This window comes from uncultured Streptomyces sp. (assembly GCF_947488945.1).
Classification (GTDB): domain Bacteria; phylum Actinomycetota; class Actinomycetes; order Streptomycetales; family Streptomycetaceae; genus Streptomyces.
This window is the reverse complement of record NZ_CANLBS010000024.1, coordinates 1-111,462: the sequence shown is the minus strand read 5'-3', so window position 1 is coordinate 111,462 and position 111,462 is coordinate 1. Positions and strand designations below refer to the sequence as shown.

At 73.0% G+C, this 111,462-nt stretch carries 90 protein-coding genes, 2 tRNA genes, 2 pseudogenes and 1 riboswitch; of the genes and pseudogenes, 53 read left to right on the top strand and 41 right to left on the bottom strand.

What is annotated here, in order from left to right:
* Window positions 1–137: 137 nt before the first annotated feature.
* On the bottom strand, window positions 138–3,545 hold the full coding sequence (locus Q0994_RS29170) for a S41 family peptidase (protein WP_299540476.1): 3,408 nt from the start codon (window positions 3,543–3,545) through the stop codon (window positions 138–140).
* Between the two features lie 168 nt (window positions 3,546–3,713).
* Here Q0994_RS29170 and Q0994_RS29165 point away from each other — a divergent pair, with 168 nt between their 5' ends.
* Together Q0994_RS29165 and Q0994_RS29160 are read left to right on the top strand one after the other, a co-directional pair.
* A complete protein-coding gene (locus Q0994_RS29165) occupies window positions 3,714–4,286 on the top strand; it encodes a TetR/AcrR family transcriptional regulator (protein WP_299540474.1) in 573 nt (190 codons plus the stop codon).
* A gap of 121 nt (window positions 4,287–4,407) precedes the next feature.
* Window positions 4,408–6,636, top strand: a complete 2,229-nt coding sequence (locus Q0994_RS29160; protein WP_299540472.1) for an MMPL family transporter — start codon at window positions 4,408–4,410, stop codon at window positions 6,634–6,636.
* 254 nt (window positions 6,637–6,890) lie between these two features.
* Here Q0994_RS29160 and Q0994_RS29155 read toward each other — a convergent pair whose 3' ends face one another.
* Window positions 6,891–7,322, bottom strand: a complete 432-nt coding sequence (locus Q0994_RS29155) for an SsgA family sporulation/cell division regulator (RefSeq protein ID WP_299540469.1) — start codon at window positions 7,320–7,322, stop codon at window positions 6,891–6,893.
* Window positions 7,323–7,512: 190 nt separating this feature from the next.
* Between Q0994_RS29155 and Q0994_RS29150 the strand changes: the two genes are divergently transcribed.
* The 5 genes from Q0994_RS29150 (at window position 7,513) to Q0994_RS29130 (ending at window position 12,337) form a co-directional block, all read left to right on the top strand.
* Window positions 7,513–8,607, top strand: coding sequence for an energy-coupling factor ABC transporter permease (locus Q0994_RS29150; RefSeq protein WP_299540467.1), 1,095 nt, complete (start codon window positions 7,513–7,515; stop codon window positions 8,605–8,607).
* A gap of 1 nt (window position 8,608) precedes the next feature.
* On the top strand, window positions 8,609–9,370 hold the full coding sequence (cbiQ, locus tag Q0994_RS29145) for a cobalt ECF transporter T component CbiQ (RefSeq protein WP_299540465.1): 762 nt from the start codon (window positions 8,609–8,611) through the stop codon (window positions 9,368–9,370).
* Between the two features lie 88 nt (window positions 9,371–9,458).
* On the top strand, window positions 9,459–10,247 hold the full coding sequence (locus Q0994_RS29140) for an energy-coupling factor ABC transporter ATP-binding protein (RefSeq protein WP_299540461.1): 789 nt from the start codon (window positions 9,459–9,461) through the stop codon (window positions 10,245–10,247).
* A 66-nt stretch (window positions 10,248–10,313) separates the two neighbouring features.
* Window positions 10,314–11,474 carry a serine hydrolase domain-containing protein gene (locus Q0994_RS29135; RefSeq protein ID WP_299540488.1) on the top strand — a complete coding sequence of 387 codons (1,161 nt, stop codon included), beginning with the start codon at window positions 10,314–10,316 and terminating at the stop codon, window positions 11,472–11,474.
* 59 nt (window positions 11,475–11,533) lie between these two features.
* A complete protein-coding gene (locus tag Q0994_RS29130) occupies window positions 11,534–12,337 on the top strand; it encodes an SDR family NAD(P)-dependent oxidoreductase (protein ID WP_299540486.1) in 804 nt (267 codons plus the stop codon).
* Window positions 12,338–12,390: 53 nt separating this feature from the next.
* Here Q0994_RS29130 and Q0994_RS29125 read toward each other — a convergent pair whose 3' ends face one another.
* The 5 genes from Q0994_RS29125 to Q0994_RS29105 form a co-directional block, all read right to left on the bottom strand.
* Complete coding sequence (locus Q0994_RS29125; protein ID WP_299540458.1) at window positions 12,391–13,242, bottom strand: DMT family transporter; 852 nt, start codon at window positions 13,240–13,242, stop codon at window positions 12,391–12,393.
* On the bottom strand, window positions 13,239–13,787 hold the full coding sequence (locus Q0994_RS29120; RefSeq protein ID WP_299540455.1) for a YbaK/EbsC family protein: 549 nt from the start codon (window positions 13,785–13,787) through the stop codon (window positions 13,239–13,241). The genes Q0994_RS29125 and Q0994_RS29120 overlap by 4 nt, the downstream gene beginning before the upstream one ends.
* A 195-nt stretch (window positions 13,788–13,982) precedes the next feature.
* Window positions 13,983–15,608, bottom strand: a complete 1,626-nt coding sequence (locus tag Q0994_RS29115; RefSeq protein WP_299540453.1) for a penicillin-binding transpeptidase domain-containing protein — start codon at window positions 15,606–15,608, stop codon at window positions 13,983–13,985.
* 549 nt (window positions 15,609–16,157) lie between these two features.
* Complete coding sequence (locus tag Q0994_RS29110) at window positions 16,158–16,490, bottom strand: hypothetical protein (RefSeq protein WP_299540450.1); 333 nt, start codon at window positions 16,488–16,490, stop codon at window positions 16,158–16,160.
* Window positions 16,491–16,804: 314 nt separating this feature from the next.
* Window positions 16,805–18,574 (bottom strand): dolichyl-phosphate-mannose--protein mannosyltransferase, encoded by a 1,770-nt coding sequence (locus Q0994_RS29105; RefSeq protein ID WP_299540448.1) that lies wholly within the window; start codon window positions 18,572–18,574, stop codon window positions 16,805–16,807.
* Window positions 18,575–18,636: 62 nt separating this feature from the next.
* Between Q0994_RS29105 and rsmI the strand changes: the two genes are divergently transcribed.
* Window positions 18,637–19,557, top strand: coding sequence for a 16S rRNA (cytidine(1402)-2'-O)-methyltransferase (rsmI, locus tag Q0994_RS29100; RefSeq protein ID WP_299540446.1), 921 nt, complete (start codon window positions 18,637–18,639; stop codon window positions 19,555–19,557).
* Between the two features lie 61 nt (window positions 19,558–19,618).
* Here rsmI and Q0994_RS29095 read toward each other — a convergent pair whose 3' ends face one another.
* From Q0994_RS29095 to Q0994_RS29075, 5 genes are all read right to left on the bottom strand, one after another.
* Window positions 19,619–20,623 carry a serine hydrolase gene (locus Q0994_RS29095; protein WP_299540483.1) on the bottom strand — a complete coding sequence of 335 codons (1,005 nt, stop codon included), beginning with the start codon at window positions 20,621–20,623 and terminating at the stop codon, window positions 19,619–19,621.
* A gap of 113 nt (window positions 20,624–20,736) precedes the next feature.
* Complete coding sequence (locus Q0994_RS29090; protein ID WP_299540444.1) at window positions 20,737–21,651, bottom strand: DUF6895 family protein; 915 nt, start codon at window positions 21,649–21,651, stop codon at window positions 20,737–20,739.
* Window positions 21,648–22,820, bottom strand: a complete 1,173-nt coding sequence (locus Q0994_RS29085; RefSeq protein WP_299540441.1) for a DUF6895 family protein — start codon at window positions 22,818–22,820, stop codon at window positions 21,648–21,650. The genes Q0994_RS29090 and Q0994_RS29085 overlap by 4 nt, the downstream gene beginning before the upstream one ends.
* Window positions 22,817–23,533, bottom strand: coding sequence for a hypothetical protein (locus Q0994_RS29080; RefSeq protein ID WP_299540439.1), 717 nt, complete (start codon window positions 23,531–23,533; stop codon window positions 22,817–22,819). The genes Q0994_RS29085 and Q0994_RS29080 overlap by 4 nt, the downstream gene beginning before the upstream one ends.
* 9 nt (window positions 23,534–23,542) lie before the next feature.
* A complete protein-coding gene (locus Q0994_RS29075) occupies window positions 23,543–23,722 on the bottom strand; it encodes a hypothetical protein (RefSeq protein WP_299540437.1) in 180 nt (59 codons plus the stop codon).
* Between the two features lie 419 nt (window positions 23,723–24,141).
* On the opposite strand from Q0994_RS29075, the gene Q0994_RS29070 reads away from it, so the two are divergent.
* The 5 genes from Q0994_RS29070 to Q0994_RS29050 all read left to right on the top strand — a co-directional run bounded on the left by Q0994_RS29070 (window position 24,142) and on the right by Q0994_RS29050 (window position 28,221).
* Window positions 24,142–24,552, top strand: a complete 411-nt coding sequence (locus tag Q0994_RS29070) for a hypothetical protein (RefSeq protein ID WP_299540435.1) — start codon at window positions 24,142–24,144, stop codon at window positions 24,550–24,552.
* A gap of 146 nt (window positions 24,553–24,698) precedes the next feature.
* On the top strand, window positions 24,699–25,565 hold the full coding sequence (locus tag Q0994_RS29065) for a TatD family hydrolase (RefSeq protein ID WP_299540433.1): 867 nt from the start codon (window positions 24,699–24,701) through the stop codon (window positions 25,563–25,565).
* A gap of 110 nt (window positions 25,566–25,675) precedes the next feature.
* The gene (gene rsmA, locus Q0994_RS29060) at window positions 25,676–26,581 is read left to right on the top strand and encodes a 16S rRNA (adenine(1518)-N(6)/adenine(1519)-N(6))-dimethyltransferase RsmA (RefSeq protein WP_299540431.1); all 906 of its coding nucleotides are present in this window, start codon (window positions 25,676–25,678) and stop codon (window positions 26,579–26,581) included.
* Window positions 26,578–27,492, top strand: a complete 915-nt coding sequence (locus tag Q0994_RS29055; RefSeq protein ID WP_299540429.1) for a 4-(cytidine 5'-diphospho)-2-C-methyl-D-erythritol kinase — start codon at window positions 26,578–26,580, stop codon at window positions 27,490–27,492. The genes rsmA and Q0994_RS29055 overlap by 4 nt, the downstream gene beginning before the upstream one ends.
* Before the next feature lie 18 nt (window positions 27,493–27,510).
* Window positions 27,511–28,221: a class I SAM-dependent methyltransferase gene (locus Q0994_RS29050; protein ID WP_299540427.1), complete on the top strand. Its 711-nt coding sequence runs from the start codon at window positions 27,511–27,513 to the stop codon at window positions 28,219–28,221.
* Between the two features lie 87 nt (window positions 28,222–28,308).
* On the opposite strand, the gene Q0994_RS29045 is transcribed toward Q0994_RS29050, so the two are convergent.
* Window positions 28,309–28,998, bottom strand: coding sequence for a lipoprotein (locus tag Q0994_RS29045; RefSeq protein WP_299540425.1), 690 nt, complete (start codon window positions 28,996–28,998; stop codon window positions 28,309–28,311).
* A gap of 154 nt (window positions 28,999–29,152) precedes the next feature.
* Here Q0994_RS29045 and Q0994_RS29040 point away from each other — a divergent pair, with 154 nt between their 5' ends.
* The 4 genes and pseudogenes from Q0994_RS29040 (at window position 29,153) to Q0994_RS29025 (ending at window position 36,429) form a co-directional block, all read left to right on the top strand.
* Complete coding sequence (locus tag Q0994_RS29040) at window positions 29,153–30,967, top strand: ABC-F family ATP-binding cassette domain-containing protein (RefSeq protein WP_299540423.1); 1,815 nt, start codon at window positions 29,153–29,155, stop codon at window positions 30,965–30,967.
* A gap of 600 nt (window positions 30,968–31,567) precedes the next feature.
* Window positions 31,568–33,445: a PQQ-binding-like beta-propeller repeat protein gene (locus tag Q0994_RS29035; protein ID WP_299540421.1), complete on the top strand. Its 1,878-nt coding sequence runs from the start codon at window positions 31,568–31,570 to the stop codon at window positions 33,443–33,445.
* Between the two features lie 70 nt (window positions 33,446–33,515).
* Window positions 33,516–35,459: pseudogene (locus Q0994_RS29030) on the top strand (PQQ-binding-like beta-propeller repeat protein); the annotation flags it as partial.
* Between the two features lie 265 nt (window positions 35,460–35,724).
* Window positions 35,725–36,429, top strand: a complete 705-nt coding sequence (locus Q0994_RS29025) for a response regulator transcription factor (RefSeq protein ID WP_299540419.1) — start codon at window positions 35,725–35,727, stop codon at window positions 36,427–36,429.
* A gap of 33 nt (window positions 36,430–36,462) precedes the next feature.
* Here Q0994_RS29025 and Q0994_RS29020 read toward each other — a convergent pair whose 3' ends face one another.
* Together Q0994_RS29020 and Q0994_RS29015 are read right to left on the bottom strand one after the other, a co-directional pair.
* Window positions 36,463–36,753, bottom strand: coding sequence for a hypothetical protein (locus tag Q0994_RS29020; protein ID WP_299540417.1), 291 nt, complete (start codon window positions 36,751–36,753; stop codon window positions 36,463–36,465).
* Window positions 36,754–36,768: 15 nt separating this feature from the next.
* Window positions 36,769–38,439 carry a sodium:solute symporter family protein gene (locus Q0994_RS29015; RefSeq protein ID WP_299540414.1) on the bottom strand — a complete coding sequence of 557 codons (1,671 nt, stop codon included), beginning with the start codon at window positions 38,437–38,439 and terminating at the stop codon, window positions 36,769–36,771.
* Between the two features lie 252 nt (window positions 38,440–38,691).
* Between Q0994_RS29015 and galT the strand changes: the two genes are divergently transcribed.
* The 4 genes from galT (at window position 38,692) to Q0994_RS28995 (ending at window position 43,140) form a co-directional block, all read left to right on the top strand.
* Complete coding sequence (gene galT, locus Q0994_RS29010) at window positions 38,692–39,735, top strand: galactose-1-phosphate uridylyltransferase (protein ID WP_299540412.1); 1,044 nt, start codon at window positions 38,692–38,694, stop codon at window positions 39,733–39,735.
* The gene (galE, locus tag Q0994_RS29005) at window positions 39,732–40,715 is read left to right on the top strand and encodes a UDP-glucose 4-epimerase GalE (RefSeq protein ID WP_299540410.1); all 984 of its coding nucleotides are present in this window, start codon (window positions 39,732–39,734) and stop codon (window positions 40,713–40,715) included. Before galT ends, galE begins: the two co-directional genes overlap by 4 nt.
* Complete coding sequence (gene galK / locus Q0994_RS29000) at window positions 40,712–41,878, top strand: galactokinase (protein ID WP_299540408.1); 1,167 nt, start codon at window positions 40,712–40,714, stop codon at window positions 41,876–41,878. The genes galE and galK overlap by 4 nt, the downstream gene beginning before the upstream one ends.
* Before the next feature lie 494 nt (window positions 41,879–42,372).
* Entirely contained in the window at window positions 42,373–43,140 is a 768-nt protein-coding gene (locus Q0994_RS28995) for a response regulator transcription factor (protein WP_299540406.1), read from the top strand.
* Here Q0994_RS28995 and Q0994_RS28990 read toward each other — a convergent pair.
* Complete coding sequence (locus Q0994_RS28990; protein WP_299540404.1) at window positions 43,099–43,596, bottom strand: MarR family winged helix-turn-helix transcriptional regulator; 498 nt, start codon at window positions 43,594–43,596, stop codon at window positions 43,099–43,101. The genes Q0994_RS28995 and Q0994_RS28990 overlap by 42 nt on opposite strands.
* 88 nt (window positions 43,597–43,684) lie before the next feature.
* On the opposite strand from Q0994_RS28990, the gene Q0994_RS28985 reads away from it, so the two are divergent.
* Window positions 43,685–44,485, top strand: a complete 801-nt coding sequence (locus tag Q0994_RS28985) for a trans-aconitate 2-methyltransferase (RefSeq protein WP_299540402.1) — start codon at window positions 43,685–43,687, stop codon at window positions 44,483–44,485.
* A gap of 3 nt (window positions 44,486–44,488) precedes the next feature.
* Here the strand turns inward: Q0994_RS28985 and Q0994_RS28980 are convergent, their stop codons facing one another.
* The 3 genes from Q0994_RS28980 to Q0994_RS28970 all read right to left on the bottom strand — a co-directional run bounded on the left by Q0994_RS28980 (window position 44,489) and on the right by Q0994_RS28970 (window position 46,445).
* Complete coding sequence (locus Q0994_RS28980; RefSeq protein WP_299540400.1) at window positions 44,489–44,689, bottom strand: hypothetical protein; 201 nt, start codon at window positions 44,687–44,689, stop codon at window positions 44,489–44,491.
* A gap of 86 nt (window positions 44,690–44,775) precedes the next feature.
* Window positions 44,776–45,462 carry a TetR/AcrR family transcriptional regulator gene (locus Q0994_RS28975; protein ID WP_299540398.1) on the bottom strand — a complete coding sequence of 229 codons (687 nt, stop codon included), beginning with the start codon at window positions 45,460–45,462 and terminating at the stop codon, window positions 44,776–44,778.
* A complete protein-coding gene (locus tag Q0994_RS28970) occupies window positions 45,459–46,445 on the bottom strand; it encodes a fatty acid desaturase (protein ID WP_299540395.1) in 987 nt (328 codons plus the stop codon). The genes Q0994_RS28975 and Q0994_RS28970 overlap by 4 nt, the downstream gene beginning before the upstream one ends.
* A gap of 350 nt (window positions 46,446–46,795) precedes the next feature.
* On the opposite strand from Q0994_RS28970, the gene ppc reads away from it, so the two are divergent.
* Window positions 46,796–49,528, top strand: a complete 2,733-nt coding sequence (ppc, locus tag Q0994_RS28965; RefSeq protein WP_299540393.1) for a phosphoenolpyruvate carboxylase — start codon at window positions 46,796–46,798, stop codon at window positions 49,526–49,528.
* 89 nt (window positions 49,529–49,617) lie between these two features.
* On the opposite strand, the gene Q0994_RS28960 is transcribed toward ppc, so the two are convergent.
* The 3 genes from Q0994_RS28960 to Q0994_RS28950 all read right to left on the bottom strand — a co-directional run bounded on the left by Q0994_RS28960 (window position 49,618) and on the right by Q0994_RS28950 (window position 51,920).
* Complete coding sequence (locus tag Q0994_RS28960; protein WP_299540391.1) at window positions 49,618–50,463, bottom strand: lysozyme; 846 nt, start codon at window positions 50,461–50,463, stop codon at window positions 49,618–49,620.
* Window positions 50,464–50,751: 288 nt separating this feature from the next.
* Window positions 50,752–51,222, bottom strand: a complete 471-nt coding sequence (locus Q0994_RS28955) for a hypothetical protein (RefSeq protein WP_299540389.1) — start codon at window positions 51,220–51,222, stop codon at window positions 50,752–50,754.
* A 131-nt stretch (window positions 51,223–51,353) separates the two neighbouring features.
* Window positions 51,354–51,920: a hypothetical protein gene (locus tag Q0994_RS28950; RefSeq protein ID WP_299540387.1), complete on the bottom strand. Its 567-nt coding sequence runs from the start codon at window positions 51,918–51,920 to the stop codon at window positions 51,354–51,356.
* Between the two features lie 170 nt (window positions 51,921–52,090).
* Here Q0994_RS28950 and Q0994_RS28945 point away from each other — a divergent pair, with 170 nt between their 5' ends.
* Complete coding sequence (locus Q0994_RS28945; protein ID WP_299540385.1) at window positions 52,091–53,296, top strand: low temperature requirement protein A; 1,206 nt, start codon at window positions 52,091–52,093, stop codon at window positions 53,294–53,296.
* Window positions 53,297–53,321: 25 nt separating this feature from the next.
* Here Q0994_RS28945 and pth read toward each other — a convergent pair whose 3' ends face one another.
* From pth to Q0994_RS28920, 5 genes are all read right to left on the bottom strand, one after another.
* On the bottom strand, window positions 53,322–53,915 hold the full coding sequence (pth, locus tag Q0994_RS28940; RefSeq protein ID WP_299540383.1) for an aminoacyl-tRNA hydrolase: 594 nt from the start codon (window positions 53,913–53,915) through the stop codon (window positions 53,322–53,324).
* 225 nt (window positions 53,916–54,140) lie between these two features.
* Window positions 54,141–54,734 (bottom strand): 50S ribosomal protein L25/general stress protein Ctc, encoded by a 594-nt coding sequence (locus tag Q0994_RS28935; RefSeq protein WP_299540380.1) that lies wholly within the window; start codon window positions 54,732–54,734, stop codon window positions 54,141–54,143.
* 286 nt (window positions 54,735–55,020) lie between these two features.
* Window positions 55,021–55,998 (bottom strand): ribose-phosphate diphosphokinase, encoded by a 978-nt coding sequence (locus Q0994_RS28930; protein WP_299540377.1) that lies wholly within the window; start codon window positions 55,996–55,998, stop codon window positions 55,021–55,023.
* Window positions 55,999–56,118: 120 nt separating this feature from the next.
* Window positions 56,119–57,564 (bottom strand): bifunctional UDP-N-acetylglucosamine diphosphorylase/glucosamine-1-phosphate N-acetyltransferase GlmU, encoded by a 1,446-nt coding sequence (glmU, locus tag Q0994_RS28925; RefSeq protein WP_299540374.1) that lies wholly within the window; start codon window positions 57,562–57,564, stop codon window positions 56,119–56,121.
* Window positions 57,565–57,673: 109 nt separating this feature from the next.
* Window positions 57,674–57,746: transfer RNA gene (locus tag Q0994_RS28920), tRNA-Gln, on the bottom strand.
* Window positions 57,747–57,962: 216 nt separating this feature from the next.
* Between Q0994_RS28920 and Q0994_RS28915 the strand changes: the two genes are divergently transcribed.
* Complete coding sequence (locus tag Q0994_RS28915; RefSeq protein WP_299540371.1) at window positions 57,963–59,342, top strand: sensor histidine kinase; 1,380 nt, start codon at window positions 57,963–57,965, stop codon at window positions 59,340–59,342.
* 120 nt (window positions 59,343–59,462) lie between these two features.
* Here Q0994_RS28915 and Q0994_RS28910 read toward each other — a convergent pair whose 3' ends face one another.
* Both Q0994_RS28910 and Q0994_RS28905 read right to left on the bottom strand, forming a co-directional pair.
* Window positions 59,463–59,963, bottom strand: coding sequence for an SUKH-3 domain-containing protein (locus Q0994_RS28910; RefSeq protein ID WP_299540368.1), 501 nt, complete (start codon window positions 59,961–59,963; stop codon window positions 59,463–59,465).
* A 10-nt stretch (window positions 59,964–59,973) separates the two neighbouring features.
* Complete coding sequence (locus tag Q0994_RS28905; protein WP_299540365.1) at window positions 59,974–60,489, bottom strand: YwqJ-related putative deaminase; 516 nt, start codon at window positions 60,487–60,489, stop codon at window positions 59,974–59,976.
* A gap of 237 nt (window positions 60,490–60,726) precedes the next feature.
* Between Q0994_RS28905 and Q0994_RS28900 the strand changes: the two genes are divergently transcribed.
* From Q0994_RS28900 to Q0994_RS28885, 4 genes are all read left to right on the top strand, one after another.
* Window positions 60,727–61,704, top strand: coding sequence for an SMI1/KNR4 family protein (locus Q0994_RS28900; RefSeq protein WP_299540363.1), 978 nt, complete (start codon window positions 60,727–60,729; stop codon window positions 61,702–61,704).
* Window positions 61,701–63,989, top strand: a complete 2,289-nt coding sequence (locus Q0994_RS28895) for an SUKH-4 family immunity protein (protein WP_299540360.1) — start codon at window positions 61,701–61,703, stop codon at window positions 63,987–63,989. Before Q0994_RS28900 ends, Q0994_RS28895 begins: the two co-directional genes overlap by 4 nt.
* 231 nt (window positions 63,990–64,220) lie before the next feature.
* Window positions 64,221–65,114 carry a cellulose-binding protein gene (locus tag Q0994_RS28890; protein ID WP_299540358.1) on the top strand — a complete coding sequence of 298 codons (894 nt, stop codon included), beginning with the start codon at window positions 64,221–64,223 and terminating at the stop codon, window positions 65,112–65,114.
* A 233-nt stretch (window positions 65,115–65,347) separates the two neighbouring features.
* Window positions 65,348–65,968: a hypothetical protein gene (locus Q0994_RS28885; protein ID WP_299540355.1), complete on the top strand. Its 621-nt coding sequence runs from the start codon at window positions 65,348–65,350 to the stop codon at window positions 65,966–65,968.
* An 84-nt stretch (window positions 65,969–66,052) separates the two neighbouring features.
* On the opposite strand, the gene Q0994_RS28880 is transcribed toward Q0994_RS28885, so the two are convergent.
* The 3 genes from Q0994_RS28880 to Q0994_RS28870 all read right to left on the bottom strand — a co-directional run bounded on the left by Q0994_RS28880 (window position 66,053) and on the right by Q0994_RS28870 (window position 69,987).
* Window positions 66,053–67,672 carry a cation acetate symporter gene (locus Q0994_RS28880; RefSeq protein WP_299540352.1) on the bottom strand — a complete coding sequence of 540 codons (1,620 nt, stop codon included), beginning with the start codon at window positions 67,670–67,672 and terminating at the stop codon, window positions 66,053–66,055.
* Entirely contained in the window at window positions 67,669–68,112 is a 444-nt protein-coding gene (locus Q0994_RS28875) for a DUF485 domain-containing protein (protein WP_299540349.1), read from the bottom strand. The genes Q0994_RS28880 and Q0994_RS28875 overlap by 4 nt, the downstream gene beginning before the upstream one ends.
* A 282-nt stretch (window positions 68,113–68,394) precedes the next feature.
* Window positions 68,395–69,987, bottom strand: coding sequence for an MFS transporter (locus Q0994_RS28870; protein ID WP_299540481.1), 1,593 nt, complete (start codon window positions 69,985–69,987; stop codon window positions 68,395–68,397).
* Between the two features lie 544 nt (window positions 69,988–70,531).
* Between Q0994_RS28870 and Q0994_RS28865 the strand changes: the two genes are divergently transcribed.
* The 3 genes from Q0994_RS28865 (at window position 70,532) to mfd (ending at window position 77,874) form a co-directional block, all read left to right on the top strand.
* Window positions 70,532–71,320 carry an ABC transporter ATP-binding protein gene (locus Q0994_RS28865; protein WP_299540346.1) on the top strand — a complete coding sequence of 263 codons (789 nt, stop codon included), beginning with the start codon at window positions 70,532–70,534 and terminating at the stop codon, window positions 71,318–71,320.
* Window positions 71,317–73,902 (top strand): ABC transporter permease, encoded by a 2,586-nt coding sequence (locus Q0994_RS28860; protein WP_299540343.1) that lies wholly within the window; start codon window positions 71,317–71,319, stop codon window positions 73,900–73,902. The genes Q0994_RS28865 and Q0994_RS28860 overlap by 4 nt, the downstream gene beginning before the upstream one ends.
* 432 nt (window positions 73,903–74,334) lie before the next feature.
* Entirely contained in the window at window positions 74,335–77,874 is a 3,540-nt protein-coding gene (mfd, locus tag Q0994_RS28855; protein ID WP_299540340.1) for a transcription-repair coupling factor, read from the top strand.
* A gap of 183 nt (window positions 77,875–78,057) precedes the next feature.
* Here the strand turns inward: mfd and Q0994_RS28850 are convergent, their stop codons facing one another.
* A complete protein-coding gene (locus Q0994_RS28850; RefSeq protein ID WP_299540337.1) occupies window positions 78,058–78,711 on the bottom strand; it encodes a DUF642 domain-containing protein in 654 nt (217 codons plus the stop codon).
* A gap of 451 nt (window positions 78,712–79,162) precedes the next feature.
* On the opposite strand from Q0994_RS28850, the gene Q0994_RS28845 reads away from it, so the two are divergent.
* Complete coding sequence (locus Q0994_RS28845; RefSeq protein ID WP_299540334.1) at window positions 79,163–79,702, top strand: MOSC domain-containing protein; 540 nt, start codon at window positions 79,163–79,165, stop codon at window positions 79,700–79,702.
* 58 nt (window positions 79,703–79,760) lie between these two features.
* Here Q0994_RS28845 and Q0994_RS28840 read toward each other — a convergent pair whose 3' ends face one another.
* Window positions 79,761–80,342, bottom strand: coding sequence for a TetR/AcrR family transcriptional regulator (locus Q0994_RS28840; protein ID WP_299540331.1), 582 nt, complete (start codon window positions 80,340–80,342; stop codon window positions 79,761–79,763).
* Window positions 80,343–80,463: 121 nt separating this feature from the next.
* On the opposite strand from Q0994_RS28840, the gene Q0994_RS28835 reads away from it, so the two are divergent.
* From Q0994_RS28835 to Q0994_RS28825, 3 genes are all read left to right on the top strand, one after another.
* The gene (locus tag Q0994_RS28835) at window positions 80,464–81,432 is read left to right on the top strand and encodes an SCO6745 family protein (RefSeq protein ID WP_299540328.1); all 969 of its coding nucleotides are present in this window, start codon (window positions 80,464–80,466) and stop codon (window positions 81,430–81,432) included.
* 148 nt (window positions 81,433–81,580) lie between these two features.
* Window positions 81,581–82,354, top strand: coding sequence for an HNH endonuclease family protein (locus tag Q0994_RS28830; RefSeq protein ID WP_299540325.1), 774 nt, complete (start codon window positions 81,581–81,583; stop codon window positions 82,352–82,354).
* A gap of 244 nt (window positions 82,355–82,598) precedes the next feature.
* Window positions 82,599–83,612: a hypothetical protein gene (locus tag Q0994_RS28825; protein WP_299540322.1), complete on the top strand. Its 1,014-nt coding sequence runs from the start codon at window positions 82,599–82,601 to the stop codon at window positions 83,610–83,612.
* A gap of 43 nt (window positions 83,613–83,655) precedes the next feature.
* Here the strand turns inward: Q0994_RS28825 and Q0994_RS28820 are convergent, their stop codons facing one another.
* Together Q0994_RS28820 and Q0994_RS28815 are read right to left on the bottom strand one after the other, a co-directional pair.
* Window positions 83,656–84,429 (bottom strand): hypothetical protein, encoded by a 774-nt coding sequence (locus tag Q0994_RS28820; protein WP_299540319.1) that lies wholly within the window; start codon window positions 84,427–84,429, stop codon window positions 83,656–83,658.
* Between the two features lie 74 nt (window positions 84,430–84,503).
* Complete coding sequence (locus tag Q0994_RS28815; protein WP_299540317.1) at window positions 84,504–84,815, bottom strand: hypothetical protein; 312 nt, start codon at window positions 84,813–84,815, stop codon at window positions 84,504–84,506.
* Window positions 84,816–85,285: 470 nt separating this feature from the next.
* Here Q0994_RS28815 and Q0994_RS28810 point away from each other — a divergent pair, with 470 nt between their 5' ends.
* The 13 genes from Q0994_RS28810 (at window position 85,286) to Q0994_RS28750 (ending at window position 100,698) form a co-directional block, all read left to right on the top strand.
* Window positions 85,286–87,472, top strand: coding sequence for an N-6 DNA methylase (locus tag Q0994_RS28810; RefSeq protein WP_299540314.1), 2,187 nt, complete (start codon window positions 85,286–85,288; stop codon window positions 87,470–87,472).
* Between the two features lie 96 nt (window positions 87,473–87,568).
* The gene (locus tag Q0994_RS28805) at window positions 87,569–88,282 is read left to right on the top strand and encodes a hypothetical protein (RefSeq protein WP_299540312.1); all 714 of its coding nucleotides are present in this window, start codon (window positions 87,569–87,571) and stop codon (window positions 88,280–88,282) included.
* On the top strand, window positions 88,279–89,847 hold the full coding sequence (locus Q0994_RS28800; protein WP_299540310.1) for a serine/threonine-protein kinase: 1,569 nt from the start codon (window positions 88,279–88,281) through the stop codon (window positions 89,845–89,847). Before Q0994_RS28805 ends, Q0994_RS28800 begins: the two co-directional genes overlap by 4 nt.
* A 278-nt stretch (window positions 89,848–90,125) precedes the next feature.
* Window positions 90,126–90,962, top strand: a complete 837-nt coding sequence (locus Q0994_RS28795; protein WP_299540308.1) for a glycoside hydrolase domain-containing protein — start codon at window positions 90,126–90,128, stop codon at window positions 90,960–90,962.
* Between the two features lie 262 nt (window positions 90,963–91,224).
* The gene (locus Q0994_RS28790; protein WP_299540305.1) at window positions 91,225–91,881 is read left to right on the top strand and encodes a SurA N-terminal domain-containing protein; all 657 of its coding nucleotides are present in this window, start codon (window positions 91,225–91,227) and stop codon (window positions 91,879–91,881) included.
* 95 nt (window positions 91,882–91,976) lie between these two features.
* Window positions 91,977–92,957: a nucleoside triphosphate pyrophosphohydrolase gene (locus Q0994_RS28785; RefSeq protein ID WP_299540302.1), complete on the top strand. Its 981-nt coding sequence runs from the start codon at window positions 91,977–91,979 to the stop codon at window positions 92,955–92,957.
* 210 nt (window positions 92,958–93,167) lie between these two features.
* Complete coding sequence (locus Q0994_RS28780) at window positions 93,168–94,424, top strand: cytochrome P450 (protein WP_299540479.1); 1,257 nt, start codon at window positions 93,168–93,170, stop codon at window positions 94,422–94,424.
* A gap of 106 nt (window positions 94,425–94,530) precedes the next feature.
* Window positions 94,531–95,574, top strand: a complete 1,044-nt coding sequence (locus tag Q0994_RS28775) for a transglycosylase family protein (RefSeq protein ID WP_299540299.1) — start codon at window positions 94,531–94,533, stop codon at window positions 95,572–95,574.
* 290 nt (window positions 95,575–95,864) lie between these two features.
* Window positions 95,865–96,043, top strand: a riboswitch (cyclic di-AMP (ydaO/yuaA leader).
* Window positions 96,044–96,046: 3 nt separating this feature from the next.
* The gene (locus tag Q0994_RS28770; protein WP_299540297.1) at window positions 96,047–96,787 is read left to right on the top strand and encodes a transglycosylase family protein; all 741 of its coding nucleotides are present in this window, start codon (window positions 96,047–96,049) and stop codon (window positions 96,785–96,787) included.
* Between the two features lie 301 nt (window positions 96,788–97,088).
* Window positions 97,089–98,375 carry a phosphopyruvate hydratase gene (eno, locus tag Q0994_RS28765; protein WP_299540295.1) on the top strand — a complete coding sequence of 429 codons (1,287 nt, stop codon included), beginning with the start codon at window positions 97,089–97,091 and terminating at the stop codon, window positions 98,373–98,375.
* Between the two features lie 138 nt (window positions 98,376–98,513).
* Window positions 98,514–98,984: a septum formation initiator family protein gene (locus tag Q0994_RS28760; protein ID WP_299540293.1), complete on the top strand. Its 471-nt coding sequence runs from the start codon at window positions 98,514–98,516 to the stop codon at window positions 98,982–98,984.
* Between the two features lie 215 nt (window positions 98,985–99,199).
* Window positions 99,200–99,748: a DUF501 domain-containing protein gene (locus Q0994_RS28755; protein ID WP_299540291.1), complete on the top strand. Its 549-nt coding sequence runs from the start codon at window positions 99,200–99,202 to the stop codon at window positions 99,746–99,748.
* Window positions 99,745–100,698: a Ppx/GppA phosphatase family protein gene (locus Q0994_RS28750; RefSeq protein ID WP_299540289.1), complete on the top strand. Its 954-nt coding sequence runs from the start codon at window positions 99,745–99,747 to the stop codon at window positions 100,696–100,698. The genes Q0994_RS28755 and Q0994_RS28750 overlap by 4 nt, the downstream gene beginning before the upstream one ends.
* Before the next feature lie 57 nt (window positions 100,699–100,755).
* On the opposite strand, the gene Q0994_RS28745 is transcribed toward Q0994_RS28750, so the two are convergent.
* The 3 genes and pseudogenes from Q0994_RS28745 to Q0994_RS28735 form a co-directional block, all read right to left on the bottom strand.
* Window positions 100,756–101,025, bottom strand: a complete 270-nt coding sequence (locus Q0994_RS28745; RefSeq protein WP_299540287.1) for a type II toxin-antitoxin system RelE/ParE family toxin — start codon at window positions 101,023–101,025, stop codon at window positions 100,756–100,758.
* On the bottom strand, window positions 101,022–101,294 hold the full coding sequence (locus Q0994_RS28740) for a type II toxin-antitoxin system Phd/YefM family antitoxin (protein ID WP_299540284.1): 273 nt from the start codon (window positions 101,292–101,294) through the stop codon (window positions 101,022–101,024). The genes Q0994_RS28745 and Q0994_RS28740 overlap by 4 nt, the downstream gene beginning before the upstream one ends.
* Before the next feature lie 163 nt (window positions 101,295–101,457).
* Window positions 101,458–101,574, bottom strand: a pseudogene (locus Q0994_RS28735) (type II toxin-antitoxin system RelE/ParE family toxin); the annotation flags it as partial.
* Window positions 101,575–101,653: 79 nt separating this feature from the next.
* Here Q0994_RS28735 and Q0994_RS28730 point away from each other — a divergent pair.
* The 3 genes from Q0994_RS28730 (at window position 101,654) to Q0994_RS28720 (ending at window position 107,072) form a co-directional block, all read left to right on the top strand.
* The gene (locus Q0994_RS28730; RefSeq protein ID WP_299540281.1) at window positions 101,654–103,279 is read left to right on the top strand and encodes a right-handed parallel beta-helix repeat-containing protein; all 1,626 of its coding nucleotides are present in this window, start codon (window positions 101,654–101,656) and stop codon (window positions 103,277–103,279) included.
* Between the two features lie 605 nt (window positions 103,280–103,884).
* Window positions 103,885–105,270: an NAD(P)/FAD-dependent oxidoreductase gene (locus tag Q0994_RS28725; protein ID WP_299540278.1), complete on the top strand. Its 1,386-nt coding sequence runs from the start codon at window positions 103,885–103,887 to the stop codon at window positions 105,268–105,270.
* A 368-nt stretch (window positions 105,271–105,638) separates the two neighbouring features.
* Window positions 105,639–107,072, top strand: a complete 1,434-nt coding sequence (locus Q0994_RS28720) for a cyclopropane-fatty-acyl-phospholipid synthase family protein (RefSeq protein WP_299540275.1) — start codon at window positions 105,639–105,641, stop codon at window positions 107,070–107,072.
* 153 nt (window positions 107,073–107,225) lie between these two features.
* Here Q0994_RS28720 and Q0994_RS28715 read toward each other — a convergent pair whose 3' ends face one another.
* Both Q0994_RS28715 and Q0994_RS28710 read right to left on the bottom strand, forming a co-directional pair.
* Window positions 107,226–109,763, bottom strand: coding sequence for an ABC transporter permease (locus Q0994_RS28715; RefSeq protein ID WP_299540272.1), 2,538 nt, complete (start codon window positions 109,761–109,763; stop codon window positions 107,226–107,228).
* 270 nt (window positions 109,764–110,033) lie between these two features.
* Window positions 110,034–110,804 (bottom strand): ABC transporter ATP-binding protein, encoded by a 771-nt coding sequence (locus Q0994_RS28710; RefSeq protein WP_299540270.1) that lies wholly within the window; start codon window positions 110,802–110,804, stop codon window positions 110,034–110,036.
* Between the two features lie 519 nt (window positions 110,805–111,323).
* On the opposite strand from Q0994_RS28710, the gene Q0994_RS28705 reads away from it, so the two are divergent.
* Window positions 111,324–111,407: transfer RNA gene (locus Q0994_RS28705), tRNA-Leu, on the top strand.
* Window positions 111,408–111,462 lie beyond the last annotated feature (55 nt).

The window sequence follows — 111,462 nt, the reverse complement described above, 5'->3', positions numbered from 1 at the left end:
TGCTCCGCGACGGCACCTTCTACGAACCCCGAACCCCCGCCGTCACCCTCGCCGCATGAAAGAGACCAACACCCCCGAAACCGGCAGCACGGGATTGACGAACTACATAGAGGCACCCCCCGGGCCGGGCCCGCCCGTTACCGGGGTGGCAGCGGGGGCCGGCGCAGGTCGGGCACCGTGTCGTAGGTGGGCGGGGTCGCGGGCGGGCGCTTCGCCAGGAGGTCCAGTGCCACCCGCACCGCGTCGTCCAGCACCGCGTGGCGTCCCTCGGCCCAGTCGAGCGGGGTGCGCAGCACCTCCACGTCGGGTTCGACGCCGTGGTTCTCGACCGACCAGCCGTAGGTGTCGAACCAGGCGGCGTTCATCGGCACGGTGATCACCGTGCCGTCGCCCAGCCGGTGCCGGCCGGTCATGCCGACGACTCCGCCCCAGGTCCGCTGTCCCACCACCGGCCCCAGCTTCAGCAGCCGGAACGCGGCGGTGATCATGTCGCCGTCGGAGGAGGTCGCCTCGTCGGCCAGCGCGATCACCGGCCCGCGCGGCGCGTTGGAGGCGTAGCTGACGGCCTGCGCGTTGCGGGTCAGGTCCCAGCCGAGGATCTTCCGGGTCAGCTTCTCCACCACCAGTTCGCTGATGTGACCGCCGGCGTTGCCGCGTACGTCCACGATCAGCGCGGGCCGGGACACCTCCATCCGCAGGTCGCGGTTGAACTGGGCCCAGCCGGAGCCGCCCATGTCGGGGATGTGCAGATAGCCGCACTTCCCGCCGCTCAACTCCCTTACCACCTGGCGGCGTTTGGCCACCCAGTCCTGGTAGCGCAGCGGACGTTCGTCGACCAGCGGCACGATGGCGACGCGGCGCGGGCGGCTGCCGGCGCCGGCCGGCAGGAAGGTCAGTTCCACCGTGGTGCCGCCGGCGGCCGTCAGCAGCGGGTAGGGGCCGGTCACCGGGTCGACGGGGCGGCCGTCCACGTGGGTGAGCACCGCGCCCTCCCGGATGCCCGTGCCCGCCAGCGGGGAGCGCGCCTTGGAGTCCGAGGAGTCGCCGGGCAGGATGCGCCGGACCGTCCACGCCCCGTCGCGGCAGACGAGGTTGGCGCCCAGCAGGCCGATGGCACGCTGGTAGTGCGGCGGTCCCTCGTTGCGGCGGGCGGGGGTGACGTAGGCGTGCGAGGTGCCGAGTTCGCCGAGCAGTTCGCGCAGCAGGTCGGCGAACTCGTCGGGGGAGGAGATGCGTTCGACCAGGGGACGGTACTGGGCGAGCACCCCGTCCCAGTCGATGCCGCACATGTCCGGCTCCCAGAAGTAGGAGCGGATGACGCGCCCCGCCTCCTCGTACGCCTGGCGCCACTCGGCGGCCGGGTCCACCTCGTGCAGGATGCGGCGCAGGTCGAGGTAGACGGTGGAGTCGTTGTCGCCCGGCTCGGTGGACGGGACCGCGCGCAGCTCGCCGTCGTCCATCACCACCAGCCGGGTGGCGTCGCCGCTGACCGCGAACCAGTCGAGGTGGTCGACCAGTTCGGTCTTGCGGGCCTTGGTGATGTGGAAGTGCTCCAGGGTCGGCCGGCCGGACATGTCCGCCGGGTTGGCGAACGTCTCGCCGAGGGCTCCCGAGATCGGCCAGCGCAGCCAGACCAGCCCGCCGCCGCTGACCGGATGGAGCGCGGAGTACTTCGACGCCGAGACCGGGAACGGTGTCACCCGGTTCTCCAGCCCCTCGAACTCGACGGTGACGGTGGCGCCCTCGACGGTACCGGTCTCCGGCACGTCGACCGGGTCCAGCCCGCCGGCCGCCGGGCGGCCGTCCGGGGAGAGCGCGAACGGCGACGGGGTGGCGGAGGAGAGCGGCACCAGGTAGGGGCGGCAGCCGAGCGGGAAGGAGAGGTCGCCGGTGTGCACGTCGTACACCGGGTCGAAGCCGCGCCAGGACAGGAAGGCGAGATAGCGGCCGTCGCCGGTGAAGACCGGGTTCTCGTCCTCGAACCGGCCGTTGGTGACGTCCACGACGTGCGGGGCGCCGGGGCCGGAGATCCGGGCGAGCTTGATCTGCCGGAGCGAGCGGCCGATGCCGGGGTGCGACCAGGTCAGCCACGCGCCGTCCGGGGAGAACGCCAGGTCGCGGACGGGTCCGTTGACGGAGCGGATCAGCTCGCTGAGGCCGGGGACACCGGTACCGGCACCGGCGCCGCCCTCGGCCGTCGTCTCCCGGCCGCCGTCGGCCCCCGTCGCGCGGACCAGGTCCGCGCGGGTCGAGCCGGTGGGGGCGGGGGCCGGTTCGTCCGCGCCGGGCCCGTCCTCCTCGGCCGTGTCCAGCAGCAGCAGCCGGCCGTCGTCGGTGGCGACGGCGAGGCGCTCGCCCTCCGGGTCCGAGATCAGTTCCAGCACCCGGCCCAGCGCGCCGGAGGCGAGCCGGCGCGGCGGGCGGTCGCCGCTTGCGCGCGGGAGGGAGGAGATCTCGATCGCGTCCGCGCCCTCGGCGTCGGTGACGTACGCGACCTGGCCGCCGCTGCCCAGCATCTCCGGCAGCCGGACCCGGACCCCGGGGGTGTCGGTGATGGTGCGCGCCGGGCCGTCGCGGTGGGTGAGCCAGTAGAGGCTGCCGCGTACGTTGACGGCGCTGGCCCGGCCCGTCTCGTCCACCGCGAGCGAGGCGACGTGGCTGGCGGCCGGCACCTGGTACGTGCGGCGGCCGGTGCGCGGCCCGCCGAGGCGCACCTCCAGCCGCCGGGGGGTGGCGGCGGGGTCCTCCAGGTCCTCCACCAGCCACAGTTCGCCGGCGCACTGGTAGACCACCCGGTGCCCGTCGCTGGAGGCGTGCCGGGCGTAGAAGGCGTCGTGGTCGGTGTGGCGGCGCAGGTCGGTGCCGTCCATCAGGCAGGAGTAGAGGTTGCCGACGCCCTCGTGGTCGGAGAGGAAGGCGATCCGGCGGCCGACGAACATCGGCGCGTCGAGGTGGCCGCCGATGTCCGGCAGCAGCCGCTTTCCGTGCAGCCACAGCCGGCCCGTCGCGCCGCCCCGGTAGCGCTTCCAGGCGGCGGGCTCGTGCGGCGGCTTGCCGGTGAGCAGCAGGGTGCGGCGCTCGCCGTCGATGTCCGCGACCGCGATGTCGGAGACCGGGCCCCAGGGCAGCCGGCCGCCGGGGGAGCCGTCGGTGGGCAGGCTGTAGGCCCAGGAGAAGTAGGAGAACGGCTGGTTGTGCGAGGACACGGCGAGGATCTGCGCGCAGTCGTCCGGGTCGGGGGTCCAGCCGCAGACCCGGGCGTCGGTCGAGCCCCAGTGGCTGAGCCGGCGCGCCGGTCCGCCGTCGACGGGGGCGACGTGCACCTCGGGGTCGAGGGTGCGCCAGGTCGTGTACGCGATCCGGCTGCCGTCGGGCGAGAACCGTGGGTGGCTCACCCGGGTCCGGTCGACGGTCAGCCGCCACGCCCGGCCCGGCCGGTGCCCCGCGGCGACCAGCGGGGCGACCCACAGGTCGTCCTCGGCCGCGAAGCACAGCAGGTCCTGGTGGAGGTGCGGGAATCGGAGATACGCGACGTCGTCACTCACCCCCCAATGCTTTCCGCGTGCGGGGTCCGGGGCAACTTGTGGTGCGAGCCACAAGCAAAACGTTTCCGTTTCGCACGAAGCCGGGCGTATGGTGCACTCAGCTGTACGAAACGGTTTCGTTCAATTAAGGCGAGGCCATGACAAGAGCAGGCGCGGAAGGGGGCGGAGATGGCACGCACCAGGCTGACGCCTGAGCGCGAGAGCGAGCTGTACGCCGCCGTCCTCGACCTGCTCCGCGAGGTCGGTTACGACGCCCTGACCATGGACGCCGTCGCCGCCCGCACCCACTCCAGCAAGGCCACCCTCTACCGCCAGTGGGGCAGCAAGCCCGAGCTGGTCGTGAAGGCGCTGCGGCACAACAAGCCGGTGGCCCTGGAACAGATCGACACCGGCTCGCTGCGCGGCGACGTCCGTGCCGCGCTGGGCCGTACCGACGACTGCCAGATGGAGAGGGACTCCGCGCTGATGCGGGGCCTCGGCCATGCCGTCCACGCCAACCCCGACCTCGGTCAGGCGCTGCGGGAACTGCTCGTCGAACCCGAGATGACGGGACTCGACCTGCTGCTGCGCCGTGCGGTCGACCGGGGCGAGGTGCGCGCGGACAACCCGGCGCTGAAATACGTCCCCCACATGCTGATCGGCGCCCTGGCCGCTCGGCAGCTCATCGAGGACCGCCCTGTCGATCAGGCCTTCCTCCTGGACTACGTCGACTCCGTGGTGTTCCCCGCCCTCGGCGTCTGACGTCCGGAGCCGGCCCCCCTTGGCCGGCCCCCACCGCTCCACCTGACACGCCGCTCTCGTCGTCGGGCTGGTTCCCCACGCCATCCACCCATGCATACGACCTGACCGGGAGTACGCCCCCGTGGCCACTTTCCTTTACAAAGTCGGACGCCTCGCGTTCCGGCGCCGACGTTATGTCGCCCTTGTCTGGGTGGCGCTGCTGGCCCTGGCCGGCTTCGGCGCCGCCTCCGCCTCGACCGCCACCTCCAGCTCCTTCTCCATCCCGGGCACGGAGGCCCAGAAGGCCTTCGACCTGTTGGAGAAACGTTTCCCCGGGGCCAGCGCCGACGGCGCCGCTGCCCGGGTCGTCTTCCAGGCACCCGAAGGCGAGAAGGTCACCGACGCGGCCAACAAGGCCGAGGTCAAGGACATCGTCGCCGAGCTGAAGTCCGGCTCCGACCAGATCGCCGACGTCGTCGACCCGTTCACCGGCAACGCCGTGAGCAAGGACGGCTCGACCGCGTACGTCTCCGTCTCCTACGCGGTCAACTCCATGGAGCTGACCGACGCGACGCGGGACGCCCTGGAAGACGCCGGCCACACCGCAGAGAAGAGCGGGATGACCGTCGCCATCGGCGGTGACGCGCTCCAGGTGATGCCGGAGACCGGACCCGGCGAGATCGTCGGCGTGGCCATCGCCGCCGTGGTGCTGGTGGTCACCTTCGGTTCGCTGGTCGCCGCCGGACTGCCGCTGGTGACCGCCCTGATCGGCGTCGGCATCGGCGTCTCCACGATCACCGCGCTCGCCAACGTGCTCGACCTGGGCTCCACCACCTCGATCCTCGCGATGATGATCGGCCTCGCGGTCGGCATCGACTACGCCCTGTTCATCGTCTCCCGCTACCGCGCCGAGCTGGCCGAGGGCCGCGAGCGTGAGGAAGCGGCGGGCCGTGCCGTGGGCACCGCCGGATCGGCCGTCGTCTTCGCCGGGCTCACCGTCGTCATCGCGCTGGCCGGTCTCTCGGTCGTCAACATCCCGATGCTGACCAAGATGGGGCTGGCCGCCGCCGGAACCGTCGTCATCGCCGTCCTGGTCGCGCTCACCCTGGTGCCGGCCGTCATGGGATTCGCGGGCAAGCGGATCATGGGACGCAAGGCGCGCAAGGCCGCCGAGGCGGAGAACCGCCCTGACGCGAAGCCCAACCTGGGCACCCGCTGGGCCAGGTTCGTGCTCCGCAAGCCGGTCTGGGTGCTGCTCGTCGGCGTCCTCGGCCTCGGCGCCGTCGCCATTCCGGCCACTTCGCTGGAGATGGGTCTGCCGGACGAGGGCTCCCAGCCCACCAGCACCACCCAGCGCCAGGCCTACGACATGCTGTCGGACGGCTTCGGCCCCGGCTTCAACGGGCCGCTGATGGTCGTCGTCGACACGAAGAACAGCTCGGACGGCGACGCCGCCGTGGACCGGGTCTCGCAGGAGATCGAATCCATCGACCACGTGGTCGCCGTCGCGCCCGCCGTCTTCAACGAGGCGCACGACACCGCCACCCTCACGGTCGTCCCCAAGGACCGGCCGAGCTCCACGCAGACCGAGGACGTCGTCCACGCGATCCGTGACGCGGGCGCCGACATCAAGGACGACTCGGGCGCCGAGGTGCTCGTCACCGGGGCGACCGCGATGAACATCGACTTCTCGCAGAAGATGAACGACGCCCTGCTGCCCTACCTGGCCCTGGTCGTCGGTCTCGCCTTCCTGCTGCTGATGGTGGTCTTCCGCTCGATCCTGGTGCCGCTGAAGGCGGCCCTCGGCTTCCTGCTCTCGGTGGTCGCCGCGCTCGGCGCCGTCGTCGCGGTCTTCCAGTGGGGCTGGCTCGGCTCGCTCCTCGGGGTGGAGCAGACCGGCCCGATCATGTCGATGATGCCGATCTTCATGGTCGGCGTGGTCTTCGGCCTCGCCATGGACTACGAGGTCTTCCTCGTCACCCGGATGCGGGAGGCGTACGTCCACGGGGAGTCGCCGGCCGAGGCCGTCGTCACCGGCTTCAAGCACGGCGCCCGGGTGGTCGCCGCCGCCGCGGTGATCATGATCGCGGTCTTCTCCGGCTTCATCGGCTCCAGCGAGGCGATGATCAAGATGATCGGCTTCGGCCTCGCGATCGCGGTCCTCTTCGACGCCTTCGTGGTGCGCATGGCGATCGTGCCGGCGGTACTGGCCCTGCTGGGCGAGCGGGCCTGGTGGCTGCCGCGCTGGCTGGACCGCGCCCTGCCGAACGTGGACGTGGAGGGCGAGGGCCTGCGCAGGCAGCTCGGAGACGACGGGTCGGCCGGTTCTGACGGCGACGCCGGCGGGGAGCGGAAGCTGATCAAGGTCTGACCCGAGCGGGGACCGGACCGCGGGGGCGGTCCGGTCCCCCGTGCCCCTCGGGGCACGGCCCGGAAACGCGCCGGTCGCCCGTGGGGACGGGGTGCCGGTGCCACCGTTCCGGCTCCCCCGCGGAGGCCGGAACGACGAAGACCCCCGTGCGAACGGGGGTCTTCGTGGTGTCCGGCGATGCCCGCGCGGCCCCAGCGGTCACGGGGACGCGGGACCGCCACTGCGCCGCCCGGGTGAGGCGGCGGGGCGGCGGGTCAGCGGCTTGCGGTGGCGGGCGGGGTGCGGGCGCCCGTGTCCGGCGCGGTGGAGACGGCGGCCGGGCGGCCGGAAGGCCGGGTGCCGGCCGGCCGGGGCGCGCCCGCTTCGGCGTGGGTGCGGCGCAGGAAGCGCAGCAGCGGGGTGTTGTCGATCTGGAACACCTCCACACCGCGCGCACCGTGCAGTTCCAGGATCAGCTGGGCGCGGCCGCACGGCCAGATCCGTACCCCGTCGCGCTCGGCGGGGGAGCGCAGCCCCTGTTCCAGCAGGTCGCGGCCGAGGGCCCGTTCGGTGCCGCCGCCGAACCGCAGGCGGACGGTGCCGGGGGCGTCCGAGGTGTCGTAGCGCAGGACCACCGGGACCGGGCGGGTCAGCGGGCCGTCGGTGATGAGCCGGGCTCGGGCGTGTTCTTCGATCACGGGATCCATGGACCGGCTCCTTCTACGCAGAAGACTTCGTCCTTAAATGTCCCATATTTTCGGTATTTCCGATGAATGGTTGATTCGGTAATCGTGGTCCTTTCGCTCTTGCGCATCATTTGCAAGAAGCCCCTATGATTGTCGGGTTCACAACGGACCTGGCGCAGCTTCGCTGCACGGCAGAAGGCAGAGCCTCTCCATGCATGTACCCGACGGATTCATCGACGCACCCGTCTCCCTGGCCGCCGGTGCCGTCGCCGCGGGCGCGGTGGCCGTGGGCCTGCGCGGCGCCCGGCGTGAACTGGACGAGCGCACCGCACCGCTCGCCGGCCTCGTCGCCGCCTTCATCTTCGCCGTGCAGATGCTGAACTTCCCCGTCGCCGCGGGCACCAGCGGCCATCTGCTGGGCGGAGCGCTCGCGGCGATACTCGTGGGCCCCTACACGGGCCTGCTCTGCGTCTCGGTGGTCCTGCTGATGCAGGGCATCCTCTTCGCCGACGGCGGCCTGACCGCGCTCGGCGTCAACATCACCGTCATGGGCCTGGTCACCACGGTCGTCGGCTACGGCCTCTTCCGCGGCCTGCTGGCGGTACTGCCCAGGCGGCGCCGCACCGCCACCGTCGCGTCGTTCGTCGCCGCGCTGGTCTCCGTACCGGCCGCCGCCGCCGCGTTCACGCTGATCTACTGGATCGGCGGCACCACGGACATCCCCATCGGCCGGGTCTTCACCGCCATGGTCGGCGTCCACGTCCTCATCGGCATCGGTGAGGCCGCGATCACCGCGGCGACCGTCGGCGCCGTCATCGCCGTCCGGCCCGACCTGGTCCACGGCGCCCGCGGCCTCACCGCACCGCTCCGGCTGCGGGTCGGCGGCGAACTCGTCGACGCGCCCGCGCCCGCCGCCGCGGCCCCCGCCGCCCGTTCCTCGCGCGGTCTGCTGGCCACCGGCCTCGTCACCGCCCTCGTTCTCGCCGGAATCGTCTCCTTCTACGCCTCCGCCAGCCCGGACGGACTGGAGAAGGTCGCCGCCGACCAGGGCATCGACCGGAAGGTCGAGGAGCACGGCGCCGCGAACTCCCCGCTCGCCGACTACGGCGTCGAGGACGTGGACGACGCCCGCCTGTCCGGCGGGCTCGCCGGGGTGATCGGCGTCGGCGCCACCGTCCTCGTCGGCGGCGGGATCTTCTGGGCGGTCCGCCGCCGCACACCCCTCGCGGCCGCCGACGCCGCCGACGACACCGACGCCCCCGCCGGGGAGACGGCCGCCACCGCACCGGCCCGGGACACCGTCTGACATGGCGTCCGGCCACGCGCACACGCTCTACCGGCACGGTCACTCACCCGTCCATGCCCTGCCCCCGCACTGCAAACTCGCCGCCGTCCTCTGCTTCGTCCTCGTCGTGGTCTCCACCCCGCGCGAGGCGCTGTGGGCGTTCGGCGCCTACGCCCTCCTCCTCGCGGCCGTCGCCGCACTCGCCCGGGTCTCCGCCGGGTTCCTGCTGAAGCGCCTGGTCATCGAGGTGCCGTTCGTCGCGTTCGCCCTGCTCATGCCGTTCGTCGTGCCGGGCGAGCAGGTGACGTTCCTCGGACTGCACGTCAGCGAGCCGGGCCTGTGGGGCGCCTGGAACGTGCTGGCCAAGGGAACCCTCGGCGTCGGCGCCTCCGTGCTGCTCGCCGCGACCACCGAGCTCCGCGACCTGCTGCTCGGGCTCCAGCGCCTGCGGCTGCCCCCGCTCCTGGTGCAGATCGCCTCGTTCATGCTCCGCTACGGAGACGTGATCACCGACGAGATGCGCCGCATGTCCGTGGCCCGCCGCTCCCGCGGCTTCGAGGCGCGCGGCGTCCGCCACTGGGGCGTCCTCGCCAAGTCGGCCGGGGCGCTGTTCATCCGCTCCTACGAGCGGGGGGAACGCGTCCACCTCGCCATGGTCAGCCGGGGCTACACCGGCACCATGCCGGTCATCGACGAGGTCACCGCCACCCGCGCACAATGGGCGTACGCGGCGGCCCTCCCGCTGCCGGCGCTCCTCATCTGCCTGCTGGGCCGTTTCGGGTGAGTCGCCCGCCCTGACCGCCGCCCCCACACCGATGCGTCAACGTCCCGTACCCGTACGGGATCAGCCCTACGAGCCGTGCGAGGCTTCCATGAACACAGACGTCGGCGGCCCCGCGGGCGCGGCGCCCGCCCCCTCCCTCGACGTGCGCGGACTCGCGTACGCCTACCCCGACGGCCACCAGGCCCTGTTCGGGGTCGACCTCACCGTGGGACGCGGCGAGCGGGTGGCCCTGCTCGGGCCCAACGGCGCGGGCAAGACCACCCTCGTGCTCCACCTCAACGGCATCCTCGACGCCGGCGCGGGCACCGTCCACGTCGCCGGGCTGCCCGTCGCCAAGCGCAACCTCGCCGAGATCCGCCGCCGGGTCGGCATCGTCTTCCAGGACCCCGACGACCAGCTCTTCATGCCGACCGTCCGCGAGGACGTCGCCTTCGGACCGGCGGCGGCCGGACTGCGCGGCCCGGCCCTCGAAGCCCGCGTCACCGCGGCCCTGGAGCAGGTCGGCATGGCCGGGTACGCCGACCGGCCGCCGCACCACCTCTCCTTCGGGCAGCGCCGCCGCGTCGCGGTGGCCACCGTGCTCGCCATGGAGCCGGAGATCCTGGTGCTGGACGAGCCCTCGTCCAACCTGGACCCCGCGTCCCGGCGCGAACTGGCCGACATCCTGCGCTCCTTGGACGTGACCGTGCTGATGGTCACGCACGACCTGCCGTACGCCCTGGAGCTCTGCGGACGGGCGGTGATCCTCAGCGAGGGTGTGATCGTCGCCGACGACCGCACGCAGGCCCTGCTCTGCGACGACGAACTGATGCGCGCCCACCGGCTGGAGCTGCCCTTCGGCTTCGATCCGCGGTCCGTGAGCGTCAACAGAAGTTGACCCGCCCCCCATTTCACCTGCGTGGGGATGCACCATGGGGGGATGAGCGGGAGCGCGGAGACAGGCGTGGACGTACGAGGCACGGTGGCACCCGGATTCGAAGCGGTCCGGGACGCCTTCGTGCGCAACTTCGAGGAGCGCGGTGAGCGCGGCGCGGCCGTCGCCCTCTACCGCGACGGGCGCAAGGTCGTGGACCTGTGGGCCGGCACCAAGGACGTCGACGGCACCGAGCCGTGGGCGGTCGACACCGTGCAGGTCGTGCGCTCGGCGGGCAAGGGCATCGCCGCCGCGGTGCCGCTGATGCTCCATCAGCGCGGCCAGGTCGACCTGGACGCCCCGGTGGGCACGTACTGGCCGGAGTTCAAGGCGAACGGCAAGGAACGCGTCCTGGTCCGCCACCTGCTGGCGCACCGGGCGGGTCTTCCCGCGCTGGACCGCCGGCTCACCCCGGCCGAGGCGATCGACGGCGTCTCGGGACCGCGTGCGGTCGCCGCCCAGCGCCCCGCGTGGGAGCCCGGCACCGACCACGGGTACCACCCGCAGACGTACAGCTGGCTCGTCGGCGAACTGGTGCGCCGGGCGACCGGCCGGACCATCGGCCGCTGGGTCACCGAGGAGATCGGCCGGCCGCTCGGCCTCGACTTCTGGTTCGGGCTGCCGGCCGACGAGGCGCACCGCATCGGCCGGATCGGCCGGGTGGAGGCGCCCGCCGCCGGGGACGCGGGAGCGCTGCGGATGCGCCCCAAGCGGGCCGTGGTGGAGGCGTACGCCGTTCCGGGGTCCCTGACCCGCCGCGCCTTCGACTCGATCGACCCGTTCCCCGACGAGAACGACGAGGCGTACCGGGCCGCCGAACTCCCCGCCTCCAACGGCATCGCCACCGCCCGCGCCCTGGCCCGCTGCTACGCGGCGATGATCGGGGACGTGGACGGCCACCGGCTGTTCGCCCCGGCCACCCTGACCCTGGCCCGCACCGAGGAGTCCTCGGGACCGGACCGGGTGCTGGTGGTCAACACCCGTTTCGGCCTGGGCTACATGCTGCACGGCCCGGCGGCCCCGCTGCTCGGCCCCGGCTCCTTCGGCCATCCCGGCCGCGGCGGTTCGCTCGGCTTCGCCGACCCCGAATCGGGCGTCGCCCTCGGCTATGTGACGAACGGTCTGCAGAAGGGGGTCACCGCCGACCCCCGTGCGCAGGCGATCGTGCGCGCAGTACGGTCGGTGCTATGACGCCGATATCCGAGCCCGCCGATCGCCGCGCCGCTCCCGCGACCACCCCCGCCGCATCCGTGCCCGGCGGCCGCTTCGACGGGTACTCCGTCCTGATCACCGGGGCCGGGCAGGGCGTCGGGGCCGCGACCGCCCACCGGCTGGCCCGCGAGGGCGCCGCCGTCCTGGTCACCGACCTGGACGGCGACCGGGCGAAGCGGGTGGCGGCGGAGATCGGGGCGGCCGGCTCCACCGCCGAGGCCTTGGCCTGCGACGTCGGCGACCGGGCGGCGGTGGAGGCGGCGGTCGCGCACGCCGTGGCCGCCTTCGGACGGCTCGACGTCCTCGTCAACAACGCCTACGCGGCGGGCGGGGACGCCCCGCTCTTCGAGGACGAGCCCGACGAGGCGTGGGAAGACCGCCTGGACATCTCGCTGGGCGGCGCCTTCCGCTGCTCCCGCGCCGCGCTGCCCCACCTGGTGGCCTCCGGCCGGGGGGCGATCGTCTCCATCGGCTCCGTCAACGGCGAACAGGACTTCGGCGGCCACGCGTACAGCGCCGCGAAGGCGGGCCTGGCCAGCCTGACCCGTACGCTGGCGGGCCACGCCGGACCGCGCGGCGTCCGGGTCAACCTCATCGCCCCCGGCACCCTGCGCACCACCGCCTGGGCGGGCCGTGAAGACGACCTCGGCCGGGCCACCGCCCTCTACCCGCTCGGCCGGATCGGGGAACCGGAGGACATCGCGGCGGCCGTGGCCTTCCTGGCCTCCGCCGACGCGTCCTGGATCACCGGGATCACCCTCCGGGTGGACGGCGGACTGCTGGCCGTCAACACCGGTTTCAAAAACGCGATCAGGGACGAGACGGAGCTGCCGGCTTCCTAGCCCTTCAGGGTGGGACGGGGGCACGGGCTGCGGTCCCCTGCCCCCGCCCCACCTCAGGCGGTGTGCAGCATCAGCCCGATGCCGACGACCATCAGCCCGGCCGCGGCGATCCGCGGGGCCCCGAACTTCTCCTTGAAGAACAGCGTCCCGAAGGCCGCGCCCACGATGATCGACGACTCGCGCAGAGCCGCGATCGGGGCCAGCGGGGCCCTGGTCTGCGCCCACAGCACCAGCCCGTAAGCCGTGACGGAGAGCGCCGCGCCGAACAGGCCGCGGGCCGCGAACGGCCGCAGTTCCGGCAGCAGTCGGCCGCGCCGCCGCCAGAGGGCGTAGGCAGGGATGGCGATCCCCTCCAGGATCATCAGCCAGGCGACGTACCCGAGCGAACTGCCCGAGGCACGCACCCCGACTCCGTCGACCGTCGTGTACCCGGCGATCGCCAGACCCGTCGCGAGCGCCGCGAGCAGCGCCGGCCAGTCGGGCCGTCCGCCCGAGCCCCGGATGCCCCAGAGCGCGACACCGACCAGCCCGGCCGAGGCCACCACGACCCCCGCCGTCGCCCAGCCGTCCGGACGCTCGCCGACGAACACGGCGGCCAGCACGGTGACGACGAGCGGGGCGGTGCCGCGGGCGATCGGGTACATCTGGCCGAAGTCGCCCAGGGTGAACGACCGCATCAGCAGCACCATGTACAGCACGTGCAGCGCCGCCGAGACGACCAGGTACGGCCACGCGTCCGCCGCCGGGAAGGGCGCGAAGCACGCGCCCACCGCACCGATCACCAGCCCGCCGCCGGAGATCAGCGTGAAGGAGACGAGTTTGTCCCGGATGCCGTGGGCAATGGCGTTCCAGCTCGCGTGCGTGAACGCGGCCAGCAGGACCGCGCCGACGACGAGCGGGGTCACGCGGTGCGCTCGCGCACGTCCACGAGGGTGCCGCCGGCGTGCCCGATCAGCGTCTTCGGGTCGAGCGGGAACACCGTGTGCGGCGTTCCGGCGGCGGCCCACACCACGCCGTGCTCCAGCAGGCCGCGGTCGGCCAGCACCCGGGTCCTGGTCGCGTGACCGAACGGCGGCACACCCCCGATCGCGTACCCGGTGGTCTCCCGGACGAGTGCGGCGTCGGCCCGGACGACCTTCTCGGCCCCGAGTTCCTGCCGTACCCGCTCCACGTCGACCCGCGAGGAGCCGTCCATCAGGACCAGGACCGGCACGCCGTCCGCCGCGAAGACGAGTGACTTGACGATCTCCGCGAGTGCGCAGCCGATCGCCGCCGCGGCCTCCGCGGCGGTGCGGGTCGCGTCCGGGAAGCGGCGGACCTCGACGTCGAGTCCCAGCGCGTCGAGCGCGGCGGCGAACCGGGGGTGGGCCTCGGAGGCGGGTGACCCGGCGGGGGGAGCCGGGGCGGTGGACGTCGTGGCGGGCGGGGTGGTGTGGTCGGAAGTGCTCATGGATCCGCACGCTATCGGCCGCCCGGGGAAGCCCGCGAGGACGTTTCGCCCGGCGGGACGCGGCGGGACGCGGCGGGACGCGGCGGGACGGGGCGGGGCGGCCCGGAGCGGTTCGGCAGGTCCGTCGCGCGGGGGCGTACGGGGGCGGCCGAACGGCCCGGCGCGGGCTGCTGCGGACCGCCGATCCCGTTCCGTTCAGCCCGCGTTGAGCACCGCCGCCACGACCGGCCCCGCCGCGTCGCCACCGTGCCCGCCGGACTGGACGACGGCCGCGGCGGCCAGGTCGTCACTGAATCCGGTGAACCAGCTGTTGGACGTGGCCTGGCCGTCGACCTCGGCCGAACCGGTCTTGGCGCCCTTGTCGCCGCCCACCGAGGCCATCGCCTTGGCGGCCGTGCCCCAGGAGGCGGTCGCCCGCATCATCTGCGTCAACTGCTTCTGGACGGACGGGGACAGCGACCGGGTGGCCTGCGCCAGTTCACGGCCGTCGAGGTCCTGGTCGACGATGATCGGCTGGCGGAAGGTGCCGTTGCGGGCGGTCGCGGTGATCGACGCGACGTTGAGCGCGTTCATCTGGATGGTGCCCTGCCCGATGTACTGGGCGGCCGCCTCACCGCCCATCTCCTCCGGGACGCTGCCGTCGAAGGTGGACACCCCGCTCTTCCACTCCAAACCGATCCCGAAGACCTCGCGGGCCTCCTCGGCGAGCGCGGAGTCGTCGTCCACGTCGTCGATCAGCTTGATGAAGCCGGTGTTGCAGGAGGCGGCGAAGGTGTTGGTGAAGGTGGAGCCGTCCGGCAGTGAGAAGTTGTCCAGGTTGTGGAAGCTGCGGCCCTGGTAGAGCACGTCCTTGGGGCATTCGGTCGCCCCGTTGGCGGTGGCCTTGCCGCGTTCCATCAGCATCGCGGCCGTCACGATCTTCATCGTGGAACCGGGGGCCTGCTGCCCCTGGAGCGCCACGTTGAACTCCGTGACGGGGTTGTTGGCGACCGCGCGGATCGCTCCCGTGGACGGCTTCACCGCCACCACGGATGCCTTGGAGAATCCCTTGACCGCCTTCTCCGCCGCCGCCTGGGCCTCCGCGTCGATGGTCGTGCGCAGCTTGCCCGCCTTGCCCTTGGAGAGCGTCAGCAGGGACTTGTCCGCCTTCTTGCCGTCGGCGCTCTTGATCCACGTCTCGATGCCCGGGGTGCCGCCGGCCGCGTCCCCGTACCGCGTGCGCAGGGTGTCCAGGATCGGCCCGAGGGAGGGGTACTTCTCCTTCGTCAGCGGCTTGCCGTCGTGGTCGGTCGCCTCGATCGGCGCGGCCGTCGCCTCACCGGTGACGAGCGAGGCGCCGTCCGTCAGCTCCGGGTGGATGACGGTCGGCGCCCAGTCGACGAGCGCCTTCCCGGTGGTCAGTCCCCGCACCACGGTGAGCTTCGTCGCGTACGACCACGGGACCGACGTGCCGTCGTAGGAGACCGTCGCCTTCACGGTGTACGGGACGGTCGCGCCGGTCGCAGTGCCGGGGGTGATCGTGGCCCCGGTGACGTGCGCGTCGGTGGCGTACCCGGCCAGCAGCGGTTCGGCGACCGTGTCGTTGTTGGTGAGCCGGGCGGCCTTCGCCGCGTTCCCGGTGGTCCAGGCGTCGAAGAACGCCTTCGTCGTCTCCGCCACCTCGTCCGCGCTCGGCGGTCCCGTCTTCACCTCGGCGGGTGCGCCCTGCGTCGTGGTCCCGTCGGCGTCCGAGAACAGCGCCGCGTACGCGCCGTACCCCAGCCCCCCGGCCACCAGCACGAAGACACCGCCGACGATGCCGACTTTCGCTCCACTGCGCATGGACGCAGTCCCCTTCCCCGTTCCCCGTGCACCCCCTTGAACGCGTTCAAAGGGGTGTTGTCATTTTGACTGTACGGGACGAACTCCCGCCCGCCGAGCCCCTGTTACCGGACCGGGACACCGCGCACGGGAGCGCTCTCCGGGGTGTGCAAGGGGAAGGGGCTCGGCACGGAGAATGACCGGTTTCCGCGTCACGGCGCCCCCGGTGCGTGGGCCGCCCCCGTCGCACACCCGGCGGAGGGCATCCCGTGCGCGGCGGCGGCCTCGCCGCAGGCTCTGGGGAAGAAAGTGATCGCAGACGTTTTCAGGACGCTCTGCGGGTGCACATTCCGTGCACACGGGCGTATTCCACGCCCCCGCGCGTACTCACGAATGCGCCTGGCCGGGCGGGAGCGCCCGGTCGGGCGGGTTTCCATGCGTCATCGAATGCACTTGGACTTTTTTCGGGGCGATTTCCGGACGCCCGGATAGCGGACGGACGCCCGGAAAGCGGTCGCCGGACGGATTCCGCCGTTGTCGGCGGCTCTCCGTCCGACGCCGGTGACGGGCTCAGCCGATGGAGATCGACGTCTGGTAGGTCGTGCTCTGGACCCAGGCCGTCTCTCCGCCGCAGCTGTACACCGAGGCGGCCGACGACGTGGCCGTGACCCAGGATCCGCTGTGCGTCGAGGAGATTCCGCGGTAGTTGATGCACGTGACGACGACGCGCACGGAGCCGGCGCCCCCGGTGCAGTCCGCGTACCCCTTGACGCCGGCGCTGTCCGACCAACTGGAGCACCCGGTGGGGCCGGCTGCAGAGGCCGGAGCCGCACCGGCCAGTCCGGCTCCCAGGAGAGCCGCCGTCGCGACGGCGGCAGCCGAGATCTTCTTCGTGAAAGCCATGAGATTTCCCCCTCATCATCAGAATTTTATGCAACCCCCAGATCGTTCTCGGAGTTCCGTAAGAGGGCAAGGCATCGTAAGGAATGGGTCATGTGATCATTTTCACGTGTGGCTGGGTTTATGTCTCCCTCGCGGGCATTCCCGCACGGGCCTCCGCCAGGTACAAAGACCGCTCGGGTGAAGAGGGAAAGGCGAAAGAAGGCCGATGCGGGTGACTTTTCCGGACTCATCGATGCATGCTGGATTCTGCTCCCTCGCACCGCGGAGGGGGCCCGGCCCACGCACGGCCGAGCCCTCTCCACACGACTGTCCGGCTACACCCAGGTGTCCAGCCACATCCGGTCCCGCCAGGACCCCTCCGGGATCGATGTCCCCGTGTACAGCGGCCAGAAGTAGATGAAGTTCCAGACGATCAGCAGCACGATCACGCCCACCGCGACCACGCCCACCGTGCGGCGGCGTTCGCCGGTGGGGTCGGCGGAGGGCAGCAGGCCGGTGTCGGCCTTGGGGCCGGTGCCGGGGGCCGGGCCGAGCATCGCGCCGAGCATCATCGTGACGGCGAGGCAGAGGAACGGGACGAACACGACCGCGTAGAAGAGGAAGATCGTCCGTTCCTGGTAGAAGAACCACGGCACCCAGCCCGCGGCCACCCCGCAGGCGATCGCGCCGGCCCGCCAGTCGCGGCGGAAGACCCAGCGCCACAGCACGTAGAGCAGGGCGAAGCAGGCGGCCCACCACAGCAGCGGGGTGCCTAGGGCGAGCACCTCGCGGGCGCACTTGCCGGTCGCGGAGGAGGTGCAGGAGTCCTCCTCGTAGAAGTACGAGACGGGGCGGCCGAGGACGATCCAGCTCCACGGGTTCGACTGGTAGGTGTGTCCGGAGGTGAGGCCGACGTGGAAGTCGTACACCTGGACCTCGTAGTGCCACAGGCTGCGCAGCCAGTCCGGCAGCCAGGACCAGGAGCTGCCGCGCCCCTCGGTCTCGGCCCAGTGGCGGTGGTAGCCCTTGTCGGTGACGAGCCAGCCGGTCCAGGACGCGAGATACGTGGCGAGGGCGACCGGCACCGTGGACAGGAAGGCGGGCAGCAGATCGCGGCGGAGCACCGCGAGGTACGGCTGCACCGCGCCGGCGGTGCGGCGGGCGCCCGCGTCCCAGAGCACCGTCATGACGCCGAACGCCGCCAGAATGTAGAGGCCGTTCCACTTGGTGGCGAAGGCGAGCCCCAGCATCAGGCCGGCCGCCAGCCGCCAGGGCCGCCACCCCAGCCGCAGCGTGGAGGCGATCCTCGCGTCCGGCCGCAGCACCCCGTCCTCGTCCACCGGCAGTGCCGCAGCGAGTCTGCGCCGGGCCCAGTCCCGGTCGGCGACCAGGCAGCCGAACGCGGCGAGCACGAAGAACATCAGCACCAGGTCGAGCAGCGCGGTGCGGCTCATCACGAAGTGCAGGCCGTCCACCGCGAGCAGCAGGCCGGCCAGGCAGCCGAGGAACGTGGACCGGAACATCCGGCGGCCGATCCGGCACAGCAGCAGGACCGAGACCGTGCCGAGCAGCGCCACCATGAAGCGCCAGCCGAACGGGGTGAACCCGAAGATCTGCTCGCCGAGGCCGATGACCCACTTGCCGACCGGCGGATGCACGACGTAACCGGGGTCGGTGGGGACGTCCACCCGCGACGGGTCGTTGAGGATGACCTTGTCGATGTCCTTGGGCCACGCCCCCTCGTACCCCTGGTTGATGAGCGCCCAGGCGTCCTTGGCGTAGTACGTCTCGTCGAATATCACCGCGTCGGGCTGTCCGAGCCGCCAGAACCGCAGCACCCCGGCGACGAGCGTCACCAGCAGCGGGCCGCCCCACGCCGACCAGCGCACCAGGCGTTCCTCGGTGTCCGGCGACACCCCGAGGACCGACCACAGGCGGGGCCCTGGGCGGTTGTAGGGCGGTACCAGCCGCTCGCGCAGTCCGGGCCCCCCGGCCCGCGGCGCGTAACCGAACCGGCGCAGCCGCAGCTGCCAGGGCGATGGCTCTTCGCCGCGGGGCTCCCCGGCGTCTTGGCCCCGCTGGGCCTCGGGCGCAGTACTCGTCACCGCGCCATCGTAGGGAAAGCGACTGTGCGAGTGGTGCCGCCGGGGCTGGGAGGATGGGACCTGTGACTGGAACGACTGGAACGACCGGAACGCTGGTACTCGCGGGGACGCCCATCGGCGACGTGGCGGACGCCCCGCCACGTCTCGCCGCCGAACTGGAGAAGGCCGACGTCGTCGCCGCCGAGGACACCCGCCGGCTGCGCCGGCTGACCCAGGCGCTCGGCGTCCACACCACGGGGCGTGTCGTCTCCTACTTCGAGGGCAACGAGTCCGCCCGCACGCCCGAACTGGTGGAGGCGCTGACGGGCGGCGCCCGGGTCCTGCTGGTCACCGACGCCGGCATGCCCTCGGTCTCCGACCCCGGTTACCGCCTGGTCGCCGCCGCCGTGGAACACGACATCAAGGTGACCGCGGTGCCCGGCCCCTCCGCGGTGCTGACCGCGCTGGCGCTCTCCGCGCTGCCGGTCGACCGCTTCACCTTCGAGGGCTTCCTGCCCCGCAAGGCCGGTGAGCGCCTCGGCCGGCTCCGCGAGAACGCCGCCGAGCGCCGCACGATGGTCTACTTCGAGGCCCCGCACCGGCTGGACGACACGCTGGCCGCGATGGCCGAGGTGTTCGGCGCGGACCGGCGGGCCGCGGTCTGCCGGGAACTGACCAAGACGTACGAGGAAGTGAAGCGCGGGCCGCTCGGCGAACTCGCCGCCTGGGCAGCGGAAGGGGTGCGCGGGGAGATCACCGTGGTGGTCGAGGGCGCGCCCGAGTCGGGCGGCGAGGAACTGGACGCCGCCGAGCTGGTGCGCCGGGTGCAGGTGCGCGAGGAGGCCGGGGAGCGCCGCAAGGAGGCCATCGCGGCGGTAGCCGCCGACGCGGGGCTGCCGAAGCGCGAGGTGTTCGACGCGGTGGTGGCCGCCAAGAACGCTGCCAAGAACCCGGACAAGGCGGCCGGAAAGGCGGGCGGCGCGGCGGGTGGCGCGAAGCCGTAGGCCGTATGCCCGGACCCGGACGGCGGGACCACCCGCGCCGGCCGGGCCGGTACGCGTACGCTCACGCCTCGCCGGTCAGCAGCGCGTACGCCGTCGGGACGAAGGGATCGCCGCTCAGCCGGACCCGGCGGGTGCAGAGCGCGGCGACGGCGGTGCCGGTGGCGGGCCGGAAGCCGATGAACGCCTGCTGCCCCTGCGTCGCCCCGGCATGGAAGTACGCCGGGCCGAGCGGCGTCGGGTGCACGAACCACGTGAGGGAGTGGGTGTGCGCGTGGGTCGGTCCGCGCCGGAGCACCGGCCTGCGCACCTCGTCCAGCGCGGTGGCGAGCGGTCCGGCGGCTTCGGCCGGGGCTGCGAGGTGCGCTTCGAGGAACGTCAGCAGGTCGTGCGGGGTGGAACGGACCGCGCCCGCCCCGGCGAAGCCGCCGATGTCGAGTGGCGGCACCGGTGTGCCGTCGCGCCGGTGACCGGTGGCGTCCACGCCCTCCCGGCCCGGACACGCCGAGGTGCCGTCGAGCCCGAGCGGCGCGAACAGCCGCCGGTGCAGCAGCGGTTCCCACGGGGTGCGGGTGGCGGCGGTCAGTGCGTGGCCGAGGACCGACACCGCGAAGTTGGAGTAGCGCCAGCGGGTGCCCGGAGCCCGGCGCGGCCGGGCGGCCAGGAAGGACTCCACGACCCGCTCCGCGGGAAATCCGGCGTACGGGGCGGTGGACCAGCGGGGCAGGGCCTGCGGGTAGAAGGCGGGCGGCAGCGCGGGCAGCCCGGAGGTGTGGGTGATCAGGTGGCGCAGGGTGACCGCCCCCAGATGCGGGTGGACGGGCCGGCCGGGGGCCAGCAGGTCCGCGGCCCGGTCCTCGTACGACAGCTTGCCCTCGGCGACCAGGCCCGCCAGCAGCAGTCCGGTGAACGTCTTGGACGCCGACCCCAGCTCGTGCCGGAGCAGGTCCCGCGGCCGGCCGGCGGGCGCGGGTGCGGTGCCGCCGCAGTGGACGGTACGGACCCCTTGGCGGCTGAGCGCGAACACCGTGTCGGGCGCGCGGACGGTGGTCGAGGTCTCCGACAGCAGCCGGGCGGCGACCGGGTCGGCGGCACGGCCGCCCGCCTCCCGGGGCCGCCTGCGACCGGCTCCGTCGCCCGCGGGCGTGTCCGTCTCCGGCCGGACGGGCCGGGGGCCGCGGCTCACGCGGGGGCCAGGTCCGACATCGCGCGGGAGAGCGCGAGGGCGGAGGCGAAGGCGGCGACCAGCGTCGGGTGGTAGACGAGGTCGAACACGGTCTCCGGGTCGCCCTCCGGCATGCCGCCGGTCACCGGCATCGCGCCGTCCTCCTGCTGGGCGGCGGCGAACCCGGCCCAGGCCGCCGGGTCGAGCGTCGGCTCGGGCAGGCAGGCGTCGACCACCAGCAGTTCGCCGAGCAGGTCCCAGCGCCCGAGGTCGAGCCAGTCGTCCAGCCACACCGGCAGCCAGAGCGCCAGATAGTCGGCGATCTCCGCAGGCAGGCGCTCGGGGGACTCGCCCCAGTCGGTGAGGTGGAAGACCGTGTGGGTGATGTCGTAGCCGATGTGTCCCTCGACGGTCCACGGCTCGGGACGCGCGGACAGCCAGGTCCGGGAGAGCGCGGTGGCCGGATCGACGCTGGGGGACAGGCCGAAGCGGCGCTCGGTGGCGGCCAGTCCGAGCCGGCGCACCGGCAGCACCTCCAGCCGGGCCCAGCTCTCCAGCCGGTGGTTGAGCCGCACCGCGGCCTCCAGGTCCGGCTCCCGGTAGCCCAGCTCCTTGAACGGCACGTACACCTCCATCGGCACCGGCGACATGGGTTCGCGCCGCTGGCCGTCGGTGAGCCGGCGGCCCGATTCCAGGTGCTCGTGCCAGCAGTGGTCGAGGAGCTTGCGGGCGAGGGCGGCCTGCTGGGAGCCGGCGACGCCCTCGCGGAAGATGACCTTGCCGATCAGGGCCAGTTCGCCGAGCGGCTTGAAGCGGTCCAGCATGCCCGCCTCGGGCGGCGGGTCGTCCTCCAGCCGGAACCCGTCGCGGTGGGCGTACAGCCAGTCCACCGCCTTCGCCCCGACGGTGTGGATCTGCTGCATACCACTCATGCGGATTCTCTCCTTCCGGTTTCGACGGCCGACCGTCCGGAGCGCGCCGGTGCGCCGGACCCGGCCGCCGCCCCGGACCCGGCCGGGCCCCCTGCGGCGCGGAGGCACGCGAGCGTCAGCGCCGCCGCGAAGGACGTCACGAGGGTGGAGTGGTAGCAGCCGAGGAACGGGTACGGGTCCGGGGCGCCCGGCTCCCCGGCCGCCGCCCGGCCGGCCGGCGCGCCGGTCTCCGGCAGCGAGCCGCCGGGGTCCTGCACGGCGGCCAGTACCGGCCACGCCGCCTCGAACACGCTGTCCGCCGGGGGGCCGGGCAGGCAGGCCGCGACCGCCACCAGTTCCGCGCCGAGGTCCCACTGGGCCCCCTCCAGGCAGCCGTCGATCCAGGCCGGCAGCCAGGTGCGCAGGTAGGCGTCGAGGTCGGCGGGGAGCCGCTCGGGGGCCAGCCCCCAGTCGGCGACGTGGAAGACCGTGTGGGTCAGCGCGTACCCCGAGGAGCGTTCCAGCGTCCAGGGCTCGGACAGCCCGCCGAGCCAGGTGCGGCGCAGGACCGCGCCGGCGTCGGTGTGCGCCGGTACGCCCACCCGGCGCTCGGAGTTGAGGACCCCCAGCTGCCGGTTGGCGTGCTGCTCGGTGTGCGTCCAGCCCCTGGTCCCCGCGAGCGTCCGGGCCAGCGCCTCGAACCCCGCGTGGCGCAGGCCGTGTCCGGCGAAGGCCGCGTAGATCTCGAAGGGGTACGTGGCGAAGGGCTCGGAGCGCAGCAGGTCCAGCAGCAGCCCGCCCTCGCGGACCTCTCGCCACGCGTGGCCGACGAGGTCGCCGGCGAGGGCGTGGCAGGGGTCGTCCGGGGCGGTTGTGCGGTGGACCGTCGAGCAGAGCTGGGCCAGCTCGCCGAGCGGCTTGAGGGTGCGGTTGACGTCGGTGTACGGCTCCAGCACGTCGTCGGGGAGCACGAAGCCCTCGCGGTGGCCGTCCACCCAGGCCAGGCAGCGCACCAGTACCTGCCGGGCCGGATCGGCGGCGGCGCCGGTGCCGGCCGCGGGCGCGGGCGCTGGGGCGACGGACGGGCGGACGCCGGGCGCCCCGGCCCGGTCCGGTGCCGTGGGCCGGGCGGGGGCTGTCCGGTCCGGCCCCGGCGCCGCAGGGGGCGCGGTCGCCCGTTCCGCCGTCATCGGTGCCGCGCCTCGGACATCAGGCGGGCGGCGCGCACGTTGAGCGCCACCCGGGGGTCCAGGCCGCCCATCAGCTCGACGAAGTCGAGACCGGTGGCCAGCCCGAGCGTCGGCGGCTCGCCGCCGAGAGCTGCCAGCCAGCGGCCCGCGCCGGCCGCCTGGGCCCAGTCGCGGCGCCGGACGGCACGCACGAAACCGCGCGACAGGTCGGTGGTCCGGCACCGGGCGACCCGCTCGACGGCCGACGAGGCGGCCGGCACGGCGAGCGGCGCGAGCTGGGAGAGCTGGTGGGTGAACGACTGCCAGGGCGCCTCGTCGAGCCCGGTGACGCCCGGCTCGCCCAGGCCCGCCGGGGCGGTTCCGGCCGCTCCGGCGGGGACCGGGGCGGCCACCCGGTGCAGGGCGGAGAGCATCGCCCAGTGGCTCCAGGCGGTGGAGGCGGGCGCGCCGGGCTTCGGCGGGAACTCCTGCGCGGCGCGGTGCAGCACCGCCACGTCGCCCGGGTGCGGGCGCTCGCCGCGCAGGACGCTCGGCAGCAGCAGGTCGGCGCCGATGACCCGCACCGCGGCGACACCGGTCCGGTCGTCCTCGTCGATGCCGGCCGCGCCGCACACGGTGGCGAGGTGGCCCCCGCTCCGCAGAGCGAGGACCACCTCGTTCGCCAGTCCGTGCACCGCGTCCGTGAGACGGGAGGATGCGGGTGGCTGGTTCATGGGCCGTGTTCAGCCCTTCTTCGGCCGCGGGGTCGGGGGCGAGAGGAGGAGGGCTCCGGCGCCGCCGACGAGCGCGAGCGCGGCGCACTCGCGCGAGTCGCGGTAGAAGCCTTCGACTTCGCCCGGGTTGAGCGCCGCCTCCAGCTCCTCGTCGATGTCGGTCGTGGTGGGGGTGATGTCCGTGTACATGGTGTTCCCGTTCTGTGGAAATCGGGTTTTCGTACATGACGAGTGAAAACCCGATGGATGAAGTTCGCAAACCGGGCATGCCGTTTGTTTTGGGTCGATTTTTGATTGAATCCTGAGGCAATCGCTGTGACCCTTGCGGGGCTTGGGACCGGCCGGGAGGGGGCCTGCGCACGCTCCTGACTGCGCCCCCGGAAATACGCCGTGCACGCGCCCTTCGCGCGCCGTGCGCTCCCGCGCCGGGCCAACGGTTGGTCCCGGCAACCACCCATCGGCGTCATGCGCGTGCCAAGGCGGTCCCAAGGAGTCCAAGAACGCATCAACACTGCTCGTGAGCCGGTGCGTGCCGCGGTCGCCGGGTGTGCACTGAAGAGGAGCGGAGCACACTCCGGAGCCTTGTCCGGCGGACAAGAGGAGCAAGCATGAGTGAGATCGCAGCGACCACCGTCCACGAGGCCTACGCCTTCGCCTGCATGCGGTGCGGGTTCGGCTGGGAGCAGGGGTACGAGATAGAGCACCACGTCGACGGCTCCGGCCACCCCTTCGTGGTCTACAAGGTGGACGGCGAGAGGGTCCCCTCGCCGCTGTCCACGCCCCGCTGCGCCAACTGCGGCGGGTCCGTGGTCCGGATCATGCGGGAGGGGCAGATCTCCACCGTGCAGAGGCTCCTCCAGCCGCAGCCGAAGCGACCCAAGCAGCGCAAGCCGGGCCGGGACGAGGCCGCCGGCGCGGACGCGGCGCCCTCCGCCGAAACGGCCGCCGTCCCCGTGGCCGCGGGGGCCGGTCACCACTGGCACCTGTCCGACCTCCTCCACCCCTTCCACCGGCGCTGACGCTCCGGGCGCCGCCGGCCGGCCCGGCGGCGCCGTACCTCGTGCCGCGCACCCGTACCCGGCACTGTTCCGTTCATCCCGTACGGGACTTCCCGTACGGCGTCCCTCGCTCCCCGGTCGGCCGGGGGCCTCGTACGATCGTCGGCATGAGCCGCTCCGAAGCCCCGCCGCTGCCCGAACCCCTCGGGGTTCCGGTCGCCGACTCGCACACCCACCTGGACATGCAGGACGGCACCGTCGAGGAGGGCCTCGCGCGGGCCGCCGCCGTCAACGTCACCACCGTCGTCCAGGTCGGCTGCGACGTCGCCGGGTCCCGCTGGGCCGCCGAGACGGCCGCCGCCCACCCCTCCGTGCACGCCTCCGTCGCCCTGCACCCCAACGAGGCTCCGCGCATCGTGCACGGCGACCCGGACGGCTGGTCCCGCCAGGACGCCAGGACCCCGGGCGGCAGGGCCGCGCTGGAGGAGGCGCTCGCCGAGATCGACGCGCTCGCCGCCCTCGACCACGTGCGCGGCGTCGGAGAGACCGGGCTCGACCACTTCCGGACCGGGCCCGAGGGGCGGGCGGCCCAGGAGGAGTCGTTCCGGGCGCACATCGAGATGGCCAAGCGGCACGGCAAGGCGCTCGTCATCCACGACCGGGACGCGCACGAGGACGTGCTGCGCGTCCTCGCCGACGCGGGCGCTCCCGAGCGGACCGTCTTCCACTGCTACTCGGGCGACGCCGAGATGGCCCGGATCTGCGCGCGGGCCGGCTACTTCATGTCCTTCGCGGGCAACGTGACCTTCAAGAACGCCCAGCCGCTGCGCGACGCGCTCGCCGTCGCCCCGGCCGGGCTGGTGCTCGTCGAGACCGACGCGCCCTTCCTGACCCCCGCCCCCTACCGGGGCCGCCCCAACGCGCCCTACCTCATCCCGGTCACCCTGCGGGCCATGGCCGAGGTCAAGGGGATGCACGTGGACGACCTGGCCGCCGCGGTCGCGGACAACACCGCGCGGGCGTTCGACTACTGAGACCGGCGGCGGTACGGGACCGGGCGGCGGGCGGAACGGGAGGGCGGCGGGCCGGGCGACCGCCCGGCGGGCGCGGAGCCGGCGCCCTCCCGGCCCCGTACGCTTACCCGGTGAGCAGCACAGAGTCCGACGCCCTCCTGGGCCCCGCAGACATCCGCGAGCTGGCCGCCGCGCTGGGCGTACGTCCCACGAAGCAGCGCGGCCAGAACTTCGTCATCGACGCCAACACCGTGCGCAGGATCGTGCGCACCGCCGAGGTCCGGCCGGACGACGTCGTCGTCGAGGTGGGGCCGGGTCTCGGGTCGCTGACCCTGGCCCTGCTCGAAGCGGCGGACCGGGTCGTGGCCGTCGAGATCGACGACGTGCTCGCGGCGGCCCTGCCGGCCACCGTGGCCGCCCGGATGCCGGGCCGCGCGGACCGTTTCTCCCTGGTGCACTCCGACGCCATGCTGGTCACGGAGCTGCCCGAGACCCCCACCGCCCTGGTCGCCAACCTCCCGTACAACGTCGCCGTGCCGGTGCTGCTCACCATGCTGGAGCGGTTTCCGAGCATCGAGCGGACCCTGGTGATGGTGCAGGCCGAGGTCGCCGACCGGCTCGCCGCCCGTCCCGGCAACAAGGTCTACGGCGTGCCGTCGGTGAAGGCGAACTGGTACGCGGACGTCAAGCGCGCCGGGTCCATCGGACGTACCGTCTTCTGGCCCGCGCCCAACGTCGACTCCGGACTCGTCTCGCTGGTCCGCCGCGCCGAGCCGGTCAAGACCTCCGCGAGCCGCGCCGAGGTCTTCGCCGTCGTCGACGCCGCCTTCGCCCAGCGCCGCAAGACGCTGCGCGCCGCGCTCTCCGGCTGGGCCGGCTCCGCGCCCGCGGCGGAGGCCGCGCTGGTGGCCGCCGGGGTGTCGCCGCAGGCCCGCGGCGAGTCGCTGACCGTCGAGGAGTTCGCCGCCATCGCCGAGAACAAGCCGACCGGGGCCGGCCCGGCCGCCCCCGACACGGACCCGGAGCCCGCCGCGTGAGCGCCGCCGTCACCGTCCGCGTGCCCGCCAAGGTGAACGCGCAGCTCGCCGTGGGGGCCGTGCGCCCGGACGGGTTCCACGACCTCGCCAACGTCTTCCTCTCCGTCGGCCTGTACGACGAGGTCACCGCCACCCCCGCCGACGGACTTCGCATCACCTGCTCGGGCCCGGACGCCGCCCTGGTGCCGCTGGACCGCACCAACCTGGCCGCCCGTGCGGCGCTCGCCCTGGCCGAGCGGTACGGCATCAGCCCGGACGTGCACCTGCACATCGCCAAGGACATCCCGGTGGCGGGCGGCATGGCGGGCGGCAGCGCCGACGGCGCCGCCGCCCTGGTGGCCTGCGACGCCCTGTGGTCCACCGGCGCGTCCCGCGAGGAGCTGCTGGAGATCTGCGCGGAACTCGGCAGCGACGTGCCGTTCAGCCTGGTCGGCGGCGCGGCGCTCGGCGAGGGCCGCGGCGAGCTGCTGACACCCGTCGAGGTGGGCGGTACCTTCCACTGGGTCTTCGCGGTTGCCGACGGCGGGCTGTCCACCCCGGCGGTGTACGCGGAGTTCGACCGGCTCGCCGAAGGCGCCGAGGTGCCCGCCCCCATCGCGTCCCCGGCCCTGCTGGACGCGCTGCGCGCCGGTGACGCCGCCGCGCTCTCCGGAGCGCTGGCCAACGACCTCCAGCCGGCCGCGCTGTCGCTGCGCCCCTCGCTCGCCGCCACCCTGGCGGCCGGCGCCGACGCGGGAGCCCTGGCCACGCTGGTCTCCGGCTCCGGGCCGACCACCGCCTTCCTGGTGGCGGACGAGGAGTCGGCGCACAAGGTCGCCCAGGCCCTGCTGAACTCGGGCACCTGCCGCACCGCCCGTGTCGCCGTCGCCCCCGCCCGGGGCGCGGAGATCGTCGCGACGCAGGCGGTCTGACCCGTCTACGGTCGCGGAGTGACTGAAGCCTCCTACCTCGCCGCGGTGCGGAACTCCTACGACGCCGTCGCCGCCGATTACGCCGTACTCGTCCCGGACCCGACCGAGCTGGATCCCGTCTCCCGGGCGATGCTCGCCGCGTTCGCCGAGCTGGTGCGGGCAGGCGGCCCGAAGCCGGTCGCGGACCTGGGGTGCGGACCGGGCAAGGTGACGGCACACCTGGCCGGTCTCGGGCTGACCGCGTTCGGCGTCGACGTGTCGCCCGCGATGGCCGTACTGGCCCGCGAGGCGCACCCCGGACTGCCGTTCTGGGTCGGCACCATGACCGCGCTCGCCCTGGCCGACGACGTGCTCGGCGGCATCCTGGCCCACTACTCGACCCACCACACGCCGCCGGACCTGCTGCCGCGGGTGTTCGCCGAATTCCACCGCACTCTGGCGCCCGGCGGCCATCTGCTGCTCGCCGGTCACGTCGGTTCGGGCGAGCGGCGACGCCCGGCCCGCGCTTACGGCGGCCACCCGGTCTCCTACGAGAGCCACCGGCTGTCGGCGGACGTGCTCGCCGGGCTGCTGGCGGACGCGGGTCTCGTCGTCACCGCGCGGACGGTGCAGGACCCGGACGACGACGGGCGGTGGCGGGTCGCGGGCCTGCTCGCCCGCAAGCCGCTCGCCCGCAAGCCGCCCGCCCGCAAGCCGCCCGCCCGCAAGCCGCCCGCCCGTACGGGATGAGCCCCGGCCCGTGCGGGCGGGCCCCGGCGGGATGGGCCCGACCCGTACGGGATGGCCCGGCGCCCACGGGATGAGCCCGTGCCCGCCTCAGCCCACCCGGACCGTGCGCTTCGCCAGTTCGTAGGCGGGGAGCATCGCCTCGTGCTCCGCGGTGTCCAGACCGCCCAGGTGCACGACGACCGGGCCGTCGGGGGAGGCGACCGCGAAGGCGCGCTCGGTCTTGGTCTCGTCCGTCACCTCGACGGTCTCGGTGTACGTCACCTCGACGCCGCGGAGGCCGCCCGCCTCGAACTCGGCGTACGCGGCCCCGCCCGCGTTCTCGTCGGCGGCGAGGAACGCCTCCAGCGCCTTGCGGGCGTCGTCCGGCGCGGCACCGGTCCAGACCCGGAGGTAGCCGATGTGTCCGGCCGGCTTCGCGTCGATCTCGCACGCCATGGTGAGGGGGCCCTGCTGAGCCAGTTCGGCCAGTTCCGACGCGGGATCGACCGACACCGCTTCCGGCGTCCAGTCCGCCGCGTGGTCGAAGGTCACCGGCAGCGGGCAGGCCGACCCGGCGCCGCCCACCGAGCCGCCCCGGGCCGCGTCGGCGGTGCGGCTCCCCGCCGAGGGGCCGTCGTCACCGCCGTCGTCACCGCTCTTGGCCCCGTCGTGGGTCCGGGCCGTGGCGCCGCCCGTCTTCCCCTCGGCGGACGTGCCGCCGTCCGACGGTCCGCAGCCGGTCAGCACGACCGCCGCCAGCACCGCCGGGGCCACGGCCCGCGCGATCGTTCCCCGCATGTGTTCCCACCCCTGTGACCGGCCGCCGGCCGTCCGCGCGTCGCGGAGGCCCCCGGCCCGATGATCGACTGCCGCACGCTACCGCACCCCCGGCGGCGACTACCCTGGGACGGCGAACGATCCCCGTACGGGGGGTCTCCGAGGCAGGAGTGAAATGGCCGTCAATCTGGTCAATGTCGAGCAGGTCAGCAAGGTGTACGGCACCCGTGCCCTGCTCGACGGCGTATCCCTCGGGGTGTCCGAGGGCGACCGGATCGGTGTCGTCGGCCGCAACGGCGACGGGAAGACGACCCTCATCCGGATGCTCGCCAAGCTGGAGGAGGCGGACACCGGCCGCGTCACCCACAACGGCGGGCTGCGCCTCGGTGTCCTCACCCAGCACGACTCCCTCGACCCGGAGGCGACCATCCGCCACGAGGTCATCGGCGATCTCGCCGACCACGAGTGGGCCGGCAGCGCCAAGATCCGCGACGTCCTCACCGGGCTGTTCGGCGGCCTCGCGCTGCCCGGCTTCGAGCACGGCCTCGACACCGTGATCGCCCCGCTCTCCGGCGGCGAGCGCCGTCGCATCGCGCTCGCCAAGCTGCTCATCGCGGAACAGGACCTGATCGTCCTCGACGAGCCCACCAACCACCTCGACGTCGAGGGCATCTCCTGGCTCGCCGGCCACCTGCGGACCCGTCGGTCGGCGCTGGTCTGCGTCACCCACGACCGGTGGTTCCTCGACCAGGTCTGCACCCGCATGTGGGACGTCCAGCGCGGTGCGGTCCACGAGTACGAGGGCGGCTACAGCGACTACGTCTTCGCGCGGGCCGAGCGGGAGCGGATCGCCGCCACCGAGGAGTCCAAGCGGCAGAACCTGATGCGCAAGGAGCTGGCCTGGCTGCGGCGCGGCGCCCCGGCCCGCACCTCCAAGCCGCGCTACCGCATCGAGGCCGCCAACGAGCTGATCGCCGACGTGCCGCCGCCGCGCGACACCAGCGAGCTGATGAAGTTCGCCAACGCCCGGCTCGGCAAGACCGTCTTCGACCTGGAGGACGTCACCGTCCAGGCCGGTCCCAAGACGCTGCTGACGCACCTGACCTGGCAGCTCGGCCCCGGCGACCGCGTCGGCCTGGTCGGCGTCAACGGCGCGGGCAAGACCTCGCTGCTGCGCGCGCTGGAAGAGGCCGCCCGCAGCCAGGGCGACGTCCAGCCGACCGCCGGGAAGATCGTCGTCGGCAGGACGGTGAAGCTGGCCTACCTCTCCCAGGAGGTGAAGGAGCTCGACCCGAAGCTCCGCGTCCTGGAGGCCGTGCAGCAGGTCCGCGACCGCGTCGACCTCGGCAAGGGCCGGGAGATGACGGCCGGGCAGCTCTGCGAGCAGTTCGGTTTCACCAAGGAGAAGCAGTGGACGCCCGTCGGCGACCTCTCCGGCGGCGAGCGCCGCCGGCTCCAGATCCTGCGCCTGCTGATGGACGAGCCCAACGTCCTCTTCCTCGACGAGCCCACCAACGACCTGGACATCGAGACCCTGACGCAGCTGGAGGACCTGCTCGACGGCTGGCCCGGCTCGATGATCGTGATCTCCCACGACCGGTTCTTCGTGGAGCGCACCACCGACAAGGTCATGGCGCTGCTGGGCGACCAGGCGCTGCGGATGCTGCCGCGCGGCATCGACGAGTACATCGAGCGCCGCAAGCGGATGGAGGAGTCCGTCACCCCGTCGGCGGCCCCCGTCGCGCACGCCGCCGCGGCCCCGGCGCCGGCCGCCAACGCCCAGGCCACCCGGGCCGCCAAGAAGGAGCTGCAGAAGGTCGAGCGGCAGCTCGACAAGCTCTCCACCCGCGAGACCTCCCTGCACAAGCAGATCGCGGACAACGCCACCGACTTCGCGAAGGTCGCCACGCTCGACGCCGAGCTGCGTGAACTGGTCACCGAGCGGGACGAGTTGGAGATGCGCTGGCTGGAGCTGGCCGAGGACGCGTGACGGCGCGAAGGGCCTGAGTCGTCTCGGCGGTTCGGGCCGGGGTCCCCAGCGGGAGCGGGTCCGGCCGGGAGGTTCCGGCGGGGCTGCGGCTCCGAGGTGAAGGAGGGCGGCCCCTTTCGGGCCGCCCTCGCCGCGTTCGCCGCCCTCGTCGTGCGGTGGGGCCCTCGCCGGGTCCGCCGCCCCGTCGCGTGCGCGGCTCCTGTGCCGTTCGCCGCGTTCGTCGTTTTCGCACCCTTCTTTCCGTCGTACGGCCCCGACTCGCGGGATCGGGTGGCCGGTCGGGCGGGCGACGGCCCAGCGTCCGCCGTGGCGTGGCTTCCTGACGGAGCGTCCGGTGGAGGGAGGTCCCAGGTCGTCGGCGGGCCGGGTAACGGGGGCATCACGGCGCGGTTCTCCCTTGGGAACAGGGCAAGGGCCGAGCCGCTGTTGGCGGTGGGGCGGGTGGTACAAAGAAGCCCCGCCGACTGTCGTGACACCGCGGGAGCCATGCCCGATTCGCTCCTTTCCGGGAGTTCCGGACGTCCGTCCGCGGATGTTCCGGGGTCCGGAATCGCGGGGGAGAGAGAACGGACACCGGCCCGCACGAAGGGGGACGCGCTGATGAGTCAGCCGCCCAGCCAGCAACCGCCGCAGGACGGCTTCGGCGCTCCGCAGGACCCGCCGCGCGACGTTCCGCCCGCCCCGCCCGCCGGGACGCAGCCGCCCGCGGGCCCCGGATACGGCTATCCGCAGGCACCCCCGCAGGCCCCCGGCCCGTACGGGCAGCAGCCGGGACCCTACGGGCAGGAGCCCGGCCCCTACGGGCAACAGCCCGGTCCCTACGCACAGCAGCCCGGTCCCTATGGGCAGCAGGCCCCGGGCCCTTACGGGCAGCAACCGCCCGGCCCGCCCGGCCCGTACGGGCAGCCGGGACCGTACGCCCCGCAGCCCGGTCCTTACGGGCAGCAGCCGGGCCCTTACGGGCAGCAGCCCGGCCCGTACGGGGCGACGGCGGCCGGTCATCCGGCACATCAGCCGGGTGGCGACGGTCCGTCCGGCGGTGGGTTCTTCAAGAACAAGACCGCGGTGGTGGCCGCCGCGGCGGTCGCGCTGGTGCTCGTGGTCGGGGTCGGCGTCGGCCTCGCGGTGACCGGCGGGGACGACGAGAAGGACCCGGTGGCCACGGGGAGCAGCGCCCCGCCGGCCCCCGGTCCGTCGGCCTCCGTCGACGAGGGCGACGGCGAGGGCGACGGCCGTCAGGGGCAGGAGGACTTCAACGCCGGGCGCAAGCCGGGCGAGGCGAAGGTGCTCTGGCTCCAGACCAACGACATCGACCTGCCGCGTTCCGGCGCGGACGTCCACGGGCCGTGGATCGTCGGCGACACCGTGGTCCGCGGCGTCTACCGGGGCGTGTCCGGCTACTCGGTGGCGACCGGCGAGAAGAAGTGGACGGTGGACCTGCCGGCCGACCTCTGCTCCGCGCCCCAGGCGCCGACGGACGACGGGAAGCTCGTCGTCGCGGTGAAGAACGGCACGACCGACAAGGCGGACTGCGCCGATCTCCAGATGATCGACCTCACCACCGGCAAGGCGGGCTGGAAGAAGTCGGTCAAGAAGAACAACGCCTGGGACCTGATGACCGACCTCGGTCTCGCGATCAGCGGCGACACGGTCACCGTCGGCAGGACCGGCAACGCCAACGCCTACCGGGTCTCCGACGGCAAGGAGCTCTGGGGCAACCCCTCGGGCGACTGCCTCCCGTACGCCTTCGCCGGCGGTGCCAAGCTGATCGCCGCGCTGAACTGCCGGACCTCTGACGTGAACAACCCCCAGCAGCGGATCCAGCGGCTGGACCCGGTCACCGGCAAGGCGGCCTGGACGTTCGCCCTGGAGCGCGGCCTGGAGGTCGACCGGGTCTACTCGGTGAGCCCGCTCGTCGTCTCGGTGACCAAGGAGAAGGACAAGTCGTGGGGCATCCTCGCCTTCCGTGAGAACGGCACGCTCCGCTCCAACGTGGTCGACACGCAGGACAAGTTCAACCCGGACTGCGGCAGCCGTTTCTCCGTCTTCGGCAAGTCCCTCGAAGGCTGCGCGGGCGTCGCCGCGGACGCCAACACCTTCTACATGTCGACCGAGGCCGCCAGTGGCACCGCCAACAAGGTCGTCGCCTTCGACCTGAACACCGGCAAGCCGAAGTGGAAGGCGGCCGCCCCGACCGGACGGACCGTCCAGCCGCTGCGCATGGAGGGCCCCGACGTCGTCCTCCACATGGAGGCCACCTACGACCAGGGCGGCGCCGTCGCGCTCCTCGCGCCGACCGGCGGCGCCCCGCGCGTCGTGCTCCAGCACCCGGCGTCGGCCACCCGCGTCGAGTCCACCTTCTACAACCCCGAGTTCGCCTATGTGGGCGGTCGTTCGTTCCTGGTGAACGGGCGGGTGAGCGGAACCTCGGACGCCGAGGAGAAGGAGGTCAAGACGATGATGGTGTTCGGCAAGTGACGGCCGCCCTCCGCAACCCCCCGCGCATGCCCGTTCCGTCCCCCCTCCCCACCACCGAGGTACGCACGCCATGAGCCAACCGCCCCAGCAGCCGCCCGCCGACCCGCCGCAGGGCGGGTTCGGCGCCCCCCAGGACCCGCCGCCCGGCGGGTTCGGAGCCCCGGTGCCGCCGCCGGACGCGCGCGCCGGACAGCCGCCGGCCCCGTCGCAGCAGGGAGCCCAGCAGCCGCAGCCGCCCGGCACTCCGCCGCCGCCCGGCGGTTACGGCGCCCCGCAGCAGCCCCCGGCCGCGCCGCAGGGCGGGTACGGCGCGCCCCAGGCCCCGTACGGGCAGCCCCCGCAGGGCGGTCAGCCGCAGGGTCCCGCTTACGGTTACCCGCCCGCCGCCCCCGGCTACGGCTACCCGCAGGCCCCGCAGCAGCCCGGCTACGGTTATCCGCCGACCGCCACCTCCCCGCAGCCCGGCCAGCCCGGCTACTTCGGGCAGCCCGGTCAGCACGGCCAGGCATACGGCTACCCGACGCAGCCGCAGTACCCGGTAACCCCGCAGGGCGACGGGGGCGGCAAGAAGAAGCTCTCGGCGCAGATGAAGATCATCATCGCCGCGGCGGTCGCCGTCGTGCTCATCGTCGGCGGCGGGGCCCTCTACGCCACCTCTTCCGGTGACGACGGCAAGAAGACCGAGGCCTCCACCTCCGGCACCGAGGGCAAGGGCGGGGGCGAGAAGGAGGGCGGACTCGCCGGCGGCAAGGAGAAGGCGCCCGCCAGCACCGCGTCCGAACTCGGCTTCAAGGTCCCGGAACCGGAGGTCGCCGACGTCGCCACGGTCCGGGGTTCCTGGATCACCGACAAGGTGTTCGTGAAGACCGGCCTGTACGAGATCGTCGCCTACGACCTCGACAAGGGCACCAAGGTCTGGTCGGTGCCGACCGCCGGCCAGCTCTGCGCCGCGTCCCGCTTCATGACGGACGACTACCGGACGGCCATCGCCTTCCAGGAGGCCAAGCCCACCAAGGCCGACAAGTACCCCTCCTGCAACCAGGTCGGCGCCCTGGACCTGAAGACCGGCAAGATGCTCTGGTCCAAGTCGGTGCTCGGCGGAAACGGCGACGAGCCGGTCCGCTTCGACGAGGTGACGGTCAGCGGCAGCACCGTCGCGGCGGGCGGCCTCAACGGCGGCGCGGCCTTCCAGATCGCCGACGGCAAGGAACTGTGGAAGCCGAAGGTCTCCACCGACGGCTGCTACGACAAGGGGTACGGCGGCGGCGCCGGCCTCGTCGCGGTCCGCCGCTGCGGCACGAGCGACGAACCGCAGCTCAGCATCCAGGCGCTGAACCCCGCCACCGGCGCCCCGCTCTCCTCGTTCGACATGCCGGCCGGTGTCGAGTACGCCGCCGTCGTCTCCAGCGACCCGCTGGTGGTGGCCGCCAACGTCGGTGACACCGCGGGCGACGGCAGCGCGATCTCGGACTACTTCTCGATCGACCGCGACACCGGGAAGCTGATCGTGCGGATCTCCGCCGACGCCGACCGCTACGGCGGCGACTGCGGCTCCACCGAGGTGGAGATGTGCTCGGGGATGACCGTCGGCAACAACCGGCTGTACGTGCCGACGGAACCGCACGAGGGCAAGGCCGAGTTCGGCGACACCAACGAGGTGGTCGCGTTCGACCTGACCACCGGGAAGCTCAGCGGCCCCCGGGCCGACGCGGGCGAGCGCTACTCCCTGGTGCCGCTGCGGATGGACGGCACCAACGTCATCGCGTACAAGGAGCCGCCGTACGACAAGGGCGGCCAGGTGGTCTCGCTGGACGGGGCCACGCTGAAGGAGACGCTGCTGATGGAGAACCCGGCGGACGACAAGGTCCGGGAGGCGGAGACCGCGTACACCTGGAACGGCGACGAGTTCGACTTCGCCGACGGCAGGCTGTTCTTCTCGCAGGGGATCATCAGCTCGCACAGCGGGAGCGCGGGCCGGGAGCGCAACCTGGTGGTGTCCTTCAGCACCCACTGACGCGCGCACTGACGCACCCGCTGCAGCGCCTGCCGGCGCACCCGGCGGGCGCGCCGTACGGCAGGTAGTGCGCTTTCCGGCGCAAGCCCCCCTGAATGGCCAAGAATTCGGCATTCAGGGGGGCTTCTGCCATGTATGGGGCACGCGACGTCGAACAAGCGTGTAGCTTGCCGGGTCTGGGAGACGCCCCCGGGCTCCGGGGAGCCCGCGGGCACGGCACGCGGGGGGCGCGCAACGGCCGCCGCGGTACAGGGGGTTGTGGTCGATGGGTGTTCGCCTGGTGGTGGTCGACGACCACCGTCTGCTGGCCGAGGCGCTCGCCTCCGCGCTGAAGCTCCGCGGCCACCGGGTGCTGGCGGCGACCGCGCCGACGGCCGGTGCGGCGGACCTGGTGATCGCCCGCGCCCCCGAGGTCTGCCTCTTCGGGACGGCGTCACCGGCGGCGCCCGGCGTGTTCGACCCCGTGACGCGGATCGGCCGGGAGCGGCCCCAGGTCGCGGTCGTGGTGCTCGGCCCGGTGCCGAGCCCGCGCGGGATCGCGGCGGCGTTCGCGGCGGGGGCCGCCGGCTACGTCCGCCACGACGAGCGGATCGAGGGCGTGGAGCGGGCGATGACCAGGGCGCGGGCCGGAGAGGCGTCGGTGGCGCCGGCGCTGCTGCGGGGCGCGTTCGCGGAACTGCTCGACCCGGTGGCGCAGCCGGACGACGAGGGCCAGCGGCTGCTGCGGCTGCTGACCCCGCGCGAGGCGGAGGTGCTGGTCAGGGTCGCGGAGGGGGAGGGCACCCGGCTGATCGCCGCGGGGATGCGCATCGCGCCGAGCACGGCGCGGACCCATGTGCAGCGGGTCCTGATGAAGCTGGGCGTGGGCTCCCGGCTGGAGGCCGCCGCGCTCGCGGCCCGTACGGGGCTGCTGGAGCGGGCCACGCTGTATCTCCCGGACACGCCGCAGGGGCCGGACCCCGCCGGGTGAACGGCGGGGTCCGGCCCCTGCGGGACGAGGTGGTCAGTCCTCGGGGGCGGGGTCGGCCGGTGCGGCCGGCACCTGCACCGGGCGGATCTTCATCCAGAGGAGGAAGGCCAGCCCGAGGACCAGCATGGCGAGGCCGGTCCAGAGGTTGATGTGGACGCCCTCGGCCTTCTTGAGGTCGGCGTCGGACGGGCTGATGCCCGCCAGGGTGACGATGACTCCGTAGACCACGAAGAGACCGCCGATGATGAGCCGGATGTCGAAGAGGCGGGCCGCCGTGGCGGACTTCCCCTCCAGCTCGGAGACTTCCTTGTGCAGCTCGGACATGGGTGGTTCCTCCGATCAGAACGAGTAGGGGATGTAGCAGGCGGCGGCGAGCACGATCGCGCCCCAGCCCAGCAGGGCCGGCTTGCGGTACCAGGCGCCGTCGGCCTCGTCCGGGACCTCGGGGGCGTCCGGCGACTCGGTGCCGTAGACCAGGCCGGCCAGTTCGGCCTCCGGCTTCGGCGCGGTGAAGAGGGTGACCACGACCATGACGACCGCGCCGGCGACGAAGCCGACGATGGCGGAGACGAAGTTCGCGCCCTGGTCGGACGGGATGTCGATGACGCCCTGCTTGTAGAAGACGAAGTAGTTCACCATCGCGGCGGTGGTGCCCGCGACCAGGCCCCAGACGCCGGACTTCATCGAGGCGCGCTTCCAGAACATGCCGATGATGAAGACGACGAACATCGGGACGTTGAAGAACGAGAACAGCGTCTGCAGGTAGCTCATGATGTTCGAGAAGCTGGCGGCGATGAACGCGGTGCCGATGGAGGCCAGCACGCCGACGGCGGTGATGCCGCGGCCGAACTTCAGGTAGTGCTGGTCCGGTGCATCCTTGCGGATGTACCGGGCGTAGATGTCCGTGGTGAACACCGTGTTGAACGAGGAGACGTTGGCCGCCATGCCGGCCATGAACGCGGCCATCAGACCGGTCACGGCGATGCCGAGCACCCCGTTGGGCAGCAGTTCGCGCATCAGCAGCGGGATCGCGTCGTTGTACGTCAGGTCGCTGCGGTCGGTGCCGATGTTCGGGACGACGACGGCGGCGACCATGCCCGGGATCATCACGAGGAAGACGATGAAGATCTTCGGGAACGCGGCGATCAGCGGGGTGCGCTGGGCGGCCGAGAGGTTCTTCGCGGACAGGGCGCGCTGCACTTCGGCGAAGTTGGTCGTCCAGTACCCGAAGGAGAGGACGAAGCCGAGGCCCAGGATGATCGTCAGCCAGTTGGCGCCGAGCGGGTTGGCGTCACCGATGCCGGTGCCGCCCCACGCGGAGAGGAAGTCGGCGCCGTGGCTCTTCTCCAGCGAGCCGGTGAGGCCGTCCCAGCCGCCCACGCGCCTGAGGCCGAGGACGGTCAGCGGGATGAGCGCGGCGAGGATGACGAAGAACTGCAGCACCTCGTTGTAGATCGCCGAGGAGAGGCCGCCGATGGTGATGTAGAGGAGGACGAAGACGCCCGCCACCACGATGGCTATCCACTGGTCCCAGCCGAGCAGCGCCTCCACGACGATCGACAGGGCGTAGAGGTTCACGCCCGCGATCAGGATGGCGGCGAAGGCGAAGAGCACCGAGCTGAGCAGGTGGGCCGACTTGTCGAAGCGCTGGAGCAGGAACTCCGGCACCGACCGGACCTTCGACCGGTAGTAGAACGGCATCATCACCAGGCCGAGGAAGACCATGGCGGGGATGGCCCCGATCCAGTACCAGTGGACGACGGCGACGCCGTACTGGGCACCGGTCGCGGCCATGCCGAGGATCTCGGTGGCGCCGAGGTTGGCCGCCACGAAGGCGAGACCGGTCACCCACGCGGGCAGCGACCGGCCGGACAGGAAGAAGTCGAGACTGGTCTTGACGCTGGCCCTGGCGGCGAAGCCGATGCCGAGGACCACGGCGAAGTAGATCGCCAGGATTGCGTAATCGAGCCCGTTGGTGGGGAGCCGGAGCCCTTCAGCCAGATAGGTCATGGGGGGTACTCGCTTCGTTGCGCGAACTGAACCCGACGGAACCTACGCGTTTGAATTCAATAAGTGAACACAGAGTTGGTGTTCTTTGTTCGATCGTGATGCTTGTGATCCACGACTCGTCCCGTGGGGTCGACTTTCACACAGGAAGCACCGAAAGGCGGCGAGGTGCGTGCAGGAAGTGGTGCACGCTTCCACCGTTGACCGGCGTGTTGCCTTATGGTTTGTTGTGTTGAGTTCTGTTTGGAGGATCTGGTGAAGAAGACGGTCACGACCCTGGCCGACGGCCGCGAGCTGATCTATTACGACGCGGCCGACGACGCCGTGCGCGAGGCCGTCGACGAGCGTCCCCTGGACGCCGTCGCCACCGCCTCCGAGATCCGCCGCGATCCCCTCCTCGGTGACGCGGTGGCGATCGCCTCGCACCGCCAGGGCCGCACCTACCACCCGCCCGCCGACGAGTGCCCGCTCTGCCCGTCGCGCGACGGCCGGCTCAGCGAGATCCCCGACGACCACTACGACGTCGCCGTCTTCGAGAACCGCTTCCCCTCCCTCGCCGGCGACTCCGGCCGCTGCGAGGTCGTCTGCTTCACCTCCGACCACGACGCGTCCTTCGCCGACCTCACCGAGCAGCAGGCCGCCCTCGTCCTCGCCGCCTGGACCGACCGCACCGAGGCCCTCGCCGGGCTCGACCAGGTCGCCCAGGTCTTCTGCTTCGAGAACCGCGGTGCCGAGATCGGCGTCACCCTCGGTCACCCGCACGGCCAGATCTACGGCTACCCCTTCGTCACCCCGCGCACCGAGCTGATGCTGCGCCAGGCCGTCGCCCACCGGGAGAAGACCGGCCGCAACCTCTTCGACGACGTGGTCGGGCGCGAACTCGCCGACGGCGAGCGCGTCGTCCTCACCGGCGAGCACTGGGTCGCCTTCGTCCCGTACGCAGCCCACTGGCCGTACGAGGTGCACCTGCACCCGCGCCACCGCGTCGCCGACCTGCGCGACCTCGACGACGGGGCACGCGCGGAGTTCCCGAAGGTCTACCTGGAACTCCTGAGGCGGTTCGACCGGATCTTCGGACCCGGTGAGCCGCCGACCCCGTACATCGCCGCCTGGCACCAGGCGCCCTTCGACGCCCCCGGGCGCGAGGAACTCGGGCTCCACCTCGAACTGTTCACCATCCGTCGTACCAGCGGCAAGCTGAAGTTCCTCGCAGGATCGGAGTCCGGTATGGGAGCGTTCATCAACGATGTGCCGCCGGAGAGCGCGGCGCTGCGTCTGCGAGAGGTAGCCAGCAAGTGAGCACCAGCACCCCCAAGAAGTACCTGGTCACCGGCGGAGCGGGATACGTCGGCAGCGTCGTCGCCCAGCACCTGCTGGAGGCCGGGCACACCGTGACCGTCCTGGACGACCTGTCCACCGGCTTCCGCGAGGGCGTGCCGCAGGGCGCCGAGTTCATCGAGGGCCGCATCCAGGACGCCGCGAAGTACCTCGACCCCTCCTACGACGGGGTCCTGCACTTCGCCGCCTTCTCCCAGGTCGGCGAGTCGGTCGTGAACCCGGAGAAGTACTGGGTCAACAACGTCGGCGGCACCACCGCGCTGCTCGCCGCGATGCGCGACGCCGGGGTGCGCACCCTCGTCTTCTCCTCCACCGCCGCCACCTACGGCGAGCCGGTCTCCAGCCCCATCACGGAGAGCGACCCGACCTCCCCGACCAACCCCTACGGGGCCACCAAGCTCGCCGTCGACCACATGATCAGCGGCGAGGCCGCGGCGCACGGCCTGGCCGCCGTCTCGCTGCGCTACTTCAACGTGGCCGGCGCCTACGGCGCGTACGGCGAGCGGCACAGCCCCGAGTCGCACCTCATCCCGCTCGTCCTCCAGGTCGCGCTCGGCGCACGCGAGTCGATCTCCGTCTACGGCGACGACTATCCGACCCCCGACGGCAGCTGCGTCCGCGACTACATCCACGTCGCCGACCTCGCCGAGGCCCACCTGCTGGCCCTCACCGCCGCCACCGCGGGCGAGCACCTGATCTGCAACCTCGGCAACGGCAACGGCTTCTCCGTCCGCGAGGTCATCGAGACCGTCCGCACGGTCACCGGCCACCCGATCCCCGAGACCGCGGCTCCGCGCCGCGCCGGGGACCCGGCCGTACTCGTCGCCTCGGCCGCCGCCGCCGAGGAACGCCTCGGCTGGCGCCCGTCCCGCGCCGACCTGGCCGGAATCGTCGCGGACGCCTGGGCGTTCGCCCGCCGAGAGGAGCCCACCGCCCCATGACCGACCTCACCGCGCTCACCGACTCCTTCCGCGCCCTGTACGGAACGGAGCCCGAGGGGGTCTGGGCCGCGCCCGGCCGCGTCAACCTCATCGGCGAGTACACCGACTTCAACGACGGCTTCGTCATGCCGCTCGCGCTGCCGCAGACCGCCCGCGCGGCGGTCGCCCGGCGCACCGACGGTCAGCTCCGCCTGCACTCCACCGACGTGCCCGGCGGCGTGATCCAGCTCGACGTGGCCGCACTCGCCCCGCACCAGGGCCACGGCTGGGCCGCCTACCCGGCGGGTGTGGTCTGGGCGCTGCGCGAGGCGGGCCACGACATCACCGGCGCGGACATACAGATCACCTCCGACGTCCCCACCGGCGCCGGGCTCTCCTCCTCCGCCGCCCTGGAGATCGTCACCGCCCTCGCCCTGAACGACCTGTTCGGGCTGGGACTGACCCCCACCGACCTCGCCGTGCTCGGCCGCCGAGCCGAGAACGACTTCGTCGGCGTGCCCTGCGGCGTCATGGACCAGATGGCGTCGGCCTGCTGCACCGAGGGCCACGCCCTGCACCTGGACACCCGCGACCTCGGCCAGCGCCAGGTGCCGTTCGACCTGCCCTCCCACGGCCTGCGGCTGCTGGTGGTCGACACCCGCGTCAAGCACGCCCTCGGCGACGGCGCCTACGCCGAACGCCGGGCCGGCTGCGAGGAGGGCGCCCGCCTGCTCTCCCTGAAGACCCTGCGCGAACTCCCGTACGAGGAGCTGGACGCCGCCCTCGACCGGCTCGCGGCGGCCGGCGCCGACGAGTCCGTCGTCCGCTACGTCCGCCACGTGGTCAGCGACAACGCGCGCGTCGAGCAGGTCATCGCGCTGCTCGACGCGGGTGACGTCCGGGCGGCCGGGCCGGTCCTCGACGCCGGTCACGTCTCGCTCCGCGACGACCTGCGGGTCTCCTGCGCCGAGCTCGACCTCGTCGTCGAGTCGGCCACCGCCGCGGGAGCCCTCGGTGCCCGGATGACCGGCGGCGGCTTCGGCGGCTCGGCCATCGTGCTGGTGGAGGAGGCGGACGCGGACAAGGTCTCCGGGGCCGTCCTCGCCGCGTTCGCCGCCGCCGGGCACACCGAGCCGGGCATCTTCCCCGCGGTCCCCTCCGGCGGCGCCCGCCGCCTCGTCTGACCCCCCACGGGACCGGACCGACGGGCCGCCCGCCGCACGCACGCGCGTACGGCGGGCGGCCCGTCGGCGCGTGCGGCCCTGCGGTGTGTGCGGTCCCGCGGTGTGCGCGGCCGTCGGCGTGTGCGGCCCGCCGGTCCCGGAGTCGTCCTCAGGGAGCCGCCCGCTCGGCAGAATGCGTCGTTGTCTGTCTCCTTCTGTCTCCGGACGGAACATGGGGAACACCCGAAACACCCGTCGCGGTCAGTTCCGTGAATCGGCGGTCCGCCCCGACCGGCCGCCCGTACGCTGAGCGCAGCACCGGTGGGGGCCGGTGCCGTTCAGGGGCGAGACGATCGGGTACGGCGCCCGGGCGGGGAGGGGCGGACGGCCCGCGGCGACTGCCGCGGAGGCCGCGGCCCCGTCCCCCGCCGGGGAGCAGTGCCCTTCCGGACGCCACCGACCCGGTCGGCCGGCACGCGGCGCGCTCTCCGGGACCGTCGCAGCTGGGGGTATCCGTGGCCCGTATCCGGGTTCTCGTGGTGGACGACCACCGCATCTTCGCCGAATCGCTCGCCGCGGCCCTCGCGGCCGAGCCGGACGTGGACGTGGCCGCGGCCGGCAGCGGCCCGGCCGCGCTGCGCTGCCTGGAGCGTGCGCAGAGCGAGGGCCGCGCCTTCGACGTGATGCTGGTCGACGCCGAACTGGGCATCAGGCCCGCCGTCCCGGCCCGCGCCGTACTGGTGCCGGAGCAGGGCGCGCCGGGCCCGGTCGACGGCATATCGCTGGTGGCCGGGGTCCGCGCCGACCGCCCCGGGGTCCGCACCGTGGTGCTCGCCGAGCGCGACGACCCCCGGCGCGCCGCCGCCGCCCTCCAGGCCGGGGCGTCGGGGTGGGTCGCCAAGGACTGCTCGTTCCAGCGGCTGCTGGCGGTGATCCGGGGGGTGCTGCGGGACGAGACGCATCTGCCGCCGGCCCTGCTCACCGGGGTCCTGCGGGAGCTGACCGCCGCCCGCAAGCACCGTACCGAGAGCGAGCGGCTGGTGGAGTCGCTGACCCCGCGCGAGCGCGAGGTGCTGCGGTGCATGGTGGCCGGGCTCGGCCGCAAGGCGGTCGCGGAGCGGCTGTTCCTTTCCCCGCACACCGTCCGCACCCACATGCAGAACGTGCTGGGCAAGCTCGGGGTGCACTCGACGCTGGCCGCCGTCGCGCTGGCCCGCCGGGCCGGTATCGGACCCGCCGAGCTAGCCGGGGACGTTGTCGAACGGGGCGGTCAACTGGCGTAGCAGGCCGGCCAGTTCGCTGCGCTGGGCGCGGGACAGCTCGCCGAGGATCGCGCGTTCCTGCGCGAGCAGGCCGGCCAGTGACTGGTCGGCCTTGTCGCGCCCCTCGGCGGTCAGCCGCACCAGCACACCGCGCCGGTCGGACGGGTCGGGCAGCCGCTCCACGAGGTTCTTCTTGGTCAGCCGGTCGATGCGGTTGGTCATCGTGCCCGAGGTGACCAGCGTCTGCGTCAGCAGTTGCCCGGGGGAGAGCTGGTACGGGGCGCCGGCCCGGCGGAGCGACGTCAGGACGTCGAACTCCCACGGCTCCAGCTCGTGCTCGGAGAAGGCGATGCGGCGGGCCCGGTCGAGGTGGCGGGCCAGGCGGGAGACGCGGCTGAGGACCTCGAGCGGTTCCACGTCGAGGTCGGGGCGCTCGCGGCGCCATGCAGCGACCAGACGGTCGACCTCGTCCTCCATGTGGATCAGTGTAGAGGGTCTGTCGACATGAAGTCTCTTGAATTCGAGTGTCTTGACATCAAGATAAATATCGGGCCACCCTGAACCCATGACCGCACCCCTCTGGGACCCGCAGCAGTACCTGCGCCACGCGGACCACCGCACTCGCCCCTTCCTCGACCTGCTGGCCCGGATCGGGGATCTGCCCGGCGGCCCCGGGGCCCGCATCGCCGACCTCGGCTGCGGGGCCGGCAACGCCACCGCGCTGCTCGCCGACCGGTGGCCCGGCTTCCGGACCACCGGGTACGACGACTCCCCGCAGATGCTGGAACGGGCCCGCGCCCACGCCGGACCCGGCCTGGACTTCGCCCGCGCCGACGCCGCGACCTGGACCCCGGACGCGCCGCACGCACTGATCGTCTCCAACGCCCTGCTCCAGTGGGTCCCCGGGCACGCCGACCGCTTCCCCGCCTGGCTGGCCGGTCTGCTCCCCGGCGGCGCCCTCGCCTTCCAGGTCCCCGGCAACTTCGGCGCCCCCAGCCACGTGCTGATGCGCCGGCTCGCGGAGTCCCCGCGCTGGCGCGCCCGCCTCGGCGGACTGCTCCGCCACGACGACGCGGTCCTCGAACCGTCCGCCTACCTCGGCCGGCTGGCCGCCCTCGGCTGCGAGGTGGACGCCTGGGAGACGACCTACCTCCACCTCCTGGCGGGCGACGACGCGGTCCTCGACTGGGTGAAGGGCACCGGACTGCGCCCCGTCCTCACCGCCCTCGCCGACGACCCCGAGGCCCGCGACGCGTTCACCGCCGAATACCGCACCCTGCTGCGCGAGGCCTACCCGCGCGAACCGCACGGCACGGTCTTCCCGTTCCGGCGGATCTTCGCGGTGGCCAGGAAGGGGAAGCGGTGAGGGTCACAGGGCGTCCAGCGCCGTCCAGGAGATGTCCAGACCGATGGTGAACGGCACGTCCGTCTTCAGCCGGTCGTGGTGGATGCCCGTCAGTGCGTAGACCTTCAGCGTGGACAGATCGTCCACGGTGTATCCGTCCTGCGGGGGCACCGGCCGGCGAGAACGGTGCGCGGTGGTCGGCTCGGCGGTCATGGTTCCTCCCATGGACGGGATTCTCGGCCCCGCCGACCACATGACGGCCGGGTCTCCGCGGGAGTCACCACAACGGGTGACGCGCGGGAAGGGACGGCTCAGCTCTTGCGGTGTCCTATCAGACGGGGCTTCGACTCCAGGTTCTCCAGCCCGTGCCAGGCGAGGTTCACCAGGTGGGCGGCGACCTCCGCCTTCTTCGGCCTGCGGACGTCGAGCCACCACTGGCCGGTCAGCGCCACCATGCCCACCAGCGCCTGCGCGTACAGCGGGGCCAGCTTCGGTTCGAACCCGCGGGCCTTGAACTCCAGGCCCAGGATGTCCTCCACCTGCGTGGCGATGTCGCTGATCAGCGACGCGAACGTGCCGGTGGACTGCGCGACGGGCGAGTCCCGGACCAGGATGCGGAAGCCGTCGGTGTACGTCTCGATGTAGTCCAGCAGGGCGAACGCCGCCTGCTCCAGCAGCTCGCGCGGGTGACCCGCGGTGAGGGCGCCGGTCACCATGTCCAGGAGCTGGCGCATCTCCCGGTCGACGACGACCGCGTACAGGCCCTCCTTGCCGCCGAAGTGCTCGTAGACGACCGGCTTGGAGACCCCCGCGCGGGCGGCGATCTCCTCCACCGAGGTGCCCTCGAAGCCCTTGTCGGCGAAGAGCGCGCGGCCGATGTCCAGGAGTTGTTCGCGCCGTTCCTTCCCGGTCATCCGGACCCTGCGAATCCGCCGCGCGGGGGTGGGGCTGCTCTTCTCGCTGCTCGTGCTGCCGTCGGTCGCCACGTCGCCCATCATGCCGCGTCTGCGGCCACTGCCTTGCGCCGGGAGTCGATACGGGCCGCGTCCGGCCAGCGCACGTCGTACGCCCAACCCGCCTGCTCGAACCAGCGGATCAGCCGGGCGCTGGAGTCGATCTGCCCCTTCAGCACGCCGTGCCGGGCGCTGGTCGGGTCCGCGTGGTGCAGGTTGTGCCAGGACTCGCCGCAGGACAGGACGGCCAGCCACCAGACGTTGCCCGAGCGGTCACGGGACTTGAACGGCCGCTTGCCCACCGCGTGGCAGATCGAGTTGATCGACCACGTCACGTGGTGCAGCAGCGCCACCCGGACCAGCGAGCCCCAGAAGAACGCCGTGAACGCGCCCCACCAGGACATCGTCACCAGGCCGCCCACCAGCGGCGGGATCGCCAGCGACAGGATGGTGAAGGAGAGGAAGTGGCGGGAGATCCGCACCAGCGCCGGGTCCTTGATCAGGTCGGGGGCGTAGGTGTGCTGCGGAGTGCGCTCCTCGTCGAACATCCACCCGATGTGCGCCCACCACAGGCCCTTCATCAGGGCCGGCAGCGTCTCGCCGAACCGCCACGGCGAGTGCGGGTCGCCCTCGGCGTCCGAGAAGCGGTGGTGCTTGCGGTGGTCGGCCACCCAACGCACCAGCGGACCCTCCACCGCCAGCGATCCCATGACCGCGAGCGCCAGCTTCAGCGGACGCTTCGCCTTGAACGCCCCGTGCGTGAAGTGCCGGTGGAAGCCGATCGTGATGCCGTGGCACCCGATGTAGTACATCGCCACCATCAGGCCCAGGTCGAGCCAGCTGACCCCGCGGCCCCAGGCCAGCGGCACCGCCACGATCAGCGCCACGAACGGCACCACGATGAACAGGAGTAGCGCCACCTGCTCCGACGTGCGCTTGCTGTCGCCGCCGAGCGTCGCGGAGGGCGGCGGGCCCCCGGCGGTGGCGGGTTTTCCGGCCTCGTCGATCACGTCGGGACTGCTGGTCATCTGGATCTCCCTGGGGGGATGAGGAGAAGAGCAGGAGACCGCGGGCTACGGACGCGTAACCTACGGCATCGTAAGTATGGCAGTGACCTGGCCCACAACACGAGACACCGATCCGTGCGTCGTCCGGGGTATCCCCTCCAGTACCCCGGGTATGGACCCGTACGCCGCAGGCGGGCGCCCGCCGCGCCCGTCCCGCATGCCGGGCCAGCCGACGCGCCCCCTGCGGCGACACCTATCCTGGAAGGGTCGGACAGCGCGGTCCGCACCCCGCTCGTACCGGGGGCGGCACCAGCACCGCTGCGGCCGAGGGCCCCGGATTCGTGCTTCACCACTGCAAGGAGCCGCACACTGTGAGCAGTGCCGACCAGACCCCTGCCGCCAGCAGCCCGGAGCTGCGCGCCGACATCCGCAGGCTCGGCGATCTCCTGGGCGAGACCCTCGTCCGCCAGGAGGGCCAGGAGCTTCTCGACCTCGTGGAGCGCGTCCGCGCTCTGACCCGTACCGACGGCGAGGCCGCCGCCCGGCTGCTGGGCGACACCGATCTGGAGACCGCCGCGCAGCTCGTCCGCGCCTTCTCCACCTACTTCCACCTCGCCAACGTCACCGAGCAGGTCCACCGCGCGCACGAGATGCGCGACCGGCGGTCCGCCGAGGGCGGCTTGCTGGCGCGGACGGCGGACCGCCTCAAGGACGCCGACCCCGAGCACCTGCGCGAGACGGTCAAGAACCTCAACGTCCGGCCCGTCTTCACGGCGCACCCCACCGAAGCGGCCCGGCGCTCCGTGCTGAACAAGCTCCGGCGCATCGCCGAGCTGCTGGACACGCCGGTCATCGAGGCCGACCGCCGCCGCCAGGACCTGCGGCTCGCGGAGAACATCGACCTGATCTGGCAGACGGACGAGCTGCGGGTCGTACGCCCCGAGCCGGCCGACGAGGCCCGTAACGCCATCTACTACCTCGACGAGCTGCACGCCAACGCCGTCGGGGACGTCCTGGAGGACCTCGCGGCCGAGCTGGAGCGGGTCGGCGTCGAGCTGCCCGCCGGCACCCGCCCCCTCACCTTCGGCACCTGGATCGGCGGCGACCGCGACGGCAATCCCAACGTCACCCCGCAGGTGACCTGGGACATCCTGATCCTCCAGCACGAGCACGGCATCACCGACGCCATCGAGATGATCGACTACCTGCGCGGCCTGCTCTCCAACTCCATCCGCTACACCGGCGCCACCGACGAACTCCTGGACTCCCTCCAGACCGACCTCGAACGCCTCCCGGAGATCTCCCCCCGCTACAAGCGGCTCAACGCCGAGGAGCCGTACCGGCTCAAGGCCACCTGCGTCCGCCAGAAGCTGGTCAACACCCGCGAGCGGCTCGCCAAGGGCACCGCGCACCGCCCCGGCTGCGACTACCTCGGCACCGCCGAGCTCATCGCCGACCTGGTGCTGATCCAGACCTCGCTGCGCGAGCACCGCGGCGCCCTGTTCGCCGACGGCCGGATGGACCGCACCATCCGCACCCTGTCGGCCTTCGGCCTCCAGCTCGCCACCATGGACGTGCGCGAGCACGCCGACGCCCACCACCACGCCCTCGGCCAGCTCTTCGACCGGCTCGGCGAGGAGTCCTGGCGCTACGCCGACATGCCGCGCGACTACCGCCAGAAGCTGCTGGCCAAGGAGCTCCGCTCGCGCCGGCCGCTCGCCCCGACCCCGGCGCCGCTGGACGCCGCGGGCGAGAAGACCCTCGGCGTCTTCCACACCATCGGCGAGGCCTTCGAGCGCTTCGGCCCCGAGGTCATCGAGTCCTACATCATCTCGATGTGCCAGGGCGCCGACGACGTCTTCGCCGCCGCCGTCCTCGCCCGCGAGGCCGGCCTGCTCGACCTGCACGGCGGCTGGGCCAAGATCGGCATCGTGCCGCTGCTGGAGACCACCGACGAGCTGCGCGCCGCCGACGTCATCCTCGACGAGATGCTGGCCGACCCCTCCTACCGCCGCCTGGTCTCGCTCCGCGGCGACGTCCAGGAGGTCATGCTCGGCTACTCCGACTCCTCGAAGTTCGGCGGCATCACCACCTCCCAGTGGGAGATCCACCGAGCCCAGCGCCGGCTGCGCGACGTCGCCCACCGCTACGGCGTCCGGCTGCGCCTCTTCCACGGCCGCGGCGGCACCGTCGGCCGCGGCGGCGGCCCCTCGCACGACGCGATCCTCGCCCAGCCGTGGGGAACGCTCGAAGGCGAGATCAAGGTGACCGAGCAGGGCGAGGTCATCTCCGACAAGTACCTGATCCCGGCGCTCGCCCGCGAGAACCTCGAACTGACCGTCGCCGCGACGCTGCAGGCCTCGGCCCTGCACACCGCGCCCCGCCAGTCCGACGAGGCGCTGGCCCGCTGGGACGCCGCGATGGACACCGTCTCCGACGCCGCCCACGCCGCGTACCGCAGGCTGGTCGAGGACCCGGACCTGCCGTCGTACTTCCTCGCCTCCACCCCGGTGGACCAGCTCGCCGACCTGCACCTGGGCTCGCGGCCCTCCCGCCGCCCCGGCTCAGGCGTCTCGCTCGACGGACTGCGCGCCATCCCGTGGGTGTTCGGCTGGACCCAGTCCCGGCAGATCGTGCCCGGCTGGTTCGGCGTCGGCTCCGGCCTGAAGGCGCTGCGCGAGGCGGGTCTGGACGCCGTCCTGGACGAGATGCACGAACACTGGCACTTCTTCCGGAACTTCCTGTCGAACGTCGAGATGACGCTCGCCAAGACCGACCTGCGCATCGCCCGGCACTACGTCGACACCCTCGTCCCCGACGAGCTGAAGCACGTCTTCGACGTCATCGAGGCCGAACACGCCCTCACCGTGCGGGAAGTCCTCAAGGTCACCGGCGGCACCGAACTGCTCTCCACCAGCCCGGTGCTCCAGCAGACCTTCTCCATCCGGGACGCTTACCTGGACCCGATCTCCTACCTCCAGGTCTCCCTGCTGGCCCGCCAGCGCCAGGCGGTCGAGCGCGGGGAGGAGCCCGACCCGCTGCTCGCCCGCGCCCTGCTGCTGACCGTCAACGGCGTCGCCGCCGGTCTGCGCAACACCGGCTGACCCGCCCCGCGCGCCACGGCGCCCCGCCCGGGGACGATCTCCCGGGCGGGGCGCCGCTCGCGTTTCACCGCTCTCGTCGCGCCGGGCGGTCAGCCGTTGGCGAGTGCCACCACCCGGTCGAGTGCGCCGTTGAAGCGGTTGTGGTCACCGACCGTCGGGCCGGTCGAGGTGTACTGCCACATCGTGTAGAAGCTCCAGCCGGCCGGGAGTTCGCCGACCGTCGTGTTGTACCGCGCCACCCAGAGCGGGTTGGTGGCGCCGAAGCCGGCGTTGTTGCCCGTGCAGTCCTTCCACCAGCTGGTGGCGGTGTAGATGACCGGGTCCCGGCCGGTGCGCGCCTTGTAGGTGTTCACGAAGTCGCGGATCCAGGCGACCATGCCCGCCTGCGTCTTGCCGTAGCACTGCGCGCCGTACGGGTTCCACTCGATGTCCAGCACGCCGGGCAGGGTCTTGCCGTCCCGCGACCAGCCCCCGCCGTTGTCCACGAAGTAGTTCGCCTGCGCGGCCCCACCGGTGGTGTCCGGGGTGGCGAAGTGGTAAGTGCCCCGGACCATGCCGACGTTGTAGGAGCCGGTGTACTGCTGGGTGAACGAGGTGTTCTTGTAGTACGTGCCTTCGGTGGCCTTGACGTAGGCCCACCTCACGCCGCTGTTCCACAGGGTCTGCCAGGCGACGTTGCCCTGGTGGCTGCTGACGTCCACCCCCTCGGTCTGGACGGCCCTGGGGACGGAGGGAGTTCCGCCGCCCTGGCCGTCGTGGGCGATCACGCCCTGTCCCATCCGAGCGGTCCCGCGCGCGGGGACGCCGGCGGCGTCGCCGGCGGCGGACGCCGGGCCGGGCAGGGCGAGCGGCAGGGCGAGGGCGGCGAGGAGCACGCCGGCGGCGACGGGGCGGGGCCGGCGGAGGGCCGGGGTGCGGGGTCTGTGCACGGGCATGGGGGTGCCTCCGAGGACTCGGTGGGGGATCTCAGGGCTCAGGAGCGGGTGCGGGCACTCCTGACGTGCGTGCGTGGACGTGCATGCGTGCAATGGCGTGCTCATGTCATCCACCGCGGTGCGGCGTGCCGTTCGGCGCGTCGTCCGGGGCGCCCCTGACGCTACGCGAGTAGACCCTTACTCCGGAAGAGGGCCCGATCGCTTTCGGAACCCTGCGGGCCCCGGAACCCCGCGGCCCTCCCGGAACGCTGTGCGCCCCAGGGCCCCGCGGCCCGGTCGGGTGCCGGCTCACAGCGCCACGAACGTCCCCGCCATCAGCACCGCGCCCACCCCGGCCAGCGTCCACGCGGTCCGGGTCATCCGCAGACCGCCCCCGACCACCAGCGACGCCAGCAGCAGCGCGCCGCCCAGCGGCAGCCAGGCGTGCAGGAAACCCGCCGTGCCGGTGCGCACCACCTCGTCGGTGCCCGGCTTCACCACCACCGGGAAGCGGTCGCCGCGCTCGGCCGCCACCGAGCGCTCCACCGCCAGCCCGGACCGGGCGGGGGAGGTGGCGTCCGGCGTGTAGCGCCCCGTGCAGGTGTCCTCGCCGCACTCGGTCACCGTCAGCGTGCCGTGCTCGCGGCCCTGGGCGAGCACCACGTGGTGCGCGGTGTCCCACGACGCCCACACCCCCGCGACCAGCAACAGCAGCGTCACCAGCCCCATCAGGCCGTGACGGCCGAAGAGCAGTGCGCGCCGGGAAGAGCTCCGCTTCATGGGGGCAGATCCTTGGGCAGAGCAACGCCCTCGGTCAACTTCTGGCCGGAAAACGTCGGAGAAGCGGGGGGTATGTCGGTAGTTGCGCAGGCCGGGACCGCCCCACCGCCCCTCCCCGCCGCCTCCGGCGGTCAGCGGACGACGAGTCCGGGAAGAGCGCTCAGGGCCGCGGCCTGTTCCGCCGTGGCCAGCACCAGGACGGTGTCGTACGTGTGGTGGCGGTCGCGGGGGAAGTCCACCGAGCGCCACGACCGGGGGTCCGGCGGCTGCGCGGTGAGGGCCACCGCCGCGTGCGCGGCCATGTGGTCGAAGTAGTCGTCCGCGAAGTGCTCGGCTCGCACGGACACGTGCCGTCCGTCGCATGCGAACTCCACCCGGTCCCGGCGGCCGTCCGCGACCGGCCCCTCGCCCTCGACGAGCCGCACCCCGGTGACCGTCATCCCGCCGCCGACGACTTCGGCGGCGCGAGCCAGCAGGTCCGCGTAGCCCTCGCGCAGGGAATCGACGTCGTCCCCGTGCACCGAGACCGCGACGCCGAACTCCTCCAGGGCGCCCGCGGCCCCGTGCGGAGCCAGCTCCTCGTCGGCGTGCGCGTGGTACCTGCCGACGACGTCGGCGGCCTTCTCCCGGCTCACCATGGACGCTTCGGCCAGCACCGCGCCCAATCGGGCGTAGGTGATCGGTGACGTGTGCGACATGGCAGGGGATTCTGCCAGCCGCTCGCCGCCCCGCGCCGCCCGGGTCCCGCCGCCGACCGGCCCCGGCGTGCGGGCCGGTGATCGTCGGACCCGTACCCTGAGGGATCCACGGGGGCGAAACGGACGTGCCCGGACGATCAGCACTCCCTGACGCGAAGGACGCGGCACCGATGAGCGACACCCCCGCAGGAACCGGCCACGGAAGGGGATTTCGGCCGTACGTCAGGATGACCGCCCGGAGCCGCGAGGAGGAGCACCGCGCCTCCACCCCGCTGGAACTCCTCTTCGACCTCTGCTTCGTCGTCGCGGTCGCCCAGGCCGGAGTGCGGCTGGTGCACGCGGTGGCCGAGGGGCACCCCGGCCACGGGGTGAGCGGCTACCTCTTCGTGCTCTTCGCCGTCTGGTGGGCCTGGGTCAACTTCACCTGGTTCGCCTCCGCCTACGACAGCGACGACGTCCCCTACCGGATCGCCACCCTGGTGCAGATGGCCGGGGTGCTCGTCCTCGCGGCCGGCATCCCGCGGGCCTTCGAGGGCTCCGACTACGCCGTCGCCGTCCTCGGCTACCTGATCATGCGCGTCGCGCTCACCCTCCAGTGGCTCCGGGCCGCGCACGGCGAGACCGGCCCCGCCCGCACGGCGGCGCTGCGCTACGCCGGCGGTCTCGTGGTGGTCCAACTCTGCTGGTTCGCCCTGCTGTTGCTGCCCGCCGAGGCACGAACCTGGTGCGTCCTGCCGCTGATCCTCGCCGAACTCGCGGTGCCCGCCTTCGCCGAGCGGCGCCACATGACACCCTGGCACGCGGAGCACATCGCCGAACGCTACGGCCTGTTCACCATCATCATGCTCGGCGAGACCATCGCCGCCGCCACCGTCGCCGTGCAGTCGGCGCTGGACGAGTCCGCCGCCCTCGGCGAACTGCTGCCGATCGCGGCGGGCGGTCTCGTCATCGTCTTCGCCGCCTACTGGATCTACTTCGCCGTCCCCGTCCACGAATACCTCACCTCCAGCAGGCAGGCGTTCCTCTGGGGATACGGGCACTACGTCATCCTGGGCTCCGCGGCCGCCATCGGCGCCGGTCTCGAAGTCGCCGTGGAGGAGGCCGTCCACCACGCCCACCTCTCCACGCTCGCCGCGTCGCTGGCGGTGACCCTGCCCACCGCCCTCTTCATGCTGGCGGTCTGGGCCGTGCACGCCCGGCACTCCAAGCGGGGCCTCGCGCAGCACCTCGTGCTGCCGCTCGGCGCGGTCGGCGTGCTCGCGGCGAGCTTCGCCGGGCACGCCGCCGTCCCGGTGGCCGGGGCGGTCGCCGCCTGCACGGTGGCCGCCGGCGTCGTCCTCGCCGAGAAGCGGCGGCCGGCCCCGCGGGAGACCTGAGGGACCGGCTCCCGGGCCCCGTGCCTCAGGAGTTGTACGTCCCCCGGGCCCGCTCCAGGCCGTCCGCGAGCAGCGCCTCCACCGCGTCGGCCGCCCGGTCCACCAGGTACGCCAGCTCCTTGCGCTCCGTGGAGGAGAAGTCCTTCAGCACGAAGTCGGCGACCTGCATCCGCCCCGGCGGACGCCCGATGCCGAACCGCACCCGGTGGTAGTCCGGGCCCATCGACTTGGTCATCGACTTCAGCCCGTTGTGCCCGTTGTCGCCGCCGCCCAGCTTCAGCCGCAGCGTGCCGTAGTCGATGTCCAACTCGTCGTGGACCGCCACCACGTGGTCGGTCGGCACCTTGTAGAAGTCCCGTAGCGCCGTGACCGGGCCGCCGGACAGGTTCATGTACGACATCGGCTTCGCCAGCACGATCCGGCGGCTGCCCGGACCGGGCGGGCCGACGCGCCCCTCCAGGACCTGCGCCTGCGCCTTCTGCGCGCGTTTGAACTTCCCGCCGACGCGCTCCGCCAGCAGGTCGGCCACCATGAAGCCGACGTTGTGGCGGTTGGCCGCGTACTCGGGACCGGGGTTGCCGAGGCCCACGATGAGCCAGGGATCGGTGACGTCGGACATCTGCGCGCGGACTCCTCGTACGGGGCGGCCGGCACGGGAAGGCCGGCGACGGCGGCGGCAAGGCGGGGCGGGGCGGGGGCAAAGCAGGGCGGGGCCAGGGCAAGGCAGGCGGGGGAGGCTCGACGGGCCGGTCAAGCCGAACGGGGCGGCGGGCCCCGGCGGACCTCACGGTCCGGGGATCCGCCGCCCCGTCGGTCGAGCAGGTGGAACGTGGGCGGGTGAGGCTCAGGCCTCGGCGCCCTCGGCCGGAGCGCCCTCGGTGTCGGCGGCCGGCTCCTCGGCCTGCGCGGCGACGATCTGGAGCACGATGGCGTCCTCGTCGCCGGCCAGCACGGAGCCCTTGGGCAGCGAGATGTCCTTGGCGAGGATGGAGTCACCGGCGTCCAGGCCCGCGATGGAGACCGTGACGGACTCGGGGATGTGGGTGGCCTCGGCCTCGACCAGCAGGGTGTTCTGGACGTACTCGAGCAGGTTGGCGCCGGGGGCCAGGTCGCCCTCGACGTGCACCGCGATCTCGACGTTGACCTTCTCGCCGCTCTTGACGGTCAGCAGGTCGACGTGCTCGATGTTGCCCTTGATGGCGTTGCGCTGCACGGCCTTGGGGATGACCAGGGCGTCCTTGCCGTCGATCTGGAGACCGATGAGGACGTTCGAGGTGCGGAGGGCGAGCTGCAGCTCGTGGCCCGGAAGGTTGATGTGGACCGGCTCGGCGCCGTGGCCGTAGACGACCGCGGGGACCAGGCTGGCGCGGCGCGCGCGACGGGCGGCGCCCTTGCCGAACTCGTTACGGGCCTGGGCGGCGAGCTTGATCTCGGCCATGGTGCACTCCTCGTGAGGTGACGGAAAACGCGACGGTCACCCGGCCACGAACGGCCTGCTACGAAGAGCGCGTCGATAACGGACAGCCGTACATGAGTACGGCCTCCCTCGCCGAGCAACTCCGTGAGTCTACCCGGCCGGGGAGGCCGCACCCAAAGTGGATCTTCCGTACCGCTCCGACCAGGGGTGATCCGGTCGGAGCGGGTGGCTTACTCGTGCCACGTGGCGCGGTGCACCACGTTCACAGCCGTGCGGCACGGGCCCCGGAAGCAGCCAGGCGCAACGGTTACGCGTTCTCCTCGAACAGGCTCGTGACCGAGCCGTCCTCGAAGACCTCGCGCACCGCGCGGGCGATCGTCGGCGCGATGGAGAGCACCGTGATCTTGTCGAGCTCCAGCTCACCCGGCGTCGGCAGGGTGTCGGTGAAGACGAACTCGCTCACCTTGGAGTTCTTCAGGCGGTCCGCGGCCGGGCCCGAGAGCACGCCGTGGGTGGCCGTCACTATGACGTCCTCGGCGCCGTGCGCGAACAGCGCGTCGGCGGCGGCGCAGATGGTGCCGCCGGTGTCGATCATGTCGTCGACCAGGACGCAGACCCGGCCTTCGACGTTGCCGACGACCTCGTGGACGCTGACCTGGTTCGGCACGTCCTTGTCGCGGCGCTTGTGCACGATCGCCAGCGGGGCGTCGAGGCGGTCGCACCAGCGGTCGGCGACCCGGACGCGGCCGGCGTCGGGGGAGACGACCGTCAGCTTCGAGCGGTCGACCTTGGCACCGACGTAGTCGGCCAGGATCGGCAGCGCGAACAGGTGGTCCACCGGGCCGTCGAAGAAGCCCTGGATCTGGTCGGTGTGCAGGTCCACCGTGAGGATGCGGTCCGCGCCGGCCGTCTTCATCAGGTCCGCGACCAGACGGGCCGAGATCGGCTCGCGGCCACGGTGCTTCTTGTCCTGGCGGGCGTAACCGTAGAACGGCACGATCACGGTCACCGAGCGGGCCGACGCGCGCTTGAGCGCGTCCAGCATGATGAGCTGCTCCATGATCCACTTGTTGATCGGAGCCGTGTGGCTCTGGATCAGGAAGCAGTCCGCGCCGCGGGCGGACTCCTGGAAGCGCACGTAGATCTCACCGTTGGCGAAATCGAAAGCCTTCGTCGGCACGAGGCCGACACCCAACTGGTGTGCGACCTCCTCGGCCAGCTCGGGGTGGGCGCGGCCGGAGAAGAGCATCAGTTTCTTCTCGCCGGTCGTCTTGATCCCGGTCACAGCACAGTCTCCTCGGACGTGTATCTGACCGCTGCGTGCATGGGTCCCGATGGTGCAGCGAGCCAGCCGAAATGGTGAGCATCTATCACGGTACGCCGTGCCCGGCGCACGCGTTTCCGGTCAGCTTTCGCCTTCGGAGCCGTCGGTGGCGGCGAGGGCGGCCTGCGCGGCGGCGCTGCCGGGACGCTTCCGGGCCACCCAACCCGCGATATTCCTTTGCTGGCCGCGGGCCACGGCCAGCGAACCGGACGGCACGTCCTTGGTGATGACGGACCCGGCGGCGGTGTACACGCCGTCCCCGACCGTGACGGGAGCCACAAACATATTGTCCGAACCCGTGCGGCAGTGCGAGCCGATCGTCGTGTGGTGCTTGGCCACCCCGTCGTAGTTCACGAACACGCTGGCGGCGCCGATGTTGGTGTGGTCGCCGATGGTCGCGTCGCCCACGTACGACAGGTGGGGGACCTTGGTGCCCTCGCCGATCGTGGCGTTCTTCATCTCGACGTACGTGCCGGCCTTCGCCTTCGGACCGAGCCTGGTGCCCGGCCGCAGGTAGGCGTACGGGCCGACGGTGGCGCCGGGGCCCACCTCGGCGCCGTCGGCGACCGTGTTGTCCACCCGGGCGCCCGCGTGCACCACGGTGTCGGTCAGCCGCGAGTTCGGGCCCACCTCGGCGTCCTCGCCCACGTGGGTGGCGCCCAGTAGCTGGGTGCCGGGGTGCACCACCGCGTCCTGCCCGAACGTGACCGTGACGTCCACCAGCGTCGACGCCGGGTCCACGACGGTCACGCCGGCCAGCATCGCCCGCTCCAGCAGCCGCGCGTTCAGCAGCCGTCGGGCCTCGGCGAGCTGCACCCGGTTGTTGATGCCGAGGATCTCGCGGTGGTCGGCGGCGACGCACGCGCCGACCCGGTGACCGGCCTCGCGCAGGATCGACAGCACGTCGGTGAGGTACTCCTCGCCCTGGCTGTTGTCGGTGCGCAGCTTGCCGAGCGCGTCCGCGAGGAGCGCGCCGTCGAAGGCGAACACCCCGGAGTTGATCTCGCGGATCGCCCGGACGCTCTCGCTCGCGTCCTTGTGCTCGACGATCTCCGTCACGGCGCCGCTCGCGGAGTCGCGCACGATCCGGCCGTAGCCCGTGGCGTCCGGGACCTCGGCGCTCAGCACGGTGACGGCGTTGCCGTCGGCCGCGTGGGTGCGCGCGAGCGCGTCCAGGGTGGCTCCGGAGAGCAGCGGGGTGTCCCCGCACAGCACGATCACGGTGCCCTCGACGCTGCCCAGTTCCGTCAGGCCGATGCGTACGGCGTGGCCGGTGCCGTTCTGCTCGGCCTGGAACGCGGTGCGCACCGGCGCCTCGCCCCGCGCGAGGTGCGCGGTGACCTGCTCGCCGGCGTGGCCGACGACCACGACCAGGTGCTCGGGCTCCAGTTCCCGCGCGGCGGCCACCACGTGCCCGACGAGCGAGCGCCCGCTGATCTCGTGCAAAACCTTGGGGGTCTTCGACTTCATGCGGGTGCCCTCACCCGCTGCGAGAACGACGACGGCGGCGGGGCTGCTGGAGCTCACGGGTGTGCCCTTCGGCTTCGGATCGTGGACATCCGCAGGATACCGGCGTCACATGTGCGCGACATGGGGGCGGGCCCCGACCGGTGAGGTCGGGGCCCGCGCGCACGAGCTCCCCCATCAGGATTCGAACCTGAACATACGGTACCAAAAACCGCAGTGCTGCCTGATTACACCATGGGGGATCAATTCCGACTGAACCGGACATTGTGTCGGTCCGCCGGATCGGCACCCAACACTATGCCGTACCAAGCCCCTTCCCCGCGACGACGTAGCGGTGGCGACGTGCCGAACGCCTCCTGTTCCGTACGCCCTCGAAGGATTTCCGTACGCCTTCGCACGCGGAACGTGCTCCCCCCGTCACCCGAAAACGGGATGCGGCCGCCCGTAGGCTGGACGGCATGACCGCAACGGGGGCAGACCGGGAAGCGGCGGGTTCGACCACCCGCGGCTACTGGTGGTGGGAGAGGCGACGGGGAGTCGCCCTGGACGTGGGGCTGGCGTTGGTCTCGGCGCTGGAATGCGCGCTGGAGGGCGTGGGGTTCGCCGGGGACACCGGGCTGCCGGTGCCGATGGGCGTCCTCTTCGGGCTGCTGGCGGGCTCGGTGCTGGTGGTGCGCCGGCGGTGGCCCATCGCGGTGGTGCTGGTCGCCATAGCGATGACCCCCGCCGAGATGGGCTTCCTGATGGGCATCGTCGGCCTCTACACGCTGGCCGCGTCCGAGGTGCCGCGCCGGATCACCGTGGTGCTGACCGGGATGTCCCTGGTGGGCACCTTCATCGTGACCTACGTACGACTGCGGCAGGCCGTGACCGCGCGCCCGGACGTCATCCAGGGAGACTGGTACGTCCCGCTGGTGTCGCTCTTCATGTCGGTGGGGCTGACGGCCCCCTCGCTGCTGTTCGGGCTGTACACCGGCGCCCGGCGCCGGCTCATGGAGAGCCTGCGGGAGCGGGCGGACTCGCTGGAGCGGGAGCTGTCGCTGCTCGCGGACCGGGCCGAGGAGCGGGCCGAGTGGGCGCGCACCGAGGAACGGCACCGGATCGCGCGGGAGATGCACGACGTGGTCGCGCACCGGGTGAGTCTCATGGTGGTGCACGCCGCCGCGCTCCAGGCGGTCGCGCCGAAGGACCCGGCGAAGGCGGTGCGGAACGCGGCGCTGGTCGGGGACATGGGCCGGCAGGCGCTGACGGAGCTCCGGGAGATGCTCGGGGTGCTGCGCAGCGGGGACGCGCCGAGGGCCGCGGGCCGGGAGGGCCGCGAGCCGCTGGCGCAGGTCGGCCGGGCGGCCGCCGCCGCTGCCGCCGCCGCGGAGGACGGGCCGGGGCTGGGCGAGGTGGAGGCGCTGGTGGCGCAGTCGCGCCAGGCGGGGATGGTCGTGGAGCTCTCGGTGGACGGCGAGGCGCGCCCGTACGGCCCGCAGGTGGAGCGGACGGCGTACCGCGTCGTGCAGGAGGCGCTCACCAACGTGCACAAGCACGCGGCCGGCGCGAAGACGTGGGTCCGGCTCGCGCATCGCGGGGCCGAGGTGGCGATGCAGGTGGAGAACGGCGCCGCGGACGGCGTCACCGCGGACGCGCAGTTGCCGAGCGGGGGGAACGGGCTGATCGGCATGCGGGAGCGGGTGCTGGCGCTGGGCGGGGTGTTCGTCTCGGGGCCCACGGACGCGGGCGGTTTCCGGGTGTCGGCGGTGCTCCCCGACGCGCCGGCGGAGCCCGTGGGCGCGCCGGACGGGGCGGAGGGCCCGGCGGCGTCGGAGGGGGCCGGACCGCCGGAGTGATCTCCGGCGGCCCGGTCCGGTCCGGCGTACGGCGGCCGGCGTACGGCGGTCCGGGGCCGGGGCGTGACGGAGCGCCGGGGCGTGACGGGCCGGAGTGGGCGGGGCCTCGTCCGGGCGCGTTCAGCCGGAGGCGAGGCGGGTCGGCCGGGTGCCCGTCAGCAGGGTGGTGAGGGCCTGGTCGATGTCGGCGCCGAGGTACCAGTCGCCGGTGTGGTCGATGCTGTAGACGCGGCCCTCGGCGTCCATGGCGAGCAGCGCCCCCGTGCCGCCGCCCTCCGCGCCGATGGGGCTGACCGTGGTCTCCAGGGCGCGGCCGAGGTCGCCCAGGGTGCGGGCGTGGTGCAGCCCGCTGAGCGGGTCGACGCGCACGGCGGCCGGGGCGATCTGGCGGCCGGGCGCGGTGGCGGTGATGTGCAGCCCGCCGAACTCGGCCCAGGCCTCGACCGCGGCCGGGAAGACCGCGTGCCGGTGGCCGCCGGGGGAGGTGTGGGCGCGCAGGGCGTCGGCCCACTCCTCGGCCCGGCGGATGTCCCAGCGGCCGGGTTCCCAGCCCGCTTGGCGCAGGGCGGCGTCGACGACGAGGGGGAAGCGGGTGGTGCTGTGTGCGGTGCTCGCGGGCATCGGCGTGCGGTCAGCCCTTCTCGGTGGTGCTGCGTGCGGTGAGGTCGACGGGTCGTACGCCGAAGTGGGCGAGCATCACCGAGCAGGAGCGGCAGGGCGGTGCGTAGCAGCCGTGCACGGGGTCGCCGTCCTCGCGGATGTGGCGCGCGGTGAGCCGTGCGTGCTTCAGGGCGCGGCGCGCCTCGCCGTTGGTCAGCGGCTTGCGCCGGGCCCGCTTGGAGCGGCCGCTCTCCGCCGCGGTGAGATGGCGGGAGAGCAGTATCGCCTCGGGGCAGCGGCCGGTGAAGCGCTCGCGCTGGCCGCTGGTGAGGGTGTCCAGGAAGTCCTGGACGAGGGGGTGCAGCACGGGTGGCTGGTCCCCCTTCCCCGCGGTGCAGGTGAGTGTCTCGCCCTGTACGGACAGCGCGGCGGCCACGGCCGGCAGGATGCCGTCGCGGCGGTGGAGCAGTCGCGGGGTGCGGCTGGAGCCGGTGGTGCTCCAGCTGAGGCGCGGGTCCCCGGAAGTGACTGTTGGTGCGTCGTGCATGGTCGTGACATCCCTCCCGTGCAATCCCCCGAGTTGCGTGAACAGCCTGCCAAATGTGCGGGACGGTCCGGCGGGTGGGGCTGTTTTGGCGCTCCGCGTGTCGCCGACAGGTGCACGATCGTCGTCCTTCCGTCACCTCGGCGTGACGGTTGGTGACGGGTCCGGCAGGGGCTGGGGCGGGTGCGGACCCACCGCATAGGCTGTGCGGAACACCGGACGCAGCAGGGGGCAACCGCCATGACGACAGGTCGGCTCGGGCAGCAAGCCGCGCCACCGAACGCGGCCTACGCCGGCCAACTCGTGCACTTCCCGGACCCGGTCCGGGCGTCCCGCCACCCCGGCGGCGTGCGGATGGACGAGCGGGGCCACCCGGACTTCTCGCCGTACGCGCGGGCCGCCGCCGAGATCGCCGAGCCCCCGCAGGGGTTCGGCATCGACGAACTGCGGCTGACGGACTACGTGTCGGCGAACGCGGCGATGGCGGCGTCCGGGCACGTGCTGTGGGACACCGTCCCGTCGGTGGCGACGCCGCACGGCTGGACGTGGCACCACGTGTCGGGGAGCCGCCGGATGGAGCTGGTGCCGGTCGAGGTGAAGGCGCTGCTGCGTCATCACGCGGGTCTGGCGACCACCGCGGTCGACCACGGGCGGCGCGGCACCCGGCCGTTGCAGGAGACGCGGCCGGCGCATCTGCGGCTGCCGAGGAACGCCGTCGCGGTGAGCGAGCAGCAGGTCCTCGGCGTGGAGGAGGACCTCGGCTACCGCCTGCCGGGCGCGTACCGCTCGTTCCTGAAGGCGGCCGGCGGTGCGGCGCCGGTGGGCGTGGCGCTCGACCCGGAGCTGGGACTGCTGATCGACCAGCCGTTCTTCACGGTGCGCGAGGAGGCGGCGGTCAACGACCTCGTCTACGTCAACAAGTGCCTGCGCGACCACTTCACCAAGGACTTCCTCGGTGTCGCGTTCGTCCAGGGCGGGTTGCTGGCGGTGAAGGTGCGGGGCGCGGGCCTCGGCTCGGTCTGGTTCTGCGCGTACGACGACGCGGGCGACCGCGACGACTGGACGGTGCAGGAGCGCTCCGAGCGGCTGCTGCTGCCGTGCGGTGCGGACTTCGACGACTTCCTGCTGCGTCTGGCGGGCAGTCCGCCGGAGTTGGAGACGGTGGCGAACCTGATGGTGGACGGTGGCTTCGCGCGTGCCGTCCCGGTGGAGGGGTGAGCGCGGTGGTGACCTTCGCGCAGGCGCAGGAGCGGGCCGACGAGTGGGTCAACGGTGACGTGCCCGCCTACCAGCACCGCGAGGTGCGGGTCCGTGAGTTCGAGCTGGGTTTCGTGGTCTGGGCGGAGGACCGTGCGGACGGCCCGGTGTCGGACGGCGGCGCGCAGCGGCTGGTGATCGCCCGCGACGGCGGCGAGGTCTCGCTGTGGCCGGGCCTCCCGGTGGGCGAGGTGATACGGCGTTACGAGGAGGAGTACGGGTCCACCGCCGGGGCGCCGCCTGCCGTGGAGCCGCCGGCGCGCATCGACCTGAATCAGACGTCGTTCCTGTTGAGCCCCCCGGAGTGGCTCCAGGAGGCGGCGGACAAACTGGGCATCCCCGACCACCGGAGGGACGCCGCGTCGACCGGCGGCGCGGGCCGGGCGCCCGCCCCGGAAGCGGCGGACGGGTACGAACCGACGGAGTCGGACGGGGTGCCGGCCTCCGCTCCCGCGACCCCGGTGCCGAACGACGCCACGCCGTGGGCGGGCACGGACACCAACACCGACCGCGGCTGGGACGACGGGGCCGTGCCGCTGCCGGTGACGGTGTCGGCGCCGCCCCTGTCGGGGGCCGACGACGAGGAGACGCCCCTGCCCGAGGTCGCGGCCGACGCCCCGACGGCGCTGATGTCCGGCGGCAGCGGGCTGCCGCACACCCGGGTGGCGCCGGCGGCCGGCAGTGCGCCCGGCCAGGCTCCGCCGGGGGGCCCGGTGCCGCCCGGCGCCGGTGACATCGCGGACGCGGCGACCAGCAAGGCCGTGGTGCCGCCGAAGGGCGCGCGCGGGGGCGGGGCGACGCCTCCGCCGCCGCCGGGTGCGCCGGGGCTGCCCGGCGCGCGCCCCGGCGCGGTTCCGCCGCCGCCCCCGGGGCCGGGTGCGCCCGCGGCCGGACACCTCCCCACGCAGCTGGTCTCCCAGCTCGGCCCGTCCGCAACGCCCGCCCCGCCCGGTCCGCCCGGCGCTCCGGGTGCCGGGCAGCCGCCCGCCCCGCCCGGTCCGCCCGCCCCGCCCGGGGGCGGGGTGCACCACGCGGCCACGATGCTGGCCGACCCGGGCCAGGGCGGCGGTCCCGGCGTACCGCGCCCGCCCGGCGCTCCGACGCCTCCGTCGCCGGCCGGCGACGTGCACCACGCGGAGACGATGTTCTCCCCGCAGGGCCCGGCCGGCGGCCCGCGGCCTCCGGCGCCCCCGGGTCCGCCCGGCGCTCCGCCGGCCGCTGTGCCCGGCGCGGTGCCCCCGCCGGCGTACGGGTATCCGCAGACGCCCGCCGGGGTGCCGACGGTGGGCCCCGGCTATCAGGCGGTACTGCGCTACCGGGCGCCCGACGGCAGCGAGCAGCAGCTCATCCGTCGCTCGGCGCCGGGCACCCCGCACCCGGAGTGGCAGATGCTGCACGAGCTGCGGGCGATGAACGTGCCGCCGCAGCAGGTCATCGAACTGCACACCGAGCTGGAGTCGTGCGAGCTGCCCGGCGGCTACTGCGCGCGGATGATCCGTGAGATGTGGCCGCAGGTGCGGATCACCAGCGTCGCCCCGTACGGCACGGACCACGCGAGCCGCCAGCAGGGCATGCGGCACCTGCTGACGCACCAGGGCGAGCTGCACCAGGTGGCCGACGGTCCGGCGCGCCCCGCGCCGGTGCGCGCGCCGCTGCCGCAGGTGCCGCCGGCCCCCGCGGTGCCCCCGGAGGCGCTCGCGGAGGAGCTGGGCCAGGCGTTCGGTCCGGCGATCCTCCGTTTCGACCAGCGGGCGGTCTCCCGTCAGGGCGTGCCCGACGTGGTGGGGCGGACCCTGGTGTGGGCGGGACTGCCCGCCGATTTCGGGCCGTTCTTCTGGGCGCAGCCCGCCCAGCCGGTGGTGCCGACGCTCGGTGAACTGGCGGCGCAGCGGCAGGTGCAGGCCGCGCCGGACGCCGGCGCGTACCTCGTGATGGGCACGGACTTCGGCCGGGCGATCTGCGTCCAGTACGGCACCGCGAACATCGTCGCGGTGCCGGTGGAGGCGGGCCCCGGCGGGCAGTCGGTGCCGCCTCAGTTCGTGAACACGGGGCTGCCGGAGTTCGTGCGGTCGATGGCGCTGCTGGGCCGGATGTGGCGGCTGCGGTTCGGCCTGAACCCGGAGCAGGCGGGCCGGTGGACCGTCGACTTCCAGGCGGGGCTGGCGGCCCTGGACCCGGCGGCGCTGGCGTCGCCGGAGAGCTGGTGGTCGGTGCTGCTGGAGCAGATGTGGGACGGGCTGATCTGACCCGGATCGTCCCGGGCCGTCCCGCACGGCGTCCGAAGGCGCCCGCCCTCCGTTGGGGTGGGCGCCTTCCACGTGTCCGGGGCCGGGCGGAGCGGTGCGCGAGCGGTGCGCGCACCGCTGTGAGTCCCGTCGCTTCCGTCCGGAAAGCGGCTGATCGATTCCGACTTACGCCGCCTTGGCCGCATCCTGGACAGGAGCGTGCTGTCCGAGCGGGAGAGAGGGCTGTCGAGAATGAGTGCTGCACCGGGGTCCGCGCATGGCTTCGTCGGAGTACGGGGACGTGGGTACCGCCCGGAGCAGGTGGACCGGGCGGTCGCGCACCTCACGGGGGAGCGCGACGCGGCGCTGGACGAGCTGTCGCGGCTCGGCCGCCTCGTCGAGGAGCTGACGGCGGAGGCGGCCCGACTGTCCGAGCTGGCGGCCGGTCTGCCCGAGCCGACGTACACGGAGCTCGGCGAGCGGCCGCAGCAGATCCTGGCCCTGGCCGAGGCGGAGGCGGAGGCCGTGCGCCATGCCGCCCAGGAGGACGGGCAGGCGCTGCGGGACGAGGCGCAGGACGCCGGACGGGCGGTCCGCGAGGCGGCCCGGGACGACGCCGCCCAGGCCCGGGCGGCGGCCCTGGCCCATGAGGAGGACGTCCTGCTGCGGGCCCGGCGGACGGCCGAGGACGCGGTGCGCGAGGCCCGCGACGAGGCCGCGGAGATCCGTGCGGAAGCCGAGCGGGCCATGGCGGAGACCCGTCGCCGCACGGCGGACGTCCTCGCCCGTCAGGAGCAGGAGCACGCGGAGCGGCTGAAAGCCGCGGAGGCGGAGATCGCCGCCGCCGAAGCGGAGTCGGCCGCCCGCCACGCGGAGCTGACCGAGCGTGCCGAAGGGGTGCTGGCGGCCGCGCGCCGCGAGCGCGCCGAAGCGGAGGAGGCCGCCCGGCACCGCCAGGAGGACGCGGAGGCACGGGCCGCCGAGGCGCTGGCCGCGGCCCGCGCCCACGAGGAGCGGGTGGAGCGGGAGACCGAACGCGTCGTGGGCGAACACGACGAGGCCCGCGACGACCTGAACGCCCACATGACCCATGTCCGCAACTCCCTGGCCGCGTTGACGGGACGGGTGACCTCCGGCGCGGAGTGAGCGGTGGGGGCGTGAGGAGTGGGGGCGGCGTGACCGTCAGGGCCAGGTGCTGTCGATGCCTGGTCTTGATGCGGCCGTCCTTGGTCGACGGCACCATCCTGCCGTGCCCGGCCGTCGCCGTGCCGTCCCCGCCCTTCCGGCGCGGGGCGTGTGGCGTGGGGCCAGGGGGCGGATCGAGCCAAGTGGCCCTGCCGGAAGGTGAGATGGGCGGGGTGCGCGGCTAGCATCCCCGGATGGGGATCTTGGTACGGGTCGTGGTGATCGGGGCGCTGTTCGGCATCGTCACGTCGGTGGCGGACGCGATGTCGTCGCCGTTCATGGAGTGGGGCGAGCCGCTTGCGGGGACGGTGTGGGGCCGTGGCGCGAAGGTGCTGAGCCTGGTGCTCGGCGGGGGATGGGCATGGGCGGCACTGGCGGTGGGAGCGGGGTGGCTCGCCCGCACGCCGGGTCGGGGCGCGCTCGCCGGGGCGCTGGCGCTGTTCGCCGCCACCGGGGCGTACTACTGGTGCGACTCGTGGCTGGGGGAGACCGGCGGGAGCCCGTTCCTGTGGTGGGTCGTCGGGACGCCGATGGGGCTGTTGCTCGGGCTGGTCGGAACCGCCGTCCGCAGGCCCGGACTCGTCGGCCTGGCCGCCGCGTCGGTGGTTCCCGCGGGGGCCGCCGCGCAGATGATCCTGATGCCGCCCCGCCCGCACATGACCGTGACGCCGGGGATCGTGGTCGCCGAGACCCTGGTGTGGGCGGTGGCGGTGGCGGGTGCGGGGTGGGCCGTGTACCGCTTCCGTACGGGCCGGTCCGCGGCCGCCGACGGTATGCGGGGCGCGCGCGGTGCGGCGGCCGGACGGAACCCTTGAGGGCAGGGCCGGTTCGGGGGCGCGCGGAAGTCGTGTCGCGCGCCCCCGAGGGCGGGTGGAGGGCGCGACGTCACGCCTCCGGGCTCAGACGCGGGTGCCGCTCTCCCGGGGGGCCGCGCCGGCGAGGATCAGGGTTTCCACCGACTCGTACCGGTGGCGTTCCTCGGCGGCCGTGCGGTCGCTGAACACGGTGCCGAGCCAGCCGGCGAAGAACCCGACGGGGATGGAGACCAGCCCCGTCGTGGTGAACGGGAACCAGTTGAAGTCCAGGGCGGGGAAGACCGCGCCCGGTGTGCCGGACACCAGGTTGGAGCCGGTCATCAGGACCACGACGCTGACCGTTCCCGCGATCAGCGAGCAGAGCAGGCCGGTGCGGGTGAAGCGGCGCCAGAACATGCTGTAGACGAGCGCCGGGGCCAGGGCGGACGCGCCGACGCAGAACGAGAAGATCGCCAGCGGCTGGACGTTCCAGTGCCGGGCGATGACGGCGATGACCGTCGCCAGCAGCCCCACCGCCACGGCCGCGCCCTGGGCGACGGCCATCTCCGTACCCGCTTTCGGCGGGCGCGCGGGGTCGCGCGGGAGGCCGTGCGCGAACAGGTCGTGGGCCAGGGAGTTGGCGCAGGCCAGGGTCATCCCGGCGACCGAGGCGAGCAGGGTGAGGAAGATGGCGGTGGTCATCGTGGTGGCAATCAGCGCGCCCGCCTCCCCGCCGCCCGCCACGACGCTGCTGACCTGGAGGATCGCGCTGCTGCCCTGGCCGCCGGCCGCCGCGAGCTCCGCGTGTCCCACCAGGGCCGCCGCGCCGAAGCCGATCACGGTCAGGAACACGCAGACCACGACCACGGCGGTGACCGCCCAGGACATGGTGCGCCGGACCCCCCGCGCGCTGCGGGAGCCGGCCATGCGCATGATGATGTGGGGGAGGCAGGCGGCGCCGAGCACCACGGTGAGCTCGGAGCTGATCATGTCCAGGTCGTTGCCGGAGAACTGGAGGCCCGACCTCAGATAGGCGTTGTCGGCCCCGCTGCCCTCCTGCGCGGCGGCGAGCAGCGCGCCGACGTCCCAGTCGAACCGGTTCATGATGAGTACCGAGATGAGGAACCCGGCGCCGAGCAGCATCACGGTCTTGAGGATCTGGATCAGCGCCGTGCTGCGCATGCCGCCTATCGCCGCGTAACTGATCATCACGAAGCCGACGGCGACGATCGCGCCGGTGCGGAAGCCGGAGCTGTCGAAGCCGAGGATGAACGCCAGCAGGTTGCCGCTGCCCGCGAGCTGTACGGCCATGAACGGCACGAGGGCGACCAGGGTGACCGTGCACGCGGTGATGCGTACGGCGCGGCCGGGGGAGCGCCGGGCGAGGACGTCGCCCATGGTGAACCGGCCCGCGTTGCGCAGGGGTTCGGCCAGCAGGAACATCAGCAGCACCAGGGACAGGCAGGTGCTCAGTACGAGGACCAGACCGTCGTGCCCGGTGAGCGCGATGACGCCGGTGGTGGAGAGCACGGTGGCGGCGGACAGGTAGTCGCCCGCCATGGCGAAGCCGTTGCGGAGCGGGGAGAGGTCGCCGTAACCGGTGTAGAAGTCGTCGAGGTTGTCGCGGTCCGGGCCCACGACGACGCAGAGCAGCAGGACGACCGTGGCGACGGCGATGAACGCCGTCAGGGACATGGTCTGCGCGGAGTCGTCGAAGCCGCTCATCGGTCCGTACCCCTGCGCGGGCGGTGCGGGGCGTCCGCCTCCGGAGCCGGTCCGCCGCGCTCGCGTATCACCCGGGCCAGCGGGTCGACGGTGCGGTGCGCGGTCCGTTCGTACACGGCGATGGAGAGCAGCGCCACCGGGAACTGGCCCACGCCCCACAGGAGTCCGACGGTGAGGCCCGCGAATCCGACGGGGCGCGTCATCAGGCCGGGGGCGTAGGCGGAGAGGATCAGGAAGAGCGTGAAGTAGCCGAGCGCGGTGCAGGACGAGACGCGCCGCAGCAGGCGGTAGGCGCGGCGGAGCCTGCGCAGGTCGCTGTGGCGGCCGGCCGGCGGTACGGCGGTGACGGGCCGGCGGGCGGGGGCGGGCGGGGGCGAACTCTGCCAGGGCAGCAGGTAGTCGTGCGCGTACGGGGGCGGCTGCGGGTGCTCGGGGGGCATGGGGGGTGCTGCTCCTTGCAAGAGCTCGGGCGAAGGCGGAACTGCAAGGCACGAGTGCGGGTGCTGCGGGCGCGCGGTGATGCGGGGCGGACGCACGGGCGCCGCTCATGACGTCTCCGCGCGCGGGAGGTGGCCGGTGCGGTGGCGGTACGCTACCGGCGGCCGCGCCGACGAGCCCTGTTTTGGCCGAACACCGCCGGTAAAACGGCCAGTTGACGGTGTGCTGTGTGCCGTGTGCTGTGTGCTGTGTGACGGAGGCGGGCGCGGGGCGCGCCCCGGCGGCTATCCCTTCGCCGTTTCGCCCGTGGCCCTGTCCGCGTCGGCGCCCGCGCCCGTCTCCCCGTCCTCGTCGACGATCGGGAAGCGGCGGGGGGCCAGGAACAGCAGGACGAGCAGGGCGAGGGCGGCGGCCACCGCGGCGCCGACGTACACGTGGTCGACGGCCGCGTCCACCGCGCGGCGGAGCTGGTCGGCGGCGCCGGAGGCGAGCGCGCCCGGATCCTCCAGGGCGTGGGCGATCCCGTCGAGGTCGCCCGGCAGCCCCGGGGTCGGCGAACCGGCCAGCCGGGAGGCGAGCGTCGCGTTGGCCACGGCGCCGAACAGGGCGGCCCCGACGGACTGGCCGACCTGCCGGCAGAACAGGATCGACGCGGTCGCGGTGCCGCGCTCGGCCCAGCCCACGGTGGACTGCACCGCGATGATCAGCGGGAGCTGGAACAGCCCGAGTGCGGCACCGAGCAGCAGCATGATCAGGACCGGCTGCCAGACCGCGCCCGGGTAGGGCAGCAGCGGGAAGGCCGTCAGGACCAGCAGGGCGCCGCTCATCCCGATGACGGAGGTCAGCCGGAATCCGATGCGGCCGTAGACGCGGTTGGAGAAGGCGGCGGCCACCGGCCAGCTCAGCGTCATCACGGAGAGCACGAAACCGGCCGCCGTCGGGCCGAGACCCAGCACGGACTGCGCGTACGTGGGCAGGAAGACCGTCGGGGCGACCATCAGCAGCCCCATCGCGCCGAGGGCGAGATTGACCGAGGCGATCGGGCGCCGCTGCCACACCCAGCCCGGCACGATCGGGTCGGCCGCCCGCAGTTCGATCACGACCGTCACGGCCGCGAGGGCGGCGCTCGCGCCGAACAGGCACAGCGAGGGGACGGAGGACCACGCCCACGCGACCCCGCCCTGGACGAGCGCCGTCAGCAGCAGCGCACCCGTGGCGAAGATGCCCAGCGCCCCGGCCCAGTCGATCCGGGGGCGGACGGCGGGACGCGGCCGGGACGGCTCGCGCAGGTTCCGGACGACCAGCCAGAGGGCCAGGGCGCCGATCGGGAGATTGACGAGGAAGATCCACCGCCAGTCCGCGTAGGTGGCGAGCAGCCCGCCGACGGCGGGCCCGGCGACCGAGGAGGTGGCCCAGACGGTGGAGATCTTCGACTGGATCTTGGGGCGTTCCTTGAGCGGATAGAGGTCGGCGGCGATCGTCTGCACCGTCCCCTGGAGCGCCCCGCCGCCGAGCCCCTGGACGACCCGGAAGGCGATCAGCGCGGCCATGTTCCACGCGGCCGCGCAGAGCACGGAACCGACGAGGAAGAAGAGGATGCCGGCCACCAGCACCGGCTTGCGCCCGAAGGTGTCGGAGAGCTTCCCGTAGACCGGCAGGGTCACGGTGACGGCGAGCAGGTAGCCGGAGAACAGCCAGGAGAAGACGGAGAAGCCGCCGAGGTCCCCGACGATCTGGGGCACGGCGGTGGAGACGATGGTGCCGTCCATGGCGGTGAGCGCCATGGTGAGCATCAGGGCGGCCACGACGGGACGCCGGCCCGGCGGGTGCGGCGGGGTTCCGTCCGGCCGGTCCGCTTCGGGGCCCGGGCCGGGTATCGCTCCGCCGCCGTTCCGACTGCTCCTGGCACCCACAGTTTTCCCTTCCCCCTGCACGTAGTTTTGCCGACAGGGTCTCACCCCCGGTGCACGGACGGGAGAACGGCGCGGTGGGACGGGCCCGCCCTCGGGAACGCGGCCCCCGCCGACGACGGGTGAGGAGACGTCACCCCCGAGGACTCGCGGGGCGGGAGACGCCGTCCCCTAGGGGGTGCTCCTCCGGGCGGGCCAGGGGACGGTCGTACCGGGGAACGAGGTGGTGGGACGGCCCGATCCCTAACGTTGTCCTTACGTCGCAGTGCGTGACCGGCCTGAAGGGGGTGGCCGGCCGTACCGGGGGCACGGGTGACGCGACCGCCGTACGACCGCCGGGCGACCCGCCCGGCGCGGCACACCGCACCCGCACAGCGCACCCGCACACCGCACCGCGCCCCACCCCGTCCCCGCCGCACCGGGCCCGCCCGGAGCGGGGCGGAGCACGGGCGCACCGCACCGCGTCGCCGCGTACGCACCACGCGTCCGCCACACACCACGAGGAGAGACCGTGACCACGGCTGTGAGCCAATCCACGCACGGGGGAGCCGGGGAACGCACGGCGGTCGCCGCCCGCGCCCGCCAGGTCGTCAAGGCGTACGGGACGGGGGAGACCAGGGTCGTCGCGCTCGACCACGTCGACGTGGACATCGCCCGGGGGCGGTTCACGGCGATCATGGGCCCCTCGGGCTCGGGGAAGTCGACCCTGATGCACTGCCTGGCCGGCCTGGACACGGTGACGTCCGGGCAGATCCACCTCGCCGACACCGAGATCACCGCGCTCAAGGACAAGAAGCTCACCCAGCTCCGCCGGGACCGGGTCGGTTTCATCTTCCAGGCGTTCAACCTGCTGCCGACGCTGACCGCGCTGGAGAACATCACGCTGCCGATGGACATCGCCGGCCGGAAGCCGGACGCCGGGTGGCTGAGCCAGGTGGTGGACACCGTCGGGCTCGCCGACCGGCTGAAGCACCGGCCGACCGAACTCTCCGGCGGCCAGCAGCAACGGGTCGCCGTGGCGCGGGCATTGGCCTCCCGGCCCGAGATCATCTTCGGCGACGAGCCCACCGGCAACCTCGACTCCCGCTCCGGCGCCGAGGTGCTGTCGTTCCTGCGCCGGTCGGTCGACGAACTGGGCCAAACGATCGTCATGGTCACCCACGACCCGGTCGCCGCCTCCCACGCGGACCGGGTGCTCTACCTCGCGGACGGCGTCATCGTCGACGAGATGGAACGCCCCACCGCCGACCAGGTGCTGGACCGGATGAAGAACTTCGACACCCGCGGGCGGACCTCATGACCGTCTGGCGTACCTCCACCCGCAACTTCCTCGCGCACAAGGGACGGATGGCGCTCTCCGCCGTCGCCGTGCTGCTGTCGGTGGCCTTCGTCTGCGGGACGCTGGTGTTCACCGACACGATGAACACCACGTTCGACAAGCTCTTCGCGGTCTCCGCGCCGGACGTCACGGTCGCGCCGGAGGGAGCCGGGGACGGCGCCGACCTGCCCGCCAACGGGAAGCCGCGGACCCTGCCCGCCGCCACCGTCGAACGGGTCGCCGCCGCCGACGGAGTGAAGGAGGCCGAAGGCGTGGTCTCGGTGATGTCGGCGACCCTCGTCGACGGGAACCGCGAGAACCTCAGCCCGCAGACGGGCGCGCCCACCCTCGTCGGCAACTGGACCGACAACGACCTGCGTTCGATGGAGATCACCTCCGGCCACGCTCCGCGCGGACCCACCGAGGTGATGATCGACGCCGACACCGCCGAGAAGCACGGCCTGGCCCTCGGCGACGAGCTGCGCACCGTCACCGCGCACGGCGACCTGACCGGGAGGATCAGCGGCATCGCCGCGTTCACCGTGACCAACCCGGGTGCCGCGATCGCCTACCTCGACACCGCGACCGCCCAGCGGCTGCTGCTCGGGAAGCCCGGGGTCTTCACCCAGATCAACGTCGCCGCCGAGCCGGGGGTGAGCGACACCGCGCTGAAGGCGGACGTGGCGGCCGCGCTCGACGGCGGAGCCGCGTACAAGCTCCAGACGCAGGACGAGGCGGCGAAGGCCAACAAGGACTCCATGGGGTCGTTCCTCGGCGTGATGAAGTGGGCGATGCTCGGCTTCGCCGGGATCGCGCTGCTGGTCGGCGTCTTCCTCATCGTCAACACCTTCTCGATGCTGGTCGCCCAGCGGACCCGTGAACTCGGCCTGATGCGGGCCATCGGCGCGCAGCGCGGCCAGGTCAACCGTTCGGTGCTGGTCGAGGCGGTGCTGCTCGGTGTCGTCGGCTCGCTGGCCGGGGTCCTGGCGGGCGTCGGGCTCGCGGTGGGGCTGATGCGGCTGATGGGCGCCATGGGGATGGAACTGTCCACCGAGGACCTGACCGTCGCCTGGACCACGCCGGTGGTCGGTGTGGTGCTCGGCGTCGTGGTGACGGTGCTCGCCGCGTACGTCCCGGCCCGCCGGGCCGGCAAGGTGTCGCCGATGGCGGCGCTGCGCGATGCCGGGACCCCGGCGGACGGCCGGGCCGGACGGGTCCGGGGCACGATCGGCCTGCTGCTCACCGCGGCCGGCGCGGCGTTGCTGGGGGCGACGGCCGCCTCCGACGACGCCGCGTGCGGTTCGCTCCTCCTCGGCCTCGGGGTGGTCCTCACCCTCGTCGGCTTCGTCGTCATCGGCCCGCTGCTCGCCGGGTTCGTGGTGCGGGCGCTCGGCGCGGTCGTGCTGCGGCTGTTCGGCCCGGTCGGCCGGCTCGCCGAGCGCAACGCGCTGCGCAACCCCCGCCGGACCGGGGCCACCGGCGCCGCGCTGATGATCGGCCTGGCGCTGGTCGCCTGCCTCTCCGTGGTCGGCTCCTCGATGGTGGCCTCCGCGGCCGAGGAGCTGGACCGCACGGTCGGCGCCGACTTCATCCTGCAGTCCCCCGACGGGCAGCCGATCGTGCCGCAGGCCGTCGAGGCGTTCGCCTCCACGCCCGGCCTCACCCACGTCACCCACTACGCGGCCGTCAGCGCCTCCGTCACCGCCGGCGGAGGGAAGAAGAAGGAGGAGGCGAACCTCGTCGCCGCCAGCCCCACCTACCGGCAGGACGTGCGGCGCACCGTCGTGGCGGGCGACCTCTCCTCCGCCTACGAGGTGGGGGCGATGTCGGTCGGCGACGCCTACGCCGACGAGCACGGGGTGCGGGTGGGCGACACCCTCACGGTCGCCTTCGAGGGCGGCCGCAGCGCCCCGCTGAAGGTCGCCGCGATCACCTCGGACGACACCGGCATCGACTCCGGCGTGATGTACACCGGATTCGGCACCGTGGAGAAGTACCTGCCCGCCGACGCCCGGCCCGGCGACCTGCTGGTGTTCGGCCAGGCCGAGAAGGGCCAGGAGGACGCGGCGTACGCGGCGATGAAGAAGGCCCTCGCGCCGTACCCGGTGTACCAGCCGCGCAACCAGACCGACTACAAGCAGGACCTCCAAAACCAGATCGGCCAGTTGCTCAACATCGTCTACGGACTGCTGGCGCTGGCGATCATCGTCGCGGTGCTCGGGGTGGTGAACACCCTGGCTCTGTCCGTGGTCGAACGGACGCGGGAGATCGGCCTGTTGCGGGCGGTCGGGCTGTCGCGCCGGCAACTGCGCCGGATGATCCGGCTGGAGTCGGTGGTCATCGCCCTGTTCGGCGCGCTGCTGGGGCTCGGGCTCGGCATGGGCTGGGGCGCGTCGGCGCAGCGGCTGCTGGCGCTGGAGGGGCTGAACGTGCTGGAGATCCCGTGGCCGACCATCGTCACGGTGTTCGTCGCCTCGGCCTTCGTGGGACTGTTCGCCGCCCTCGTCCCGGCCTTCCGGGCGGGCCGGATGAACGTCCTGGCCGCCATCGCGACCGACGGCTGAGCCGGTGGCGCGGCATTCCGCCCGGAGCGCCGCGCCACCGCCGACCGGTCACCTAGAATGATGATCAAGACCCCGGGGTGTTCCTCCAAACACCCCGGGGTCTGACGCTGTCCGGCACCGTCCGGACCCGCGCGCGCCGGTGCACGCCCCGGCCCGCGCGGATGCGGGGGCCCACCGGAGGGTGCCCCCGCGCGCCGGGACCCGTCGGCGCGTGCCCCCGCGCACCCGCCCCGGTACGCTCCCGTGCGCTCCCCGGACCAGGCGCCCCACCCGTCGCGCACGCGGCTGTCGGCGCCGGGTCGTACGCTGGAAGCCCCGGCCCGTCCCACGTGTCGGGCCCTTCGCGTTGCACCCGCCCGGGTGCGGCGCGTACCCCTGGCGGCAAGCCGGCCGTCAGCGGACCCCCCTCGTCACCACCCGGACGGAAGCCCCATGAGCCTGCACGGTCTGCTGGACGTCGTCGTACACGACCCGGCGCTCTCCGAAGCGGTGAAGGCCGCCGCAGACGGACACCGGACCCACGTCGACCTGGTGGGGCCCCCCGCCGCGCGTCCCTTCGCCGTGGCCGCGCTCGCCCGGGAGACCGGCCGCACGGTCCTCGCCGTCACCGCCACCGGCCGCGAGGCCGAGGACCTGGCCGCCGCGCTGCGCACCCTGCTGCCCCCGGAGGGCATCGCGGAGTTCCCGTCCTGGGAGACCCTGCCGCACGAGCGGCTCTCGCCCCGCTCCGACACCGTGGGCCGCCGGCTCGCCGTGCTGCGCCGGCTCACCCACCCGCGCGCCGACGACCCGGAGACCGGCCCGGTGAGCGTGGTCGTGGCGCCGATCCGCTCCGTGCTGCAACCGCAGGTCAAGGGGCTCGGCGACCTGGAACCGGTCGCCCTGCGCACCGGGCAGAGCGCCGATCTCGGCGAGGTCGTCGAGGCGCTGGCCGCCGCCGCCTACTCACGCGTGGAGCTGGTCGAGAAGCGCGGCGAGTTCGCCGTGCGCGGCGGCATCCTCGACGTCTTCCCGCCCACCGAGGAGCACCCCCTCCGGGTGGAGTTCTGGGGCGACGACGTCGAGGAGATCCGCTACTTCAAGATCGCCGACCAGCGGTCGCTGGAGGTCGCCGACCACGGGCTGTGGGCGGCTCCCTGCCGCGAGCTGCTGCTGACCGAGGAGGTGCGCGCCCGCGCCGCCGCCCTCGCCGAGGCCCATCCGGAACTGGACGAACTCCTCGGCAAGATCGCCGAAGGCATCGCCGTCGAGGGCATGGAGTCGCTGGCCCCCGTCCTGGTGGACGAGATGGAGCTGCTGATCGACGTGCTGCCCGAGGGCGCCATGGCGCTGGTCTGCGACCCCGAGCGGGTTCGCACCCGCGCCGCCGACCTGGTGGCCACCAGCCAGGAGTTCCTCCAGGCGTCCTGGGCGGCCACGGCGGGCGGCGGCGACGCCCCGATCGACGTCGGGGCTGCCTCGCTCCGGACCATCGCGGACGTCCGCGAACGGGCCCGCGAGCTGTCGATGATGTGGTGGTCGACCTCGCCGTTCGCCGCCGACGAGTCGCCGGACGACCACAGCGGCGACACCCTCAAGCTGGGCATGCACGCCCCCGAGACCTACCGCGGCGACACCGCCCGCGCCCTCGCCGACACCAAGGGCTGGATCGCCGACGGCTGGCGCACGGTCTACGTCACCGAGGGCCAGGGCCTTGCCTCCCGCACGGTGGAGGTGCTCGGCGGCGAGGGCATCGCCGCCCGCCTCGACCCCGACCTCGCGGCCATCGAGCCGTCGCTGGTGCACGTCTCCTGCGGGGCCATCGACCACGGGTTCATCGACCCGGCGCTCAAGCTCGCCGTGCTGACGGAGACCGACCTCACCGGCCAGCGCACCGCCACCAAGGAACTGGGCCGGATGCCGGCCCGCCGCCGCAAGTCCGTCGACCCGCTGACGCTGGAGGCGGGCGACTACATCGTCCACGAGCAGCACGGCGTCGGCCGGTACGTCGAGATGGTGCAGCGGACGGTGCAGGGCGCGACCCGCGAGTACCTGCTCGTCGAGTACGCCCCCGCCAAGCGCGGCCAGCCCGGCGACCGCCTCTACATCCCGACCGACCAGCTCGAACAGGTCACCAAGTACGTCGGCGGTGAGGCGCCCACCCTGCACCGGCTCGGCGGCGCGGACTGGACGAAGACCAAGCAGCGCGCCAAGAAGGCGGTCAAGGAGATCGCCGCCGACCTGATCAAGCTCTACTCGGCGCGGATGGCCGCCCCCGGCCACGCCTTCGCCCCCGACACCCCGTGGCAGCGCGAACTGGAGGACGCCTTCCCGTACGCGGAGACGCCCGACCAGCTCTCCACCATCGCGGAGGTCAAGGAGGACATGGAGAAGACGGTCCCGATGGACCGCCTGATCTGCGGCGACGTCGGGTACGGCAAGACGGAGATCGCGGTCCGGGCCGCCTTCAAGGCCGTCCAGGACGGCAAGCAGGTCGCCGTCCTGGTGCCGACCACCCTGCTCGTTCAGCAGCACTTCGGCACCTTCAGCGAGCGCTACAGCCAGTTCCCGGTCAACGTACGGGCGCTCAGCCGCTTCCAGTCGGAGACCGAGTCGAAGGCGACCCTCGAAGGGCTGCGCGACGGGTCGGTGGACCTCGTGATCGGCACCCACCGCCTGTTCTCCTCCGAGACCAAGTTCAAGGACCTCGGGCTGGTCATCGTCGACGAGGAGCAGCGCTTCGGCGTCGAGCACAAGGAGCAGCTCAAGAAGCTCCGCGCCAACGTCGACGTGCTCACCATGTCCGCCACCCCCATCCCCCGTACGCTCGAAATGGCCGTGACCGGCATCCGCGAGATGTCCACCATCACGACCCCGCCGGAGGAGCGCCACCCGGTGCTGACCTTCGTCGGCCCGTACGAGGAGAAGCAGATCGGCGCCGCCGTACGCCGTGAACTCCTGCGCGAGGGACAGGTCTTCTACATCCACAACCGGGTCGAGTCGATCGACCGCGCGGCCGCCCGGCTCCGCGAGATCGTGCCGGAGGCGCGCATCGCGACGGCGCACGGGCAGATGTCCGAACAGGCCCTGGAACAGGTCGTGGTGGACTTCTGGGAGAAGAAGTTCGACGTCCTGGTCTCCACCACGATCGTGGAGTCCGGCATCGACATCTCCAACGCCAACACCCTGATCGTGGAGCGCGGCGACAACTTCGGCCTCTCCCAGCTCCACCAGCTCCGCGGCCGGGTCGGCCGCGGACGAGACCGCGGCTACGCCTACTTCCTCTACCCGCCGGAGAAGCCCCTCACGGAGACCGCGCACGAGCGGCTGGCGACCATCGCCCAGCACACCGAGATGGGCGCCGGCATGTACGTCGCCATGAAGGACCTGGAGATCCGCGGCGCGGGCAACCTCCTCGGCGGTGAGCAGTCCGGCCACATCGCGGGCGTCGGCTTCGACCTCTACGTCCGCATGGTGGGCGAGGCGGTCGCCGACTACCGCGCCCAGATGGAGGGCGGTGAGCAGGAGGAGCCGCCGCTGGAGGTCAAGATCGAGCTGCCGGTGGACGCCCACGTGCCGCACGACTACGCCCCCGGCGAGCGGCTGCGCCTCCAGGCGTACCGCGCCATCGCGTCGGCCAACTCGGAGGACGACATCCGTGCCGTCCGCGAGGAACTGACCGACCGCTACGGCCCCTTGCCCGAACCGGTGGAGAACCTGCTGCTCGTCGCCGGCCTGCGCATGCTGGCCCGCTCCTGCGGCGTGGGCGAGATCGTGCTCCAGGGCCCCAACATCCGCTTCGCGCCGGTGGAGTTGCGCGAGTCCCAGGAACTGCGCCTGCGGCGCCTGCACCCGAAGACGGTCATCAAGGCATCCGCCCACCAGATCCTGGTCCCGCGCCCCACGGCCGGCAAGATCGGCGGCAAGCCGGTCGTCGGCCGCGAACTGCTGTCGTGGACGGGCGAGTTCCTGACGACGATCCTGGGGTCGTAGGGGGCCCGGAGGGCCGGGCGGGACCGGGCGGGACCCTCCGGGGCGCGGGACGTGCGCCGGAGGGCGTCCGGAGTCCGCCTCGCCTACCCGGTGAGGCGTAGGGGGCGCCCATGCCGGGGAGGCCGAGCAGGCCCGGTGGCGGCGGCCCCCTCACAGGGCGCCCCCGGCACCGGGCCCGGCAACTCACTCGTGCGGGTGGGTGGGATGGGTGTGCGGGCAGAGGACGAGCAGGCAACTGCGGACCCGTACGTCGTCGATGACCGGCCCCCCGGCGCTCGGGTTGGTACTGGCGAAAGTCAGGGTCACCGAGGTGTCCAACAGGGTGGTGAAGACGGCGGTCTGCTTCTCGTAGCCCATGGAGCGGAAGTCGTGCGGGGCCGTGTCGAAGCTGAAGCTCGTGAGCACGGCCCCGTCGACCAGCAGTTCGCCGGTCTTCACGTCGGGTCCCGGCCCCGGATTGCCCGCCAGTTCGAAGGTGACGACGTACGAGGTCAGCGGCAGCGTGGATATCCGCTGCGAGACGCTGCCGGGCCCGATGCCGTTGAGGTCGAGGGACTGATCGCCCTCCGCCGCGTCCCAGAGACGGTCCGAGACCAGGTCGACGGTGTCGCCGCCGACGGCCCACGGGCCGACGCTCTGCCCGGCCGCGTACATGGTGAAGGGGGCGGGGGGCGGTACCACCGGGGACTCGAAGCCGCTGTCCAGGACTTCGGGGTCGAACAGGTGCAGGATCGCGCCCGCGCCGTCGGGCACGGCGGCGGTGGCGGGGACCGCGGCGGCGGACACCAGGAGGGCGGCGGCGGAGAGGACCAGGGCGGAGCGGTGGAGAGGGTGCATGACGGCCTTTCGGTGCGCACGACACGGGGCGAAGGTCCCGGCCGGTACCTGTCACGGAAGGGCGCGGCCGGGACCTGATCGGAGTGTGCGGCGCGGTCCCGCCCGCCGCCTACGGCGTGCGGGAGCACGCCGCGCCGCACCGGACGCCCTCGCCGGGCCCGGAGAGCGCGCGCCCCGGCCCACGCGCCCCGGTCCCCGTACCGCCGCCATCTGCGGTTCCATCGTCCGGCGCGGACGGTCCGGCGTCCGCACCGCACGGTGAACGCGCCGGAGCGTTCGAGGCGCGGCGCGGCGGTCCGGGAGCCGGGCGGACACCGGGGAGACCGCGTCGCCGCCGGGAACGTGCCGGTACGGAGCCCGCCCCCCGGTCGGTGGCGGGTGCCCCGCCGCCGTGCCTCAGGGCCGGGGATAGGGTCGTGAGCAGTGAGTGCCGGCGAGGAGGGGTCCGAGGATGAGCGGGACAGTGACGGCCGTGAGCAGCAACGGCGAGTACGCCTTCACGAAGCCGAACCGGGACAGCATCACGCTGCTCGCCGGGCTCGGCGTGGAGGGCGACGTGCACGCCGGGGTGACGGTCAAGCACCGCTCCCGGATGGCGCAGGACCCCACCCGGCCGAATCTGCGCCAGGTTCACCTCATCCACGAGGAACTCTTCGCGGAGGTCCGCCCGGAGGGGTTCGAGGTGGCGCCGGGTGACCTCGGCGAGAACATCACCACCAGCGGCATCGATCTGCTCGGCCTGCCGGCCGGCACGCTGCTGCGCATCGGCGAAGCGGTGCTGGAGGTGACCGGCCTGCGCAACCCGTGCCTGCAGATCGACCGTTTCCGGGACGGGCTGTTGAAGCAGGTCGTCGGCCGGGACGGAGCCGGGAACATCGTGCGCAAGGCGGGGATCATGAGCATCGTGAAGGAGGGCGGCGTCGTGCGTCCGGGCGACACGATCGAAGCGGAGCTTCCCCAGGGGCCGCACCTGCCGCTGGAGCGGGTCTGACGTCCCGCGCGTCTGACGTCCCACTCTCCGTCCGGCCGGGTTTTCCCCCGCGGCTCGCTCAGCCGCCGTCGGTCCCGGGCCGGAAGAGCAGGCCCGCGAGGGAGCGGAAGACCTCCTCCGGGTCGCGGTCCGCGAGGAAGTCGTCCAGGTTCCGGCTGAGCAGCAGTGCGGCGAAGCCGTGCGCGAGGGACCAGGCGGCGATTCCGGCCTCGCGGGCGTCGGCCCCGTTCCGCCCTTCCCCCGGCAGGCCCGCGACCCCCTGGCTCAGCGCCCGCCCGGCACGCCCGCGCGCCGCGACGAGCTCCGGGTCGTCGGTGCGGTACAGCGCGGGCTGGAACATCACCTGGAAGTGCGCCGGGTGCGTGCGGGCGAAGCGCACGTACTGGGCTCCGCGTTCCCGCAGGTCGGGGACGGCGGCGAGGGCGTCGGCGAAGAGGGTGTACCCCTCGGCGGCGATGGCCGTCAGCAGGCCGGCCCGGTCCTTGAAGTGGTGGGCCGGGGCCGCGTGCGAGACGCCGGCGCGGCGCGCCAGGTCACGCAGGCTCAGCGCCCCCGGCCCGTCGGCGGCGACCACGTCGAGGGCCGCCGACAGGAGGGCGTGGCGCAAATCGCCGTGGTGGTAGGGGTGCGGGCTGCTCATGGTCGTACCGTACGCCGAATCTAGGCATTGACAAGTTCGACGGGTGGGCGGACTCTGGTCATCTAGTCACTGGCTAGATTGCCGGATGCCGGTGGTACGGGACGAGGGAAGGCCGAACACCGTGACCGACGAACAAGGCCGTACGCGTCAGATGTGGCACCTGCTGGAGCCGCTGCACGCCGTGCTTTACTACGCGCCCGAGGCGTTCGAGGAGGCCGCCGCGCTCGGGTTCGACGTCGAGGAGCGCTGGCCCAGCTACTTCGCCTGGCGGGCGGCGCCCCTGGCGGGCGACGGGCCGGGACCGGACGCGGACGAAGTCGTCCGGACCTTCCACAGCTTCAGCCCCGCCACCGTCCGCCGGTACGTTCCGGCCGCCTGGGGCGTCGCCGCCCCGGCCGAGGTGCTCGCGGCGCGGTCGCGCGCGGTGGACCGGGCCTACCGGACGCTGTTCGGCGAGCGGGTCGAGGGCCCCGAGTTCGCGGAGGCGGCGGCGCTGGCCCGTCGCGCGGCGGAGCGCGCCGCGACCGGAACCCGCGGGGGCGAACTGGCGTCCGGCGTGTCCCGTACGGGAGACCTGGCGTCCGGGGCCTCCCGTACGGGCGGCCCCGTGCCCTTCCCGGAGCGCCCCCTCGCCGACGCCAACGCGGCTCTGCCCTGGCCCGGTTCGCCGCATCTGGTGCTCTGGCAGGCGGCGACCGTGCTACGGGAGCACCGGGGGGACGGCCATGTCGCGGCGCTGGTCGCGGCGGGGCTGGACCCGGTCGAGTCACTGGTCTCCTTCGCGGCGGTCGGAGCCGCGCCCGTCGACGTCTTCGCCAGCCGCGGCTGGAGTCCGGACGAGTGGGCCGCCGCCCGCCGGCGCCTCCACCTGCGCGGCCTCGTGGACGCCGCCGGTACGGCGACGGAAGCCGGCCGCGCGCTGCGGACCGAGGTCGAGCGGCACACCGACGAGGCGGCCGCGCAACCGTGGGGGGCGCTCGACGCGGGCGAACGCGAGCGCCTGGTGGAGTTGCTGGGGACGTGGTGGCTGGAGACCATCGGCTCCGGCCTGCTCCCGTCCGTGAACACCCTGGGTATCGGCAGGATCTGACCACCCGTTCGCACACGGCGGAGACCAGGGCCCGGCGGTGCTCCGCCATCCGGTCCGTCGAGGGCCGGTCATGAACCCCCGTCGGCGGGGAACACGTCCGTAGGATTCCCGGGTTCGGCCCACTACACCTTCAGGACGGCTCCCAGTGATGACTTCCCGCGCGTACCGAGTGGCACTGCCGGCCCTGAGCGCCGTGGCCGTGCTGGCCCTGGCCGGCTGCCAACCCGAGGACCTCGCCGCCGAACCAGGCTCCTCGGGCGCGGCGCCGGGCGGCGGCCCGGTGGAGGGCTTCGGCGCGAGCCCGCTGGACAACCCGGACGGCACCAAGCCCGGTCTCGCGCCGCTGACCTCCGAGGCGGACCGGGCGGAGGCCCGGAAGATCATCGAGAAGGTGGCCACCAAGGGGCGCGGGCCGAAGACGGGGTACGACCGGGACGAGTTCGGCTACGCCTGGAAGGACTCCGTGGACGGCATACCGCTGTCCCGCAACGGCTGCGACACCCGCAACGACCTGCTGGCCCGCGACGGCAAGGACGTGGCCCTGCGGTCCGGTTCGGACTGCGTCGTCGTCTCCCTGACGCTGAAGGACCCGTACACCGGCCGGACGATCGACTGGAAGAAGCAGAAGGCCACCACGGTCCAGATCGATCACGTCATGCCGCTGTCGTACGACTGGCAGATGGGCGCGGCGCGCTGGAACGAGTCCAAGCGGGAGCAGATCGCCAACGACCCGCTCAACCTCATCCCCGTCGACGGCCCCGCCAACGGCGCCAAGAGCGACTCCGGCCCGGCCGCCTGGCTGCCCCCGTACAAGGCGATCCGCTGCTCCTACGCGGTCCGGTTCGCCCAGGTGTCGCTGAAGTACGACCTCCCGGTGACGGCGGCCGACAAGAAGGCGATGCTGGCGCAGTGCGGGGGCTGAGGGGGCCGACTGCGGCCGGACCTCGGCGGGTGGCGGCGGTGGCCGCTCGGGGCCCCGGTGCGGGACGTGGATACGCTGTCCGCTTCACCGAGGCCACGCTCCCCATGAGCGGACCGCCAGTGGGGCGGGCCGGGGGGCGGTGCCGGGGGCGGAGGTTCGTGCATGCGGGCGTTCCGGAACGGTTGTGCGTCCTGGTGCGCCGTCACCGGCGGGTGAGCCCCACCGTCCCTGACAGGAACCATCCGTGAACGTCCTCATATGGCTCGCCGTGCTGGCCGCCGTTTGCTGGGTCTGCTTCTTCCTGCTGCCCCTGAAGCGGATCAATCCCCGGCTGGCGGGCCGCGATCCCGCTCTGGAGCGGGCCTTGGCCGCCGCGTCGCGCGGCCGATGGGAGCCCGTCGCGGACCTGTTCCGCGACACGGCGGGAGACTGGGAACGCCGGTCCCTGTACGCGAACAGGCTGGGGTACCGGGCGGCGAGGAAGGGGGACGCCTGGCTCGTGGCCTGGCAGGAGGCACGCCCTACGGACCCGGACGCCGCGTTGCTGCGGGCCGAGACCACGATCCGGTACGCGTGGAAGCTCCGGGGAGCACGGTTCGCCCGGCACACCTCCGCGAAGGCGTTCGAGGGCTTCCACCAGGTGCTGTTCGGCGCCCGGGACGATCTGGCGCGTGCCGCTTCGCTCGCCCCGGAGGACCCCGCCCCCCTGGTCGCGGAGATGTGGGTGGCCCTCGGACTCGGCTATCCCAACCGCGACATGCGGTCCCTCTCGGAGCAGGTCGACGCGCGTGCCCCCTACCACTTCGGCGCGCACGCCTCGGCTCTGCAGTACTGGTGTGCCAAGTGGCGCGGTACCAAGGGGATGGCGCGCACGTACGCCGAGAAGGCCGCGGCGGGTGCGCCGCGCGGGAGCCTGCTGACGGCGCTTCCCCTGATCGCCTGGTACGAGCACGAGGACGGCGAGGTGCCGGACGCGGCCTACCGGAGCACCGAGGTGCGGCGCATGGTGGACGCGGCCCTGGCGGACGTGGCGGAAGCCGGTGACCATCCGCGGCTGCCCGAGGTGCGCCACCTGCTGGCCCATTTCCTGCTGAAGCAGGGCAGGTACCGGGAGGCGGTGGAGCAGTTCCGCCATGTCGACGGTTACTCCGACGCCCTGCCGTGGCGCTACCTGCCGTACGGGCGTCTCGCCTATCGTGCGGCGCGCACGAGGGCAGCACGCGGGGCGGTCCTCCAGCGGTTGCGGCCGCGCGGTTGACGGGGCCCGGCCGGTGGCGGTCCGCCACCGGCCTGGTCGTGCGTCAGTCCAGGTCCACGATGTCCTTCGCGGCGGGCTTCTTCGCCTCGACCGGCCGGTCGAAGTCGGAGAGTTCCATCGTCATCGGCTCCTCGCCGCCGCGGGACACGAGCCGGAGCAGGCGGGGCTCGCCCTTGGCCGCGACGAGGAAGGTGTAGGTCTCCTTCCCGTCCTTCTCGCTGAGTTCGATCGCCGGCTGCCCGGCGTGGGTGGTGACGGCGCCCCGCTTCGCCTCCGTGTCCCCGCCCTCGAAGCCGCCGAGCAGCGACTCCAGGTCGCAGAACCCGAGGGTGTCCGCGACGTCGGGGTCGGACGTCTTCGCCTCCGTCCAGCGACCCGCCAGGAGGTCCACGGTGGCGTCCACGTCGGCGGCCGACTCCTCGGTCAGCTGCTCGCGGAGCATCGCCTCGTCCATCCGCGTCCAGGCGGTGCCGCCGATCTTGACGACATCCATCGCTCCCGACGTGCCGATGTGCAGGGTGCCGGTGCACTCGCCGCTCTTGGCGGACGCGAAGTCCGCCTTGACCGGCCCGTCCGTGGTCGTCATGTCGAGCTTGATCCGCAGGGACGTCGCCGCTCTCGTCGCCTCCATGGCCTTGTCGGTCAGTTCGGGCCCGGAGACTCCGGCGAAGGGCTCCTTCTTCTTCGGCGCGGACGACGCGGCATCCGGTCGTCCGCCCGCGGCGCCGTCCTGCGTGCCGCTGCCGCAGGCGGCGAGGGTGGCCAGCAGGGACAGGGCGCACACCGAGGTGGCGAGGGTACGGGGGGCGGTGCGCATGGTGGAACTCCTGGGTGGGTGAGGGTGATCGGTGCCGAAGGTGTGAGATGTACGCGCGAGCGGGTGGTGGTCGGTCAGGACGGGCCGGAGGCGCCGAGTACGGCGCCGACCAGCGCGAGCAGCAGGGTCACCGCACCGAGCACGGCTCCGAATCCGGCGAGCCCGTCGTCGGCCGTGCCGGGCCGTCGGGCCCGTCGCAGCGCCACGGTCCCGAGTCCCAGCGCGAGCAGCCCCAGGCCCGCGGCGAGCAGGCAGAGCGGGCGGATCAGCCCGGTCACGCTGCCGATCAGCCCGACCGCGAAGGCGGCCGTGGCGACCGTGTCCCGTGCAGGCGGGCGGGCCGGACGCGGTGGGCCGAACACGTACCTCGGGTTCGGGTGGGCCATGACTGTTCCTCCTTTCTGCGGACGGGTGCTGTGGACGGGCTGTGGACAAGGGGAGGCGGACGAAGACGGGTGGAGAACGGGGTGTGGACGGGCGGAGACGCGGCGTGGGGCGATGCCCGGCCGCCGCCGTGCCGGCCTGTCCGCGCCCGCTGGCCGGCCGGTCATCCCTGGTTGTGTACGGATGGGTGGCACCGGTCGGACCGCCCGGCGGCCGGGGGTGTGGACGGGGTGGAACGACGGTGGTGCGGCGCGGTGCGAACGCGGTGGGGCGCGGTCCGTACACGCGGTTCGGCGGTCTCCGCCCGACCGTTGGGCCGCCGGGGAGACGACGCAATAACAACAGAAGCTGTGAACCGAGTCAACACGAGATTCGGTGAACACATTGCGCAGCGCTGTGAACTGATGGAAGCGTCGGCGGCTCGGTATGCTCGCGGGCACAGGGATTACGGACGGACCCAGGGAGACCTTCAGTGCCGACGAGCGCGACAGAGGTGACCGCCGCCGGAATCGCGCGGCTCGCGGGGGTGGGCCGGGCCGCGGTGAGCAACTGGCGGCGGCGCCACGCCGATTTCCCCAAGCCGGTCGGCGGCACCGAGACCAGCCCGTCCTTCGCGCTGGCCGAGGTCGAGCAGTGGCTCCGGGGCCAGGGCAAGCTGGCCGAGGTCCCGCTGCGGGAGCGCGTGTGGCAGCAGGTGGCCGGGCATCCGGCCGGGGCGCCGACCGCGCTGGTGCACGCCGGCTGCGCCCTCCTCGTCGTCCGCGAACGGCCCACCGCCTGGCTGGAGATGGCCGCCGGACCGGACGAGCGACTGGCGCGGCTCCTTCCCGACGCGTTCGACGGGGCGCGGGCCGTGCGGCTCGGTCCCGGTCCGGGCCCCCTGCCCCCGCCCGTCCCCGACGCGCTGCTGCCCTCCGTCCCGCTGCTGCGGGCCGTCGCCGACCTCGCCGCCGAGACGGGCGCGGGCCAGGCGTTCGAGTTCCTGGTGCAGCGCCAACTCGACGCCAATGCACGGCAGTACACACTGACGCCGCCCGCCCTGGCCGAACTGATGGCGGGACTCGCCGGCCCTCCGCCGGGCCGCAGACGCCCGGACGGGGTGCCCGGACCGACCGTGCTGGACCCCGCCTGCGGGACGGCCGGACTGCTGCGGGCGGTCCGGGGCCCGGCCGCGCTGTACGCCCAGGAGAACGATCCCGCGCTCGCCGCGCTCGCCGCGCTGCGGCTGGCCCTGAACGCCGGACCCGCCGCCGGGGAGCAGCCCTGCCTCGCGGTGGCGTCCGGCGACAGCCTCCGTGCCGACGCCTTCCCCGGCCTCGCCGCCGACGTGGTGCTGTGCCACCCCCCGTTCAACGAGCGCAACTGGGGCCACGACGAGCTCTCCTACGATCCGCGCTGGGAGTACGGCCTGCCCGCCCGCACCGAGTCCGAGCTCGCATGGGTGCAGCACGCGCTGGCCCGGCTGAGGGAGGGCGGCACCGCCGTCCTGCTGATGCCCCCGGCCGCCGGTTCCCGGCGCTCGGGCCGCCGGGTGCGTGCCGACCTGCTGCGCCGGGGCGCGCTGCGGGCCGTCGTCGCGCTGCCCGCCGGCGCGGCGCCCCCGTACGGCGTCCCGCTCCACCTCTGGGTGCTGCGCAAGCCGGTGGCCGGGGCCGTGCCGCCGCCCACCCTCCTGCTGGTGGACACCGCGGGCCCGGCCGACGCCGCCGCCCCGGCGTCCGGGACGGCAGGTGCGGGCGCCGGGCGCGAGCGGGCCGACTGGGCGTCCGTGCACCGGGCCGTGCTCGACGCCTGGAGTGCCTTCGGCCACGGCGACGGGACCGGCGCCGCCCCGGCGGACGGGCCGGGACCGGAGCGGCCGGGCCCGGGTCCGGCTTCCCCCGGGACCGCGGTGCACCGGGCGGTCCCCGTCGTCGAACTCCTCGACGACGACGTGGACCTGGCCCCCGCCCGCCATCTGCCACCGCCCACGGCCGGCGGCGGCGCGGACGAACTCCAGGACGTGCGCGCCCGGTTGGCCGAGACCCTCGGACTGACCGCGCGCCTCACCCCGCCGCCCGCGGCCCCCGGCGACGTGCCGGCCGAGGTCGCGCGGCGGACCCGCACCACCGTCGGCGAACTGGCCAGGGCCGGGGCGCTGCTGCTGCGCACGGCCGGTCCCGGCACCCGCCCGGGACCCGGTCCCGGGCGCGTCCTCACCGAGCACGACGTCCTCACCGGTGCGGTCCCCGGTCCGGGCGGCGCCGACGGCGGGGAGGAGCCGGTGCTCCTCGACGAGGGCGACGTGGTCGTCCCGCTGCTCGGCGGGGCGGGCGTGGTGCGGGTCGTGGACGCCGCCACCGCGGGGGCCGTCCTCGGCCGCAACCTCCAACTGCTGCGGCCCGACCCGGCCGCCCTGGATCCCTGGTTCCTGGCCGGCTTCCTGCGGGGCACCGTCAACAACCGGCAGGCCAGCAGCCACGCCTCCACCGCCGTCCGGCTCGACGCGCGCCGCCTGAGGCTGCCCCGGCTGCCGCTGGACGAGCAACGGCGGTACGGCGAACGGTTCCGGGCGCTCGCCGAGTTCGAGGAGGCGCTGCGGACGGCGGGACGGCTGGGTGGGATGCTGGTGCAGGGCATGTACGACGGGCTGGCGGACGGCACGGTCGCACCGGGGTGACGTGACCCGCATCGGGTGTGTGCAACCGGGGCGCGGCTGTCGGTGCCGGTGTATACCCTCGCACCAACGTCCGACCTCGCTTCCCAGGAGCGGCACATGCACGGCTACGGCTATCCGCCGGAGCGGCTTCCGTCGCGGCCACCCTCCTCCGGGGTGCTGGTCGGGCTGCGCGTGTTCTTCGTCGCGCTGACGGTGCTGAGCTGCGGCTTCCTCGCGTGGGGCGCGATGCTGCGGCTCGCCTGCGTCACCCGCAGGAAGCGCGACTGGTGGCTGTTCGCCGTCGTCCTGCTGTTCACCACCGGCTGGTTCGCGTACATCGGGGAGTCGCCGGACGAAGAGGTCTCGGACCAGCAGGCGGTGGCCCTCGTCCTCAGCCTCGGCGCCGTGATCGTCGGAGTGGTCTCGTACTACCTCTACGCCGAGGTCCGCCACTACCGGCGGGCCGCCTCCGGGCTTCCGTACGGCCCCGGTGGAGTGCCGCAGGCGCCGCCCGGCTACGCGAGCCCCGGCACCGCCACCGGGCCCGGCCTCGGCCACGCCTACCCGCCCGCCGTGCCGCAGCCCGGTCCGTACCACCGCACCCCGCCGCCGGCCGGCCCGCAACCTGCCCCTGACAACGGTTCCCGGCCGCCGGTGGTCCCGCGGCCCTCCGCCCCGTACGACGAAACCGGCACGCCCGCTCCCACGGCGCCCGGGCCCGTGCCGCCCCCCGTCGGGCCGCCGCCGGTGTCCTCGCAGCGGATCGACCAGGTGAAGGCGGAGCTGGACGAGTTGAGCGAGTACCTCCGCAAGGAGGGTGGGGGGCGGTGACGCGACGGGTCGTCGCCGAACGGTACGAGCTGGCCACCATCCTCGGCCAGGGCGGCATGGGCCAGGTGTGGACCGCCTACGACCAGCGGCTGGACCGCCGGGTCGCGGTCAAGCTGCTGCGCCCCGACCGGCTGGCCGGGGCCGGCGCCAAGGAGGACGTGGAGGAGCTGCGCCGCCGCTTCGTCCGCGAGTGCCGGGTGACGGCCCAGGTCGATCACCGGGGCCTGGTCACCGTGCACGACGCCGGGGGCGACGGCGACGACCTCTTCCTCGTCATGCAGCACGTCGAGGGCGCCGACCTCGCGGACCACCTCGCCGAACACGACCCGTACCCCTGGCCGTGGGCGGTCGCGGTCGCCGCGCAGCTCTGCGCGGTGCTCTCCGCCGTGCACGCGGTGCCGATCGTCCACCGCGACCTCAAGCCCCGCAACATCATGGTGCGGCCGGACGGCACCGTCACCGTGCTCGACCTCGGCGTCGCCTCCGTCCTGGACACCGACACCACCCGGCTCACCCACACCGGTTCGCCGATCGGCTCGCCCGCCTACATGGCCCCGGAACAGGCCATGGGCGGTGCCGTGGGCCCTTACACCGACCTGTACGCCCTCGGGGTCGTGCTGCACGAACTGCTCAGCGGCGACGTCCCCTTCGCCGGGTCCACCGCGCTCGGAGTGCTGCACCGCCACCTCTACGAGGCGCCGGAGCCGGTGCGCCGCGTCCGGACGGACGTCCCCGAACCGCTCGAAGCCCTGGTGCTGCGGCTGCTCGCCAAGGACCCGCAGGACCGGCCCGCCTCCGCCCAGGAGGTGTACGAGGAACTGGCCCCGCTGCTCCCGTCGCGCGGCACGCCAGGGGGCCCGCTCGACCCGACGCGCCCGTTCCTCCGCCCGCACGCCCCCTGGCCCGACCGGCCCGCCGCCCCCGCACCCGTGTCCGCCGCGCACCCCGCCCCGGCGTCCGCCCCCGTGCCCGGCCCGCGCGGACCGTCCGGCCGCCCCGATGTGGCGGGCGCGGTGGACCAGGTCAAGCGGCTCCTCGGCGAGGGCCGCATCACGCAGGCCGTGGACATCCTCGGCTCGATCCTTCCGGCCGCCGCCGCCGAACACGGCCGGAACTCGCCCGTCGTGCGCATCCTGCGCAAGCAGTACGCGGCGACCCTCATGGACGACGGCCAGTACCGCCGCGCCCTGCCGGAGCTGCGCCGGCTCGCCGAGGACCGCACCGCCGAGGCGGGCCCCGCCGACCCCCAGGCCCTGCAGTACCGCTTCGACGCGGCCCAGTGCCTGGAGCAGCTCGGCGAGGCGTCCGCCGCACTCGGCGAGTACCGCGCGGTCCTGCCGTACTACGAGCGGGTCCGCCCCGGCGACGGCACCGGGCCCGGCCGGTCCTTCGACATCCGGCACCGCATCGGCCTGCTGCTGCTCGCCCTCGGCGACCACGGCGCGGCCCGCGCCCAGTTGCAGGCCCTGTTGTACGACACCGAGCGCGTCTACGGCCCGCACCACCCGCGCCCGGCCGAGCTGCGCCGGCAACTGACCCACCAGAGCGACGTCCGGGGCGGCTGACCGGCCCGAGGTTTTGCGGAGCCTTGGCCGAAGCTTGCGCAGGCCGAGGGGCGGGGTTTCCCGAAGGCGGTGAAAGCTCCGGGTATCTTTCGATGCCGCGTCACATCGACGCGTACGCGACACGGAACGCGACACGGAACGCGGCCCGGCACACGGGTCCGGCGACCGCCCCGCGCGCGGTGGAACGACGCGCAACCGGGGCACGACGCGCACGATCCGCACGACGCGCACCGTGGCACGAAGCGCACGATCCGTACGAACAGGGTGGGGAACTCGTCATGTCCAAGTCCGGAAGCCACCGGCTCTCCAAGCGCAACCGCTACCTCGCCTGGGGCGCCGCCGGCGTCGTCGTGGCGGCCGGCGGGGCGTTCGCCGCGACCAGCGCCTCGGCCACCACCGCCTGGCCCGCGCAGAAGACGTTCACCGGCCGTGCCTTCGACGCCTGCACCGCGCCCTCCGCGTCCGCGATGAAGGCGTGGCACACCGGGTTCTACGGTGCCGCCGCCGTGTACGTCGGGGGCAAGAACCGCGGCTGCACCCAGGCCAACCTGACCGCCTCCTGGGTCAGGACCGTCACCGCCCAGGGCTGGAAGCTCGTCCCGCTCTACGTGGGCGCCCAGCCGCCGTGCCAGACCGGTACCCGCAACGAGAAGATGACGACGGCGAACGCCGCCGCCCTCGGCGCCATTGACGGCAAGGACGCCGTCGCCAAGTCCGCCGCTCTCGGCATGAAGGCCGGCAGCGCGGTGTACCTGGACATGGAGCCGTACGACATCAAGAACGCGTCCTGCAACAAGGCCGTCCTCTCCTATGTGCGCGCCTTCGACAAGGCCCTGCACGACAAGACGTACCGGGCCGGCTTCTACGGCTTCTCCAGCTCCAGCGCCGCGGCGATCGCCACCGCCACGGACCGCACCGACCTGCCGGGCAATCTCTGGTACGCCAAGTGGGACAACGTGAACACCACCACCTCCGACTGGCCGTGGAACAAGGCGCTGTTCACGAACCACAGCCGCGCCCACCAGTACATGGTCAACAGCAAGGAAACGCGCGGCGGTTACTCCCTCACCGTCGACCGCGACGCGTTCGACGGACCCGTCGCCATCGTCGGCTGACCCCGTGGCGCCGTCCGGACCCGCCGGCGGCGCCTCCCCGGGTGCCGTCGGCCCCTCGGGCAGCTCCCCGGCAGCCGCGCGCCCCGTCGGTGCCGCCGTTCACCCCCTCACGGGACCGGCCCGACGCCGCGGGCGCGGCCCCACATCCCCAACTCCTTCCGAATCGTTGGTCGAAGCAGTGGCCCTCAGCACCACCACTGCCTAACATCGATCACCGCAAGGCTTTGTGCGCTGATGCACAAACTCTCTCCGGGAGGCTCCTTTGCACCGCCGTCGTCGCACCGCGCTCACCGTCTCCGCCGTCCTGCTGCTCGGGGCGCCGATCCTCACCGCCTGCGGGAACGAGGCCCACCCCGGCGCGGCGGCCGTCGTCGGCGGGGGGCGGATCGAGGTCGCCACGCTCCAGACCCGGATGAAGGACGTCCGCGAGGCGCAGTCGGGTTCGCCCGACTCCGCCCAGCTGGTGAACAAGTCGGGGCAGCTCGCCCGCGCCACCCTGCACGGGCTGATCTTCGGCGAGATCCTGGACCGCGCCTCCGACGACGCCGGGGTCACGGTCAGCCGCAAGGAGATCCAGGACATGCGCGAGAGCGCCGCCAAGCAGTACGGCGGCGAGGAGGGGCTGCGGGCCACGATGCTCCAGCAGCGCTGGGTCGCCCCCGACCAGATCGACAGCGATCTGCGCAAGGACGTCCAGCTGCCGAAGCTGGCCGCGGCGCTCGGCGCCGACCTGGAGACGCCCACCGGTCAGCAGAAGGTGACGCAGGCGCTGGCGGACGCGTCCCGCGCGCTGCACATCGACGTCAACCCGCGCTACGGCGCCTGGGACGAGAAGAAGATCCAGCTCGGCGGTTACAGCGCTCCGTGGATCAGCCAGGTCACCACCTTCGGCCAGGAAGCCCCGCAGACCGGCGGCTGATCCCACCGGGCCGCGCAGCCGTGCCCGTCCGCCGGAGCCCGTAGGGGAGACCCCGACCCGTGGGGAAGAGCCCGCCGTCGCGGTAGGTTCGAAGGGTGAACGCTGAAGCTCCCGGCCGTGTCGTCCTGCTCACCGCCAGCCACCGGGTCGCCCCCGGACTGCTGTCCTGGCCCGCCTGGCAGACGCTGCACGCCGCCGACCGTGTGGTGTGCGGAACGCCGGACCACCCGCAGGTGCCGTACCTGCGCGAGGCCGGCGTCACCGTCCAGGAGGCCGCGCCGACCGCCGAGGAACTGGTGGACGACTGCGCGGGCGGCCGGACCGTCGTGGTCGTGGTCGGCGGCGAAGGCGACCGGCGGCTCACCGACGGACTGGCCCGGCTCGGCGGTTCGGGCCGGGTGCGGATGCCGGACCTGGAACTGCTGCCCGGTTCGTACGACCTGCCGGGCGCGCGGCTGCTCGACCTGGTCCAGGTCATGGACCAGGTGCGCCGGGAGTGCCCGTGGACCTCGCAGAAGACCCACGAGGGGCTGGCGAAGTACGCCATCGAGGAGAGTTACGAGCTGGTCGAGGCGATCGAGACCGGCGACCGCGACGAACTCCGGGAGGAGCTGGGGGACGTCCTGCTCCAGGTGGTCTTCCACGCCCGGATCGCCGAGGACGACGCCGAGGAGCCGTTCGACATCGACGACGTGGCCGGCGGACTGGTGGAGAAGCTGATCCACCGCCACCCGCACGTCTTCGGCGACGCCACCGCCGAGACCCCCGAGGACGTCCGCGCCCACTGGCTGCGGACCAAGGCGATCGAGAAGCGGCGGGAGTCCGTCACCGACGGGGTGCCGCTCGGCCAGCCCGCGCTGGCGCTGGCGGCGAAGCTCGGCGGCCGGGTCCGCTCGGCCGGGCTGGCAGTCGTCCCGCCGGCGGGCGGGTCCGACGACTCACTCGGATACGACCTGCTGGCTCTCGCCGTCCGGGCCGAGCGCGACGGCGTCGACCCGGAGGCCGCCCTGCGCGCCGCCGCCCGCGCGTACCGGGACGCCATCCTGGCGGCGGAGGGCGTCGAGCGCACCCGATAACGTCGGTCCGTGAACGACAGCCCCGCCGACCAGCCCACCGACCAGCCCGCCGACCGGCCCGGAACCGAGCCCGCCGATGCCCCCGGCCGGCCGGAGACGGAGCCCCCGCCCACCCCCACGCCCGAGCGGGCAGCCGGACCCGGACTCGGACACGAGCCCGCAGCCGGATGTGGCCCCGAGCCCGCGGCCGGGCAGGAACCCGGCTCCCCGATGCCGGAGCTGTTCGGCTGGGAGTTCGCCACCGACCCCTATCCCGCGTACGCCTGGCTCCGGGAGAACAGTCCGGTGCACCGGACCACGCTGCCCAGCGGGGTGGAGGCATGGCTCGTCACGCGGTACGCCGACGCCAAGCAGGCGCTCGCGGACTCCCGGCTCTCCAAGGACCCGGTCCACCACGCCGGCTCCGACCACGCCAAGGGCAGGACCGGCATTCCGGGGGAGCGCAAGGCGGAGCTGACGACACATCTGCTGAACATCGACCCGCCCGACCACACCCGGCTGCGCAGACTCGTGTCGAAGGCGTTCACCCCGCGCCGGGTCGCGGAGTTCGCGCCCCGCGTGCAGGAACTGGCGGACCAGCTCATCGACGCCTTCGTCGCCGAGGGCGAGGCCGACCTCATCCACGACTTCGCCTTCCCGCTCCCCATCTACGCCATCTGCGACCTGCTCGGGGTCCCGCGCGAGGACCAGGACGACTTCCGGGACTGGGCGGGCATGATGATCCGCCACGGTGGCGGGCCGCGCGGCGGGGTCGCGCGGTCGGTGAAGAAGATGCGCGGCTACCTCGCCGAGCTGATCCACCGCAAACGGGAGGAACCGGGCGACGACCTGATCTCGGGGCTGATCCGGGCCAGTGACCACGGTGAGCACCTGACGGAGAACGAGGCCGCCGCGATGGCGTTCATCCTCCTCTTCGCCGGCTTCGAGACCACCGTGAACCTGATCGGCAACGGCACGTACGCACTGCTCCGCGACCCCGGGCAGCGCGCACGCCTGGAGGCGTCCCTCGCGGCGGGCGACGACGCGCTGCTGGCGACGGGCATCGAGGAGCTGCTGCGGTACGACGGCCCGGTGGAGATGGCGACCTGGCGGTACGCCACCGAGCCGCTGACGGTCGGCGGACAGGACGTGGCCGCGGGAGACCCGGTCCTCGTCGTGCTGGCCGCCGCGAACCGCGATCCGGAACGCTTCACCGACCCCGACACGCTGGATCTCTCCCGGCGTGACAATCAGCACCTCGGATACGGCCACGGCATCCACTACTGCCTGGGTGCGCCGCTGGCCCGGCTGGAGGGTCAGACCGCCCTGACGACCCTTCTGCGACGCCTCCCGGACCTGCGACTTGCGGCAGAAGCTACCGATTTGCGGTGGCGTGGCGGCCTCATCATGCGCGGATTGCGCACCCTGCCGGTGGAGTTCACGCCGGGGAGTGCGCGAGCGGAAAGTGACGCTACGTCAACTCTGTGATGTTCACGTGATCTCCGCTGCATCGACTTGTGACACACGTTCGAGGCCCGCTAGGTTCACCGTTCGACGCATCAGTTCACTCGTCAGTCACACGGAAGGCACTCCCATGGGCTCCGCGAACGGCAGACACCGCCGACCTCGCCAGGCACCCGCCCTCGTCGTCGCCGCGGGCGTGACGGGATCGGCGCTGGCCATCCCGCTCTTCGCCGCCACCGGCGCGAGCGCGGCCGACGCCACGACCTGGGACAAGGTCGCCGAGTGCGAGAGCGGCGGCACCTGGAGCGCCGACTTCGGCAACGGCCAGTACGGCGGTCTCCAGTTCTCCCCCGAGACGTGGAAGGCGTACGGCGGCACCGCCTACGCGGCACGCGCCGACCTGGCGAGCCGTGCGCAGCAGATCGCCGTCGCCGAGAAGGTCCTCGCCGACCGGGGGCCGCTGGCGTGGCCGAGCTGCGCCGTCATCTCCGGGCTCACCCTCGACGAGGGACTCGCCGCGGTGGACCCCGGCGTGACGACCGGCGACACCGGTACGGACGACTCCGCCACGGAGACTCCGGTGGCCGGGGGCGCCAAGAAGAAGACCCCGGCCGCCGAGGAGTCCGACCGCACGTCGGGCGCCACGGACCGCGCGGACGACTCCGACGCGCCGGCCACGACGGAGACGGCCGTCCCGGACGCCTCCGCCTCGCCGTCCGCGACCCCGTCCGCCGGGACGTCGCCCTCCGGCCGCGCCGGAGGCGGGACGGGTTCGACCGGCTCGACCGGCTCGACGGGCTCCACCGGTTCGACGGGGTCGGCCGGCTCCGAAAGCCCGGCCCCGGTCGGCGGCAAGCACCGGGGTCCGGCAGCCGCCGACGAGACCGCCGGAACGGACGGGACGACGGGCGAGGGCCGCGACGCCGGCCGGCACGCCTCGCGCGGCGGCGCCGAGGTCCGGGAGAGCGGCGTGGAGAGCGCCGACGGCTCGTACACCGTGCGCGCCGGGGACAACCTCTGGGCGATTGCTGACGCACAGAAACTCGACGGCGGCTGGACCGCGCTGTACGAGGCCAATCAGGAGACCGTGGGCGCCGACCCCGACCTCATCCTGCCCGGCCAGAGCCTCGACCTCGGGCTCCCGGAGACGGCGGACGCTGCCGCCGGCAAGTGATCCAATTCGGGAAAACCACCCGAAAAACAGGGCAGTTAAGAGACCTATGTCCACTTTTGAGCAAGTGAGACATGGGTCTCTTTGCGTTCCCGGCGAGGCGCGGCCGGGAGGCTCTCCCCGCATCCGCTCCGACCTGCGGAAACGTTGCTTCCGACCTGTCAAGTATGAGCTGATTAACCTATATGTCCTTCTTTGAATGTCGGGGTTGCCTGTGTTTACGGTCGGAACCGCTCGCACCGCGGGCCTCTTCGATCGTCACGCCGAATCCTGCCGTCGGTCGAGGAGAACAGACGCGTAAAGCGCCGTAGGCAGGAGCGGGGGACCCAGGTAAGCGCCGGGTCCGGGCCATTCGTCGAAGACGGAGGGGCCGGGACCGGCTAGGGGTGAAGTCGCGTGCAGGGCACGCGGCCGGGCAACTCACTTGGCCCGAACCCGACAGCTCACCTCGCAGGCGTCGGTGAGGAGATACTTCATGCTGCTCAACAGCAAGTCCAAGCACCGCCGCCCGTCCAAGGCCGTCCGCTTCGCCACCCTCGCGGGTGTGGCCGGTGCCGCCGTCGCCGTTCCCCTGATGGGCGCCACCAACGCCTCCGCCGCCTCCGTCGCCACGTGGGACGCCGTCGCGCAGTGCGAGTCCGGTGGCAACTGGTCCATCAACACCGGCAACGGCTACTACGGCGGCCTGCAGTTCTCCGCGTCGAGCTGGGCCGCGGCCGGCGGCACGCAGTACGCCCCGCGCGCCGACCTGGCCACCAAGGACCAGCAGATCGCCACCGCCGAGAAGCTCCTGGATCTCCAGGGTCCGGGCGCCTGGTCCTGCGCCGGCGCCGGCAACCTGACCAACGACGGTGTGGACCCGGGCGTGAGCACCGGCTCCTCCTCCTCCTCCTCCGCGAGCGAGTCGTCCTCGGGCGACAGCGCCTCCTCGCAGAGCGGCTCCGCGCAGGCCGGGACCGGGAGCGACACCTCGGACCGCGCCGCCGAGCAGCCCGCCTCCCGCAGCCAGGAGCGCCCGGCCACCGTCACCACCCCGACCGGCGACAAGGTCGAGAAGGGCGACGGCGAGTACAAGGTCAAGGCCGGCGACACCCTCAGCAAGATCGCCGCGAGCAAGCACGTCAGCGGCGGCTGGGAGAAGCTCTTCCAGCTGAACGACGACATCGTCGACAACGCCGACCTGATCTTCCCGGGTCAGCAGCTCCACCTGAAGTAAGACGGACTCTCCTCCCCGGAACGGGGGCGTCCGGCGGCGTCCCCCTCCACTCTCCCCGGCCCGGCACGCACTCCCCCCGCGTGCCGGGCCGGGGCTTTGTCCGCTTCCATGCCGGGACGCGTCCGGTCCGGCACGCCTGGTTCACGGCCGGTTCACGCACCATCCTTATGTTCCGGTCGGAAACAATGTGTACGCTCACGGATGACGGGACCTTCGGTCGGCTGGCCGACGGCCCCGCTCCGGTTAGGCTCTAGTGGCAAGGCTCCAGAGCCCCGCACAGTCAGTCACATCCCAGAAGGAGATGCTCGTGCCGTCCATCGACGTCGTCGTAGCCCGGGAAATCCTCGACTCGCGGGGCAACCCCACGGTCGAGGTCGAAGTTGGTCTCGACGACGGCAGCACCGGCCGTGCTGCCGTCCCGTCCGGCGCCTCCACCGGCGCGTTCGAAGCCATCGAGCTTCGCGACGGCGACCCCAACCGTTACCAGGGCAAGGGTGTCGAGAAGGCCGTCCTCGCCGTCATCGAGCAGATCGGCCCGGAGCTCGTCGGCTACGACGCCACGGAGCAGCGCCTCATCGACCAGGCGATGTTCGACCTGGACGCCACGGAGAACAAGGGCTCGCTCGGCGCCAACGCCATCCTCGGCGTCTCCCTCGCCGTCGCGCACGCCGCCTCCGAGGCCTCGGACCTCCCGCTCTTCCGCTACCTCGGCGGCCCGAACGCGCACCTGCTGCCCGTTCCGATGATGAACATCCTGAACGGCGGCTCGCACGCCGACTCCAACGTGGACATCCAGGAGTTCATGATCGCCCCGATCGGCGCGGAGTCCTTCTCCGAGGCGCTGCGCTGGGGCGCGGAGATCTACCACACGCTGAAGAAGGTCCTCAAGACCAAGGGCCTGTCCACCGGCCTCGGCGACGAGGGCGGCTTCGCGCCGAACCTGGAGTCGAACCGCGCGGCCCTCGACCTCATCATCGAGGCCATCAAGGAGGCCGGCTACGTCCCCGGCCGCGATGTCGCGCTCGCGCTCGACGTCGCCGCGTCCGAGTTCTACGAGGACGGCACGTACGCCTTCGAGGGCAAGTCGCGCTCGGCCGCCGAGATGACCGAGTACTACGAGGAGCTCGTCTCCGCGTACCCGCTGGTCTCCATCGAGGACCCGCTGTTCGAGGACGACTGGGCCGGCTGGAACGTCCTCACCGAGAAGCTGGGCTCCAAGGTCCAGATCGTCGGCGACGACCTCTTCGTCACCAACCCGGAGCGTCTGGCGCGCGGCATCGAGGAGAACTCGGCCAACGCCCTGCTGGTGAAGGTCAACCAGATCGGTTCGCTGACCGAGACCCTGGACGCCGTCGAGCTGGCCCAGCGCAACGGCTTCAAGTGCATGATGTCGCACCGCTCCGGCGAGACCGAGGACGTCACCATCGCCGACCTCGCCGTCGCCACCAACTGCGGCCAGATCAAGACCGGCGCCCCGGCCCGGTCCGAGCGCGTCGCCAAGTACAACCAGCTGCTGCGCATCGAGGAGATCCTCGACGACGCCGCCGTGTACGCCGGCCGTTCGGCGTTCCCCCGCTTCAAGGGCTGATCCGCGGGGGCCCGTGAGGGTCCCGGCCCCGCCGTCGTGAAGCCGACGGGGCTTCCGGCACCACCAGCCTCCGTCCGTCCCCGCACTCGGTCCCGTACCGTGTGCGGGGACGGACGTGCGTAACGGGGAGCGTGAGACATGGCCGTGAAGGACCGTGACCGGTTCTCCACCGCGACCAGACTGCGGCTGCTCGGCGAGCAGACGGCCGCCCGCGTCTACCGCTCGCAGAACCGCCGGCAGGCCCGCCGCTCCCGGCTCACCGGCCGGGCCGCGTTCCTCGCCCTGGTGCTCTGCTCCCTCGTGGTCGCCCTGGCCTACCCCATGCGCCAGTACGTCTCCCAGCGCGACGAGATCGCCGACCAGCGCCGGATACTGCGCGACGCGGGGCAGCGCACCGAGCAGCTGCGCGACGAGAAGGCCCGGCTCCAGGACGACGCGTACATCCGCCGGCTGGCCCGCGAGCACCTCCACTACGTGGTGCCCGGCGAGACCGGGTACACCGTGGTCGCGCCGGACGCCGGGGAGAAGGACCGCGACGGCTCCGGCGCCTCCGGCAGCCCCTGGCCCACCAGCCTCTGGAACGGCGTGGACCGCGCCGACCGCGGCTGACCACCCGTGAGGAACGTCCCGTGGGGGGATCCCCCACGGGACGCGCCGTAGGGGAAACGCCCTCCGGGACGTTCCGGGGGTGAGGCCGGGCGCGTCCCGGTCCACGGACACCGGCACACTTGACGCGGGGCCGGACCGGCCCGGAGCCGGACCGGCGCTCCGCCCCCACCGCCCGACCAGAGCCACACCCGACCCGGACCAGAACCAAGGCAGGCATGGACACGCCCCCTCCGCAGACCGAATCCACTCCGCCCACCGCCGCGGACATCGCCGCGTTCGAGCAGCAGCTCGGCCGCCCGCCGCGCGGGCTGCGCGCCATCGCGCACCGCTGCCCCTGCGGCAACCCGGACGTGGTGGAGACCCAGCCCCGTCTGGAGGACGGCACGCCGTTCCCGACGACGTACTACCTGACCTGCCCGCGCGCCGCCTCCGCGATCGGCACGCTGGAGGCCAACGGCGTCATGAAGGAGATGACCGAGCGCCTGGGCACCGACCCGGAGCTGGCCGCCTCCTACCGCGCCGCGCACGAGGACTACCTCGCCCGCCGCGACGCCATCGAGGTCCTGGAGAACTTCCCGAGCGCGGGCGGCATGCCCGACCGGGTGAAGTGCCTGCACGTCCTGGTCGGCCACTCGCTGGCCGCCGGCCCCGGTGTGAACCCGCTGGGCGACGAGGCGATCGCGATGCTGCCCGAGTGGTGGGCGAAGGGCCCGTGCGTCACGCCCTGCAACCCCGCAGAAGACGCCCCCGGGGCGTCCGCGTGACCCGGGTCGCCGCCGTCGACTGCGGCACCAACTCCATCCGGCTCCTGGTCGCCGACCTCGACCCGGCCACCGGCGCGTTCACCGAGCTGGACCGCCGGATGCGGATCGTCCGGCTCGGCCAGGGCGTCGACCGCACCGGCCGCCTCGCACCGGAGGCGCTGGAGCGCACCTTCGACGCCTGCCGCGAATACGCCGGCGTGATCGCGGAGCTGGGGGCGGAACGGATCCGCTTCGTCGCGACCTCGGCCTCCCGCGACGCGGAGAACAGCGACGACTTCGTCCGGGGCGTCCGCGACATCCTCGGCGTCGAGCCCGAGGTGGTGACCGGCGACGAGGAGGCCCGGCTCTCCTTCGACGGCGCCACCAAGGAGCTCACCGACGCGCACGGCTTCGCCGCGCCCTACCTGGTAGTGGACATCGGGGGCGGCTCGACCGAGTTCGTCCTCGGCGACACGGAGGTCCGCGCGGCCCGCTCGGTGGACATCGGCTGCGTGCGGATGACCGAGCGACACCTGGTGCGCGACGGCGTCCCGGTGGACCCGCCGACCGAGGACCGGACCGCCGCGATCCGCGCCGACGTCGCCGCCGCCCTCGACCTGGCGGCCGGCACGGTCCCGCTGGACGCCGCCGCCACCCTGGTCGGCCTGGCCGGCACGGTCACCACGGTGGCAGCGATCGCCCTGGACCTGAAGGAGTACGACTCGGCGGCGATCCACCACGCGCGGATCTCCCTCGACCGGGTCCGCGAGATCGCCGCCCGCCTGGTGTCCTCCACCCACGAGGAGCGGGCCGCCATCCCCGCGATGCACTCCGGCCGCGTCGACGTGATCGCCTCCGGCGCCCTCATCCTGGTCGCGGTCATGGAACGCACCGGCGCGAGGGAGATCGTGGTCAGCGAGCACGACATCCTCGACGGGATCGCCTGGAGCGCGGCGCTCGGCGGCGAATGACCTGCATGTCGGCGGACGGGCCCGGGGGGCACGGTGTTCCCGGGCCCGGCCTCCGTCTCAGATGCTGCGGTAGACGTCGCGCCGGTCGCCGGCCTTGACGACGAGGATGACCAGTTCGTCGTTCTCGATCTGGTAGGCGAGCCGGTGGTTCCCGACACGGAGCCGGTAGAGGCCCGAGGAGCCGACAAGCTTCTTGACGTCGGCGTCCTCACGGTACGGATCGTCGCCGAGCGCGGTCAGCGCGGCCAGGATGCGCATGGCAGCGGGCCGTTCGACGGCCCGAAGCTGTCGCTGCGCCGTAGTGGTGAACCGGAACGCGTACTTCACGCCGCGCCTTCGGAGCGTTCGGTGAACAGATCGGCCAGCAGCTCGGCCATGGTCACGGTCGGGCCGCCTTGAGCCAGGACTGCTTCCGCTTCCCTCGCCAGGAGGACGTCCGCCGCGTCCTCCAGCGCGTAAAAGTCGGAGATCGGCACGACAGCGGCCACGGGCTCCCCGTTGCGGGTGATCACCGTGGGCGTGCCTTCCTCGGCGCGATTGATGTGGTCCGCAAGGTGGGCACGTGCTTCCCGCACGGTCGCAGTCGTCTCACTCATGAGAAAAGTGTACGCGTAACTGTGTACACGTGTGGGTCGGGGCGGAGCACGCTTCGGAAGAAGATCCTCGACGGGTCGGCTGGAGCGCGGCGCTCGGCGGCGAATGACCTGCATGTCGGCGGACGGGCCCGGGGGCATGGTGTTCCCGGGCCCGGCCTCCGTCTCAGATGCTGCGGTGGACGTCGCGCCGGTCGCTGGCCTTGACGACGAGGATGACGAGCTCGTCGTTCTCGCTCTGGTGGGCGAGTCGGTGGTTCCCGACCCGGAGCCGGTAGAGGCCCATCACCGCACGTCCTCCCGTGCTGTTCGCGGACGTGCTACTCATCTGCGGACACCACCGAGCGAGGGAAGAGCGAACCATGGACAGACGTGCCCTGATGCTGGCGACCGGCGGACTCATCGGCGGGATGGGGGCCGCGCACGCCGCGTCCGGACCCGCCGCCGCTGCGGAGGCCGATGCGACGGCGGGCCCGGTCTTCGACGTCCGGGAGTTCGGTGCCGTCGGGGACGGGGTCACCGACGAGACCGTCGCGTTCCGGGCCGCGCTCGCCGCCGCACGGGCCGTGCCCGGCGGCGGTGCGACCCTTCTGGTGCCCGCCGGGGCGTATGCGTTGGGTGAGTCGCTGGTGCTCGGCCCCGGCATGAGCGTGCGGGCGTACGGCGCCCGGTTGACCAGGACCGGAAACACCTCCGCGCTGGTCAAGAACTACATGGCCGGCGCTCCCGCGGTCGCCGGCTACGGCGGGGCCGGGAACATAGCCGTGTTCGGAGGCGAGTGGGACATGCGCGGAAGCCGGTACAACTCGACCTGCCCCGCCTTCGTCTTCACGCACGCCGACGGGTTCACGGTCCGCGACGTCACCGTGCTCGATGTCCCGGAGGCGCATGCGATCGAATTGAACGCGGTGCGAAGGGTCCGCGTGGTGGACTGCCTCTTCGACGGCGTGTACGCCGCGCCGGGCGTGCCGGCGGTGCCCAACCGCAGGGAGGCCGTTCAGATCACCGGAGCGACCAACTCCGCGAACCTGCCGGCCCCCGAGTACGACGGCACACCATGTGAGGACGTACTGATCACCGGGTGCGTGATGCGCAACTCCTCGGCGGCGAACGCTCCGTACGACGCGTTGTGCGGCGACCATTACGTGGCCGGGGGGACAGGCGCGCCCCGCCCGCTGCACCGGAATATCCGCGTGGTCGGCAACCGCGTGGAGAGCAGCTCCGCCTACGGGATCCGCGCGACCGACTGGCAGCAGTCGCTCGTCGCGGACAACACGATCGACTCACCGGCGGTCGCAGGCATCCATGTCGGCTCGGGGTCCGGAAACGCCCTCCACGACATCGCGGTGACCGGCAACGTCATCCATGGGGCGGGCTCCGGCGGTGCAATCGTGGTGACGAACACCGGTGCCGGTCGCAACAGCTCGGTGCTCGTGCGCGGCAACCTCGTCCGTGGGACGAACGGGGAGACGGCCATCTACGTCAATCGGACGGACGGGGCCTCGGTCACCGGCAACACCGTCGCCGTGAGCACGCATCCCTCGGGCGGCAACTGCCAGGGCATCCAGGTGCAGAACTCTCCCGACGCGCTGATCACCGGCAACCACGTGTCGGACGCCGACGGTGACGGCATCGGTGTCGACAGCGACTCGGCCGGGGCCCTCGTCGCACAGAACGTTGTGCTGCGCGCGTCTCGCAACGGCATCGCGGTGGCCTCGTCGGACGTGGCGGTCCGCGACAACAGGGTCTCCGGAGCGGGAACCTCCGGGACCGCCGACACCTACGCGATACGCGTCGGCGGAAACGCGGCGGACGTGTCCTGCCAGGGCAACATCGCCCGGGTCGGTGCGGGGGCGGCGGAGGCCGCCGTGGGCGTGATGGCCGGCAGCAGGGCTGCGTGGATCACGGCCAACGACCTGCGTGGCTGGGGTGGCGGGGCTTTCCTGGACCTGGGTACGGCGACCGTGGCGAGCGGGAACGCCGTCTGACGGGGCGCGCTCTTCGGCCCCGGCACGCCCAAGGCCGAAGAGCGCGGCACCCCCTGAAGCTGCGACCGCCGGTCCGCACGGCCCCGTTCCGCCTCGGGAAGACCCGGCCGAAGGCACTGGACTCGATCGGTCCCGGAGCGGGCGTCCCCGGCACGTCGACCTTCCCGTGATCCGCACGCCCATCTGCCCCGAAAAAGCCGCTCATGCGCACCCCTCGCCGCACTTATGAGCTGCTTATGAGCCCCGAAAACGGCCCTCCCGCGCCGGGCGGAAAGCAAGTTCGTGAAGTTCTTCACAAGAGAATCGGCCCTGTTGGGCGAAGTTCTTCCGCTGACGGGGCGTCGGAGGCGGCGGCGGCGCGGAATCGGGAGCGCGCGGGAGGGTTCCGCTCACCTCGCGCGGTCATGACGCGTGAGGCTGATGGAGACCATCACCATGGCCAATGGCCAGCTCACAGGCGGTCCGTAACGTTCGCCAGGGGGGCCTGGTTCCCCTTGTGGACCATGACCTGGGTCACGTGGGCGGCGAAGTGTAGCAGAAGGGCGCGGAACTCTTGTGAAGGGGCTCACGAGGTACCCCCCCGAGGGAGGTGGATACTCGATTGCATGAGCACCACGGAGCGTCCCAGGATCCTCGTTGTAGGCGGTGGGTACGTAGGCCTGTACGCAGCTCGACGCATCCTCAAGAAGATGCGCTACGGAGAGGCGACCGTCACGGTCGTCGACCCGCGCTCGTACATGACGTACCAGCCCTTCCTCCCCGAAGCTGCCGCAGGCAGCATCTCGCCTCGGCATGTCGTCGTCCCCTTGCGACGCGTGCTGCCCAAGGCTGAGGTTCTCACCGGTCGTGTGACGACCATCGACCAGGACCGCAAGGTCGCCACGGTCGCGCCGCTCGTCGGCGAGACCTACGAGCTGCCCTTCGACTACCTCGTCATCGCCATGGGCGCGGTCTCCCGCACCTTCCCGATCCCCGGCCTCGCCGAACAGGGCATCGGCATGAAGGGCATCGAGGAGGCCATCGGCCTGCGCAACCACGTCCTCGAGCAGCTGGACAAGGCCGACTCGACGACCGACGAGGACGTCCGCCGCAAGGCGCTCACCTTCGTCTTCGTGGGCGGCGGCTTCGCCGGTGCGGAGACCATCGGCGAGGTCGAGGACATGGCCCGGGACGCGGCCAAGTACTACACCAACGTGAAGCGCGAGGACATGCGCTTCGTCCTGGTCGACGCCGCCGACAAGATCCTCCCCGAGGTCGGTCCGAAGCTGGGCGCCTACGGCAAGGAGCACCTGGAGGGCCGCGGGGTCGAGGTCTACCTCTCGACGTCCATGGACTCCTGCGTCGACGGCCACGTGGTGCTGAAGAACGGCCTGGAGGTCGACTCCAGCACCATCGTGTGGACCGCCGGTGTGAAGCCGAACCCGGCTCTCGCCCGCTTCGGTCTGCCGCTCGGCCCGCGCGGCCACGTGGACACCTCGGAGAAGCTCCAGGTGCAGGGCACGGACTACATCTGGGCCGCCGGCGACAACGCCCAGGTCCCGGACATGGTCGGACGCCGCGCCGGCAACCCGAACGCGTGGTGCCCGCCCAACGCCCAGCACGCGCTGCGTCAGGCGAAGGTCCTCGGCGACAACGTGGTCTCCGGCATGCGGGGCTTCCCGCAGAAGGAGTACAGCCACGCCAACAAGGGTGCGGTCGCCGGTCTGGGCCTGCACAAGGGCGTCGCGATGATCGTCATGGGCAAGGTGAAGATCAAGCTCAAGGGCCGTCTCGCCTGGTACATGCACCGTGGCTACCACGGTGTCGCGATGCCGACCTGGAACCGGAAGATCCGTGTCTTCGCCGACTGGACGCTCGCGATGTTCCTCAAGCGCGAGGTCGTCTCGCTCGGCGCCATCGAGACGCCGCGCGAGGAGTTCTACGAGGCCGCCAAGCCGGCTCCGGCCCCCGCCGCCGCCAAGCCGGAGGGCGAGAAGGCCAAGGCGTCCTGACGCCGGGTCGCCACTGCGTGCGACCGCCCGCCCCGTGCGGCGCGGTCCGCACGGGGCGGGGCCGCCGCAGTACCCGAACGAAGCCCGTAGGGGCCGTCCGCCATCCGTGGTGCGGGCGGCCCCTACGGGCGTATCCGGCGCCCTCCCGATCCGCGCGGCGCGGCGGCCGGGCGGTGCCGTCCCGGCAGATAGATGTCACATACAGCTATTTTGCCCGCCCATTGCCCGGTAGCGGGATGAGATCGGCCGCCGTCACCGTTGACGCAGGTATGCCTCGCCGTGGCGCAGCGGTGCCGTGGCGTGGCCCGTACGCATGTGTCGTCAGTGACCTGGTCACGTTCGGGAACACCACCACGGAGGTGTGCGCCATGCCAGATGCCGCGTCGCGGCTGACCGCTCTCGCCGAAGAGTTGCTCGGAGAACCCCTTCCGGTCCGCATCCGGGCCTGGGACGGCAGCGAAGCCGGCCCGCCGGGCGCCCCCACTCTCGTTCTGCGCCACCGCCGCGCCCTGCGCCGCGTGTTCTGGAAGCCGGGCGAACTGGGGCTGGCCAGGGCCTGGGTCGCCGGTGACATCGACGTCGACGGCGACCTCTACGAGGTGCTCGACCGGCTGGCGTCCCTGCTGTGGGAACGCGGTGCCGACGCCAAGGACTCCGTGCACCCGATCCGCGACGCCAGGGTCCGCGCCTTCGGGGCCGGCCTGCTGCGGATGGCCGGTCCGTACCCGCCGCCCCCGCCGCCGCCCGAGGAGGTGCGCCGCCGCTCCGGTCCGCTGCACACCAAGCGCCGCGACAAGGAGGCCATCAGCCACCACTACGACGTGGGCAATGATTTCTACGAACTGGTCCTCGGCCCGTCGATGGTCTACTCCTGCGCCTACTGGGAGGACGGCGGCACCCTGGAGGACGCCCAGCGCGACAAGCTCGACCTGGTCTGCCGCAAGCTCGGCCTGAAGGAGGGCGACCGGCTCCTCGACGTCGGCTGCGGCTGGGGCTCGATGGCCCTGCACGCCGCCCGGAACTACGGCGTGACCGTCACCGGGGTGACTCTCTCCGCCGAACAGGCCGCCTACGCCCGCAAGCGGGTGGCCGAGGAAGGGCTGGCCGACCGGATCGAGATCCGGGTGCAGGACTACCGGGACGTGCGCGACGGCCCCTACGACGCGATCTCCTCCATCGGCATGGCCGAACACGTCGGCTCGGTCCGTTACCGCGAATACGCCGACGACCTGTACGCCCTCCTGCGGCCCGGCGGCCGGCTGCTGAACCACCAGATCGCCCGCCGCCCCGAGAAGGACGAGGACGCCTACCGCATCGACGAGTTCATCGACGCCTACGTCTTCCCCGACGGCGAACTGGCCCCCGTGGGCCGCACCCTGGCCACGCTGGAGGAGGCCGGGTTCGAGGCGCGCGACGTGCAGGCGTTGCGCGAGCACTACGCGGTGACCCTGCGCCACTGGGTCGCCAACCTGGAGCGCGACTGGGACCGCGCGGTACGGCTGACCTCGCCCGGCCGGGCACGGGTCTGGCGGCTCTACATGGCGGCGTCCGCGCTCTCCTTCGAGCACAACAAGATCGGCGTCAACCAGATCCTGGCCGTGAAGCCGAAGGAGCCCGGAGCGTCCGGGCTGCCGCTGCGCAGCCGCCGCTGGACCGAGGGGGAGACGCCGACGAACCAGGGAACCGGCGGCGCGGAGCCGGGTGCGGAGGCCCCGTCGGCGCGGGTCTCCGGCACGGTCGCGCCGGGCGGCCCGGCCGCGCCGGGTTCCGGCGGCTCCCCGGAGCCCGCGTCGGCCGGCTGACCCGCCCGCCACGCCCGGAGGGGCCCGCGCGGTCGTCCCGTACGGGACCGGTGCAGGTGTAAGGGGCCGGTGTCCGCGAACCCGCGGGCGCCGGCCCCTTACCCATGTCCCCGAAGGGCCCTGCCAGGATGCGGCCCGTACGGGCCCGCAGGGCTACTCCGTCTTGATCGCCGTCAGCATGTTCAGACGTGCCGCGCTGCGGGCCGGCCAGAGCGAGGCGAGCACCCCGACGAGTCCGGCCAGCACCAGGAAGACCGCGATCCGGTCCCACGGGATCACCAGGGCGTAGCCCGGCACGGACGAGGCGATCGTGCGGCCGATGGCCCAGCCGAGGAAGGTGCCGAGCGCCACGCCGACCACCGCGCCGAACAGCGAGATGACGACGGCCTCCAGCCGGATCATCCGCTTCACCCGGCGCCGGTCCAGGCCGATCGCCCGGAGCATCCCGATCTCCTGCTGCCGCTCGAACACCGACATGGCCAGCGTGTTGACCACCCCGAGCACCGCGATGACCAGCGCCATCGCCAGCAGCCCGTACATGATGTTCAGCGCCGTGTTCACGAAGCCGCCGAACATGTCCCGGATGCCCTGCTTGTCGACGATGCTCATCGCCGGGTTGTCGCCGAGCGCGTCCACCACGGCCCGCTCGTTGGCGGCGGTCGCCCCGCCGTCCATCGTCAGCCAGATCTCCCGGATGTCGCTGCGCGGGGTGTGCGCGTCCGCGAGCTCCTTCGGCATCAGGAACGGCGAGAGGAACTCGTTCCCCTCGTAGAGCGCGCCGATGGTCAGCTCGCCCTTCTTCTCGTCCTCGAACGTCACCGGCACGGTGTCGCCGGTCTTCCAGCCGTGGTCCTCCGCCGTGTCCGAGGCGACGGCGATCCGGCCCTCGCCGAGCGAGGAGACCGAGCCCGAGACCGTCTTCAGCGCGAAGACCTTCTCCACGTCGCCCGGCGTGACGCCGGAGGCGCTGTAGTGCTGCTCGCCGATCCGGAGCCAGTTGGACTGCTGCGGCGAGACCGCCTCGACGCCGCCCGCCTTCTCCAGCGCGGTGAGAGCCGACTCGTCGAGCGGACCGCCGCTCGCCATCGAGACCATGTAATCGGCCTTGAGGTGGTCCGTCGTCATCTTGTCGATGGCCTGGCCCAGCGTCACGCCGAGCACCGAGATGCCGGTGACCAGGGTCAGCCCGATGGCCAGCGCGGAGGCGGTGGCGCCGGTGCGGCGGGGGTTGCGGACCGCGTTCTGCGCGGCCAGCTTCCCGGAGACCCCGAACAGCTTCCGCAGCAGCGGCCGTACGGCGGCGATGACCGGCCGGGACAGCAGCGGGATCAGCACGATCACGCCGACCAGCGCGAAGAACGCTCCGCCCGCGATCAGGGCCCGGCCGTCCTTGCCGGCGGCGGCGCCGCCCACGATGCCTGCGGCGCCGATCAGGGTGAGTACCGCGCCGAACGAGTTCCGCACGATCAGCGACTTGGTGGTGGCGACCGCGTGGACACTGTTCATCGCGGCCACCGGCGGGATCTTCGCGGCGCGGCGGGCGGGCAGCCACGCGGCGAGCACGGTGACGACGACGCCGACGCCGAGCGCCGCGAGCACCGCGGTGGGGGAGACGACCAGCGGACCGTCGGGGATGGTGCCGCCGAACACGCCCATCGCGGACCGCAGACCGGCGGCCAGGCCGAGGCCCAGCAGGAAGCCGACCACCGAGGCGATCACCCCGACGACGGCCGCCTCCACCAGCACCGACCGCTTGACCTGCCGGCGCGAGGCGCCGACGGCGCGCATCAACGCCAGCTCACGGGTGCGCTGGGCGACCAGCATGGTGAAGGTGTTGGCGATCAGGAAGACGCCGACGAACAGGGCGATCCCGGCGAACGCCAGCAGGATCGTGCTCAGGTCGCTCAGGCCGGACTCGATCTGCTCGGCCTGGTCGTCCGCGAGCGCCTTGCCGGTCTTGGCCTCCGCGCCCTTGGGCAGCAGCGGCTCGATCGCGCGGAGCAGCGCGGCGTCGGAGGCCCCGGCCTCGGCGGTGACCGTCGCGTCCTGGAACTCGCCGGGGCGCAGATAGAGCCGCTGGGCCACCGCGGTGTCGAACAGCACCAGGCTGCCGCCCGCGTTGACGGCGCCGTCCTCGGTCGTGAAGATCCCGGCGAGGGTGTACTCCTTCACCGGCCCGTTGGTGGCGACCCGGACCTTCTCGCCGACGGTGTACTTCCCGGCGGACGCGGTGGCCTTGTCCAGCGCGATCGCGTCCGCCCCGGTGGGCCCCTGACCGTCCACGAAGTCGTACGAGGAGTCGCCCGCACCCTTGCCGGAGCCGGCAGTGGGGGCGTAGTTGGCACCGGTGTTGGACCAGCCGCTGCCGATCAGCTTGCCGTCCTGGTCGGCGACGCCGGCGAAGCCGGAGACCCGGCCCGCGGCGCTCGCCACGCCGTCCACGGCCCGGATCCGGTCCAGGGTCGCGGTGTCGATGCCGGCGGTCTCGTCGTCGCGCTGGTCGGCGTGGGTGGTGACCGCGACGGCGACGTCGTCGTAGTTCTTCGCCGACTGGTTGCGGAAGGCGTTGCCGAGGGTGTCGGTGAACACCAGGGTGCCGGAGACGAAGGCGACGCCGAGCATGACGGCGAGCACGGTCATCAGCAGCCTGGCCTTGTGCGCGAGCACATTGCGCAGGGCGGTACGGAACATGTGTGAGTCCTGGGATGGGTGTCCGGAAGGGCGGGACGGGGCGGTACCGGGTGGGTACGGCGGGCGCGCGGCCCCGGCGAGCGGGGCCGGTCGCGTGGGTCGGTCGCGCGGCGTGTCAGCCCATGCGAGGCGTCGACCCGCGGGGGAACACCGGCTCGCTCGGGGCGCCGGCTCGTGCGGGGGCGCAACGCGCGGAGGGACGCCGGCCCACGCGGGCGTCGGCTCGCGCAGGAGGCATCACTCGCGCGGCGCGCCGGCTCGTGCGGGGCGTCAGCTCGTGCGGCCCTTGGCGTCGAACGCCTTCATCCGGTCGAGCACCTTGTCGGCGGTGGGCGAGGTCATCTCGTCCACGATCGCGCCGTCCGCCAGGAAGATCACCCGGTCCGCGTACGAGGCGGCGACCGCGTCGTGGGTCACCATCACCACGGTCTGCCCCAGCTCGCGCACGGAGTTGCGCAGGAAGCCCAGCACCTCGGCGCCGGAACGGGAGTCGAGGTTGCCGGTGGGCTCGTCGCCGAAGATGATCTCCGGCTGCGACGCCAGCGCGCGGGCCACCGCGACGCGCTGCTGCTGACCGCCGGAGAGTTCGGTGGGCCGGTGCTTGAGGCGCTCGGAGAGCCCCACCATGTCGATGACCCGCTGGAGCCAGGCGGCGTCCGGCTTCCGGCCGGCGATGTCCATCGGCAGCGTGATGTTCTCCAGCGCGGTCAGCGTCGGCAGCAGGTTGAACGCCTGGAAGATGAAGCCGATCTTGTCGCGCCGGAGCTGGGTGAGCTGCTTGTCCTTGAGCGAGCCCAGCTCGGTGTCGCCGATGCGCACCGAACCGCTGCTGAAGCTGTCGAGACCGGCCACGCAGTGCATCAGCGTCGACTTGCCGGAACCGGACGGACCCATGATCGCGGTGAACTCGCCCTGCGGGAAGTCCACGGTGACGCGGTCGAGGGCGACCACCTGGGTCTCCCCCTGGCCGTAGACCTTCGACAGCTCCGTGGCGCGGGCCGCTGCCGCGGTGGCGCGGTGGACGGTGGGGGCGGTGGTCACAGGGGGACTCCTTGGCGGGGCGGGGACGGACGGCTCGATCGAGCTCTTTCATCCTCTCCGCCGCACCGGGCGGGTTCGTCAGCCCCCGAGCCCGTTGTGGTGGCCCTCTTGAGTCGTACCGGGAAGGGGCGCCCCTACTCCTGCGGTATGACGTCACCCCTGAGAAGGCTCCGGCCGCCACCGCCCGCCGTCGGTATTCGGCCGCCCGCCGCGACCAGACGGCGGTGGGCTCCTCGGGCCGGGCGGGCCCCTCCGGAGGGTGGCCGAGGGGGGAGGGTGGCGCGCCCCTGGCGGGTGGTGGCGGCCCACTGGCGCGTTGCGCCGTACGGGTGCGGCGAGTTTCCGTCATTCCGCGCGACGGCCTTCACGGGCCGGACCCCGTACGGGCGTGAGATCACCCCTCGCCGTGGTGCTGACGGACCCTCAGGAAGTCAATAAAATAAGACAACATCGCGCCCGTGTTCCGCTGATCGGGGGACGCCCCGGATAGGGTCAGGGGCCAACGCGGAGTCGCGCCACGCCCGGGTGGTGGAACGCAGACACGGCGAGCTTAAACCTCGCTGCCCCTCGGGGGGCGTACCGGTTCGAGTCCGGTTCCGGGCACTCCGCGTAGTACGCGTGCTGACCTGCAAAGACGGCTCGATCCCACCGTGATCAT

Coding starts and splice junctions, on each gene's coding strand:
- Q0994_RS28955 (WP_299540389.1), bottom strand. CDS start 51,222: ATGAAGCGGAGCTCTTCCCGGCGCGCACTGCTCTTCGGCCGTCACGGC.
- Q0994_RS28990 (WP_299540404.1), bottom strand. CDS start 43,596: ATGGAGGACGAGGTCGACCGTCTGGTCGCTGCATGGCGCCGCGAGCGC.
- Q0994_RS29075 (WP_299540437.1), bottom strand. CDS start 23,722: ATGTACACGGACATCACCCCCACCACGACCGACATCGACGAGGAGCTG.
- Q0994_RS28755 (WP_299540291.1), top strand. CDS start 99,200: ATGGACACGCCCCCTCCGCAGACCGAATCCACTCCGCCCACCGCCGCG.
- Q0994_RS28885 (WP_299540355.1), top strand. CDS start 65,348: ATGGGGATCTTGGTACGGGTCGTGGTGATCGGGGCGCTGTTCGGCATC.
- Q0994_RS29090 (WP_299540444.1), bottom strand. CDS start 21,651: ATGAGTGGTATGCAGCAGATCCACACCGTCGGGGCGAAGGCGGTGGAC.
- Q0994_RS28905 (WP_299540365.1), bottom strand. CDS start 60,489: ATGCACGACGCACCAACAGTCACTTCCGGGGACCCGCGCCTCAGCTGG.
- Q0994_RS29120 (WP_299540455.1), bottom strand. CDS start 13,787: ATGAGCACTTCCGACCACACCACCCCGCCCGCCACGACGTCCACCGCC.
- Q0994_RS28740 (WP_299540284.1), bottom strand. CDS start 101,294: ATGAGTGAGACGACTGCGACCGTGCGGGAAGCACGTGCCCACCTTGCG.
- Q0994_RS29015 (WP_299540414.1), bottom strand. CDS start 38,439: ATGACCTATCTGGCTGAAGGGCTCCGGCTCCCCACCAACGGGCTCGAT.
- Q0994_RS28715 (WP_299540272.1), bottom strand. CDS start 109,763: ATGTTCCGTACCGCCCTGCGCAATGTGCTCGCGCACAAGGCCAGGCTG.
- Q0994_RS29065 (WP_299540433.1), top strand. CDS start 24,699: ATGAGCCGCTCCGAAGCCCCGCCGCTGCCCGAACCCCTCGGGGTTCCG.
- Q0994_RS28985 (WP_299540402.1), top strand. CDS start 43,685: ATGACCGCACCCCTCTGGGACCCGCAGCAGTACCTGCGCCACGCGGAC.
- Q0994_RS28915 (WP_299540371.1), top strand. CDS start 57,963: ATGACCGCAACGGGGGCAGACCGGGAAGCGGCGGGTTCGACCACCCGC.
- mfd (WP_299540340.1), top strand. CDS start 74,335: ATGAGCCTGCACGGTCTGCTGGACGTCGTCGTACACGACCCGGCGCTC.
- Q0994_RS29150 (WP_299540467.1), top strand. CDS start 7,513: ATGCATGTACCCGACGGATTCATCGACGCACCCGTCTCCCTGGCCGCC.
- Q0994_RS29040 (WP_299540423.1), top strand. CDS start 29,153: ATGGCCGTCAATCTGGTCAATGTCGAGCAGGTCAGCAAGGTGTACGGC.
- Q0994_RS28725 (WP_299540278.1), top strand. CDS start 103,885: ATGAGCACCACGGAGCGTCCCAGGATCCTCGTTGTAGGCGGTGGGTAC.
- Q0994_RS28910 (WP_299540368.1), bottom strand. CDS start 59,963: ATGCCCGCGAGCACCGCACACAGCACCACCCGCTTCCCCCTCGTCGTC.
- Q0994_RS28775 (WP_299540299.1), top strand. CDS start 94,531: ATGGGCTCCGCGAACGGCAGACACCGCCGACCTCGCCAGGCACCCGCC.
- Q0994_RS29165 (WP_299540474.1), top strand. CDS start 3,714: ATGGCACGCACCAGGCTGACGCCTGAGCGCGAGAGCGAGCTGTACGCC.
- cbiQ (WP_299540465.1), top strand. CDS start 8,609: ATGGCGTCCGGCCACGCGCACACGCTCTACCGGCACGGTCACTCACCC.
- Q0994_RS28770 (WP_299540297.1), top strand. CDS start 96,047: ATGCTGCTCAACAGCAAGTCCAAGCACCGCCGCCCGTCCAAGGCCGTC.
- Q0994_RS28845 (WP_299540334.1), top strand. CDS start 79,163: ATGAGCGGGACAGTGACGGCCGTGAGCAGCAACGGCGAGTACGCCTTC.
- Q0994_RS28945 (WP_299540385.1), top strand. CDS start 52,091: ATGAGCGACACCCCCGCAGGAACCGGCCACGGAAGGGGATTTCGGCCG.
- Q0994_RS29080 (WP_299540439.1), bottom strand. CDS start 23,533: ATGAACCAGCCACCCGCATCCTCCCGTCTCACGGACGCGGTGCACGGA.
- Q0994_RS28890 (WP_299540358.1), top strand. CDS start 64,221: ATGAGTGCTGCACCGGGGTCCGCGCATGGCTTCGTCGGAGTACGGGGA.
- Q0994_RS28795 (WP_299540308.1), top strand. CDS start 90,126: ATGTCCAAGTCCGGAAGCCACCGGCTCTCCAAGCGCAACCGCTACCTC.
- Q0994_RS28935 (WP_299540380.1), bottom strand. CDS start 54,734: ATGGCCGAGATCAAGCTCGCCGCCCAGGCCCGTAACGAGTTCGGCAAG.
- Q0994_RS28730 (WP_299540281.1), top strand. CDS start 101,654: ATGGACAGACGTGCCCTGATGCTGGCGACCGGCGGACTCATCGGCGGG.
- Q0994_RS28900 (WP_299540363.1), top strand. CDS start 60,727: ATGACGACAGGTCGGCTCGGGCAGCAAGCCGCGCCACCGAACGCGGCC.
- eno (WP_299540295.1), top strand. CDS start 97,089: ATGCTCGTGCCGTCCATCGACGTCGTCGTAGCCCGGGAAATCCTCGAC.
- Q0994_RS28975 (WP_299540398.1), bottom strand. CDS start 45,462: ATGATGGGCGACGTGGCGACCGACGGCAGCACGAGCAGCGAGAAGAGC.
- Q0994_RS28960 (WP_299540391.1), bottom strand. CDS start 50,463: ATGCCCGTGCACAGACCCCGCACCCCGGCCCTCCGCCGGCCCCGCCCC.
- Q0994_RS28980 (WP_299540400.1), bottom strand. CDS start 44,689: ATGGGAGGAACCATGACCGCCGAGCCGACCACCGCGCACCGTTCTCGC.
- Q0994_RS28830 (WP_299540325.1), top strand. CDS start 81,581: ATGACTTCCCGCGCGTACCGAGTGGCACTGCCGGCCCTGAGCGCCGTG.
- pth (WP_299540383.1), bottom strand. CDS start 53,915: ATGTCCGACGTCACCGATCCCTGGCTCATCGTGGGCCTCGGCAACCCC.
- Q0994_RS29045 (WP_299540425.1), bottom strand. CDS start 28,998: ATGCGGGGAACGATCGCGCGGGCCGTGGCCCCGGCGGTGCTGGCGGCG.
- Q0994_RS29110 (WP_299540450.1), bottom strand. CDS start 16,490: ATGGCTTTCACGAAGAAGATCTCGGCTGCCGCCGTCGCGACGGCGGCT.
- galK (WP_299540408.1), top strand. CDS start 40,712: ATGACCGACCTCACCGCGCTCACCGACTCCTTCCGCGCCCTGTACGGA.
- Q0994_RS29025 (WP_299540419.1), top strand. CDS start 35,725: ATGGGTGTTCGCCTGGTGGTGGTCGACGACCACCGTCTGCTGGCCGAG.
- Q0994_RS28820 (WP_299540319.1), bottom strand. CDS start 84,429: ATGCGCACCGCCCCCCGTACCCTCGCCACCTCGGTGTGCGCCCTGTCC.
- Q0994_RS28850 (WP_299540337.1), bottom strand. CDS start 78,711: ATGCACCCTCTCCACCGCTCCGCCCTGGTCCTCTCCGCCGCCGCCCTC.
- Q0994_RS29085 (WP_299540441.1), bottom strand. CDS start 22,820: ATGACGGCGGAACGGGCGACCGCGCCCCCTGCGGCGCCGGGGCCGGAC.
- Q0994_RS28970 (WP_299540395.1), bottom strand. CDS start 46,445: ATGACCAGCAGTCCCGACGTGATCGACGAGGCCGGAAAACCCGCCACC.
- Q0994_RS28720 (WP_299540275.1), top strand. CDS start 105,639: ATGCCAGATGCCGCGTCGCGGCTGACCGCTCTCGCCGAAGAGTTGCTC.
- Q0994_RS29020 (WP_299540417.1), bottom strand. CDS start 36,753: ATGTCCGAGCTGCACAAGGAAGTCTCCGAGCTGGAGGGGAAGTCCGCC.
- Q0994_RS28875 (WP_299540349.1), bottom strand. CDS start 68,112: ATGCCCCCCGAGCACCCGCAGCCGCCCCCGTACGCGCACGACTACCTG.
- Q0994_RS28860 (WP_299540343.1), top strand. CDS start 71,317: ATGACCGTCTGGCGTACCTCCACCCGCAACTTCCTCGCGCACAAGGGA.
- Q0994_RS28780 (WP_299540479.1), top strand. CDS start 93,168: ATGCCGGAGCTGTTCGGCTGGGAGTTCGCCACCGACCCCTATCCCGCG.
- Q0994_RS28840 (WP_299540331.1), bottom strand. CDS start 80,342: ATGAGCAGCCCGCACCCCTACCACCACGGCGATTTGCGCCACGCCCTC.
- Q0994_RS28805 (WP_299540312.1), top strand. CDS start 87,569: ATGCACGGCTACGGCTATCCGCCGGAGCGGCTTCCGTCGCGGCCACCC.
- Q0994_RS29115 (WP_299540453.1), bottom strand. CDS start 15,608: ATGCGCAGTGGAGCGAAAGTCGGCATCGTCGGCGGTGTCTTCGTGCTG.
- Q0994_RS29035 (WP_299540421.1), top strand. CDS start 31,568: ATGAGTCAGCCGCCCAGCCAGCAACCGCCGCAGGACGGCTTCGGCGCT.
- Q0994_RS28815 (WP_299540317.1), bottom strand. CDS start 84,815: ATGGCCCACCCGAACCCGAGGTACGTGTTCGGCCCACCGCGTCCGGCC.
- Q0994_RS28880 (WP_299540352.1), bottom strand. CDS start 67,672: ATGAGCGGCTTCGACGACTCCGCGCAGACCATGTCCCTGACGGCGTTC.
- Q0994_RS28760 (WP_299540293.1), top strand. CDS start 98,514: ATGGCCGTGAAGGACCGTGACCGGTTCTCCACCGCGACCAGACTGCGG.
- Q0994_RS29155 (WP_299540469.1), bottom strand. CDS start 7,322: ATGGATCCCGTGATCGAAGAACACGCCCGAGCCCGGCTCATCACCGAC.
- Q0994_RS28950 (WP_299540387.1), bottom strand. CDS start 51,920: ATGTCGCACACGTCACCGATCACCTACGCCCGATTGGGCGCGGTGCTG.
- Q0994_RS29140 (WP_299540461.1), top strand. CDS start 9,459: ATGAACACAGACGTCGGCGGCCCCGCGGGCGCGGCGCCCGCCCCCTCC.
- Q0994_RS29070 (WP_299540435.1), top strand. CDS start 24,142: ATGAGTGAGATCGCAGCGACCACCGTCCACGAGGCCTACGCCTTCGCC.